This window comes from Algoriphagus aquatilis (assembly GCF_042657405.1).
GTDB classification, from domain to species: Bacteria; Bacteroidota; Bacteroidia; order Cytophagales; family Cyclobacteriaceae; genus Algoriphagus; species Algoriphagus aquatilis.
The window spans coordinates 57,158-172,500 of sequence record NZ_JBHSKS010000001.1; the positions used below are offsets into that span (position 1 = coordinate 57,158).

General features: G+C 41.0%; 90 protein-coding genes (2 of these 90 running past the window's edge). 61 read left to right on the plus strand and 29 right to left on the minus strand.

Annotated elements, in window-relative coordinates:
- From ACFPIK_RS00270 to ACFPIK_RS00280, 3 genes are all read left to right on the plus strand, one after another.
- Positions 1-300: the 3' portion of a hypothetical protein gene (locus ACFPIK_RS00270; RefSeq protein ID WP_377911029.1), read on the plus strand. 183 nt of this gene lie to the left of the window's left edge; the window shows 300 of its 483 coding nt (coding positions 184-483); its start codon lies off the left edge, out of view; it ends in the stop codon at positions 298-300.
- Positions 301-364: 64 nt separating this feature from the next.
- The gene (locus ACFPIK_RS00275; RefSeq protein ID WP_377911030.1) at positions 365-601 is read left to right on the plus strand and encodes a YdcH family protein; all 237 of its coding nucleotides are present in this window, start codon (positions 365-367) and stop codon (positions 599-601) included.
- A 117-nt stretch (positions 602-718) separates the two neighbouring features.
- Positions 719-2,275 carry a M81 family metallopeptidase gene (locus ACFPIK_RS00280; RefSeq protein WP_377911031.1) on the plus strand — a complete coding sequence of 519 codons (1,557 nt, stop codon included), beginning with the start codon at positions 719-721 and terminating at the stop codon, positions 2,273-2,275.
- A 155-nt stretch (positions 2,276-2,430) separates the two neighbouring features.
- Here ACFPIK_RS00280 and ACFPIK_RS00285 read toward each other — a convergent pair whose 3' ends face one another.
- Positions 2,431-2,769, minus strand: a complete 339-nt coding sequence (locus ACFPIK_RS00285; RefSeq protein ID WP_111394431.1) for a nucleotide pyrophosphohydrolase — start codon at positions 2,767-2,769, stop codon at positions 2,431-2,433.
- Between the two features lie 40 nt (positions 2,770-2,809).
- Between ACFPIK_RS00285 and ACFPIK_RS00290 the strand changes: the two genes are divergently transcribed.
- Entirely contained in the window at positions 2,810-3,187 is a 378-nt protein-coding gene (locus tag ACFPIK_RS00290; RefSeq protein WP_377911032.1) for an iron chaperone, read from the plus strand.
- Here the strand turns inward: ACFPIK_RS00290 and ACFPIK_RS00295 are convergent.
- The 4 genes from ACFPIK_RS00295 to rlmD all read right to left on the minus strand — a co-directional run bounded on the left by ACFPIK_RS00295 (position 3,184) and on the right by rlmD (position 7,954).
- Positions 3,184-4,452, minus strand: coding sequence for an aminotransferase class V-fold PLP-dependent enzyme (locus ACFPIK_RS00295; protein ID WP_377911033.1), 1,269 nt, complete (start codon positions 4,450-4,452; stop codon positions 3,184-3,186). The genes ACFPIK_RS00290 and ACFPIK_RS00295 overlap by 4 nt on opposite strands.
- Positions 4,453-4,532: 80 nt before the next feature.
- Positions 4,533-6,008, minus strand: a complete 1,476-nt coding sequence (locus ACFPIK_RS00300) for an ATP-binding cassette domain-containing protein (protein ID WP_377911034.1) — start codon at positions 6,006-6,008, stop codon at positions 4,533-4,535.
- A 165-nt stretch (positions 6,009-6,173) separates the two neighbouring features.
- Positions 6,174-6,551 carry a hypothetical protein gene (locus ACFPIK_RS00305; protein ID WP_377911035.1) on the minus strand — a complete coding sequence of 126 codons (378 nt, stop codon included), beginning with the start codon at positions 6,549-6,551 and terminating at the stop codon, positions 6,174-6,176.
- The gene (gene rlmD / locus ACFPIK_RS00310; protein ID WP_377911036.1) at positions 6,548-7,954 is read right to left on the minus strand and encodes a 23S rRNA (uracil(1939)-C(5))-methyltransferase RlmD; all 1,407 of its coding nucleotides are present in this window, start codon (positions 7,952-7,954) and stop codon (positions 6,548-6,550) included. The genes ACFPIK_RS00305 and rlmD overlap by 4 nt, the downstream gene beginning before the upstream one ends.
- Positions 7,955-8,342: 388 nt before the next feature.
- On the opposite strand from rlmD, the gene ACFPIK_RS00315 reads away from it, so the two are divergent.
- The 4 genes from ACFPIK_RS00315 (at position 8,343) to ACFPIK_RS00330 (ending at position 14,940) form a co-directional block, all read left to right on the plus strand.
- Positions 8,343-9,155 (plus strand): SDR family oxidoreductase, encoded by an 813-nt coding sequence (locus tag ACFPIK_RS00315; RefSeq protein WP_377911037.1) that lies wholly within the window; start codon positions 8,343-8,345, stop codon positions 9,153-9,155.
- Complete coding sequence (locus ACFPIK_RS00320; RefSeq protein WP_377911038.1) at positions 9,156-13,016, plus strand: AAA domain-containing protein; 3,861 nt, start codon at positions 9,156-9,158, stop codon at positions 13,014-13,016.
- Positions 13,017-13,309: 293 nt separating this feature from the next.
- Complete coding sequence (locus ACFPIK_RS00325) at positions 13,310-13,645, plus strand: helix-turn-helix domain-containing protein (protein WP_377911039.1); 336 nt, start codon at positions 13,310-13,312, stop codon at positions 13,643-13,645.
- The gene (locus ACFPIK_RS00330) at positions 13,639-14,940 is read left to right on the plus strand and encodes a type II toxin-antitoxin system HipA family toxin (RefSeq protein ID WP_377911040.1); all 1,302 of its coding nucleotides are present in this window, start codon (positions 13,639-13,641) and stop codon (positions 14,938-14,940) included. Before ACFPIK_RS00325 ends, ACFPIK_RS00330 begins: the two co-directional genes overlap by 7 nt.
- A 39-nt stretch (positions 14,941-14,979) precedes the next feature.
- Here the strand turns inward: ACFPIK_RS00330 and ACFPIK_RS00335 are convergent, their stop codons facing one another.
- Complete coding sequence (locus ACFPIK_RS00335) at positions 14,980-15,750, minus strand: YdcF family protein (RefSeq protein WP_377911041.1); 771 nt, start codon at positions 15,748-15,750, stop codon at positions 14,980-14,982.
- A gap of 189 nt (positions 15,751-15,939) precedes the next feature.
- Here ACFPIK_RS00335 and ACFPIK_RS00340 point away from each other — a divergent pair, with 189 nt between their 5' ends.
- Positions 15,940-18,885: an FAD-binding and (Fe-S)-binding domain-containing protein gene (locus ACFPIK_RS00340; RefSeq protein WP_377911042.1), complete on the plus strand. Its 2,946-nt coding sequence runs from the start codon at positions 15,940-15,942 to the stop codon at positions 18,883-18,885.
- 136 nt (positions 18,886-19,021) lie between these two features.
- Here the strand turns inward: ACFPIK_RS00340 and ACFPIK_RS00345 are convergent, their stop codons facing one another.
- The gene (locus ACFPIK_RS00345; protein WP_377911043.1) at positions 19,022-21,181 is read right to left on the minus strand and encodes an alpha-glucuronidase family glycosyl hydrolase; all 2,160 of its coding nucleotides are present in this window, start codon (positions 21,179-21,181) and stop codon (positions 19,022-19,024) included.
- 156 nt (positions 21,182-21,337) lie between these two features.
- On the opposite strand from ACFPIK_RS00345, the gene ACFPIK_RS00350 reads away from it, so the two are divergent.
- The gene (locus ACFPIK_RS00350; protein ID WP_377911044.1) at positions 21,338-24,577 is read left to right on the plus strand and encodes a UvrD-helicase domain-containing protein; all 3,240 of its coding nucleotides are present in this window, start codon (positions 21,338-21,340) and stop codon (positions 24,575-24,577) included.
- A complete protein-coding gene (locus ACFPIK_RS00355; protein WP_377911045.1) occupies positions 24,574-27,411 on the plus strand; it encodes a PD-(D/E)XK nuclease family protein in 2,838 nt (945 codons plus the stop codon). Before ACFPIK_RS00350 ends, ACFPIK_RS00355 begins: the two co-directional genes overlap by 4 nt.
- Positions 27,412-27,467: 56 nt before the next feature.
- Here ACFPIK_RS00355 and ACFPIK_RS00360 read toward each other — a convergent pair whose 3' ends face one another.
- Together ACFPIK_RS00360 and ACFPIK_RS00365 are read right to left on the minus strand one after the other, a co-directional pair.
- Positions 27,468-27,923, minus strand: coding sequence for a YciI family protein (locus ACFPIK_RS00360; protein WP_377911046.1), 456 nt, complete (start codon positions 27,921-27,923; stop codon positions 27,468-27,470).
- Between the two features lie 12 nt (positions 27,924-27,935).
- A complete protein-coding gene (locus ACFPIK_RS00365; RefSeq protein ID WP_377911047.1) occupies positions 27,936-29,309 on the minus strand; it encodes a TIGR00341 family protein in 1,374 nt (457 codons plus the stop codon).
- 394 nt (positions 29,310-29,703) lie between these two features.
- Between ACFPIK_RS00365 and ACFPIK_RS00370 the strand changes: the two genes are divergently transcribed.
- From ACFPIK_RS00370 to ACFPIK_RS00385, 4 genes are read left to right on the plus strand one after another with little or no spacing between them, the layout of a single operon-like run.
- On the plus strand, positions 29,704-30,075 hold the full coding sequence (locus ACFPIK_RS00370; RefSeq protein ID WP_377911048.1) for a response regulator: 372 nt from the start codon (positions 29,704-29,706) through the stop codon (positions 30,073-30,075).
- Between the two features lie 58 nt (positions 30,076-30,133).
- On the plus strand, positions 30,134-30,931 hold the full coding sequence (locus ACFPIK_RS00375; protein WP_377911049.1) for an MlaE family ABC transporter permease: 798 nt from the start codon (positions 30,134-30,136) through the stop codon (positions 30,929-30,931).
- A gap of 3 nt (positions 30,932-30,934) precedes the next feature.
- Positions 30,935-31,693: an ABC transporter ATP-binding protein gene (locus tag ACFPIK_RS00380; protein ID WP_377911050.1), complete on the plus strand. Its 759-nt coding sequence runs from the start codon at positions 30,935-30,937 to the stop codon at positions 31,691-31,693.
- On the plus strand, positions 31,690-32,670 hold the full coding sequence (locus ACFPIK_RS00385; RefSeq protein WP_377911051.1) for an MlaD family protein: 981 nt from the start codon (positions 31,690-31,692) through the stop codon (positions 32,668-32,670). The genes ACFPIK_RS00380 and ACFPIK_RS00385 overlap by 4 nt, the downstream gene beginning before the upstream one ends.
- A gap of 61 nt (positions 32,671-32,731) precedes the next feature.
- On the opposite strand, the gene ACFPIK_RS00390 is transcribed toward ACFPIK_RS00385, so the two are convergent.
- Positions 32,732-33,466 (minus strand): energy transducer TonB, encoded by a 735-nt coding sequence (locus tag ACFPIK_RS00390; protein WP_377911052.1) that lies wholly within the window; start codon positions 33,464-33,466, stop codon positions 32,732-32,734.
- 307 nt (positions 33,467-33,773) lie between these two features.
- Between ACFPIK_RS00390 and pgi the strand changes: the two genes are divergently transcribed.
- Positions 33,774-35,420 (plus strand): glucose-6-phosphate isomerase, encoded by a 1,647-nt coding sequence (gene pgi, locus ACFPIK_RS00395; RefSeq protein ID WP_377911053.1) that lies wholly within the window; start codon positions 33,774-33,776, stop codon positions 35,418-35,420.
- A gap of 4 nt (positions 35,421-35,424) precedes the next feature.
- Here the strand turns inward: pgi and ACFPIK_RS00400 are convergent, their stop codons facing one another.
- A complete protein-coding gene (locus ACFPIK_RS00400; RefSeq protein ID WP_377911055.1) occupies positions 35,425-36,999 on the minus strand; it encodes a hypothetical protein in 1,575 nt (524 codons plus the stop codon).
- A gap of 101 nt (positions 37,000-37,100) precedes the next feature.
- Between ACFPIK_RS00400 and ACFPIK_RS00405 the strand changes: the two genes are divergently transcribed.
- Positions 37,101-37,526: a LytR/AlgR family response regulator transcription factor gene (locus ACFPIK_RS00405; RefSeq protein ID WP_377911057.1), complete on the plus strand. Its 426-nt coding sequence runs from the start codon at positions 37,101-37,103 to the stop codon at positions 37,524-37,526.
- Here the strand turns inward: ACFPIK_RS00405 and ACFPIK_RS00410 are convergent.
- On the minus strand, positions 37,523-38,731 hold the full coding sequence (locus ACFPIK_RS00410; RefSeq protein ID WP_377911059.1) for an S-adenosylmethionine:tRNA ribosyltransferase-isomerase: 1,209 nt from the start codon (positions 38,729-38,731) through the stop codon (positions 37,523-37,525). The two genes, ACFPIK_RS00405 and ACFPIK_RS00410, sit on opposite strands and share 4 nt — an antisense overlap.
- Before the next feature lie 63 nt (positions 38,732-38,794).
- On the opposite strand from ACFPIK_RS00410, the gene menC reads away from it, so the two are divergent.
- Entirely contained in the window at positions 38,795-39,877 is a 1,083-nt protein-coding gene (gene menC, locus ACFPIK_RS00415) for an o-succinylbenzoate synthase (RefSeq protein WP_377911061.1), read from the plus strand.
- On the opposite strand, the gene ACFPIK_RS00420 is transcribed toward menC, so the two are convergent.
- Positions 39,874-41,016, minus strand: a complete 1,143-nt coding sequence (locus ACFPIK_RS00420; protein WP_377911063.1) for a lactonase family protein — start codon at positions 41,014-41,016, stop codon at positions 39,874-39,876. The genes menC and ACFPIK_RS00420 overlap by 4 nt on opposite strands.
- 173 nt (positions 41,017-41,189) lie before the next feature.
- On the opposite strand from ACFPIK_RS00420, the gene ACFPIK_RS00425 reads away from it, so the two are divergent.
- The gene (locus ACFPIK_RS00425) at positions 41,190-43,724 is read left to right on the plus strand and encodes a phosphoenolpyruvate carboxylase (RefSeq protein WP_377911066.1); all 2,535 of its coding nucleotides are present in this window, start codon (positions 41,190-41,192) and stop codon (positions 43,722-43,724) included.
- A 48-nt stretch (positions 43,725-43,772) separates the two neighbouring features.
- Here the strand turns inward: ACFPIK_RS00425 and ACFPIK_RS00430 are convergent, their stop codons facing one another.
- Entirely contained in the window at positions 43,773-45,002 is a 1,230-nt protein-coding gene (locus ACFPIK_RS00430; RefSeq protein WP_377911068.1) for a BamA/TamA family outer membrane protein, read from the minus strand.
- Between the two features lie 311 nt (positions 45,003-45,313).
- Here ACFPIK_RS00430 and ACFPIK_RS00435 point away from each other — a divergent pair, with 311 nt between their 5' ends.
- Positions 45,314-46,717 carry a sugar porter family MFS transporter gene (locus ACFPIK_RS00435; RefSeq protein ID WP_377911070.1) on the plus strand — a complete coding sequence of 468 codons (1,404 nt, stop codon included), beginning with the start codon at positions 45,314-45,316 and terminating at the stop codon, positions 46,715-46,717.
- Between the two features lie 74 nt (positions 46,718-46,791).
- Here ACFPIK_RS00435 and ACFPIK_RS00440 read toward each other — a convergent pair whose 3' ends face one another.
- Genes ACFPIK_RS00440 through tamL form a run of 3 tightly spaced genes read right to left on the minus strand, consistent with a single transcriptional unit; the run spans position 46,792 to position 50,705 of the window.
- The gene (locus ACFPIK_RS00440) at positions 46,792-47,367 is read right to left on the minus strand and encodes a phosphatase PAP2 family protein (protein ID WP_377911072.1); all 576 of its coding nucleotides are present in this window, start codon (positions 47,365-47,367) and stop codon (positions 46,792-46,794) included.
- Positions 47,364-48,275, minus strand: a complete 912-nt coding sequence (gene hemF / locus ACFPIK_RS00445; RefSeq protein WP_377911074.1) for an oxygen-dependent coproporphyrinogen oxidase — start codon at positions 48,273-48,275, stop codon at positions 47,364-47,366. The genes ACFPIK_RS00440 and hemF overlap by 4 nt, the downstream gene beginning before the upstream one ends.
- A gap of 12 nt (positions 48,276-48,287) precedes the next feature.
- A complete protein-coding gene (tamL, locus tag ACFPIK_RS00450) occupies positions 48,288-50,705 on the minus strand; it encodes a translocation and assembly module lipoprotein TamL (RefSeq protein ID WP_377911076.1) in 2,418 nt (805 codons plus the stop codon).
- A gap of 19 nt (positions 50,706-50,724) precedes the next feature.
- Here tamL and ACFPIK_RS00455 point away from each other — a divergent pair, with 19 nt between their 5' ends.
- Positions 50,725-51,474: a TrmH family RNA methyltransferase gene (locus ACFPIK_RS00455; RefSeq protein ID WP_377911078.1), complete on the plus strand. Its 750-nt coding sequence runs from the start codon at positions 50,725-50,727 to the stop codon at positions 51,472-51,474.
- Entirely contained in the window at positions 51,471-52,463 is a 993-nt protein-coding gene (locus ACFPIK_RS00460; protein ID WP_377911080.1) for a bile acid:sodium symporter family protein, read from the plus strand. Before ACFPIK_RS00455 ends, ACFPIK_RS00460 begins: the two co-directional genes overlap by 4 nt.
- A gap of 23 nt (positions 52,464-52,486) precedes the next feature.
- On the opposite strand, the gene ACFPIK_RS00465 is transcribed toward ACFPIK_RS00460, so the two are convergent.
- The 10 genes from ACFPIK_RS00465 to ACFPIK_RS00510 all read right to left on the minus strand — a co-directional run bounded on the left by ACFPIK_RS00465 (position 52,487) and on the right by ACFPIK_RS00510 (position 61,104).
- Positions 52,487-52,747 carry an acyl-CoA-binding protein gene (locus ACFPIK_RS00465; protein ID WP_377911082.1) on the minus strand — a complete coding sequence of 87 codons (261 nt, stop codon included), beginning with the start codon at positions 52,745-52,747 and terminating at the stop codon, positions 52,487-52,489.
- Between the two features lie 120 nt (positions 52,748-52,867).
- Positions 52,868-54,154, minus strand: coding sequence for a citrate synthase (locus tag ACFPIK_RS00470; RefSeq protein WP_377911084.1), 1,287 nt, complete (start codon positions 54,152-54,154; stop codon positions 52,868-52,870).
- Positions 54,155-54,396: 242 nt separating this feature from the next.
- A complete protein-coding gene (locus tag ACFPIK_RS00475; RefSeq protein WP_377911086.1) occupies positions 54,397-54,819 on the minus strand; it encodes a BrxA/BrxB family bacilliredoxin in 423 nt (140 codons plus the stop codon).
- Between the two features lie 25 nt (positions 54,820-54,844).
- Positions 54,845-55,186, minus strand: a complete 342-nt coding sequence (locus tag ACFPIK_RS00480) for an iron-sulfur cluster assembly protein (protein WP_377911088.1) — start codon at positions 55,184-55,186, stop codon at positions 54,845-54,847.
- Position 55,187: 1 nt separating this feature from the next.
- Positions 55,188-55,619: a SufE family protein gene (locus ACFPIK_RS00485; RefSeq protein WP_377911090.1), complete on the minus strand. Its 432-nt coding sequence runs from the start codon at positions 55,617-55,619 to the stop codon at positions 55,188-55,190.
- Entirely contained in the window at positions 55,616-56,839 is a 1,224-nt protein-coding gene (locus ACFPIK_RS00490; protein WP_377911092.1) for a SufS family cysteine desulfurase, read from the minus strand. The genes ACFPIK_RS00485 and ACFPIK_RS00490 overlap by 4 nt, the downstream gene beginning before the upstream one ends.
- A gap of 4 nt (positions 56,840-56,843) precedes the next feature.
- Entirely contained in the window at positions 56,844-58,112 is a 1,269-nt protein-coding gene (sufD, locus tag ACFPIK_RS00495; protein ID WP_377911094.1) for a Fe-S cluster assembly protein SufD, read from the minus strand.
- 17 nt (positions 58,113-58,129) lie between these two features.
- Positions 58,130-58,894, minus strand: coding sequence for a Fe-S cluster assembly ATPase SufC (sufC, locus tag ACFPIK_RS00500; RefSeq protein WP_377911096.1), 765 nt, complete (start codon positions 58,892-58,894; stop codon positions 58,130-58,132).
- Positions 58,895-58,941: 47 nt separating this feature from the next.
- On the minus strand, positions 58,942-60,387 hold the full coding sequence (gene sufB, locus ACFPIK_RS00505; protein WP_377911098.1) for a Fe-S cluster assembly protein SufB: 1,446 nt from the start codon (positions 60,385-60,387) through the stop codon (positions 58,942-58,944).
- Positions 60,388-60,636: 249 nt separating this feature from the next.
- Positions 60,637-61,104: an Lrp/AsnC ligand binding domain-containing protein gene (locus tag ACFPIK_RS00510; protein WP_377911100.1), complete on the minus strand. Its 468-nt coding sequence runs from the start codon at positions 61,102-61,104 to the stop codon at positions 60,637-60,639.
- 485 nt (positions 61,105-61,589) lie between these two features.
- Here ACFPIK_RS00510 and ACFPIK_RS00515 point away from each other — a divergent pair, with 485 nt between their 5' ends.
- The 3 genes from ACFPIK_RS00515 to ACFPIK_RS00525 all read left to right on the plus strand — a co-directional run bounded on the left by ACFPIK_RS00515 (position 61,590) and on the right by ACFPIK_RS00525 (position 66,854).
- The gene (locus ACFPIK_RS00515; protein ID WP_377911102.1) at positions 61,590-62,003 is read left to right on the plus strand and encodes a hypothetical protein; all 414 of its coding nucleotides are present in this window, start codon (positions 61,590-61,592) and stop codon (positions 62,001-62,003) included.
- 84 nt (positions 62,004-62,087) lie between these two features.
- Positions 62,088-64,007 carry a M14 family metallopeptidase gene (locus ACFPIK_RS00520; RefSeq protein ID WP_377911104.1) on the plus strand — a complete coding sequence of 640 codons (1,920 nt, stop codon included), beginning with the start codon at positions 62,088-62,090 and terminating at the stop codon, positions 64,005-64,007.
- A gap of 12 nt (positions 64,008-64,019) precedes the next feature.
- A complete protein-coding gene (locus tag ACFPIK_RS00525) occupies positions 64,020-66,854 on the plus strand; it encodes a S9 family peptidase (RefSeq protein WP_377911106.1) in 2,835 nt (944 codons plus the stop codon).
- Positions 66,855-66,958: 104 nt separating this feature from the next.
- Here ACFPIK_RS00525 and ACFPIK_RS00530 read toward each other — a convergent pair whose 3' ends face one another.
- Positions 66,959-67,753: a thymidylate synthase gene (locus ACFPIK_RS00530; RefSeq protein WP_377911108.1), complete on the minus strand. Its 795-nt coding sequence runs from the start codon at positions 67,751-67,753 to the stop codon at positions 66,959-66,961.
- A gap of 172 nt (positions 67,754-67,925) precedes the next feature.
- Here ACFPIK_RS00530 and ACFPIK_RS00535 point away from each other — a divergent pair, with 172 nt between their 5' ends.
- Positions 67,926-70,148 (plus strand): efflux RND transporter permease subunit, encoded by a 2,223-nt coding sequence (locus ACFPIK_RS00535; RefSeq protein ID WP_377911110.1) that lies wholly within the window; start codon positions 67,926-67,928, stop codon positions 70,146-70,148.
- Here ACFPIK_RS00535 and ACFPIK_RS00540 read toward each other — a convergent pair.
- The gene (locus ACFPIK_RS00540) at positions 70,123-71,166 is read right to left on the minus strand and encodes an endonuclease/exonuclease/phosphatase family protein (RefSeq protein ID WP_377911112.1); all 1,044 of its coding nucleotides are present in this window, start codon (positions 71,164-71,166) and stop codon (positions 70,123-70,125) included. The two genes, ACFPIK_RS00535 and ACFPIK_RS00540, sit on opposite strands and share 26 nt — an antisense overlap.
- A gap of 414 nt (positions 71,167-71,580) precedes the next feature.
- Between ACFPIK_RS00540 and ACFPIK_RS00545 the strand changes: the two genes are divergently transcribed.
- From ACFPIK_RS00545 to asnB (ACFPIK_RS00715), 35 genes are all read left to right on the plus strand, one after another.
- On the plus strand, positions 71,581-72,147 hold the full coding sequence (locus tag ACFPIK_RS00545; RefSeq protein ID WP_377911114.1) for a DUF2911 domain-containing protein: 567 nt from the start codon (positions 71,581-71,583) through the stop codon (positions 72,145-72,147).
- 104 nt (positions 72,148-72,251) lie between these two features.
- A complete protein-coding gene (locus ACFPIK_RS00550) occupies positions 72,252-74,672 on the plus strand; it encodes a penicillin acylase family protein (RefSeq protein WP_377911115.1) in 2,421 nt (806 codons plus the stop codon).
- Complete coding sequence (locus ACFPIK_RS00555; RefSeq protein WP_377911117.1) at positions 74,673-75,044, plus strand: hypothetical protein; 372 nt, start codon at positions 74,673-74,675, stop codon at positions 75,042-75,044.
- 104 nt (positions 75,045-75,148) lie between these two features.
- On the plus strand, positions 75,149-75,667 hold the full coding sequence (locus ACFPIK_RS00560) for a DeoR family transcriptional regulator (RefSeq protein ID WP_377911119.1): 519 nt from the start codon (positions 75,149-75,151) through the stop codon (positions 75,665-75,667).
- Positions 75,668-75,854: 187 nt separating this feature from the next.
- Positions 75,855-78,464: an SLBB domain-containing protein gene (locus tag ACFPIK_RS00565; protein WP_417281684.1), complete on the plus strand. Its 2,610-nt coding sequence runs from the start codon at positions 75,855-75,857 to the stop codon at positions 78,462-78,464.
- 25 nt (positions 78,465-78,489) lie between these two features.
- The gene (locus ACFPIK_RS00570) at positions 78,490-79,575 is read left to right on the plus strand and encodes a Wzz/FepE/Etk N-terminal domain-containing protein (RefSeq protein WP_377911123.1); all 1,086 of its coding nucleotides are present in this window, start codon (positions 78,490-78,492) and stop codon (positions 79,573-79,575) included.
- 64 nt (positions 79,576-79,639) lie between these two features.
- A complete protein-coding gene (locus ACFPIK_RS00575; RefSeq protein WP_377911125.1) occupies positions 79,640-80,878 on the plus strand; it encodes a flippase in 1,239 nt (412 codons plus the stop codon).
- Complete coding sequence (locus tag ACFPIK_RS00580; protein WP_377911127.1) at positions 80,865-81,479, plus strand: class I SAM-dependent methyltransferase; 615 nt, start codon at positions 80,865-80,867, stop codon at positions 81,477-81,479. The genes ACFPIK_RS00575 and ACFPIK_RS00580 overlap by 14 nt, the downstream gene beginning before the upstream one ends.
- A 49-nt stretch (positions 81,480-81,528) precedes the next feature.
- Complete coding sequence (locus ACFPIK_RS00585) at positions 81,529-82,518, plus strand: glycosyltransferase (RefSeq protein ID WP_377911129.1); 990 nt, start codon at positions 81,529-81,531, stop codon at positions 82,516-82,518.
- 44 nt (positions 82,519-82,562) lie between these two features.
- The gene (asnB, locus tag ACFPIK_RS00590) at positions 82,563-84,461 is read left to right on the plus strand and encodes an asparagine synthase (glutamine-hydrolyzing) (RefSeq protein ID WP_377911131.1); all 1,899 of its coding nucleotides are present in this window, start codon (positions 82,563-82,565) and stop codon (positions 84,459-84,461) included.
- Entirely contained in the window at positions 84,458-85,246 is a 789-nt protein-coding gene (locus ACFPIK_RS00595; protein WP_377911133.1) for a glycosyltransferase domain-containing protein, read from the plus strand. The genes asnB (ACFPIK_RS00590) and ACFPIK_RS00595 overlap by 4 nt, the downstream gene beginning before the upstream one ends.
- A gap of 20 nt (positions 85,247-85,266) precedes the next feature.
- Positions 85,267-86,016 (plus strand): hypothetical protein, encoded by a 750-nt coding sequence (locus ACFPIK_RS00600; protein WP_377911135.1) that lies wholly within the window; start codon positions 85,267-85,269, stop codon positions 86,014-86,016.
- Complete coding sequence (locus tag ACFPIK_RS00605) at positions 86,006-87,073, plus strand: hypothetical protein (protein WP_377911137.1); 1,068 nt, start codon at positions 86,006-86,008, stop codon at positions 87,071-87,073. The genes ACFPIK_RS00600 and ACFPIK_RS00605 overlap by 11 nt, the downstream gene beginning before the upstream one ends.
- Positions 87,048-87,929: a glycosyltransferase gene (locus ACFPIK_RS00610; RefSeq protein ID WP_377911139.1), complete on the plus strand. Its 882-nt coding sequence runs from the start codon at positions 87,048-87,050 to the stop codon at positions 87,927-87,929. Before ACFPIK_RS00605 ends, ACFPIK_RS00610 begins: the two co-directional genes overlap by 26 nt.
- Positions 87,930-87,986: 57 nt before the next feature.
- On the plus strand, positions 87,987-89,384 hold the full coding sequence (locus ACFPIK_RS00615; RefSeq protein WP_377911141.1) for a UDP-glucose 6-dehydrogenase: 1,398 nt from the start codon (positions 87,987-87,989) through the stop codon (positions 89,382-89,384).
- Between the two features lie 130 nt (positions 89,385-89,514).
- The gene (locus ACFPIK_RS00620; RefSeq protein WP_377911143.1) at positions 89,515-90,609 is read left to right on the plus strand and encodes a DUF1972 domain-containing protein; all 1,095 of its coding nucleotides are present in this window, start codon (positions 89,515-89,517) and stop codon (positions 90,607-90,609) included.
- A gap of 171 nt (positions 90,610-90,780) precedes the next feature.
- Positions 90,781-92,301 carry a capsule assembly Wzi family protein gene (locus ACFPIK_RS00625; protein ID WP_377911145.1) on the plus strand — a complete coding sequence of 507 codons (1,521 nt, stop codon included), beginning with the start codon at positions 90,781-90,783 and terminating at the stop codon, positions 92,299-92,301.
- Positions 92,302-92,615: 314 nt separating this feature from the next.
- Positions 92,616-93,920 carry a nucleotide sugar dehydrogenase gene (locus ACFPIK_RS00630; RefSeq protein WP_377911147.1) on the plus strand — a complete coding sequence of 435 codons (1,305 nt, stop codon included), beginning with the start codon at positions 92,616-92,618 and terminating at the stop codon, positions 93,918-93,920.
- Positions 93,921-94,082: 162 nt separating this feature from the next.
- Positions 94,083-94,820, plus strand: coding sequence for a polysaccharide biosynthesis/export family protein (locus tag ACFPIK_RS00635; protein ID WP_377911149.1), 738 nt, complete (start codon positions 94,083-94,085; stop codon positions 94,818-94,820).
- Positions 94,821-94,824: 4 nt separating this feature from the next.
- Positions 94,825-97,221, plus strand: a complete 2,397-nt coding sequence (locus ACFPIK_RS00640) for a GumC family protein (protein WP_377911151.1) — start codon at positions 94,825-94,827, stop codon at positions 97,219-97,221.
- 109 nt (positions 97,222-97,330) lie between these two features.
- Positions 97,331-98,050 carry a hypothetical protein gene (locus tag ACFPIK_RS00645; protein ID WP_377911152.1) on the plus strand — a complete coding sequence of 240 codons (720 nt, stop codon included), beginning with the start codon at positions 97,331-97,333 and terminating at the stop codon, positions 98,048-98,050.
- 111 nt (positions 98,051-98,161) lie between these two features.
- Positions 98,162-99,859, plus strand: a complete 1,698-nt coding sequence (locus ACFPIK_RS00650; protein ID WP_377911154.1) for an ABC transporter ATP-binding protein — start codon at positions 98,162-98,164, stop codon at positions 99,857-99,859.
- 8 nt (positions 99,860-99,867) lie between these two features.
- Positions 99,868-100,947, plus strand: a complete 1,080-nt coding sequence (locus ACFPIK_RS00655) for a glycosyltransferase family 4 protein (protein WP_377911156.1) — start codon at positions 99,868-99,870, stop codon at positions 100,945-100,947.
- A 1-nt stretch (position 100,948) separates the two neighbouring features.
- Complete coding sequence (asnB, locus tag ACFPIK_RS00660) at positions 100,949-102,811, plus strand: asparagine synthase (glutamine-hydrolyzing) (protein WP_377911158.1); 1,863 nt, start codon at positions 100,949-100,951, stop codon at positions 102,809-102,811.
- Positions 102,812-102,822: 11 nt separating this feature from the next.
- A complete protein-coding gene (locus tag ACFPIK_RS00665) occupies positions 102,823-104,217 on the plus strand; it encodes a glycosyltransferase family protein (protein ID WP_377911160.1) in 1,395 nt (464 codons plus the stop codon).
- Between the two features lie 3 nt (positions 104,218-104,220).
- Positions 104,221-105,372, plus strand: coding sequence for a glycosyltransferase family 4 protein (locus ACFPIK_RS00670; RefSeq protein ID WP_377911162.1), 1,152 nt, complete (start codon positions 104,221-104,223; stop codon positions 105,370-105,372).
- On the plus strand, positions 105,369-106,490 hold the full coding sequence (locus tag ACFPIK_RS00675; protein ID WP_377911164.1) for a glycosyltransferase family 4 protein: 1,122 nt from the start codon (positions 105,369-105,371) through the stop codon (positions 106,488-106,490). Before ACFPIK_RS00670 ends, ACFPIK_RS00675 begins: the two co-directional genes overlap by 4 nt.
- Positions 106,487-107,572, plus strand: a complete 1,086-nt coding sequence (locus ACFPIK_RS00680) for a glycosyltransferase (RefSeq protein ID WP_377911166.1) — start codon at positions 106,487-106,489, stop codon at positions 107,570-107,572. Before ACFPIK_RS00675 ends, ACFPIK_RS00680 begins: the two co-directional genes overlap by 4 nt.
- Entirely contained in the window at positions 107,573-108,733 is a 1,161-nt protein-coding gene (locus tag ACFPIK_RS00685) for an acyltransferase family protein (protein WP_377911168.1), read from the plus strand.
- Between the two features lie 156 nt (positions 108,734-108,889).
- Positions 108,890-110,164, plus strand: coding sequence for an O-antigen ligase family protein (locus ACFPIK_RS00690; RefSeq protein WP_377911170.1), 1,275 nt, complete (start codon positions 108,890-108,892; stop codon positions 110,162-110,164).
- Between the two features lie 17 nt (positions 110,165-110,181).
- Entirely contained in the window at positions 110,182-111,378 is a 1,197-nt protein-coding gene (locus ACFPIK_RS00695; protein WP_377911172.1) for a glycosyltransferase family 4 protein, read from the plus strand.
- On the plus strand, positions 111,375-112,262 hold the full coding sequence (locus tag ACFPIK_RS00700; RefSeq protein ID WP_377911174.1) for an NAD-dependent epimerase/dehydratase family protein: 888 nt from the start codon (positions 111,375-111,377) through the stop codon (positions 112,260-112,262). The genes ACFPIK_RS00695 and ACFPIK_RS00700 overlap by 4 nt, the downstream gene beginning before the upstream one ends.
- Positions 112,263-112,264: 2 nt before the next feature.
- Positions 112,265-113,305: a glycosyltransferase family 4 protein gene (locus ACFPIK_RS00705; protein WP_377911176.1), complete on the plus strand. Its 1,041-nt coding sequence runs from the start codon at positions 112,265-112,267 to the stop codon at positions 113,303-113,305.
- A gap of 518 nt (positions 113,306-113,823) precedes the next feature.
- Entirely contained in the window at positions 113,824-114,609 is a 786-nt protein-coding gene (locus ACFPIK_RS00710) for a phenylacetate--CoA ligase family protein (RefSeq protein WP_377911178.1), read from the plus strand.
- Between the two features lie 20 nt (positions 114,610-114,629).
- Positions 114,630-115,343: the start of an asparagine synthase (glutamine-hydrolyzing) gene (gene asnB, locus ACFPIK_RS00715; protein WP_377911180.1), read on the plus strand. 1,134 nt of this gene lie beyond the right edge of the window; only the first 714 of its 1,848 coding nucleotides appear in the window; the start codon lies at positions 114,630-114,632; its stop codon lies beyond the right edge, outside the window.

Below are 115,343 nucleotides of genomic sequence, written 5' to 3' on the forward strand. Positions count from 1 at the left end.
GAGGCCAAAGTCAATCATCGAGCTTCTACAATTCAAATTATTCCTGTTTCAGAGCAGCTGAGTAATAAATTGATTTTGAAGTTGATCAGAGATGCACAGACTGGAGAGGTGGATCAGAAATTTTCTTCTTCGGACCTCCAGGGACTGGTTTTGGGATTGAGATGGAATCACGTACAGGTAGTCGAAAAAACCGAAAATATGGAAGTCGAAGGTTGGTGGGATTGGTATATCATGGGAAACAGGGTATTCAGTAATTACAAGACCTATGAAATCAGAGACAAGGATCTTGTTTTGAATTGACCTTTGTCATGGTTTAAGAGGGTGGGTGAAGGTAGAATTGTTAAGGATTTAGACCCCAATTACCATGTTGAAAAAGCATCCCTTAACAGAGGAGTTTCCCGAATTCGACCAAAAGATTCATGAATTGAAAGTGGGAAACGAGTATTTCAAATCACTGTATGAAAATTATGATCAGGTTGATCATGAGATTTACTTGGTAGAATCAGACATTCATCCCACATCAGATGAGATGATCAATCAACTGCGAATCAAAAGAATGTACCTGAAAGATGAGCTGTATAAGTTTTTGAAAGAGAATTAAGTTGGCAATCACCCTCACCCCTGAAATGCCCGATCAAAGTCGGGCATTTTTATTAAGAAGCTTCAATTTTTGGAGAGCCATTATTTTTAGTTTATTTCAGTTAGAAATCCCTTTACAATGAAAAAACTTCTGATTTTAAGCTCCTTTTTGCTTTGTCTAATATCCTGTTCTGAAAAGGAAAAACCTCTTCCCCGTATCGCGATTGCAGGAATTGCCATAGAGTCGAGTACTTTTTCACCGGCGGTAACCGAAGAAGGGGCATTCAAAGCAAGAGTGGGAGAGGAGGTATTTACATACTATCCCTTCATGAATGCAGATTCTTCTACCCGCGCCCGCGCACAGTGGTTTCCTACCCTTCGAGGCCATGCGATTCCTGGAGGGATAGTGAGCAAGGAGGCGTATGAATCTTTATTGGGCAAAACGCTGGATATGCTAAAGCAAAATCTCCCTTATGACGGGCTGTTTCTGGATATCCACGGCGCGATGAGTGTGGTCGGATTGGACGATCCGGAAGGGGACATGATCTCCCGAATTCGGGAGGTCGTCGGTTCGGAGACGATCATTTCCACGTCCATGGATTTGCATGGGAACGTTTCAGAGCGGTTGGCAGGACACTCTGACCTGATTACTTGCTATCGAATGGCTCCTCATGAAGATGCGATCGAATCCAAAAAGCGGGCTTTGGTCAATCTTTTGGATCGGATCGAAAGCGGAAAAGGCAAGCCGAAATACAAGGCTTGGATTCCTGTGCCGATCTTACTTCCTGGGGAAAAGACAAGCACTCGCATCGAACCTGGAAAAGGGCTTTATGCCAAAGTAGATCCCGAATCCAAAAAAGAAGGTGTGATTGATGCGGCGATCTGGATTGGGTATGCGTGGGCTGACGAACCCCGAAATCATGCTGTGGTGATGGTTACCGGAGATGATGAAAAGCAAGTGAAAGAGAGTGCCGAATACCTGGCAAAAAGCTTCTGGGATGTCCGAAATCAATTTGAATTTGTGGCACCGGTTGCCTATTTGGATGAAAGTGTGGAAATGGCGCTGAAAAGCGAAAAGAAGCCTTTTGTCATTTCAGATATGGGCGACAATCCTACGGCCGGTGGTGCAGGTGACGTGACTTGGACGCTGACCGAACTCTTGAAAAGGCCTGAATTCAAATCCGAAACCGGCCCTGAGTTGATTTATGCCTCGATTCCTGGACCGGATTTGGTAGCGAAAGCAAAAACAGCGGGAATCGGAAATAGGGTGGAAGGTCTTGTCGGTGCGATGGTGGATAATCGCTTTGCTCCTCCAGTGTTACTGAAAGGAAAAGTCTTGGCAATCAATGAAGGAGACCAAGATGCCCAGACGGAGGTAGTCGTTCAGGTGGGTTCGTTAAAGATCATCGTGACCGAAAAGCGTAAGCCTTATCATTATGTGAAGGATTTCACCGAACTGGGACTTGATCCTGCTAAAACAGATGTCTTGGTGGTAAAGATCGGATACTTGGTGCCCGAACTGTATGATCTTCGTGGAGATTGGGTCATGGCTTTGACGCCGGGTGGAGTAGATCAAGATTTGGAAAGGCTGGGCTATGAGCGGATCAAGCGGCCGATGTTTCCTTTGGATAAGGATATGCCCGAACCTGATTTAAGCGTGCGATGGATACCGAGTTCAGCTGATTTTAAAGATTGAAAAAATGAAAGCCTGAGACGATACGTTTCAGGCTTTTTTCTGATCTAAAGCTTGGAAGAAACCTTCGAGGTTTTGAAAACCTCAAAGGTTTCTTCCAAAATCCAACACTTTCGGTAATCATGTTAACTCATCGGACATCCAACATCCGACTTCGGTCATCTTAGCTTCTCATTATTCTTATGCCGATCCAGATCCCGAATATTCTTTTTCTCAAAATTTTTCTCCAAAGCTTTGGTCAGATCAACTCCCGTCTGATTGGCCAGGCAGATCAATACCCACAGTACGTCGGCCATCTCATCTCCTAGGTCTTTGCCTTTGTCGGATTCTTTGAAGGACTGTTCTCCGTAGGTTCTGGACATGATTCGGGCCAGTTCGCCGACCTCTTCCATCAGAATGGTCATATTGGTGAGTTCATTGAAATAGCGCACCCCGACGGTTTTGATCCATTGATCTACGAGTTCTTGTGCTTGGGCGATGGTGAGGTTTTTTTCCATAATTTCAGTCTTGTTTTCAAAGATAAAAATCCCAGCCTCAATGATGAACCCCAAACCTACCTCCGTCGAAGAATACTTTTCCTGGTTTTCTCCCGAAATCCAAGCCAAACTCCAACAAATCCGGGATACATTAAGAGCTGCATTACCAGGGGCAAAAGAGGTGATCAGCTATCACATGCCAGCCTTCAAGACTACGGAAGTATTGGTCTATTATGCCGCCGCAAAAAGTCATTTGGGCTATTATCCGACCAACTCCGGAGTGGAGGAATTCAAAAAGGAATTGGCGGAATATGTGACTTCCAAAGGTGCGATTCAGTTTCCTTATGACAGGGAATTACCCCTCGAATTGATCGCTCAAATAGCTCAGTTTAGAGCCGAAGAGGCAAAGTTTCGGGCAGAACAAAAAAAGAAGCGCTAAGCCAAAATCCGATTCAGCTCCTTCAAAAACGCATCCAATTCGGTCTTGGTGTTATAAATGTGTGTGGATACTCTGACGGCATTTACCTTTCCCTCATGGACCAATCTGACGCGAAAACCTGCTTTTCCCAACTCCGCTCCGCAGGCATTGAAATCCATGCCTTTTGGCCGAAATGAAATGACCGAAATGCGTGATTCCTTCTCTTCGGGGGTCAAGATTTCAAGTTTTGAACTCAATTCAGTGAGGCCGTCAAAAAGGTATTGATTCAATTCTTTGACCCTAGCTTCTACTTTTTGCTTACCAATCTGGCTATGGAAGTCAGCAGCAGCAACCATCCCGACTGCCAAGGTTTTGCTTTGGGTCCCATAGTCAAACCGGCGGGCTGATGGGACATATCCCTTGAATTCGGGAGGATTTACCGTCATATCCCAACCGATGTCTGAGTGTCCACCGATCATGACGGCTTTGAGCTTTTCCAAAGCATCTTCTCTTACAAAAAGAAAAGCCGTGCCGCTCGGGCCAAGCATCCACTTGTGAAAGCACCCTGCATAAAAGTCACAGCCCAAACCATACAAGTCCAAATCAAAGGTTCCTGCTCCATGAGCCCCATCGATTGCAGTCAGAATTCCCTTTTTCCGAGCCATGTCACAGATTTCTTTGATCGGAAAAACCAGACCGGTTGTACAGGTAACATGGGGTATTGCGATAACCTTGGTTCGAGGATTGATTAGCTTTTGAATCTCGGTCAGATTTTCTGCTTGAGTGGGTTTGGGTTCAAAGGTTCGAATAACTATTCCCTCCAATTTAGCCCGATTAAGCCATGGGAGGGCATTTCCTGCATGTTCGTGTGTAGTCAAAATTACTTCATCCCCAGCCTTCATAGGCACACCCCAAGCCATGATGTTGATTCCTTCGGTGGTATTGTGGGTGATGGAAAATTCGGTCGGTTTTATCCGAAAGAACTCGGCCAACTTTACGCGTTCCTGATCGGAGTTGCCATATTCTCCTGAAGTATTGATTTGAAGGTTGCTCACTTCCATAGATCGGAGTACGGAAAAAGGAGCAGGGCCAAAGGTGCCATTATTCAGATAGATCCGATCCGAAGTCAGAGGAAATTGCCTTTTCAGTTCTGTCCAAAAATCTTCTGCCTGAAGATTTGGAGGTGGAAAAGGAGGGATGACTTTAGTGGGTAGATCAAAGCTGGAGAGGGCTGGAATAGCCATTCCCAAGCCTAGTTGCTGAATAAAGTTTCTTCTGGTATTCATGAGATCAGGCGAATAACAGAAAAATAGGAAAGCGCATCCTGATAACTATCCCGCTTATAAAAAAATAGAAACTGGGTAGCCTAGGTTAGGTCAAATGCCTTATCCACATTGTCCGGAATATCCTCCTGATAGTGACTCACATAAAGGAGGGTAATCTTGGTGAGCTTGAGGATTTTCTGGACGGTTTCCCTGAAAATCACCCGCTGTCGTTCATCCATTCCTTGAGAAGCTTCATCCAAAATCAGCAGTTTGGGAGCTTTGATCAGTGCTCTTGCTAAAAGGGTCCAACGTTGTTGCTCTAAGGGAATCCGCTGGATTGGCTGGTTGGCAAAAGGTTCCAATTGAAAAAGCTGAAGCCATTGATCAGCTTTTGACTCTTGTTCAGCAGTGGTTTTTTTGAATAAACCCATGGTATCAAAAAAGCCGGAAAGGATCACTTTTCGCACGGTTTGATTGGCAGGGAAAAAACGAACGAGTTCGGGGGCTACAAATCCGATGGGTCGTTTAAGTTCCCAAATACTTTCTCCGCTTCCTCTTTTTCGGCCAAAAAGCCAGAAATTTTGGGAGTAGGCTTGGGGATTTTCTCCGATCAAAAGGCTGATTAAAGTAGATTTTCCGGACCCGTTTTTACCTTTGAGTTGCCATCGTTCACCAGCATTTACCTGCCAATAGACTTGGTTGAGAATGGTCTTTTCCCCATATCGGATACTCACGTTTTCCAGTCTTATAACCTCATTTTCAATCTTGGGAAACCTTTCCAAAAGTTCATTCAAGTGCTTAAGATTCCAAGGTAAATCCAGGTTTTGACCTTTATTCAAAGAGTAGTTATCTCGTTCCCAAACCTCCATTTTTCCACCGGATTTTAGCTCCCCCACATGCGTGATTCCTTCAGGAATTTCTGCTGAAGATGTGGTGATCAATACATGGATTCCTTCTGAAATGATGGCCTGAAGAAAGTCTCCAAATGCCGCCCTACTTTCCTGATCCAGTCCAGTCATGGGTTGATCCATGAGGTAGATTTTGGGTTGTCGAAGCAGTCCCAAAGCCAAGGCCAAGCGTCGGGTTTCCCCGTTGGAAAGTTTCAAAATCGAGGAGTCTAAAAGGGGAGTGAGACGAAGCAATTTCGCTACTTTTTCGAGGGTCCAAGTACCGGTAATAGGAGTGGAATTTTCTTCTAAATATTCCCTGACAGTAGCCGCTTCATCCGCTTCCGAGCTATTGAATCGCTGTTGAAAGTAGAAGTTTTGGAGGTTGGATTTGTTGCGAAATCGGTACTGTTGAGAGACGTACGAAATCAAGTCCCGAAAACTATGAACGATCCCTTCCTCGGTTTTTTGGGAGATATAATCGGCAGCAAATGGCCTCAGAATTCTCCCTTCCGGTAGGTGGGTAGTGCCTCTCAAGGTTTCTAAAAATGCAGTCAATTCCCTGCCAGAGTCTCCCGTGATCGCCCAGTGTTGGCCTTCGTTCCAAGTGAAATTAAGCTGATCAAAAGTAGCTTTTCCCAAGTAATTCACGTGGGCGTTTTCGATTTGAATCAGAGTTTTGGAAGTCAAGGGTTTAGGTTTTGAGATGCTTGGCTAATGTAATCGCTTTTAGCTTGATTATGAAAAAGTAGGATTATTTGCTTCAAACTGATCTAAAAGTAATGGAATATAAAAAATTGATTAGCAATAATTAAAAAGGCTTTAGCTAACTCGATGCTAAAGCCTTTTTTGCAATCAATCATTCGGATATGGAATGTAAACAAAGCTCGTAAATGCTCCGTCCATGACGAAGAGGCAGCAGAACTCGTCGGGATCTTTGTAGGCCTTTTTAAACTCTTCCAAAGCCTCCTCAGCGATGAGCTTGCGCTGGACAAATTCATCTACGTAGGTGATGAAATAATTCCAGTCCAGATCCTTCTCAGCCTTGCCGATAAAGATCTTTCCGATGGGCTGCATGTCCTTTGAAATCGGGAATATCGGATAGTCCGAAAATCCTCTGGAGCGTACCTGGTAAGAGGCCTCTTTGAGTACATCACAGATCTTGACAAAGTCACTCGTGATGGTGCCGAGATACTTTCCGTTGAGTTCGGGATCGTTGAAATCTGAGATCATGAATTGAGAGTTAATCGTACGACATTTTCTACATGGTAAGTTTGTGGAAACATGTCCACTGGCTTCACTTTTTCCACTCGGTATTTTTCTCCCAAAAGTGCTAAGTCACGCGCTTGGGTGGCGGGGTTGCACGAGACATAGACGATGGTCGGAGCCTCGAGTCGAAGGAGCATCTGCACCACCTTTTCATCCATGCCAGCGCGGGGCGGATCGGTGATGATTACGTCCGGTTTGGCATGCCTGGAGATGAACTCATCGTTCAAAATATCCTTCATGTCGCCGGCATAGAAAAGGGTATTTTCAATGCCGTTGATTTGGGAGTTGAGCTTTGCATCTTCGATGGCGGCCTCGACATATTCTACCCCGATTACTTGACTAGCTTGCTTGGCCACAAAGTTGGCAATCGTGCCAGTGCCGGTGTAAAGGTCATAGACTACTTCATCGCCTTTCAGCTGGGCAAAATCCCGGGCTACTTTGTAGAGTTCATAAGCCTGTTCGGAGTTGGTTTGATAGAAGGATTTTGGACCGATGCGGAACTTCAATCCTTCCATTTCCTCCTCGATGTAAGGAAGACCTGCAAAAGTTACCAACTCCAAGTCATGGAAGGTTTCGTTGCCCTTGGTATTGATGACGTAAAGTAAGGAGGTGATTTCCGGGAAACGACCTTTCAAAAATTCCATCACTGATGAAATTGACTCATGGTCATTTTCTCCAAACTGAACAATCACCATGGTCTGTCCGGTGCTCGTTGTTCGAATGATCAGGTTACGAAGTAAGCCAACCTGATTTCGGATATCATAAAAGCTGAGGTTATTGCTTCGGGCAAATTCGCGAAGTGCATTTCGCACGGCATTGGAGATTCCGCCTTGCAGGTAGCAATGCTCGATGTCGATGATTTTGTCAAACATCTTGGGAATATGGAAGCCCAAGGCATTTCGCTCAAACTCCTGACCGGAGTTGATTTCTTCCCGGGTCAACCAGCGGGAATTGGAAAAGGTAAAGTCGAGCTTGTTGCGGTAGTATTGGGTTTGGACCGAACCCAGAATTGGCAAAACTTCAGGAATCGGTACTTTGGCGATCCGCTGAAATTGATCCAAAACTTGCTGTCGCTTGTAGGTTTTCTGCAGGTCGTAGTTTATGTGCTGCCATTTGCAGCCTCCGCAGGTGCCAAAATGGGAGCAAAAAGGTTCGATTCGGTCCTTGGAATATTCGTGAAACCGGATGGCCTCGCCCTCCATAAAGGAGCTTTTTCCTTTGGTAATCCGCACATCCACCACATCTCCCGGCGCTACGTTGGAGACAAACACCACCTTGCCTTCATGATGTCCGACACATTTTCCTTCGGAGGCGATGCGCTCGATCAGCAGATTGGTGATGACCTTATTTTTCATTTTTCTCGACATGGGCGCAAAATTAGGGAAAATGGGGGAGAAGACCTTTGAGGTTTTTAAACCTCGAAAGTCTTACTCAAAAAGCGTTAAATTTTCCTGCCTTTTTTATTTGCGATTAGAGAATGTATTGAACCCTTGGATTTCATCACAGTTTTGAAAAACCATTGAGGTAATTAAGAGAATTAAGAATTTTAATAGACCACTAAGACCTTCAAAATTCACCTTAAAGGTTTGATTTAAAAGGACCTTAATGACCTTAATTTTCTAAATGGTTCAGACCAAGTTAAGAACTTGTAGCAGAAAAGGGTGAATTGGGCCATTGTCATTTTAGCATGGTTCTATCCTCTAAAATGAATTTACCATTCCTCTCTAATCCCTATCTTTACCCGAAATTTTACCCATGATTTTCAAAGACAAAGTCGTCATCATCACCGGTGCTACCTCGGGAATTGGCGAAGCTTGTGCGGAGGTATTTGGTCGGCAAGGTGCCAAAATCGTTATCACAGGACGCAATCCCCAAAAGCTGGAACAAACTGCACTTAAACTCCGGTCGCAAGATATTGAAGTTCTTCCAATCCTTGCGGATGCAGGATCCGAAGCGGACAACCAACGAATGGCTTCCGAAACGCTTTCTCATTATGGTCGAATCGATATCCTGATCAACAATGCTGGGATTTCCATGAGGGCGCTGTTTCAGGACATGGATTTGGAGGTTTTTCGCAAAGTCATGGATACCAATTTTTGGGGAACGGTCTACGCTACGAAGTTCTGCCTTCCTGCGATTTTGGAATCCAGAGGTTCCATCATTGGTATTTCCTCCATCAACGGTTATCGAGGCACTCCTGCCCGCACGGCTTACACGGCAAGTAAGTATGCGATGAACGGCTTTTTCGAGTCCCTTCGAACCGAAGTCATGAAAAAGGGAGTTCATGTTTTGGTAGTTGCGCCTGGTTTTACCTCCTCAAATATCCGGAATTCTGCACTCACGGCTGACGGTTCATCTCAAGGCGAATCTCCACGTGACGAGTCCAAGATGATGACTTCAGAGGAAGTTGCAGAGCATATTTTGAAAGCTACCCTGAAGCGAAAGCGGGATATTGTATTGACGTCTAAGGGTAGGTTGGCCGTGTTTCTGAACAAATGGATGCCGGGAATTCTCGACGGAATTGTCTATAATCAGATGGCCAAAGAAAAAGACTCGCCTTTTAAATAAATGCCCGAACCCATCTTCCAAACCTATCTGAATCGGCTTACCGATCTGTCTGCCAAAAACAGGTCTTTGTACCTGCCGAAATTGGAGGGAATGGGAATGTTGGATGTTTGGGAGTTTGATTTTTTGACCGGAGATCCCGCCTTTGAGATTCTTCGAAAGTCAATCGAAGACAAAAAGAAAATCCCGCTGTCCCCTGAACTCGATCCAAGGTCAGGGGATGCCAATCAAGTGTCCAAAGCACTTTCCCGAATGGCTTTTCGGGATCAATTGACTCAGGAAGAAACCGGTGAGCAAAGTCTGTATCTAGCTTGGCTATTTGCTGAAGGAAAGCTGATCAATGGTCAGCTGATTCGTAGTCCCATGCTCTTGAAACCGGTTCAACTCCACAAGGAAAATGGAGTTTGGACCTTGGTTTCTGAGGAGAATTGGCAGTGGAATCCGGCTTTTCTCCTGGCTTGGAGGCATGCCACTGGGCAGAATATGCCGGAAACCTTTTCCGATGAACTCCTGGAAAATCTACCAAAAGATTCAATTGAATTTCGGACGGCCTTAGTCAAGCTAATTCAAGAATTCTTCGCCATTCAGGTTCAATCTAATCTGCTGGAGAATCAGATTCTACCCTTTCCCAATTCCCAGATTTCACTCGATCAGGAGCGATTTTCTGAAGGAAAAGTCATTCTAAAGCCATACGCTGTTTTAGGCCAATTTGCCCAAAAGGGGAGTTTTTTGTTTTCTGATTATGAGCAATTGATTCAGGACCATTCCGAAAGTTCCTTGGAGGATCTGTTTCAGCATCTTTTTCTTTTGGAGAGAAATGAAACACAGATTCGAGAGGAGAACCTGTTTCCCGTTTTTCCCCTCGATGCTTCTCAGGAAAGTGCGTTGATCAAAGTTCGTCAAGGGAAAAGCTTGGTGATCCAAGGCCCTCCTGGGACGGGAAAGTCTCAATTGATTGCCAATCTGGTTTCGGATTATATCGCCCGTGGCAAAAAGGTATTGGTGGTTTCCCAAAAGCGAGCCGCCTTGGATGTGGTATTTGAGCGATTGAAGAAAGCGGGTTTTGGTCAATTTTTGGGCTTGGTTCATGATTTTCGAGCAGATCAGAAAAACCTTTTTGGAAAAATCAAAATCCAGATCGAATCGGTGGAGGAGTACCAAAGCCAAAACCGGGGAATCGATGCAATTCAATTGGAGCGGGAGCTTAGTCTGCTTTCTAAAACCATTTCGAGGCTTTCTGGAAAGTTTGAAGAGTTGCGTACAGCTCTCTTCGATGAAAAGCTCGCAGGAATTCCTTTAAAAGCCCTTTATCTTCAAGCGAATTTGAATCAACCTGCTTTCTCCAACCCCAAATTGATCCAGTTGGATGTTGAGCATGCAAAAGGATTTGAACAGGATTTAAGGATTTTTTCAGGGTATCAGAACAGGTTTTTGGGAAGCTTTTGGGAAAAGCGAGTATCATTTTCTGGGATTCAGCCCTCGGATTTCGCACAGATTTCTGCGTCTTTAATTGATTTGGAAAATCATCGAAAGCAGCTTCCCCAATTCCTTTATGGTGAGAATTCAAAGCCGTTTTTGAAAGCTATTTGGTCTGATCGGGTTTATTTGGAAAAAGTTAAAAAGCTTCAATTTTCAATTTCGAAGGTTTCCAATCCTGAGAAAGATATCAACTTCATTTTTCAACCCAAGGAACAAAAAGCGCTGACCAAGATCCGAAAGTTTCTGATTCAGGCTATCGAGACATCTCAAAGCTGGAAGTTTGAATTGGGTTCGGATTTGGAAAGCTTGAGCAAGGAATTGGAAGCTTTGATTCCGCTTTCACAAAGCTTTTTTGGAAAGCTTCAGGCCAAATTTTCAAAGGCCAAATTTCCCTTGGCTTTTCAGACTCTGAGCCAAAATGGCTTAGCTTTTACTACCCAAAATCTGCTTGATCTTCAGCTGGAATGTCAATCAAAACTCCACCTTCAAGCACAATTGGAAGGATTACCAGTTTCTACTTATGTCGAGTTAAGCGGACAATTTGCCGAAGATTTAATTGAGGTGGATCAGCTTTTAACTTGGAAATCGTATTGGGAGGCAGTTCCGGAAATTCAAGAATTATTGGATTGGAAAAAGCTTTCCTATTCAGAGTTTGGGGCTGCATTGGATCAGATTCGAATTTGGTCTGAAGACTTGTTCTCCCACTTGGTTTCGTCTCGACTTTGGTTAAATGAAGCGCAGTTTTTAGAACTGATGGAAAAGGGTTTGGAAGCCGTTTTTCCAGAAAATCCGCTGAACTGGCCCTCCGTTTTTGCCGAATTGAAAGGATTTGATCAGTTTTTAGAGGGATGGAAATTCCGGGATTTAGGTGAGCGGTTAGTAGAGGATTTTTTCGAATTAAATCTGGATCAACTTATTGAAGCTTTTTGGAATGGTTGGAGACTGGCATGGATCGGGGAGATCGAGCGGCAGCATCCGGTCATGTGTGAATTGGGTTCCCTGCGTCTCAGTCATGAAATGGTCGAACTCAAAACTGCAATTCTCGAAAAGCGAAAAAATGCCAGCCATTTAGCTTTGCTTCGGCTTCGTGAGCAAGTGGCCGAGCATTTGGAATACAACCGCTTGGGCAATCGGCTGACCTATCGGGATTTGCTTCATCAAGTGAGCAAAAAGCGCCAAAAATGGCCCATCCGTAAGCTGATTGCCGAATTAGGCGAAGAGGTTTTTCGGGTTCTTCCCTGCTGGTTGGGCAGTCCGGAGACGGTCTCAGCGGTTTTTCCGACGGATCAGGTGTTTGATTTGGTTATTTTCGACGAGGCTTCTCAATGTCCTGTGGAACGTGGTTTCCCTGCGATGCTGAGAGGAAAGCAGGTCGTTGTCGCCGGAGACTCCAAGCAACTTCGACCTTCGGATTTTTATCAGGTGAAATGGGAAAGTGAGGAAGAGGGCATGGAATATGAAGCCGAGTCTTTATTGGAGTTGGCAGCTCATTTCTTTGAAAATCTGCAATTGAGAGGACATTACAGATCTGCTGATCCAGGATTGATTCACTTTTCCAATTTCCATTTTTATGGAAATCGACTGGAAACTTTGCCGGATTACGAGACAGTCAAGGTGAGCAAAACTCCCTTTTCCTGGGAAAAAAACGAAGGAATCTGGGAAAATCAGATCAATCGAATGGAAGCCGATGCCGTCTTGAATCGAGTTGAGCTTATTCGAAAAGAAGCTCCTCAGGACTCCATCGGGATTGTTACAGGTAATTATTTCCAGATGGAGTTGATTCGGGAAGAATTATGGAAAGCTGGCTTTCAAGATGCTTCGATTAAAGTCCGCAATATCGAAAATGGGCAGGGAGATGAATTCGATCAGGTGATTTTGTCTTTGGGCTATGCGCCCAATCGGGAGGGAAAGCTAGTGACTAATTTTGGTCTCTTAAGCAAGTCGGGTGCTGAAAACCGGCTGAATGTGGCGATCACTCGGGCAAGGAAAATGCTTCATGTGATTTCTTCCATCGAACCGGAGGACTTCCGCCCAGGTCAGCTTGCCAATCCGGGTTTGGACTTACTGAGAGAGTTTTTGGCTTGGGTGAAAGTGCAAAGTAAAGTCCGAGAAATCCCTCCCCCCGAAGTGAAAGTGCCTGGTTTTGAGCTGCACTGGAGTTTGAAAAATCAACTTCTGAAGTCAGATAGTGGTTTTTCAAAAGAAATTCCTTCTGCGGTGATGGATTTGATCCGAACCGACCAAGAAGGGAATCAAATGGCGATTTTGACTGATGACCAGCGATTTTTTGATGCGCCTACGGCAAAGGCTGCGATGGCCTATCATCCGATTTTGCTGGAGGAGAAAGGCTGGAACTGGGAGTGGAAGTGGAGCAGAAGATTTTAGTGTCGTGTATCTGGTATCAAGTAGCTAGAGCCAAGACACAAGAATCAAGACATAAGACGTTAGACTTTTGGGTCAATAAATAGCTTAACTCTATTTTTAATGAATGAAATTTCATTCTTTAATTCATTTTGTTAATCATAGTGAATGATAATTCATGTATTGATTAATATTGGATATCGGCAAGTCTTGATTCTAATTTCTAGCGTCTTACGTCTATCATCTTTATTCTTATTTTTGATTTATTTTTCATTCATAAACTTGTAAATTTGGATTTAATGAATGAATTTTAAGTCATGGATATCGCACAGCTTTCAGATATGGCTATTCTCCGGATGATTGGGGACTTCATCAAAAAGAAGCGGATGGCCCTCAATAAGACTCAGGACGAGCTGGCCACGGAGGCGGGGATGAGCCGATCTACACTCAGCTTGCTGGAGCGAGGCGAAAAGGTGCATTTGCTCACCTTGATTCAGGCGCTTCGTGTTTTGGACGAGCTGCAGCTGTTGGAGGCTTTTGAGGTGCGTCAGCAGATCAGCCCTTTAGAGTACATCAAGTTCCAAAAGAAATATCAGCGGCAGCGAGTTCGTAAAATGGATATAGCAGCTGAGCCTCCCCCTTCAGAATGGTAGTCGCAGCAGAAGTTTGGCTTTGGGATCGGCTGGCTGGAGCGATCCTATGGGATGAGGCGCAGCAGTTGGCAAGCTTTGAGTTTGATCAGGCCTTCCTGCGCTCGGGTTGGGATATTGCGCCTGTCACCATGCCTTTGAGACAAGGGAAACGACTGTATACCTTTCCGGAGATTCGCCGTGGTCGCAATGATGCCTTTGATACGTTCAAAGGCCTTCCGGGACTTTTAGCCGATATGCTTCCCGACAAATACGGCAATCAATTGATCAATACCTGGCTGGTGCAAAATGGCCGCCCCACGGACAGTTTGAATCCTGTGGAGTTGCTTTGTTTTATCGGGAAGCGTGGGGTGGGAGCACTTGAGATCAAGCCTTCGCTCCGTTCCGAGATCGGCACTTCAAGCACTTTGGAGCTGGACAGTTTGGTAGCGATTGCCAATAAAATCCTCAACACTCGGGAAAGCTTCCAAACCGATCTATCTAAGGAAGAAGAATCTGCCTTGGCTGATATCCTGAAAATCGGAACTTCCGCAGGGGGTGCTCGGGCTAAGGCAGTGATCGCTTTTAACCCCGAAACCGGAGAAGTAAAAAGCGGTCAGGTCAAAGCTCCTGCGGGTTTTTCTTACTGGCTGATCAAGTTTGACGGGGTCATGGACAGTCAATTTGGGGCATCGTTAGGCTACGGCCGGGTGGAAATGGCCTATTACCTGATGGCACTTGAGGCAGGAATTGAAATGAATGAATCCCGGATTTTGGAGGAGAATGGCCGGGCGCACTTTATGACCAAGCGCTTTGACCGTACGGATGCCGGTGACAAAATCCACATGCAAAGTCTCTGCGGAATGCGTCATTTTGATTTCAATCAAGTGGGAGTGTATAGCTACGAACAAGTGTTTGAGACGATGCGGATGCTGAGATTGTCGTACCCGGAAGCAGAACAGATGTTCATCAGAATGGTCTTCAATGTGCTTGCGCGCAATTGTGACGATCATACCAAAAACTTTGCTTTCCTGATGGATCAGAGCGGAAAGTGGACCCTTTCACCCGCTTATGACATTTGCCATGCCTATCGACCGGGAAGCTTGTGGGTCAGCAGCCAATCCCTTCAAGTCAATGGAAAAAGAGAAGGAATCACTGACGATGATTTTTTGGAAGTTGCCCGGAAGATGAATATCAAAAAGCCGGAGGAGAAGATCGATCGGGTCAGAAAAGCGGTGAAGCGATGGAATGAATTTGCGGAGGAGGTAAAGGTAGAACCCAAGCTTAGGGATTCGATTCAGGCTACGCTTTTGGTGTAGTATGGTGCTACTAGAAAGACCTGCCAGGTCTGAAGAATTTTACATATACCCCACTAGGTTGTAAATCAAAATTCCGATCCACTCTTTGACTAGCTTGTGCCAATAGGAAATGGAATCCGCATCGGGGAAAATCAAGGCAGGAATATCGTATTTGACATCGTGGGAATAATAATCCACGGGAAAAGTTACTGTATTCAGCCCCACTTTATCAAAGCAGCCTTTTGCTCGAGTCATGTGAAAAGCAGAGGTGATCAGCACAAATTCCTGAGAAGTGGAGATTCCGTTTTTCTCCAAAAAATCACGGGTAAACTGTGCATTTTGGGCCGTGTTTTTACTCTGATCCTCTATCAGAATGTCCGATTCGGGTACACCGGTCATCAGTAAAAACCGCTGCAATATTTCCGCTTCGGATTGAGGATTGACGGGATTCAGGCCCGTGCCTCCTGTGATCAGGATCTTTTTGATTTTGCCCATACGGTAAAGTTGTAGGGCATGGGTGATCCTGTCTGCTCCTTTGTTGAAAAAGGTGCGGTCATAGGCAGTTTTGCTCAGGTTGGTAACTCCGGTGAGGACAATGCCGATTTCGTGATTTTCTATTTCTTCGAAAGACTTGAAATCAGGCTCCCAAGCCAATAAAGCTAAATTGGAAAGGAAAGGATTGGTGAAAAAGAGTAGAAGTCCAACACCTGCCCACAGCAACTTTTTACCCCATTTTCTCTTTATAAAAATTGTCCCTGATAGAATCAGGATCAATACAATAGTAAGCGGCATCGCCAAAAAACTCAAAAACTGGGAAAGGTAGAAGAACATTAGGACTTAGGTTTTGGACAAAGAAAAGCGGGAAGGATGGAATTTTCAAACTCAATTTTCAATGATCAATTATCAAGGGTTTGGCATACTTGATCATTGAGTTTGGTCATTGATAATTGACCATTGAGTTTGTTCATGGATAATTGATCATTTCATTTCTTTAATCTATCCAGAAAGCTATTTTTGACCATGCTTTCAAACCAACCTAACCTAGTACCTCATTTAGAAAAACTGGCCACCCAACTGGAGGGTAGTTTGCAGTTTGACCGACTCATCCGGACCCTGTACGCCACCGATGCATCTGTCTATCGAGAGATGCCTTTGGCAGTCGCTTTTCCCAAGTCCGAGTCGGATATCCAAAAACTCATTCACTTTGCTACCGAGCACGGCACGTCGTTGATTCCCCGGACTGCAGGTACTTCCCTCGCCGGACAATGCGTGGGAAACGGCATAGTCGTCGATGTCTCCAAGCATTTCACCCAAATCCTTGAATTCAACAAAGAAGAACGCTGGGTTCGCGTGCAGCCCGGGGTCGTTCGGGATGAATTGAACCGTTACCTCAAGCCACACGGTCTATTTTTCAGCCCCATCACTTCCACTGCCAACCGGGCGATGATCGGAGGGATGGTTGGGAATAATTCTTCCGGCACGACTTCCATCGTCTATGGAGTGACTCGGGATAAAGTAATTTCCCTGAATACCATTCTCAGCGATGGAAAAAAGGTCGTTTTTGGAGAGATCTCCCAAGACGATTTTGACCGGAAGTGTGGACAAAAAGACTTGGAAGGAAAGCTTTACAGACAGGCTTTTGACGAACTCAATAATCCTGAAATACGGGAGGAAATCCATGCCCAATTCCCCAAAAAGTCCATCCATCGCCGGAATACCGGCTATGCAGTGGATGAATTGCTGAAAGCGGAGCTTTTCGAAGGCAAAGAAAAATTCAATTTCTGTAAGCTGTTGGCGGGTTCGGAGGGAACTTTGGCCTTCACCACCGAAATCAAAATCAGCCTCGATCCGCTTCCTGACCCGGTGGAAATCGTCGTGGCAGCACATTTTGAAAGCATCCACGAAAGCATGAAATCCGCTCAGGTCGCCATGAAGCATCCGGCGACTGCGGTGGAACTGATGGATAAAATCATCCTGGACTGCACCAAGGAAAGTATTGAATATTCCAAAAACCGTTACTTCGTCGAGGGCGATCCTAAGGCGATTTTGATGATCGAGTTTCGGGGAAAAACACTGGAAGAGGCCATGGCCAAAGGTGAGGCGCTTGTAGCCGACCTGAAAGCAGGAGGCTATGGCTATGCCTACCCGATCATCGAGCCCGCCCGCGTGGCCTCTGCTTGGTCACTTCGTGCAGCGGGTTTGGGCCTTTTGGGAAATATTCCAGGAGATCGCAAAGCCGTAGCCTGTATTGAAGATACTGCGGTGGATATCGAGGATTTGGCAGATTACATCGACGAGTTGGATGAGATTTTGAAAGGTTTCAACCAAAACCCGGTACACTATGCGCACGCAGGGGCAGGAGAGATCCACATGCGTCCGATTTTGGATTTGAAAAAAGCCGAGGATGTGGAGGAGTTTTATCAGATTTCCTTGGCTTCGGCAAAGTTGGTGAAGAAATACCAGGGTTCACTTTCCGGGGAGCATGGAGACGGACGAGTGCGAGCGGCTTTTATTCCCTTGATGGTTGGGGAAAAGAACTACGAACTTTTCCGAAGGATCAAATACACCTGGGATCCGAAAAATATCTTCAATCCCGGTAAAATCGTGGATGCTGCTCCGATGAACAAGTTTCTTCGCTACGAACCGGGAATGGTCACTCCCGAGCACCAAACGGTCTTTGATTATTCTGCCGATGGAGGCATTCTTCGCTTGGCGGAGAAATGTAACGGTTCGGGTGACTGCCGCAAGCTTCCGGGTTCGGGCGGGACGATGTGTCCGAGCTTTATGGCGACTCGTAACGAGCGGGATACCGTCCGTGGTCGAGCTAATACGCTGAGGGAGTTTCTGACTTTGGATAAAACCGAAAATGCTTTTGACCATCCCGAGATTAAAGAAGCGCTGGATCTATGCTTGAGTTGCAAAGGCTGTACGGCGGAGTGTCCCTCAGGCGTAGACATGGCGAGCATGAAGGCAGAATTTCTTTATCAATATCAGAAGACCAATGGCGTTCCCCTTCGCTCCAAGGCTTTTGCCTACATCAATGAACTGAATGAATTGGGAGCGAAAGTTCCCGGAATCGCTAATTTCTTTCTCAGTAATTCCCTGACTGGTGGGCTGATGAAATCCATCTTGAACGTAGCGCCAAGCCGAAATCTGCCTGAAATCAGCCCGATCAGTCTGAGAAAGTGGTACAAAAAGAACTACGCGTCTTTGCCCGGACCTGCAAAAATGATCAAATCGGTGTACTTCTTCGTCGATGAATTCACTAACCATAACGATACCCAAATCGGTATCAAGGCAATTTCTCTATTGAAGAAACTCGGCTATGAAGTGAAAATCGTAGATCACCAGGAAAGCGGGCGATCGGCACTTTCAAAAGGATTGTTGCAGAAAGCCAAAAATCATGCAGAAGCCAACGTCCGCACGTTCGAAAAATTGATTGATGGAAATACCCCATTGATTGGTTTGGAGCCTTCCGCGATTTTGAGTTTCCGGGATGAATATCCAAGGATTGTAAGCTCTGAATTGGTGCCTGCGGCAAAGAAACTCAAGTTTCATGTCAAGTTGATCGACGAGTTTCTCGGACAGGAAGTAGCTGCCGGAAATATTAAAGCTGAGTCTTTCACCTCCAAATCCCAAAAGATCAAGCTGCATGGGCATTGCCATCAGAAGGCGCTTTCCTCCTTGACTTGGACGCAAAAAATACTTTCACTTCCTGCCAACTACACGGTGGAAACGATCCCAAGTGGTTGCTGCGGAATGGCTGGAAGCTTTGGTTATGAGGCAGAGCACTTTGAATTGTCCCAACAGGTAGGGGAGTTGGTGTTATTTCCAGCAGTGAGAAAGGCCGAGGCAGATACAGTCATCGCTGCACCGGGTACCTCTTGCCGACATCAAATTGCCGATGGTACGGGTCGCAAAGCCAAGCATCCGGTGGAGATACTTTGGGAAGCATTAAACCTTTGAGGTTTTCAATACCTCGAAGGTTTCAATTGATGTTTAGCTTAGAAATACGGTTGAAATACATAGAAATACAGCCTTCGGCTGAAATACATAACATCAGACCTGTTATCCTGCTTCTCCGGAAGCAGGATTTTTTCTTTTACCACCTCGGCCGAATCCCCGGCGCAGTGGGAAATCTCAGGCTTTTGTAATACTCCAGATCTCCCTCGGGCTGTTCGATTTCGCTTGGAAATGGTCTTTTGGATATGGATTGAAAATACAGCAAACAGGCATTTCTCCACCATTCGGCTTCTTGGACTTGGATTCCAAGAAGTTGACTCACATGGGAAAATTGCTCTGGATCGATCGCACCATTGAGGCTTTCCCAAGTGCTTTTCATTTTTCGGGCACTTTTTACGCCTTGATCGTAGTGAAGCCCGATTTCCTCCCAAAGTGTTTTTCCAGATTTCATGGTGTAGTCCCAAGGCAGGTGATGAAACCAAAGCAGGTATTTCTCAGGAATCTGTTCCGAGTCGGACCAAGCCTGGATGATCTCCGGAGCGTATTGTTCCAAAGCTTTGCTTCCCGTAAAAGTGCGGTCAAAACCAATTCCCAAACTATCCGCACGGTGATAATATAGTGCAGTCCAATCCGCTCTTCCCCCGGTCACCCAAGGTCCCGGGCCGTAGTGATGATCCCAACCCATGATGTGATGCAAGCCAAGCGGAGTCATGTAGGTAACAGCTGCTTCGTGGGAATCGAGCATGATTCCCTTGATTTTAGTCAGATTTTCGGGATTTTGACCAAAGGTTAGCTTGGTCCATTCCTCAGCGATCTGCTCCGAATTCAAGTATGGATCCCAAGCCAATCGCCCAAAAGCATACCAGTTGGCTTGGCCAAAGAGATGCCCCGTCCAATTGCGGTCCGTGCCGATATTGGACACGCCGGCCATGAGGGTGAGTTTTTGACCGGAGTCCGAACCGTCCACAATTCCAGCCACGGTAGAGTTTGGTGTAGGACGGAAGGTTTTGCTTCGCAGCACTTCTTCCCACATCGGGGAAAGGTAAACGAGTTGGGTGGCCTGACCGAGGTATTCTTGCGTGATTTGAAACTCAACTCCCAGATTGGTTTGCTTTACTGCCCCAAAAAGTGGGTGGAAAGGTTCTCTTGGCTGGAAGTCAATCGCCCCATTTTTGACTTGAATGATTACATTCTCACGAAATTTTCCATCTAGCGGCACAAATTCTAGGTTGGCTTGCTTGTGGCGGTCTTCGTCGATTTCGTGAGAATAAACAAAAGCCCTCCAGATTACCACTCCGCCATGTGGGGCCAAAGCATCGGCAAGCATATTGGCACCTTCGGCATGCGTCCGCTGATATTCATGTGGCCCGGGCTGTCCTTCGGAATTTGCCTTGACGAGGTATCCCCCAAAGTCGGGAATGTGCTGATACATTTCGTCGGTCTTCTTTTTCCAAAAAGCAATCACCTCTGGATCGAGTGGATCGGCGGTTTTGAGCCCTCCGATTTCGATTGGTGCGGAGAAACGGGCCGTTAGAAAAACTTTGATGCCATAGGGTCGGAAGATATCGGCCAGCACTTTGGCCTTCTTCATAAAGTCCGTGGTCAAAATCCGAGCATTAGCATTCACATTGGTTAAGGAAACCGCATTGATGCCGATACTCGCATTGGCGCGGGCATAGTCAATGTATCTTGGGTCGATGTAGCCCGGAAGGCGGTGCCAGTCCCAAATCGAAAAGCCTGCATAGCCTCGCTCTACCGTCCGGTCCAAGTTGTCCCAATGGTTGAGTATTCGAAGCTGGATTTTCGGGCTTTCCATTTTTACTTTATTCGAGTCAAAACTTCCGCTTTGCAGGCTTTTGAGCCAGTCAAAAAATCCATAAAGTACACCTACAGGCCGATTGCCCACAATCGTAAAGTAGGTTTTTCCCTGAAAAACCACCGGCCCCATCCAGTAGCCATCCTCCCCCAGATTTCGGATCGTGACCTGATCCTGAAGTCCAAAAACCTGTGCCAGTTCCTCCCTTGTTCCCAGCCAAACTTGGGTTTGGTTCAGTCGCTCGGTGGAGAAAATAGGCGCTTTTCCGGTCATTTTGGGAGCAGCGAGCTGAAGCTCTTTTTGGATAGCCTCATAGGTGGGATTTTTCCCAAAAAAGAAGATCCCTGAGAAAAGCCGATCTGCTTCCGAACGCATAATTGAATTTTCGATCGGTCGGTAGTCGAGCCAAAGTTCGTAGCCGTCTTTTGCAAAATTTGGCAACGAAAAAATCAGCAAGAGCACTAGAATCAGGTATTTCTTCATGGGTTTATCAGTTTCGAGGGGTTGAAAATGACCAAAATGCCATGGAATTCCAATTGGTTTTACTTAGTCGATTCCTGACAATAATCGTCAAAGTGATTTTTTGGCTGTAGGAAAAAGGTCCTGCTTTCCTATCTTCGACCTGTTACTTTTTGACACATGAACCAGAAACCCTTCATCATCTACAAATCCTCAGCAGGCTCGGGTAAGACCTACACGCTCACGCTGGAATACCTCAAGTTGGCCCTGCAAAATCCAAGGTCAGGCTTTAAGCAGATTCTGGCTGTGACCTTCACCAATAAGGCTACGGCGGAAATGAAGGAGCGGATTTTGGAAGTCCTTGAGCGACTGAGTCATGGGGTGAAACAGGGGGAATTTTTGGATGAGGAGTTGATGAAATATCTAAAGTTGGATGAAAAGCAACTTCAAAGCAGGGCCCGAGAGACGCTTTTGAGTATTCTTCATGGGTATGGGTATTTTTCGGTCAGTACGATTGACTCTTTTTTCCAGAAAGTGATTCGATCTTTTGCCAGGGAAATGGACCTGCAGGCCAAGTTTGACTTGGAGATGGATACCGATGCGGTATTGGAGAGGTTGGTAGATCGGATCGTGGAGAAGGTGGCTCAGGATAAAAATCTTCGGGCATGGCTGATTGGCTATGCCGAGGAACAGATCGAAGATGGAAAAACCTGGGATATCCGAAACGGCATCAAAGGTTTGGGTCGGGAGATTTTTCAGGAGCGGTTTAAGGCCTTTCGATCACTCTTTCAGGAAAGTGTGGCTCAGGAAGGGTTTTTGGGAGAATTCCGAAAACAATTGCATACTGAGCGTCGAAAACTGATCGCCGAGGCAGAAGAAATGAAAGTAAAATCGGAGTCGATTCGGGCTCAGTTTGGCTTGGAGTGGACGGATTTTAAAGGAGGATCGAGAAGTTTTGCGTTGCGATTTTCCCGATTGGGAGATCCAAAATTTCCTTTTCCCGAACTCACAGAAGTGATGCTTCGGGATTTGCCGGATTCTACTAATTGGTTTTCCAAAGGAGCAAAAAATGCCGCCAACATCATTTCTGCAGCTGAAGGCGGTTTGATTGACATTCTTTTTTCTTGGCCGGAAAAAGTCCTTCACTGGAATACGCTCTCCGCTCTTCAGCGAAATCTGAATGCTTTTGGGGTATTCCGAGACTTGATTTTGGAGCTTCGGGACCTGAAAGACGAGGAGAGTATTCTCTTGATTTCGGATGTCAATGATTTTCTCAAACAAATTACGGAAGGTAACGAGGCGCCTTTTATCTATGAGAAAATCGGCAATCAGTACCGCCACTTCCTCATCGATGAGTTTCAGGATACCTCCGATTTTCAGTGGTCAAGCTTTCGGCCTTTGCTGGAAAACTCTTTGGCTTCAGGAAATACCAACCTGCTCGTGGGCGATGTAAAGCAGTCCATTTACCGCTGGCGAGGAGGCAAACTGGAGCTGCTTTTGAATGAAGTTCAACGGCAGATCCGAGAGGATTTGATCGAGGTGAAAAACTTGGACACCAACTTCCGAAGCCTTCCAGGAATCATCGAGTTCAATAATGCACTTTTTGAGCAATTGCCGGCCTTGATGCAATCCGGTATGCAGGACTATTTCGCAGTGGATTCTCAAAATCTGCTGAATGATGCCTTTCTTGAAGTCGCACAGAAGGTGCCTCAGAAGAAAAAAGACCTGGAGTTTCAGGGAAAAATTCATTTAGAATTTACCGAAAAGAGCAATTCTCGAAGCTCTTCTGAGGAAGAGGAAACTGAGGAAGATGAAGCGGACGAAACCGTTTTGGCCAAACTGCCCGGCTTGGTGATGCAGCTGCAGGATCAGGGCTATGGATTAAGCGACATTGCTTTTTTGGTGCGAAAAAATGCTCAGGGAGCTGAAATTGCCGATTACCTGATGAATTACCATCGGGAAAATCCTGATTCGGGGTATCGCTTTGATGTGCTTTCAGAGGAATCTCTTTTTATCGACAAATCTATTGCGGTCAAATGCCTTTTGGCTTTTTTCACCTACCTCAATAATCCTTCGGATAAAGTCGCCCTGAAGACGCTTTGGCATTATTACGCCCTGCTTTATGAGGTCGAACTCAGCCATTCGCTTTTTTATCAGCATAGCCTGCCAAATGCACTGATGGAAAAGGAGACTCAACTGCTTTCGATGGAAAACAGGCTTCTTCAGCTTCCTTTGGTGGAACTGATGGAGGAAGGCTTGGCCTTTTTGGGTTTGACCGAAAAGCAGCAGGACTTGGCGTATGTCTCCGGATTCAAGGAGGCGGTATTTGATTTCGTGAAAAAGAATCGAGCCGATCTGATGGGTTTCCTGGATTGGTGGGAGCTCAATAAGGGCAAGCGAACAGTGAAAATCCCCGAGGATCACGATGCCATGCGCATCCTGACCATTCACAAGTCTAAGGGCTTGCAGTACAAAGTGGTGATTATGCCGTTTTTGGACTGGAAAATCGTTGCAAGCGGACAGCAAGCTCCGGTGATTTGGGCGCCGTATCAGTTGGGAAATTTGGAAACCGTGATTCCCCTTACGCATCAAAAAGATCTCAAGAACTCCCACTTCTCAGACTATTACCAAGACGAAGTTCGACTCGCTTACCTCGACTCGCTAAATATGCTCTATGTGGCATTTACCCGTGCAGAAGAAGTGATTTGGGGCTTTTCGGACTTTACCAAAAGCAAAGAAGGTGTCAAACTCAACCAAACCGGTAATGTGCTTTACACGCTCTTTTCCACAGGTTTTCATATCCCGGATCCATCTGATCAGGGTTGGAATTCTGAATTGATGACCTTCGATTGGGGAGAATGGGGGAGGAAAATCCCTCCAAAAGATCAAAAGCCGAAAGCACCTTTGGGTTTGCGATGGGAGATTTTGGACTGGAAGGAAAAGCTCAAAACGCGGAATTATGCCTGGGACTTTTCCGAGGACGGTCTGCAGGCCAGAAATCAGCGAAAGCTGGGTGTGATTATCCACGAACTCTTGGCCGATTCCCAAAGCTTTGAGGACGCCTTGCGATTGCTTCGTGAGTTTACTTTCGAAGGGCGATGGGATGAGGCCACGGCTGAGGAAGTGAAGGTTCAATTAGAAATGCTGTTTGCCTTGGATCAGATTCAGGATTGGTTTGGTCCTGCCTACCAGTCGTTTTCTGAACAGGGAATTTTGCTTCCAGGAGGAGCGCAAAAGCGTCCTGACCGAATCCTGATCGGAAAAGATCAAGCCTTGGTCATCGATTTTAAAACAGGAGAAAAACGGGAAAGCCATCTAAACCAAGTCAAGGAATACATGGACTTGGTCGCCAAACTCAGTCAACTCCCAGTCAAAGGTTATTTGTGCTATCTCGAACCCACTGAAATTTTGGAAGTATGAACCCATTTTTGAAAGAAACCGCCCAAAAGATCCTTGAGTCGGGTCGAGACCTGAAGGAAATCACCGTGGTGCTTCCCAACCGACGTGCGGGCTTGTTTTTCACCCGATACATGGGAGAGTTGATCGATGAGCCGGTTTGGATGCCGGAGGTGATCACGATCGAGCAACTGTTTTACCGATTGGCAGGGAACACACCTGCCGATGAGCTGTCATTGATCTTTGAACTGTACGAGCTGTACCGTCAGATTCAAACCGAGCCTGAGGACTTTGATCGCTTTTATTTCTGGGGTGAATTGATCCTGAAAGACTTCAACGACCTAGATCAGTTTCTGGCTCCTGCGAAGACTGTTTACACCAATCTGGCCGAAATCAAAGAATTTGAATCTGATTTAAGTTACCTCTCTGAGGAGCAAAAAGAGTTGATTTCACAGTTTTGGAAGGCTTTTGAACGGCAGAATGCATCCGAGCAAGAGCGATTCCTGAGATTTTGGCAGATTTTGGCCCAGCTCTATGAGGGCTTTCATGCTAGACTTCGCACGGCGAGTTTAGCCTATTCCGGTCAATTGTACAGGCAGGTAGCGGAAAATACAGACCTTATCACAAAGCCTGAGAAGCACCTAGTCTTTGTGGGTTTTAATGCCTTTACCCTGACCGAGGAAAAGCTGATCAAGCATTTTGTGAAGGAATTTGGGGCGGAGATTTACTGGGATGTGGATGCCTATTACTTGCATGATCGACTCCAGGAAGCGGGTTTGTTTTTCAGAGATTACCAAAAAGATCCCGTGTTGGGAAAAACTTTCCCGGAGGAAATCCCTGCTGAAATCAGTCAAAAAGCCGCATTAATCCATACCCATGCTATTCCGCTGAAAACCAATCAGGCCAACTTGGTCGGTAAACTTTTGGAAAAAGTGGGTACCGAGGAAGCCTTGGAAGAAACGGTGATTATCCTGCCTGATGAGCAATTGCTTTTTCCGGTCCTTCACACGCTTCCTGAGACGATTTCCAAACTCAACGTGACCATGGGTTATCCCATCCGAAATGCGCCGATTTATGCCTTTTTGGATGCGGTCTTGGACTTGCAGCGTTATGCGAAGTGGAGAAATGGCCAGGTGTTCTTTTACCACAAGCCGGTGATTGACTTGCTTTCATTTTCTTACCTGAAAGCCTCGGATTCGGAATTTGCCAAGGAAATCTCAGAAAAGATCAAGCTGGATAATCTCTTGGATGTGCCAGTAGAAGTTTTGGCCAAAGAGGGCACCTTGTTTCAACTGGTTTTCCGAAAGGTCGAGCCACAGGATCTTTTTGATTATTTGGGAGAAATCATCCAATACCTCGCGCAGGAACTGAAAGAAGATGTCATTCAGCGCAGCTATTTGTATCAAGCTTTCAAACAGCTGAATCGATTGAAGGAAGTTTTCCAAACTAACCAGGACAAGGGATTGAAGATGGACTTTGTGCTAAAGTTGTTTCGGCAGATTTTTAGGGAGTTGAAATTGCCTTTCGAAGGAGAACCGCTTCAGGGTCTGCAGATCATGGGCGTGTTGGAGTCGAGAAACTTGGACTTTCGCCGTGTGATCATCTGTGATGTGAACGAGGGCAGCTTTCCTCCAGGAGGAGGAATCAATTCGATGATTCCGTTTAACCTTCGCCGAGCTTTTGGTTTGCCGGTTCAGGAGCAGAATGACGCGATTTATGCCTATACTTTTTACCGTCTCTTGCATCGGGCAGAAGAGGTTCACCTGATTTACACCACAGCAGCTGATCAGGGGAAAGCCAATGAAGTCAGCCGATTTGTGCAGCAGATGCAGGCGGAGCTTCATGTCCCCAAACCTGAGACCGTGATGATTCCCGTGCAATTGACTCCAGGTAAGGAGATCACCTTGGAAAAGACACCTGAGATTTTGCAGCGGCTTGCCAGCTATGTGAAAAAGGAGGAGGAAGATTCGTATGCGAAAAGCTTTTCCGCTTCCGCGCTTTCCATGTATTTGGATTGTCGTTTAAGATTCTATTTCCGCTATGTGGCGGGTTTGAAGGAAAAGGAGGAAGTGGTGTCGGAGATCGATCCGATGACGTTTGGAACGCTTTTGCACAGTGCATTGGAGTTCCTATATGAAGTAGAAGAGGGTAAGTCCCATCGGGATATTGATTCTCATACCATTGATCGTTTGCTGCCTCAGGTGCCCGAAGCGGTAGATAAGGCCATTCGCAAGTTTTACAAAAAGGAAGCAGGAGAGGAGTTTGAGCTGAGCGGGCAGTTGGTGATCGCCCGGGAGGTTTTTATCAAGTATGTGAAAGAAATCCTGAGTTACGATCAGAAGAATGGCCCTTTCCGGGTGATTGGTTTGGAGAAAGAGTACCAAGCTGGAATTCCCTTAGAAACTTCTCAGGGTAGGGTAGAAATCGCGCTCAAAGGCGTGATCGACCGAATGGATATCAAAGACGGCGTGGTGCGATTGCTGGATTACAAAACAGGAAAAGACAACAAAACTGTGCGTTCGATCGCTTCGCTTTTTGATCGGGAAGATGACAAGCGAAACAAGGCGGCCATGCAAACCTTGCTCTATGCTTACTTCTATCAATACGAGCACCGAGCTAATCAGCTTCCTTTGAAACCGGGAATTTTCAATATCAAGGAAATCTACAATCCTCAGTTCAGTCCATTTTTGGTCATGGACAAAGAGGAAATTTCTGATTACCGGGATTTTGCCGCCGAGTTTGAAAGCGGATTAAGCGGATTATTGGCTGAGATCTTCAACCCCGAAGTTCCTTTTGACCAGACGGAGGACGAGAAAAAGTGCACTTTTTGTGCTTACAAGGAGATTTGTGGGAGGTGATTCCAGTAGGTAGTGGTCAGCTTCCAGTGTTCAGAAAGACTGCGATTGAAGGCTGATCACTGAACACTTCCTTTAGCGATCTTCCCATGAATCTCATTTACCATCATGAGCGCAGCAGAACCGTACCACTCTTTCAAGTCCATTTTGAGTACACCGGCTTGGATGGCTGGGTCAGTTTCGGTGAGGGCTTTAGCTTCGTCAATGCTTTGCACATCGAAGATGTATATACCACGTAGGTCATCATTTCCGAAGAAAGGTCCGGCCAATACCAGTTTTCCCATCTCTGCCATTTTTCCAATGTTAGCCATGTGACCGGCTTGGATTTCCTGCCGTTGTTCTGGGGTATATTCTGCCACTCGGTCACCTCTAAGGAGGAAAGCCATGACGTATTTTTTCATTCCGATATTATCTGCTCCTAATTTTTTGGCTAGGGCTTCGTCATATTGGCTTTGGGCAGATACACCGAAAGAAAAACTAAATGCAGCGAGTAAGGTAGCAATCCACAGTTTCATAGTCATTGGAGGTTATTTTAAGAGAAAGGCGAGGGTGTCAGATTTGGTTCTGACTTTTATCCAGTCTTTGAATTTTTTGATTTCAGATGCAGAGGGTGCAGGTTGGAAGTCTGCATAGACAGCAAGTAAGGTATCTGTCTTATTTGTTTTTAAATCTTTGAAAATGGTCCTCCCAAGACTGAATTTTTGAAGACCTGGATGATTTATTTGTGCCTCAGCGGAAATTTCCAATCCTAAAATCCTTGTTTCGGAATCCTCCGCCAGTTCTTTTTCCAATAAGGCAATTCGAGCATCCTTGTCCTTGATCAAAGCTTCATTTCGTTCGTAAAGTGTTTTCAAAATATCATTTGTCAGTACTTTGATATCAGTTCCATTTCCACTTTGATTAATAATCAATTTAGTGTCATTCAATCCAAAGTCCTTGATTTTCTTTTCCAAAATAGCTATTTCATCATCAGATAACTGATTACCAATCAGGCTTACTTCGATGATTTTCTCATCTTTTGAATAGATGAAATCGCTGTTCAAAATTTGGGTTTGGGGAAATTGGATTTCAACTCTTACAAAATCTTGTGCCTGCTGATTCCAAATCGATTTTTTTACAATACCATAAGCTAAGTAAACACTTGGGATAACCGTCAGGAGGGAGAAAAGAGTAATGTAGGTTTGTACTCGCTTTTCCTTTTTTGAGTCAAGAAATTGCTTTTTAGGATACTTCATAAACCTCACAATTAAATAAGTAGAGAGGCTGATGAAGACAGAGTTGATGAAGAACAAATAAAAAGCGCCAAAGAAGAAAAGTAGATTACCTGAAGCGAGTCCATAGCCAGCAGTACAAAGTGGTGGCATTAGCGCTGTGGCAATGGCCACGCCTGGAATAGCATTACTCTTTTCTTTTCTTGAGCCTGCTATGATCCCGGCTAGTCCTCCAAACAAGGCGATCAAAACATCCCAAACCGTGGGTTCCGTCCTGGCCAAAAGTTCTGACTGCGCATCATGGATAGGTGTAATGTAAAAGTATAGTGTGGACGTTAGGATGGAAATAAAGACTGCGACCCCCAGATTTCGAAAGGATCGCTTAAGTAAATCAAAGTCGTTGATTCCTGCCGCTAACCCAATCCCCATGATAGGTCCCATGAGAGGGGAGATGAGCATCGCTCCTATGATGACCGCCGTAGAATTGACGTTCAAACCAATGGAAGCGACGAAGATCGCAAAGATTAAAATCCAGAGATTTGCTCCCTTAAACTCGACATTTTTGGAGATGTAATCCATGGTCTCCAACTCGTCTTCTTTGCCTTCTTCCAAATCAAATCGGTCCCTTAGGTAAACTATAGATCGGATAAATCTACTTCGGGTTTTACTTTTTTGATTTTCAATTTCCATATAGGCAATATATCGATATACCTGATTTTTATCGGAAAGTGAATTTCATTTATCTGGAGTTTTTTGAATTAAAACAGGGGAGGCTAGACTTTTTTTATTTGGACTAATGAGTAAATATTCATTTGAAAATAAGCGTTGAATGTAGAAACCTATGCTTCATATGATGACAAATAACTAATTGATTTAAAGATTTTTAAAATACTTTTAAGCGAAACTTAATTTGTTTAAGCTAAAAAAATTAGACTTGGCTAAAAATTCAAAAACCGAGGTGGATCCTAGTTAGAATGTATTAATTTAAACCTATGGATAAATCCGGCTTTCGGTTTTCTTTCGTTTCTTTGATGTCACAAGTTCGATCCCACTAGAGGATCCCAGTAAGAGGAAGAAAAGTCGCATGACTCAGATAAAGAAAAGACAAATTGCAGTACTGGATGATGACCAAATCCAGCACATACTTTTTAGAAAAAGAGCAACTCAGTTGGCATTAGACATACAGTTGGATTTTTTTGAAGAACCTGAGACGTTGTTGGAATTCATGAAGAGTAATGAGGTAGAAACCATCATTTCCGATCTTAATCTTGAATCAATGAGTGGATGGTTATTTATTGAAGTATTGTTTAAAACCGGCTTTGAAGGAAAGCTGTTCATTGTGACGGCTTCTATCATCCCCGCCGATAGAACAAAAGCTAAAAAAGAGAAACGGATTCAGGGCTTCTATGAAAAACCGCTTTCTGATTCCGACCTTATTCAAATCCTGACCGCTTGAGGTAAAATCTCCAAGCCTTTTAATAAAAATCCTTATTTTGGAACATCTGAACTAAACTATGGCAGGACAAGCAGACGATCGAAAGCCCCTGCTTTCGAAGAAAATTGATAAGTTTTTTACCGGACTGGCGGACGCTTGGAATTTTGTAAGAAGGTTCTTTCAGGAGGTTTTTTTGCCTCCTTATGAATTCAGAGAAGTAATTCACCAATGTTATAGAATAGGTGTTGAATCTCTTCCGTTGATTTCCTTGACGGGGTTTATTGTGGGGATTGTGTTTACCAATCAATCACGACCATCTTTATCTGAATTTGGAGCGACTTCTTGGTTACCTGCGTTGATTGCCATTGCAATTGTAAGGGCAATGGGGCCATTGGTGACAGCTCTCATTGCAGCAGGCAAGGTAGGATCTAGCATTGGAGCGGAGATCGGATCTATGAAGGTGACTGAGCAAATTGATGCCATGGAAGTTTCAGCAACCAATCCTTTCAAATTTTTGGTGGTTACAAGAGTATTGGCGACAACGTTCATGATTCCTATTTTAGTGATGTATACCGATTTCGTAGCGCTTATGGGATCGTTTATCAATGTAAATGGAAAAGAATTAGTCAGTCTTTCGACCTTCTTTGTGCAGGTATTTGATGCGATTACATTTCTTGATGTCTTTTCTTCTGTTATCAAATCCATTGTGTTCGGATTTACGATCGGAATAGTGGGATGCTACAAGGGGTATCACTCTTCCAAAGGAACTGAGGGTGTAGGACGTGCTGCCAATTCAGCAGTGGTTATTTCTATGTTTTTGATCTTCATTGAAGAGTTGCTAGCTCTTCAGATCGTCAATGCAATCAGGGCAATGTAAGCTATGGATACTAGGGAAAAAGTTGTCATCGTTCGGGATCTGTATAAATCCTTTGGAGACTTGGATGTCCTAGAGGGGGTGGATTTGGATTTATTCCGTGAGGAAAATTTGGTGGTATTGGGTAGGTCAGGGACTGGAAAATCTGTTTTGATCAAAATTATGGTGGGACTTTTGAAGCAAGACAGTGGAAGCATGCATGTCTTGGGTAAGGAAGTATCCACGCTCAATACCAAAGACCTAAACGCACTCAGGCTGAAAATTGGGTTTTCGTTTCAAAACTCCGCACTTTACGATTCCATGACAGTAAGAGAAAACATGGAGTTTCCTTTAGTTAGGAATGTGAAGAATCTTACCAAAAAAGAGGTTACTATGAGAATTGAGGAGCTCTTGGATGCAGTAGGACTACCACAAACTATCAATCAGATGCCTTCCGAATTATCAGGGGGCCAAAAGAAGCGAATTGGTGTGGCCAGAACGTTGATACTAAATCCGGAGATCATGCTTTACGATGAACCTACTGCTGGCTTGGACCCAATAACCTGCGTGGATATCAATAACCTGATCAATGAAGTACGGGAAAGGTATAAAACCACTTCGATTGTCATTACCCACGATTTGGCTTGTGCCAAACAGACCGGCGACCGAATGGCTGTCCTTCTGGATGGGAAATTTAAAGCGATGGGCACCTTTGAGGAAGTATTTCCTCGTGCCGTCGATGAACGTATCAAATCATTCTACGATTATAATTTTATCAACTCATGAGAGGAGAAAATAAACGATCTGTCCTGGTAGGCATTTTTGTCTTTTTGGGAATCGCCATTTTGGTGGTTGGTATCCTGACCTTGGGAGGTCAGCAGAAAAAATTTGTGAAGGCAATACACCTTAAGGCGGTATTTGATGATATCGAAGGCCTTCAGACGGGAAATAACATTTGGTTTTCGGGCGTGAAAATCGGTACTGTTCGGAAAATAAATTTCTATGGAGATTCCCAAGTGGAAGTAGAAATGAATGTGGAACAGTCAGTATCAGAGTTTATTCGCAAAAATTCAAAGGCAACCATCAGTTCGGATGGACTGATCGGAAATAAAATCATCGTCATCTATGGAGGCAGTACAGATTATCCTGTGGTCGAAGAAGGCGATAGACTGGAGGCAGTAATGCCCTTGGACACGGATAAAATGATGGAAACACTCCAGGAAAACAATAAGAACCTGGTTGACATCACCAATGACTTGAAACTTCTAACTGGAAAGCTGGCCGCAGGAGAAGGTATTGTAGGTGCAGTAATGACGGATTCCACACTGGCAAAAAACTTCAGAACGATTCTGGTCAACCTAGAAAGAGCCTCTACCAACAGTAATAAAATGATTGCTGACCTGAATACCTTCAGTGCCAAATTGAATCAAAAAGGTAATATGCTGAACGACCTGGTCACAGATCAGACGATAGTTCCTGACCTGAAAGCTACCATGGAAAACCTCAAAGCTACCAGCGCAAACACTGAGGTACTCACCAAAGAGTTTAAAGCCATCACTGATAAGTTGAACTCGAAGGAAAATTCCTTTGGTATGTTGCTCAATGATCCTGAGTTTGCCAAATCCCTGAAAAGTACCTTGGAAAATACTGACTCTGCGACCTATAATCTCAATAAAGGAATGGAAGCACTTGAATACACTTGGCCGTTCAACAAAGGATTCAAGCGAAAAGCTAAAGCAGAGGAAAAAGCAGGGGGGAATTGAGAGTTCTGAATCCAAAAAAACAACGGCCAAAGTAGAACAAGTCAACTTTGGCCGTTGTCATTTACCCCAATTTGAAACTGATGGGTAAATAAAGCCAGGCTTTCACGGACTGTCTATCGACATCAAGGGCGGGATTGAAGTTTCCTTTAAATTCTTTTACCATTCTGAGTGCTTCTTTCACCAGATTTTTATCCATGATTGCTTCATTGGCTACCTCGTATTCCAGTAGTTGACCTGATTCGGAGATGAGAAGAGCTAGAAAAACAGTCCCTGATATTCCTGACTGTCTTGCCGCCATGGGGTATGTCAGATTTTTGGCCACAAAAGCTTTCCATTTTTCCACTTCATAGCCAGGTAAAAAGTCAGAATACGGCAGTTCGTAAGGTTCCGGAGTTCCTTCGCGCCAGATTTCATAGCGGTCATAGTTATGTCTGATTACTTGCCCCTTCTTGACCCCCTTGTCAAAATAAAGGGTCAAAGACTTTTGATTGTCTAGGTTAAGGAGTGTTTGACTGACGAGGTTTCCTGCTGTATCGTAGGTGTCAGTTAATTCCTGATTAAACTTCTCTGCTTCATTATAGCTGACTTTGATCTGTTTGATTTTTCTGTTTTGATTGTCAAAAATCAAGTAAAGCATCTCTTTGGAAGACAGCTTTGACTCGTTCATGGTATAGACTTTTTCATCAGCATCCTTTTTCGAGATTTCGTAAAAGTGCCGGTTGAGTGGAGTGGTTTTTTGGGCGTAACTCAGGTAAGAAGCTATCAATAAACTGAAGAGAAAAGTGAGTTTTTTCATGAATTGAACTAGATGAAAGGATGAATTAAACCGGTTTTACAAGCGATCCCAAAAGTTTTAATTTGATGTTTTACTTACCTGTAACATATCTTCTAGGCGAGTCTGTTCAAATTTTTTATGCCCAATTACTCAAACAGAAAGTGATCAATGACAAACTAAGACTTTTTGCAAAATAGGTCCTCTTTCAATTTTGTCCAATGCTTAATCGAGAAATCTTCTTTTTTGGATGATTACTTTTCATTTCGCTTTATGCCGTGATAAAGCATAAGGATAAATCTTATTTTTGCCAAAACCTTACCTAGACCTCATGAATACGATTAATCCTAGTACTACTCCTGCATGGGGTAGGTTAGTATCTCTTCAAGAAAAGTACAAGCACCTTTCCATAAAATCCCTGTTTGAAAAATCTGAACGCTTTGAGCGCTATAGTCTTCAATTGGAGGATCTTTTAGTAGATTATTCCAAAAACAGGGTAAATGGCGAGATTTTTTCAGCTCTGATGGATTTGGCTAGGGAGACAGAGCTTCATCAGGCCATTGAGAGCATGTTTTCAGGAGTAGCTATTAACCAAACTGAGAATAGAGCTGTACTTCATACTGCCCTTCGCAATCGATCCAACCATCCCGTCTATGTGGATGGCAAGGACGTGATGCCAGAGATCAATTCGGTCTTGACTCAGATGAAGGGCTTTGCAGATCAAATACATGGAGGTACTTGGCTGGGATATACCGGCAAGCCAATCAAGTCTTTGGTAAATATTGGAATCGGTGGTTCTGACCTGGGGCCTGTGATGGTCACCGAGGCCTTGAAGCCTTTCCAGAACCCAAACTTGGAGATCTTTTTTGTATCCAATGTTGACGGAACTCATATCGCTGAGACGTTAAAGAAGGTCGATCCTGAAACCACCCTTTTCTTCATTGCCTCCAAAACCTTTACCACTCAGGAGACCATGACCAATGCACATACTGCCAGGTCCTGGTTTTTGGAGCAGGCAAAGGATGAGTCTGCTGTGGCCAAGCATTTTGTGGCCCTATCCACCAATTCCAAAGCAGTCGCTGCTTTTGGGATTGACACCAAAAACATGTTTGCCTTTTGGGATTGGGTAGGAGGAAGGTACTCACTTTGGTCAGCGATCGGATTACCGATCGCCTGCGTGATCGGTTTTGATAAGTTTGAGCAGCTATTGTCTGGCGCCTATTCCATGGATGAGCATTTCCGTCACTCAACCTTTGAGCGCAATATTCCGGTAGTCCTTGCTATGATCGGTATTTGGAATACCAATTTCCTAGGGGCTGCATCTGAAGCAATTCTACCTTATGATCAATACCTGCACCGATTTGCTGCCTATTTCCAGCAAGGAAATATGGAAAGCAATGGGAAATATGTCACTCGTCAAGGTGATAAGGTCAATTATTCTACCGGACCGATCATCTGGGGTGAACCCGGTACCAATGGGCAACATGCCTTTTACCAATTGATCCATCAGGGTACTCATTTGATTCCTTGCGATTTCATAGCACCGGCGATCTCGCACAACCCCATCGGGGATCATCACCAAAAATTGCTTTCCAATTTCTTTGCCCAAACAGAAGCATTGATGAAAGGTAAGCCGCTGGATGAAGTGCATGCCGAAATGAGAAAGGCCGGAAAATCAGAATCAGAAATCGATCAAGTCGCCCCTCATCGGGTATTTGAAGGTAACCGTCCAACAAATTCCATTCTGGTGAAGAAAATCACACCCTACACACTAGGTCAGCTGATTGCCATGTACGAGCACAAGATTTTTGTCCAAGGCGTCGTGTGGAATATCTTTAGCTTTGATCAGTGGGGCGTAGAGTTGGGCAAGGTGCTTGCCAATGGCATTCTCCCGGAACTGGCAGGTGAAGAGGAGGTGACTTCCCACGACAGCTCCACCAATGGCCTGATCAATGCCTACAAAGCGATGAGAAAGTAAAATATTAGGGAGTAAATATCCCGTTCCAGTCCAATTCAAACATTCTCGGGGGAGTGCTGCTGCCTGCTAGGCTCAGCGACTCTCCCGAGATTTTTGTTTCTAGGGTTCCTGTAAAGGTAATCCCTTCTGTCTGGCCTAGACTGATGGGGCTTCCAAGGAAAAACTGGTATCCTTTGCTGGATGCGATTGTATTTCCATTGAAATTTGGAATACCCCAGACAAAGGCCCGTGAGGAAATCCCTTTGTTTTCATAACCGATCAGCACAAGGTGCTTTCCATCAGAAGTCACATCCGCTCCTGTGATCAATCCCTGCGTATCCCACTCCCCAATCAAGGCAGCGCTGTGCTTTCCCGCATCGCTGCTTAGTGTATAGTGTTTGGTTTTGGAATCCGTCCAGTTTTTGGAGAAAAGGTGGATTTTTCCATTGGCAAAAACCATCGCTTCACAGTCAAAATTGTGTGAATTGGCGGTGAAGGAAAACTGGCTTTGGTCGCTAAAGCTAAATTCGATGAGTTGAGGCTGTACCTTGGTTTGGCTGATCAGATCAGCAATCGAAATCTTCAGGATTCGAAGGTCTTTTCTATTCCCAAGGTTATTGCCAAAGTCACCTACAAATACATGCGTCTGACTTACGGCCAAGTCTTCCCAATCGATATTGCTGACACCTTCTACCGTAATGGTACGGAGCAAAGCACCAGTCTGAGGGTTAAGCTCGTAGATCTCCGCGGCATTTCCTCCGTCGTTGATCGAAAATAGTTTTCCTTGGACCCAAGCTAAGCCTGAAGTCTCACGCTGACTTTGGGGAAGATCCACAGGCAGATAAGGAACCAATTCGGTGGGGAATCCCTCAGGAGAAAGTGTAAAACTGCGCTGATTTAGGCTAAAATGTTTAGTGATAAATTGATCCGGATCAGTGTCTCCTGTTGCTCTAAATTGGAACTGGGCATGTGAAAAAGCCGAATTGGTGACCGGTAGCCTGATTTTTTTGCCTCCAGCCAAGGGGACATCCACTTTCAGAGATGTTTCCTTGTGATAGACATAGTAGAAGCCTGATTTTTCAACTAGTGGAGAGGATGTGCCATTTGCTAGCAAAGGTGGGGTTGGGACATTCCGTTTGGAAAATGTAAGTAGCCCATAGGTGGAATACCCTTTCAGTTTGAGGTTTACGGCTGATGCGCCTACCTGAACCTCCCCGGTGACTGTGATTGGGAGCTCTGAAGAAATTGGATTGGTATTGGAAGGGTTTCCCTGGTAAGAGTACGATCCTGCCGGTAGTTCAATGGAATAACTTTTTGAAAAATCGTTTGGATTGATTCTCAGATCATAACTTTTTCCATCCTGAGTGTTTTTAAATGTAACCTGAAAATCTGAGGGGAAAAGGTGATTCCAGCTGACACTTGCATTGGCTCTTCCGTTTGGAACAGTACCGGATATCAACTCTATTCCAGTGATAGTTATTTTGGTTTGAGGTACGCTTGGTTTTTCATTTTCCTTGCAGGAAAAAAGTATAATTCCCAACAGTAAAACAGTCCAGATTGGACTTAAATGCGGTTTATGGAAAAAATTGCTTTTCATCATCTTTGAAATTCGGGAGTCCTGACAAATATAATCTCTTTATCCTCCCTTTATTTCAAACAATATCATTACCCGTCTGTTAAATCAACAAAACTTCCCGAGGTATGAAAGAACTGTTAGAGGGTATAAAGCGGAATGGCAATGGAAATGGCAACGGTAACGGAGAAAAAAAGCCATTTTCCCAAGAATCGAAGCTTCTGGTTAAAGATGCAGTGTTTGTCAGGCATGAAGGCAGTTTGGTAAAAGTCAAGTTTGATGACATTCTCTGGCTAAAAGGAGACGGAAACTACACGACCTTGATTACTAAAAAGGCTGTTTTTTCAGTGAGGAATATTCTTAAAGAATTTGAAGGCGTGTTGCCTCAAGACCAATTTTTGCGCATTCACAAAAGCTATATCGTGCAAGTATCAGAGATCCAGTCCATCAATACCAAAGAAGTGATGGTGGGCAATGATCTAGTTCCGGTGGGCAGAACCTACTACCACGATCTCATCAGCGGTATTCAGAAGCTGGGTAATCTAGGAGATTAAATCCACAGCAAACTGCTGTCACCATAACTCAGGAAGTGGTAATCTCTGTCGAGCGCTTCCTGATATACTTTTTTCCAATCTCCTCCCAAAATCGCTGAAATAAGCAAAATCAAGGTTGAGCCTGGCTGGTGAAAGTTGGTGATCAATCCATCCACCAACTGAAATCGATATCCTGGGAAAAGAAAAATCTCCGTGGTTCCCAAGATCGTGTCAGCGGATTTCTCATTCATCTCTTCCAAAATAGCGGTCAAAGCTTCTTTTCTAGAAGGGATTCCTAATCGGTTTTGGTAAGGAAATAGCTTTTCAATTTGAAAGCCGCTGCCTTTCGATTCTAAAAGTTTGACCCCGTACCAAAATAGACTTTCTAAAGTGCGGACAGAAGTGGTGCCTACCGCCACGATTTTGCCGGAGTGAGAAAGAAGCTTTTCCACGGTTTCCCTTCTGATTTCCATTTGCTCGGAATGCATCGGATGCTCTAGAACATTATCGACTTTGATGGGCTGAAAGGTTCCTGCGCTTACGTGAAGGGTGACTTCAGCCTCCTGCACGCCTTTCGCTCTCAGTTTTTCAAAAACCTCTTCTGTAAAGTGAAGACCCGCAGTCGGTGCGGCCACAGCTCCTTCTTTTTTGCTGTAAACCGTCTGATATCGTGATTTGTCATCCTCCACAGGTTTTCTATTCAGGTAGGGAGGTAACGGAACTTCACCGCTTGCTTCGACGAGGTCCACAAAAGCTACTTGCTCATCACTCCATGAAAAAACCACCTGCTTTTTGTCCCGATCCACGATTTTGGCACTCAAGATGACCTCTTTGTCACCGAGTTGAATGGTTCCGGTCAGAATTTCGCCTTCTTTCCATTTTTTGGCATTTCCGATCATGGTTTCCCAAGTCACGGGTCTCTTCGAAAGCATAATCTCTGAGATGACCGTGGTGGGGGCAACAGGCTGCAAGAGGAAAACTTCGATTCGGGCACCGGTCTCCCGCTGAAAAATCAGTCTGGCAGGAATTACTTTGGTGTTGTTGTAAACCAATAACGTGTCGCTGGCAAGAAGATCAGGCAAATCGTAGAAATGGAAATGCTTCATTTCTCCGTTTTTGTACTGAAGCAATTGAGATGAATCCCGCTTTTGAAGGGGAAACTTGGCAATGCGCTCTTCCGGTAATGTATATTCGAAGTCTCTTAAGTCGATATTTGGGATTTCCATGAGAAATGCTGATTTCGGCGGCAAATATACTTAACCGAATTTATCCCTCAGGGTTATGCTTCTATGACTATCTCTTCCAAACTCAAATTTTCCTATCTCAAAAGAACATTGGATTTTCGATTTGATGCCGGCACCTCGCGCGGGGTGTTGAAAACGAGGGATGTTTATTGGATTAAGTGTTGGAGTGAATTCAATCCTTCTGTGATCGGGTGGGGTGAAGCAGCCCCTTTGGTGGGTTTGAGCCCTGATTTTCTGGAGGATTTTGAACAAAAACTTCAAGAGCAATTGGTGGCAGCGGAAAACCAGTCTTGGCCAACTACAGAAGATGAACTCCTACTCTTGATCAAAGAGCTTGTTCCGATGGACTTGCCGTCCATCAGGTTTGGACTGGAAACAGCTGTCCTGGACCTTTTGAACGGGGGCCAAAAGCGAATTTTGCCCAACAATTTTTTTGATCAGGGGCTCTCCATCCCCATCAATGGCCTGATCTGGATGGGTGACAGGGATTTTATGCTTCGACAAATCGATCAGAAATTGGAGGAGGGCTTTAACTGCATCAAGATGAAAATCGGAGCGATTGACTTTGATCAGGAGCTAGAGTTGATTAGATATATTAGAGAAAGGGTGTCTCCCGAAAAGATGGTGCTTAGGGTGGATGCCAATGGAGCTTTTTCTGTTGAAGAGGCATTGTGCAAGTTAGAACGACTGTCAGCCTACGCACTCCACAGCATCGAGCAGCCGATCAAAGCAGGTCAATGGAAGCAGATGAGAGCCTTGTGTCAATCCACTCCGTTGCCCATCGCACTCGATGAAGAATTGATCGGAGTCAATGATAAAGCGGAACTTCTTGACGAAATACGTCCCCAGCACATCATCTTGAAACCGACCTTGGTCGGGGGGATTTTGGAAACCCGAGAGTGGATCCACTTAGCTGAGGAGCGTGGAATCGGCTGGTGGATGACTTCCGCTTTGGAAAGCAATATCGGGCTCAATGCGATTTGTCAATTGGCATCCTCACTCAAGCCGAGTATTCCACAGGGACTTGGTACCGGAAAGTTGTATCACAATAACATCGACTCGCCGCTGCAAGTACACAGCGGGCAGATTCATTACCACGCTACCATTCCTTGGGAGACACCCGCTTAATTGGGCAATCGGTGCAGGTAAACCGGCTTGTGTACGTTAGCTTTCCAAGGAGTGAGAGATAAAATCCCTGAAATTGAGTCTCGTTCAAAAATCACAATGTCGTGGCTGGCTTGGTGTGCAGCTAGCAGGTATTTCCTGTCTCCCGTCAGATTAAAATTGCGCGGCATTAATCCGCCCGATGGAATATTTTGAACCCGGGTATAGCTTCCGTCGGGCTTTTTCCCAAAGACAGAAATGGTATTAGCCTCACCGCGATTGGATACATAGACGTGTTTGCCGTCAGGTGAAACTCTGATTTCCGCAGCTCCCACTGTGCCTTTAAAACCTTCATCCAATAGGCTTAGGCGTTGTTTCGGGGTCAGTACTCCCTTTTCATATCCGAACACATCCAACACTGCACTCATTTCCTCTACCACAAGGACCTCTGTTCCATCAGCAGAAAAGGCCAAATGCCTGGGTCCGTCTCCGGGAGTCATTGGATATTCTCCGGCCAATCGGAGCGGCTCATTATTCTGAGCATTGAAATCATAAACATAAATCTTATCCGTACCCAGATCAGCTACGAGCACTCGTTTTCCCTCGGGATCAAAGGTGGTAGAATGGACATGGGGACCTTCCTGTCTGTCAGGATTGATGCTCTTTCCACTATGCTGAATCTTTTGTACAAAATCGACTTGACCGAGACTGTCTACTTTGAAGACTGTCAGGCTGCCACCTGAATAATTTCCCAAAATCAGGAAATCTTCCTCGGGAGAAAGTGAAATATGGCAAGGATGATCCCCTTCCGAATCATCTTGGTCAATCAGATTGAGTTCGTTGGTTTCAGGATTTCTGGTGAATGAAAGGACCCTACCTCCTTTGATTCCCGCTTCTTCTTCCAGTGAAAAGACCTTTTTTCCATCTTTTGAAGCAATGACAAAGGACGGATTTGCAATGCCTGCTGCGATGGTCTGGACAGTCATGAGGTTTTCATCAGGAGAAAAATAGAGGTGATTGATCCCGTGGTGTAGCGAATCGGTGTAGGTCCCGACCAAAAATTCATACGAAATAGGAGCTGTGATTTCTGCTTTTAGGGCGGTTTTGGGTTTGCTGCAAGCGGTCATCAAAAGGAGGGTAGAAAGTAAAATAGCCTGTTTCATGAAAGAAAAATAGCAAAAAAATCCACGATGGGTGTCTTTTTGATTTTTTATAAAAAGTGAATTTTTGAATGAAAAAATAAAATATTATGCTCATTTGGTTACTAAAAATTCAAATAATATTCCAAAAAACGGAAATATTCCTAATTTGCCTAGCCTATTAAATTTAGACCCTAATGCACCAGATTTACGATACACAGGTTGCGAAGCGATTTACGATCTACAACAGCCTGTTTTTGGACCTTCCTTTTGATGATATCTATGTGACAGGTACCCTTCTTCCTTTTTTGGGACGGGCCTGCGAGCAAGGTTATGCCTCCGGGAAATCTCCAAGAGAGATCATCGATGGATTTTTTGAAGAAATGATGCATGGCCAATCCGAGGAAGCGAAGATTGATTTCCTTTTTCAAATGATCCAATACGTGGAGCGTCAGGTGGTCCTTTTTGACTCCATTGAAGATGCTGCTTTTGAAAAAATCAATGACATCTCAGGCAAAGGCTCTGTGAAAGCCCTCATCAGCAGGGTGGAGAACGACCGGAAAAAGGAGGCATTGATCGAAAAGTTGAAGAATTTCTCCGTTCGATTGACGTTGACTGCACACCCGACGCAGTTTTATCCGGGCAATGTCTTGGGAATTATCACGGATTTGGAAAATGCCATCCGTTCCAATGATTTGGAAAACATCAATCTCCTCATGCAGCAATTGGGAAAGACCGGATTTATCAACCGTGAAAAGCCAACTCCATTTGATGAGGCGGTCAGCTTGATCTGGTATCTCGAGAATGTCTTTTACCATGCCATTCCAGAGATCATTATCCGATTGCTGAATGGGCTTGGAGAACCTCTTCATACCTGGGAAAATCCGGGGATTCTGAAAGTAGGTTTTTGGCCGGGAGGTGATCGGGACGGCAATCCGTTTGTCACCCATGAGACGACCATCCAAGTTGCCGATCGACTGAAAAAATGGTTGATGCGATGCTATTACCGAGACTTGAGAAAGTTGAAGAAAAGGCTCACCTTCAAAAAAGTGGAGGAGCTCATTACCAAAGCAGAGCGAGGCATTTATTATACCTTATTTGAAAATAAGGAGGTTTATTCTTCCAAGGAAGACCTGTTAGCCATCCTTTTGGAGGCAAGAGAGGCGCTGATTACTTACCACGATGGCTTATTCCTCAACTTGCTGGACCAGTTTATTTTGAAAGTGAAAATCTTCGGGTTTCATTTTGCCCACATGGATCTCCGACAGGACAGTAGAAAGCATGATGCGTTTTGGGAGGAGGTATTCAGCATCCAAGGCAAAGAGTTTACCGGTACCGAGGATGAACTGATCTCTAAAGTAATGAAGACGAAAGGGCTGCCGGCTTTGGAGCATTTTGAGGAGCCTTTTCACCAAGAAATGCTTCAATCCATGGCTGCTGCCAAGGTAATTCAGAAGTCGAATGGAGAAGAAGGCTTACACCGATACATTATTTCCAACTGTCAGTCGGTGCTTCATATTTTAGAAGTGTACCAGATGGCCAAACTTACTTTTGCTGCCGAAGTTGGGAAGCTTCCATTGGATATTGTGCCGCTGTTCGAGACTATCGGTGATTTGTCAAGCGCCCCTGCCATCATGACCAAGCTGTATGAGTTGCCAGAGTATCGACTTCATCTGAAGAGCCGTGGAAACAAGCAAAACATCATGTTGGGATTCTCAGACGGTACCAAAGACGGGGGGTATTTAAAGGCCAATTGGTCGATCTTCAAAGCTAAAGAGGAACTGACCCGAGTATCGAGAGAGCATGGAGTTCAAGTAGTTTTCTTTGATGGTCGGGGCGGTCCTGTAGCCAGAGGAGGGGGAAATCTTCATAATTTCTATGCTTCTCTTGGAGAAAAAGTAGAAAACTCAGAGATCCAGGTTACGATTCAAGGACAAACGATCTCTTCCAATTATGGAAAAATCGTTTCGTCAACATTCAATTTTGAACAACTTCTCAGTGCTGGTTTGGAAAACCACCTGTATCCCGATGCTGAAAAAAATCTCAATGAATCGCAGCGCGAGTTGATTGAGGCATTGGCTGATGCTGGGTATCAGGCATACAAATACCTCAAAAGCCATCCCAAGTTTGTCCCATACCTGGAGCATGTGGCGCCACTCAAATTCTTTGGAATGACCAATATCGGTTCCCGTCCTACCAAAAGAGGTAAAGAACCGGGATTGAAGTTTGAAGACCTTCGAGCAATTCCGTTTGTAGGATCTTGGGCTCAAATGAAGCAAAACATTCCTGGATTTTATGGGGTAGGTTCGGCATTGGAAAAGCTCGATAAAGAGGGTAAAATGGATGAGCTCAAAAAGCTCTATCAGGAAAGCCTCTTCTTCCGAACACTACTGAGTAATTCCATGCAATCCTTGAAAAAGTGCTTTTATCCGGCTTCGGCTTACCTCAAGGAAAATCCGGAGTTTGGCGAGTTTTGGGGGTTGCTCAATGCCGAATTTTTGAGATCGGTGGAGGAATTGAAAAAAGTCGCAGGAATGGAAGAACTGATGCAGGATAATCCGGTATCCAAAGCTTCGATCGAGATCCGTGAGCGAATCGTCCTGCCGCTGATTACCATTCAGCAGTATGCGATTCAGATAGGATTGGAAAAAGGTGCTTCTTCAGCGATTTTGGACAAACTGATCCTACGAACCATGTTTGGTATCATCAATGCCACCCGAAATGCCGCTTAATACCATAGAAAAGGTTGCCCTCTCGGCAACCTTTTTCATTTCTATTGGTCAAAAAGTCTCATTGATATTCAGGTAAAATCCTGAATTGCCCTTTTGGCCAATGGCATAGTCAGCAGCAATCGTGGTTCGTTTTTCTTTGTTGATCATCACACGAAGTCCAAGGCCATAGCCGGGATTGATTTTTTCAAAGAGTTTTTCAGAGTAGGATTTTGATCCAAGCATGGGAACCGGCTTTCCTCCACTGAATGTAGCCCCATTTACAAATACCGTCGCACCAAAAGTTTCCTTGTTTTTCTGCAAAGGAAACCTCCATTCCGCTTCCCCATAAACCATATTGGCTCCTCTAAATCTGCCTTGCGCATAGGCCCGGCCACTCCGCCCAAACATATCCCAACCTATAGAAGGCAAGTTCATATAGGGTAAATCTCCTGAAATCAGAAAATTTCCCATTCCCCAAACTCCAATCAAGTGTCGCTTTCGTTGGGGATTCAGGTTAAAATAGTGGCGGTAGTCGAGTAGGAGCGTGCTTGAGGATTGATCCGAACCAAGAAAAGCAGGATTGATTTTGTACTGCATCCATGCAAAATTTCGCTCGTAAGGTGACACCGCCATGTCTCTATTTTCCATCACGGCATTTAGCGTGACACCTGAGAGGGTATAACGATCCGGATCAAAACCCTTGGAAAGGTTGTAATCCTCATGCGCAAAAACGACCAAAGGATCACTTGTCTCAGAGATAAAGTTGCTGATCCGGGTATGAATATCGAGGTGATAGCCTACTCCTAGGTAGAATTTTGAGTCTCCGACTCTTTTGAGGTAGGCCTCATAAAAGCGGATTAAGGTAAAATCCATCTGCTGCTCACCCCAATAGACTCCGTATCGGTTGGGGTTTTCTGCAAGCGCATTGGGGGTGGAGCTACCCAGTCCAAAGGTAGGCTGGGAAGTGAGGAAATATCTCCAGTCTCCGATGAGCATCGCCGAATTGTCAGCCAAATAAACGGTATGTCTTGAACTGAAAATCCATTGCTTTTTAGTGGTGTATAGCAGGTTTCCGACCAAGTTAGAAAGTTTGGTGGATTTAGGATTTCCCATATACCAAGAGGCTGAAGGCGCAAAGCCAAACATCCATCCGTTGGCTGGATTGGATGCTACAGCGGGAAGAGGGATGAAGCTGAATTGGTGAAATTTATTGGGAGTGTAGTTACCAGTTGTGTTTTCTTGGGAAAGCAGCAAGGAAGGAATCAGGAAAAGATAACCGAAAAACAGAGCCGTTTTCATAGTAAATTAAATTTTGGTGAACGGATATATTTTTAAAAATCTACTCGGAAAAGCCTTATCGTAGTTAAGAAAAAATCGGCAGATAGTGGGTGATTTGGCAAAGATTCTTTGAATGGAGCTGGTATTCTTATAAAATGAAACCTCTATCGAACTTAGGATTGAATGGTTCAAATCTTGGATGATTTGGATTCTTCTTTTGATTCGGATCGGTCTTTTTTGATTGATTACTTAGTGAAAACAGGACAGCAGGATTGATTTAAATCAAAATTCGGGTATTTTTTGTTCGAATTCCTCCTTAACCCCAATCTAGAATGAATCCCACCTACACCTACAACCAGACCTATATTTGGCTGATTTCCCTGACAGCCGCACTTGGAGGCTTTTTATTTGGTTATGACTGGGTGGTTATTGGCGGGGCCAAACCTTTTTATGAGCCCTATTTCAACATCACCTCCGTGGAAGATCAGGGCTGGGGTACGAGTTCGGCATTGGTAGGATGTATGGCCGGTGCTGCACTTTGTATTTTGATCAGTGATCGATTGGGGAGAAAGCGATTGTTGATATTTTCCGGGTTTTTGTTTTCCCTTTCTGCGATCGGGACTGCCTTGGCAGATACCTTTTGGGCCTTTAATTTCTATCGGATCGTAGGAGGCGTGGCCATGGGAATCGCTCTTAATCTTTCTCCGTTGTACATCTCTGAGCTTGCTCCTGCTGATAAAAGAGGTCGACTGGTCACGATCAATCAGCTTCTGATTATGTTTGGTGTACTTTTGGCCCAGGTGGCCAACTGGCAGATTTCACTATTGGATACCCAACTTTCGGATCAGGCAGGTTTTGAAGAAATTGCTCAAAGTTGGAACGGTCAGGTAGGTTGGAGATGGATGTTTGGAGCGGAATTGATCCCAGCGGCTTTGTTTTTTGTCTTGATGTTTTTTGTCCCTGAGAGTACCCGATGGCTGGTTAAAAACAATCAAATCGAGAAAGCAAGGAAAATTTTGACGAAAATCGGAGGGGCTGATTATGCTGAAGATTCTATCCGCGAGACCCAATCAACGTTATCAGAAGGAGATTTGGGGCAGGTGAATCTCAAAGAGCTCTTTGGGAAAAATGTCCTCTATCTGCTGGGAATTGGAATTTTCCTCGCATTCCTCCAGCAGTGGAGTGGGATCAATGTGGTGATTTACTACGCGGCTGATATATTTCAGGCCGCAGGATTTAACCTGAAGCAGATGATGCTCAACATCGTTGTGGTGGGGGGAGTGATGGTGCTTTCTGTTTTTGTCACCTTGGCTACAGTAGATCGTTTTGGTCGGAAAACGCTCCTGCTGGTTTGCCTATCTGCCATGACGCTCTTGTATGCAGGAATTGGATATTCATTCTATGCAGATTTGGGTGGTTCTATGGTAGTCGTTTTGGTATTGGCCAATGTGATGTTTTATTCCATTTCATTGGCACCCTTACTTTGGGTTATTTTGTCAGAAATCTTCCCTACACGCGTACGAGGAGCTGCCATTTCAGTGGGCGCATTGGCACACTGGGTGGGAAATTTTACGTTGACCTATTACTTCCCTGCGATTAAAGAAAATCTGGGATGGGCCAATAACTTTTGGCTGTATGGAGCGATATGTTTGGTGGGATTGATCGTGATCTGGAAAATTCTTCCAGAAACGAAAGGTAAGTCCTTGGAGCAGTTGGAAAAGGAATTGGGTGCTTAAAAGTCCCTTTCACTTTTTCTTATCATCATCCGATCTAATGGATTTTTAAGCTTTGTAGGAAATTGAAGAAAAGTCTATTCCAATACTTTCTTGATCAACTGTCTTTTGACAAACACGATAAAAAACCAGGAAAACCAAGCAGCAAGTGTACCCATGGCCGCACCTAGCAATAGGTCCCAAGGGTAATGAACACCCAAATAAATGCGGGTATAACTCACCACAAAAGCATAAAGATAAAGCCAGCGTAGGCCTTTAATTTTGCCCTTCAATTTTCGATTAACGAATACAGCCAGTCCAAATGTGTTGGCGGCATGGGATGAAACAAAACCATATAGCCCTCCGCAACGCCCGTAATTATGCATGACCCCTTCCCATCGGGGATCGTGGCAAGGGCGAAGCCGCTCAAAAAAAGGTTTCATGATTCCAGAGGTAACTTGGTCAGCAATAAGGATGGTCAGTAGAATTCCACCAAATACCCACCAGCTGTTTTTGGGGTCAACTTTATAAATTTTATAAATCAGGAATGCAAACAGGGGAAGCCAAGTGACAGTCTCCGTCATCTGAAAGATGATGGGGTCCAAGGCATCTGAGTGAAAGGAATTGAGCCAAAGGAAGAGGGCTTCATCCCATTGTTTTACAAGTTCGATCATAAGTTGCCTGCCAGCCAGTCAATGCCTTTTTTCAGATGATTCAATGTGAACTCCTCCCGACTTCCGGCTTTTGGTTGGTGCATATAGGTCCACTCTGCCTGAGGAGGCATGCTCATGAGGATACTTTCTGTCCGGCCATTGGTATCCAAGCCAAACTTGGTTCCTGCATCCCATACCAGATTAAACTCCACGTATCTTCCTCTTCTGAGATTTTGCCACGCTTTTTCTTCAGGTCCAAACGGCAATTTGGAATTCTTTTGCATGAAGTACGTGTACACTTCCGGAAAAAGTCTTCCTAAAGCAAGGCTAAAATCCAAAATTGACTGAAATTGTTCGTCAGAATCAGCGCTCAGTCGATCGTAAAAAATCCCACCGATTCCTCTAGTTTCATCTCGGTGCTTCAAATAAAAGTAGTCATCTGCCCAATTTTTGAATTTGGGATAGTAGGAAAGATCAAAGGTGTCACAGGTTTCTTTGAGTTTTTGATGAAAGTAGGCTGCATCCTCGGGTACGATGTAGTGAGGCGTAAGATCGATTCCCCCACCAAACCAATGTACCCCATTCTCCATCTCAAAATATCGGATGTTCATGTGGATGATGGGTACCATCGGGCTATGGGGATGCAAAACAATGGAGACTCCTGTAGCAAAAAAATCAGCCTGCTGCAGCCCGAGCTTGTTCAGGATTTTCTCTGGAGTTGGTCCATGAACCGCTGAAAAAGCCACGCCCCCTTTTTCAATGATTGCTCCATTTTCAAAGATGCGTGTTCTTCCTCCTCCGCCTGCGGATCTTTCCCACTTATCCTCTATAAACTTGCCCTTTCCGTCGCCTTCTTCCAATCCTTTGCAGATATAATCCTGCATTTGCTGATAGATGATCGCGATTTCTTCTTTTGATTTTCTACTCATAAGTTGTTTTTCTCAGAATGGATAGCCAATTCCGAAATTAAATACAGTTTGTCCTCTTACCCCAAAAGGTCTTCGAAAGTCGATATTGTCCAAAACCCAGCGACTGCCTTCAGGCTTGGCAGGGTCTACAGCTTTGGTAGCCAGATCCAGACGGATCACCAGGAAGTCAAAGTCCATACGAAGACCAATGCCCGTTCCCACAGCTATTTCCTTATAAAATCGGTCGTATCTAAAATCCGCTCCCGGTCTTGCAGCATCTCTACCTATCATCCACGAGTTACCCGCATCGATAAAAAGGGCCATGTCAAAATATCCAATGAGTTTTCTCCGATATTCTAACATGGATTCTAAAATCATTTCGGCAGGCTGTTCGTTGGTGTAAGCGTATTCTCCGCCTTCGCCTGTTTGTGGGACCGAACTACCCGGTCCAAGTCGTCTAGCCTGCCATGCCCGAATACTGGTACCGCCTCCAGCAAAGAAATATTTTTCATACGGAAGAATCCCCGCACTGACTCCGTATGGGCTTGCCATTCCAAAGTTGAGCCGATAGGCAAAGGTTTGTTTTTCATTTACCGGATAATACCTTCTAAAATCGATTTGCCCTTTCAACCATTGAAAGTTGGCGTACTCGATCCCCGGTTCGTTATTGCTCTTTGCATTGACCAGGTTTAAGGTTGTCCCTCCGCTTTCCCCAAATAGTCGAAGCAAAGAGGCTCTTTTTGCATTGAAGTCTCCGTATCGGTTGAAGTTGATGATGGTCTGACCTGAAAAGCTACTGATCAAGGAAGGTAAAAATGACCAGATCAGGTTGTTTCCGTTGTTTTGAAGGTCATTTAGAATGGTCAGAAATTCATTTTGAATAAATGGAGTCCGGATATAGCTGATGTCAGCCGCGTTGACCGTGAATGATTGGCGGTTATTTTGGGTAGACCAAGTGTATGAAAGCAATCCATTAATGGCATTTCGTTTATACTCTGGCCTACTGGTGTTGAGGTATCCAAATGTGACGCGGGTATTTGGATTATATCTTCCAAATCGCTGAAGGGTTCCCGGTGAAAAAGGAATTAAAAACCTCGGGAAAATAACCGAAACAGAGGTGTTCAATTCACTGCTTTGGTATACACCCTGTCCAGTAGCTGAGGCCACACCTTCGAGGCCTGCCCTGAAGTTGAATTCAAGAATCTCTCCTGCCCTGAAGAAGTTTCGGTTTCGTAGCGCTGTACTGAAGAATGGACCGGGTAGCTGTTCCGTAATGGTCATACCTAGCTGGTTGGTCAACTGAAATTTTTGATTGGGTTGCGTCAGTATATTGGCAGTCAGTGAAGTTCCCAAGGTGTCAAAAGTGATATTGACAAAGCGGAATAAATCCAGGTTGTTGAGTAAACGTTGTGTCTCAATAGCTTGGGTTCTGCTGTAGGGAGCACCTTTTTGAATACGGACACGCGAGGCAAGAATTTTGGCGGAATATCGGTCACGATAAAATGAAAAGTCAATGCCATTGAAGTCGGTCTTCACTCTGCGATCTGCAAATTCATCGCTGGGAGGATTGATCTGAAAATTGATCGAATCTATGGTGTACACTTCATGCTTATCGGTGAAGGTGGGTTTTTGAATGACCTGCTCCAGGCGAATGGTTTTTGCAGAGGTGTCCTGATAGGCGAGGTAGTTGACATAAGACTTGGAAAACATGTAAAACCCATTGTTTTTCAACAATTCCTCAAGTCTGTTGCGCTCAGCAGCGATATGATCCTGATTGTAGATCTCTCCCTGCTTGATTAGGGTGTTTCGGGAATATTGGTTTAGTAGTTTAAGTATTTCAGGATTATCAGAGCGGGTATAAATAGAGTCAATCAGGTAGGGTTTGTTCTCAGTGATTTGATAGGTGACAGTTGCTTTTTGTTTTTTAGTCTCTACTGAGTACTTCACTTTTGAGTCAAAAAAACCATGGTTGACCAAGTATCCCTGCATGTTTCGGTACGTTTTTTCTATCAACCCACTGTCCAAAATAACCAAAGGGTTACCTGTTTTCATCAGGGCATTTCCGTACTCGAGTTTATCTTGCAGTGCCTCTGCTTTTGTTTTGAGTTTGTCTTCCTTTTTGCGGAGCCTTAGATTAGTTGAGACGGTATCGATTTGAAGCCTTACTTCAGCTAGTTCTTGATTTACTGTCTGGAGTTCCTGGACTACTTTAGCACTGTCGTAAAAGGATTCACCAAACCTGTAGATCAATACACCGATAGAAGTTCCTAAAAATCGAGTATTGGGTTCTTGCTCGATAAGATTGGTCAGCTCCTCCTGATTCGATTTTTCGATTCCGGATAGGTTGTTTTCGTAGACCATGTACTGGCCTTCATCAAGAGTCCTGGTGAGTGAACAGCCAAAGCAAAACCCAAGCAGAGTGAGAAAAAGTATATATTTGGAACGTTTCAATTCGGAATAAGCTGAGGGAATGCTAAGCAAAAATACAGTTAAGTTTATAAAATCCTTACATCAAAAGAAATACAGAGTAGCAGAGGGTTTATTCTTTGTCGAGGGGGAGAAAAGTGTGGTGGAAGTACTCAAATCAGATTTTGTAGTGGATTTACTTTTGGTAACGGAGAGTTTCGAAAGTAGAAATTCCCCGTTTTTGAAAGGGTATAAGAGTGAGCTGATTCGGGTGACTCAAGGCCAGCTCGAGCAGCTAGGGCAATACCAATCCAATGATTCGGCATTGGCTATTGTCCGAATGAAATCCAATACATCGTTTGTTCCTTCTGATCGTGAATTGATTATTGCCTTGGATGATGTAAGAGATCCAGGCAATCTGGGTACCATCATCCGGATTGCCGATTGGTACGGAATCAAAAAAATGGTGCTTTCTCCCCAAACGGCCGAGTTTTACAATCCCAAAGTGATCCAAGCAACTATGGGATCATTTACCAGGGTGCAGTTTTTCTATGAAAATCTGGATGTGGTTTTTGCAAAGTGGAAATTGCCTGTTTATGGGGCGTTTTTGGAAGGAGATAATGTACATGAGCTGACCCAAATAGAGCCAGGGGTAATCTTGATGGGAAATGAGTCCAAGGGAATTTCCCCGGAAATCGGAAAGTGGGTGACCAAAAAAGTAACCATTCCGGGTTTTGGACAAGCAGAATCCTTGAACGTCGCTATCGCAACGGCAATCCTCTGTGATAACTTCAAAAGGCTGATTGGTAAGTGAAAAACAAATTGATCCAGACGCTCAATAAGGTAGGAATCAATTGGTTTTTGATTGGTCTTTTTGTGGCAATTGCCCTGGCCGCCCTACTTCCTGAGTATGGATCATCCCAATCAGGCCTACCTTGGAAACCGGTGATCAACGTGGGAATTGGTCTGGTTTTCTTTTTTTATGGCGTAAAACTTGACCCTGTACAGTTGAAGTCTGGACTTTCCAATTGGAAGTTGCACTTACTCATTCAAAGCTGTACGTTTTTGTTGTTTCCTCTTTTGGTGTGGTTTCTCCTCAGGTTTTTCCCATGGATCGATGAGGATTTCAAGCTTGGAGTCAGCTATTTGTCAGCTTTGCCGTCTACCGTTAGTGCTTCTGTCGTGATGGTCTCGATAGCAGGAGGCAATTTGCCAGCAGCTATTTTCAATGCAAGTATTTCCAGCTTGTTTGGAGTTATTCTTACCCCTGCTTGGATGGGGGTTCTAGCCGGGGGAGTGGATGGCGAATTGGATTTTTGGTCCACTTTGGGAGAACTATCATTGAAAGTTTTGCTTCCGGTGACTTTGGGTATTTTGAGTCACGGTTGGCTGTTTCCGAAGTTGAAAAGGGTGTTGCCTAAACTCAGGTATGTAGATCAAAGTGTCATTATGATGATTGTCTTTACCTCTTTTTCAGATTCATTTTCCCAGCATATATTTTCTGCCTATTCCCTTCCGGTTTTGTTAGGAATAGGAGGGATCATGCTTGGAATCTTTATTTCAGTGATGATTCTTGTTTACAGCATGAGCACTTTTTTGGGCTTTTCGGAGGAAGATCGGATTACGGCACTTTTCTGTGGCTCCAAGAAGTCCTTGGTTCATGGAGTGGTGATTGGAAAAGTGATTTTCCCCGATCCTGCCATATTGGGCTTGGTACTTTTGCCGGTGATGTTTTATCACATTCAGCAATTGGTGCTTGGAAGTATGCTGGCAGGTTTTTTTGGGAGAAAAAATAAAGCCTGAATAGGCACTTCAGGCTATTGAAATTACATGTATTTGTTAGATAGCTCTTCGACTAAGTCCAGGTAATCAAGAGTTGCCTGTTCTTTAGATTTACCTTTCAGGATAAGCCAAGCATTGTATTTTGCTGCTGCCTTGAAGTCAAAGCCACCTGGCCTTTCCCCTTCATTATCTCCTTCAGTTGCTTGTTTGTAAAGGCCATAAAGTCGAAGAAGCTCCTCATTGCTGGGCCTGGATGTGAATTTTTGTGTCAAAGCAACTGCTTCTTCTAGTGTAGTTGGTTTCATGTAAACTGGAATGAAGTTTTCGAGTTTCCAAATATCCGTAAAAATCCAAGTATGGAAATGTGGAAAAAGAAAAAACCAGCTTGGCAAAGCTGGTTTTTTCAATTGTTTGATTTTTATCAATTATCGTTTGTTCATGGTCACGTAATCTCTTTCGGTAGCACCGGTATATACTTGACGAGGTCTTCCGATAGGTTCGCCGTTTTCTCTCATTTCTTTCCACTGAGCAATCCAACCTGGTAGACGTCCAAGCGCAAACATAACCGTAAACATATCTGTAGGAATTCCTAATGCACGGTAAATGATGCCCGAATAGAAATCTACGTTTGGATAAAGTTTTCTGTCCACGAAGTATTGGTCATTCAATGCAGCATATTCCAACTCTTTGGCGATATCCAATACTGGGTCTTTCACTCCAAGCTTGCTTAGGACATCATCTGCGGCTTTCTTGATGATTTTAGCTCTTGGATCAAAGTTTTTGTAAACTCTGTGTCCAAAGCCCATCAATCTGAAAGGATCGTTTTTATCTTTTGCTTTGTCTAGGTATTTTTTAGCATCACCACCGTCTGCTTTAATTGCTTCCAGCATTTCGATTACAGATTGGTTTGCTCCGCCATGAAGTGGTCCCCAAAGTGCGTTAATGCCTGCTGAAATGGAAGCATAAATAGAAGCTTGAGAAGAGCCAACAATTCTAACTGTAGAAGTAGAGCAGTTTTGCTCATGGTCAGCATGGAGGATCAGTAATGCATCCAACGCCTTAGCCACCATTGGATCGACCTCATATCGCTCTGCAGGGAGCGCAAACATCATTTTGAGGAAGTTGGAGCAATAATCTAGGGAGTTGTCAGGATAATTTACTGGGTGCCCCATCTTGTTTTTGTATGCCCATGCAGCAAATGTTGGCATTTTGGCAATCAAGCGGATGATACTGAGATTAACATCATCTGCGCTTGCATTAGGATTGAGTGAATCTGGATAAAATGCTGATAGAGAGCAAATCAATGAAGACAAAACTCCCATTGGGTGGGCATTGGAAGGAAAACCGTCAAGGATTTTCTTGATATCTTCATGCACAAGGGTGTGAGTCGTGATTTGTCTGGTGAAATCCTCATATTGTGCTTGTGTAGGTAGCTCTCCGTAGATCAGGAGGTATGCAACTTCGATGAAGCTGGACTTCTCTGCCAAGTCCTCAATTCGGTAACCTCTGTATCTTAATACTCCCTCTTCACCGTCTAGAAAAGTAATTGAACTAGTTGTAGAACCCGTGTTTTTGAAGCCTGAATCAAGGGTGATTAATCCTGTTGCACTTCTGAGTTTTGCGATGTCAATTGCTGGTTCGTTTTCTGTACCGATGATTACCGGGAATTCGTATTCTTGTCCTTTGTAGGACAGCTTGGCGGAGTCAGACATATATTGTTAGATTGTATTTCATTTTAAACTCTAAAATCGGCCTTAAGTTAATAAAACTGACCATTTTTTAAGGATTTTATTCCATGATCAAAGTCATTATTATGTGAGTTTTTCTTAACAAATATTCCTTAAGAGTAAATGACTGATTGTAAATCAATTACTGCCTAAATAGAGGATAAATTGGTTTTATAGAATGGATAATGTGGTTTTTTATTAAGAAAAAAAGCCCCGAAGGGCTTTAATTAATCGCAGAAATGTTCGAAGACCTCTACCAAGTGGTCACCGATCATTTTGGCATTTCTGCCTTCGATGTGATGTCTTTCAATGAAGTGTACCAATTCTCCGTCTTTGAATAATGCCATGGCAGGAGAAGAAGGAGGATATGGTAATACCAACTCTCGTACTTTGGCAACTGCATCGCGGTCGTTACCTGCAAATACAGTAGCGAGTGTAGTTGGTTTTTTGGAAGCGTGCTCCAAGGCAAATTTTACTCCTGGGCGAGCCGCTCCTGCAGCACAACCACATACAGAGTTGACCACCACAAAGGTGGTTCCTTTATGATTTGGTCCAAGATGTTCAGCCACTTGTTCTGCTGTCCGAAACTCCTGGAATCCTACGTTGGAGAGTTCTGCTCTCATGGGAGCAATTAGTTCTTCAGGATACATATTGTTGAGTTTATATTTTACGGTTTTAAAGAAATCCTAATTCAAGTTTGGCCACTTCAGACATCATGTCTTGGGAGTAGGGTGGATCAAAAGTTACTTCTACTTCCACGTTGTTCACTCCCATGATCTGTTGTATTTTATCCTTGACTTCAGAAGGTATGAACTCAGCCGAAGGACAGTTAGGCGAGGTCAATGTCATCTGCACATAGACATTATTGACCGGATAGACGGTAATCTCATAGATCAGGCCCAATTCATATACATCCACAGGAATCTCGGGGTCATAGACCTGCTTGATGGCCGCCACGACTTTGTCCCGAAGGTTTTCGACTTGATTAGTGCTTTCTATAGGTTTTTCAGCTTCCATATCAGGCGTTTTGCTTGGTTTGAAAAGCCAGTGCGTAGAGTTTCATTTGCTTGATCATTGCAGCCAATCCATTGGATCGCTGGCTTCCAATGATACTTCCCATTCCGATTTTTTGGATAAAATCCAGATCGGCATGAATAATTTCATCCGGTCTTCGATTGTCCAGTACGCGAATCAAAAGAGAAATCAGTCCTTTGGTGATATCTGTATTTGAATCTGCCTGGTACTGAACTTTTCCTTCGTTTTCCTCAGCGACCAGCCAAACTTTTGATTGACAGCCTTTGATGATGTTTTCTTCCTTTCGCTCAGTCTCTGGAAAGGGTTTAAGATTTCCTCCCAATTCCATGATGTAGAATATCGTGGATTCTTTGTCATCCCCGAGGATTTCAAATTCTGAAACAATTTCGTCCTGTACCTCCTTGATTGTGCTCATTTGTTTTTCAATCGTGCGATTTGGGCGACACCTTCCGCCAGCTTTTCAATTTCTGATTTGGTATTGTAAACCGCAAAGGAGGCTCTTACAGTTCCCTCGATTCCAAATCGTTTCATCAAAGGTTGGGTACAGTGATGGCCAGTACGGACTGCAATACCTTTGGCGTCGAGCATTTGCCCTACGTCGAACGGATGCATTCCATTGATGTTAAACGACAAAACAGAGACTTTTTCGGAAGCAGTTCCTACGGGAATAAATCCTTTGATTCCACTCATCAGTTCATTCGCATGGTCCAAAAGTGCATCCTCATGAGCTCTTATTTTGGGTTTTGTCAGGCTCTGAACGAAATCTAAGGCGGCTTTGAAAGCAATCACATCAGCAATATTGGGCGTGCCGGCTTCAAATTTAAAGGGGATTTCATTGTAGGTGGTTTTTTCAAAGGTCACCTCTTTGATCATTTCCCCTCCTCCTAGGAAAGGGGGCATTTCTTCCAAGACTTCTCTTTTGCCATACAGTACTCCAAGACCCGTCGGTCCATACAGCTTATGAGTTGAAAAGGCCAGAAAGTCGCAGTTTAAGTCCAGTACGTCAATATCCAGATGCGAGGTAGATTGGGCACCATCCAAAAGTACTTTTGCACCCACGGCATGGGCCGCGTCGATTATTTTTTTAACGGGATTGATCGTGCCAAGTGCATTGGACGCATGGACTATGCTGACCAATCTGGTTTTGGAAGAAAGTAGTATTTCAAATTCTTCCCAAATAATTTCACCGGATTCGGTAATGGGGATGACTTTAAGTATTGCTCCTTTTTCTTCACAGACCATCTGCCAAGGCACAATGTTGCTGTGATGCTCCATGGTGGAAATAAGGATCTCGTCACCCTTGCCGATAAAATTTCTCCCAAAAGTCTTAGCTACCAGGTTGATACTTTCGGTAGTTCCTTTGGTGAATATGATCTCGGCCGCTTCTCTTGCGCCAATAAAATCTCTGACAGCTTCTCGAGTCTCTTCATAATGGCGAGTTGCCCTGTCGGCCAAGGCATGAGCACCTCGATGGATGTTTGAATTGTCCTTTTCGTAGTATTCCTGCAAGGCCTTTAAAACAGCCTTTGGCTTTTGAGTGGTCGCGGCATTGTCAAAATAAATCAAGGGCTTGCCGTGCACTTCTTGATGAAGTACGGGAAACAAGCCCCTGATTTGATCTATATTAAAACTCATGGGATTAGAATTTGCTTCCCAATCGCTCCTGAATCAGGTTTACGACATGGTTACGGAAGCTTTCTTCTTCGATTTTTTCAAGTACTTCGCCAGCGAATGCATAAAGTAAGAGGCCCTTTGCGGAAGTCTTGTCAATTCCTCTTGCCTGAAGATAGAAGAGAGCTTCCTCATCCAGCTGACCTACGGTACATCCGTGAGAGCATTTTACATCATCCGCCCAAATCTCTAGCTGTGGTTTGGTATTGACGATGGCGTCGTCAGAAAGGAGGATATTGTTGTTTTGCTGGAAAGCATTGGTCTTCTGCGCATCCTGACGGACGAAAATCTTCCCGTTAAATACTCCGCGGCTTTGGTCAGCCAAGATGCCTTTGTAAAGTTCGTTGGACTCCGCGTGCGGAATGGTATGGTCTACGTTGGTGTGATTGTCCACATGTGTTTTCCCATTGAGCAAGTACACTCCAAACATATTTCCTTCGGAATTACTGCCAAGAAGATTCAGGCTAAGATTATTTCTTACCATATCGCCAGAAAGCGAAATGTTTACCGAAGTGAACTTGGCGTCTTTCTGAATATCGGTTTCGAAATTGCTGACTTCGATCGTGCCTTTTCCTTCATTCTGAAGCCTATAGTAGCTGATTTGCGAGTTTATTCCACCTTTCACTTCCACTACCTTATTGACAAAATATGCTGAATCACTCAGGTTAATACTTTGGTCAATAAACGTCACTTCTGCAAAGTCACCCACTTCAATCCAAACCCTTGGTTGGATTACTTGTCCAGCGTTTTCTTTGTTAAAAGAAAGCAGCAAAATAGGTTTTTCGATTTGAACCTTTTTTGGTACCGAAATGAAGATTCCATCAGCAAAAGAAGCTTGATTAAGCGCAACAAAAGGATCTTTGGAAGCTTTGGCAATACTTCCCAAAGCAGTTTCAGGCTTTTCCGAAAGTGTAGCTACTTCTACTCCTTCAATGGAAGAGGAGAGTTCTGGAAGAAATTTCCCATTAGAAAAAACCAACACATCACCTTGGAAATCTTCAAATAAAGCCGATTTTACTTGACTTTCGGAAATTTCAAAAGGAAGGGAAGGGGAGAAGCTTTTGATAGCGTTCTCCAGCTTTTTACTGATGTTGGTAAATTTATATTCTTCGGCTTTTACTGTCGGCAGGCCCTGAGAAAGAAAGCTTTCTTTTCCTAAAGTGCGAATGGAAAGGAAGTTTTCTGGAGCTGCTGCAAAAAGCCCTTGAAATGTATCTTGTTGGGTCAAGGTACTCATGAGTTATAGTTTTGAGTTCAGACAGTAGCTGTAGAATCAACTTCTTCTTTGATCCAGTCGTAGCCTTTTTCTTCGAGTTCAAGTGCGAGCTCTTTGGTGCCCGACTTTACAATTCTTCCTTTGTACAACACATGCACAAAATCAGGAACAATGTAATCCAACAAGCGCTGATAGTGAGTCACTACAATAGTAGCCGTTTTGTCTGATTTCAATTTATTCACACCATTGGAAACAATCCTCAACGCGTCAATATCCAATCCTGAGTCAGTTTCGTCCAAGATAGAGAGCGTTGGCTCCAGCATTGCCATTTGGAAGATTTCATTTCTCTTTTTTTCTCCACCTGAAAAGCCTTCGTTGAGCGAACGGCTAAGAAGTTTTTGATCGATTTCAACCAATGCCATTTTCTCTTTCATGAGTGAAAGGAATTTCACCGCATCCAAAGGCTCTTGACCTCGGTATTCACGTACTTGGTTGAGGGCTGTTCTGAGGAAGTTAGTAGAAGAAACCCCCGGGATTTCTACAGGATATTGGAAAGCTAAAAATACACCTTCTCTTGCACGATCTTCAGGAGCCATTTCCAAGAGTTCTTTTCCTTGGAAAATTACTTCACCTTCTGTGACTTCGTATTCTTCACGGCCGGCAAGTACAGAAGCTAAAGTTGATTTTCCAGAACCATTTGGTCCCATGATCGCATGCACTTCGCCTGCTTTTACTTCAAGATTGATACCTCTCAGGATTTCAGTTCCTTCAATTGAGGCATGAAGGTTTTTTATTGATAGCATGATTCTAGTTTTTCAATTTTAAATATTCCAATTTTTCAATCAGAGGTTTATCCTACAGAACCCTCTAGGGTAAGTGCCAATAGTTTCTGTGCTTCTACAGCAAATTCCATTGGGAGCTGATTTAATACTTCTTTTGCGTAGCCATTGACAATCAAGGCTACTGCATCTTCAGTGGCGATTCCACGCTGATTGCAATAGAAAATCTGGTCTTCACCAATTTTTGAAGTAGTTGCTTCATGCTCAACTTTCGCTGACGGGTTATTGATGTCGATGTAAGGAAAAGTATGAGCACCGCATCGGTCACCCATTAATAAGGAATCGCATTGCGAAAAGTTTCTTGCATTATCTGCACGCTTCATTACCTGTACTTGTCCTCGGTAAGAGTTTTGGGATTTGCCAGCAGAAATGCCTTTAGAAACAATCCTTGATTTGGTGTTTTTACCAATGTGTATCATTTTGGTTCCGGTATCTGCCTGCTGATAGTTATTGGTCACAGCAACAGAATAGAACTCTCCGATCGAATAATCTCCTTTAAGAATACATGAAGGATATTTCCAAGTCACGGCAGAACCAGTTTCTACCTGAGTCCAGGAGATTTTTGAATGATCACCTGCGCAGATTCCCCGCTTAGTTACAAAGTTGTAAATTCCTCCTTTGCCTTCTTTATCACCTGGGAACCAGTTTTGTACTGTGGAATATTTCACCTCTGCATGTGCACCAGCATAAATTTCGACTACTGCAGCATGGAGCTGATTTTCATCTCGTTGTGGAGCTGTACAGCCTTCTAGGTAAGATACATAAGAAGAGTCGTCTGCAACGATTAATGTCCTTTCAAACTGCCCCGTATTTGCTGCATTGATTCTGAAGTAGGTGGATAGTTCCATTGGGCATCTTACCCCTTTTGGAATGTAGCAGAACGATCCATCGGAAAAAACGGCTGAATTTAAAGCCGCATAGTAGTTATCAGTCATCGGAACCACTGATCCCAAATACTTCTTAATGAGTTCTGGATGTTCTTTTACAGCTTCACTAAACGAACAAAAAACAATACCAAGTTTACCAAGGGTATCTTTAAAAGTAGTCGCAACAGACACTGAATCCAAAACTGCATCGACTGCTATGCCCTGAAGCCTCTTCTGCTCATTGAGTGATATTCCTAACCTTTCATAAATGGCAATCAATTCTGGATCTACTTCATTCAGGTTTTTTGGTTTTTTGGCTTGTTTCGGAGCGGAATAATATTTCAAAGCCTGTAGATCAATCTTCGGATAATGAACATTAGCCCACTCTGGCTCAGTCATATTTTGCCAAGTTCTAAAAGCCTTTAATCTCCATTCCAAAAGCCATTCGGGTTCTTCTTTTTTGGAAGAGATCCATCTAATAATATCTTCATTAAGTCCTGCTGGGGCTTCATCTGTCTCGTAATTTACAGACCAGCCATGCTCATATTCCTTGGAGGTTAGTTCTTCTAGAATTTGGTTGTCTTTGCTCATGTGCTGAGTTATTTAGACTAATTATATTTTGGATGCGAATGTACAACAACTAATCAAAAAAATATGTTCGAAGTCATTTTAAAAATCTATGAAACATAGATGATTTGGGATGGAAAAAATTTATAATGATTTGATAGTGTGTGTGTTGATTTAAAAAATAAAAACCGAAAAAGAGTGAATCTTTTTCGGTTGAACTAGAGTAAATCTTTAAAATTTTTTAAATTAGATTTAATCTAAATAGAGGTATTATTACTTATCAAAAAACTGGATCGGTCTGTTGATACTTTCTTCTAGTACAATCAGGGTCTCAGTTCTGTCAATTCCGTCAACTTTTTGAATCTTGTCTAATACTAATCTGAGGTGATTTGTATCTCGACAAATAATTTTTGCGAATATGGAATAGTTGCCGGTAGTATAGTAAGCGCTTACCACCTCAGTAATTTCTTTAAGTTTCTCAATAACATTGTCATAGAGCGAGCTTTTTTCAAGATAAATTCCTAGAAATGCAGATATGTCGTAGCCGAGTTTTGAAAAATCGATATTTAGTGTTGCACTTTTGACAATACCCATATCTTCTAATTTCTTCATCCTCACATGGACAGTCCCGGAAGAAACAAATACCTTTTTAGCGATTTCTGTGTAAGGTGTTTTAGCATCCTCATTTAAAAGAGAGATGATTTTTAGGTCTATGTTATCGATATCTAAAATTTTGTCCATTTTCCTTTAGTGGATTTAGATGATTGTTAATAAAGGATGCCGTAAATTAGAGATTGTTCAAAATATTGCAAAATTATTTTTTCAATTTGTAATTGATCTTCGAATCTATTTATTTTGGACCAGTAGATTAAAAACAATTGAAAATTTGGTGCTAATGATTTTTACCTAGGTTATATGCTGTTGGTAGAATTTTATCCGAATTTTTAAGAATCAATCGAAAACTTTTAATCTCTAAAGTTATATTTGGGTTTATATTCTGAAAAGGGTCTTGCCAGTGGCAAGACTTTTTTGTTTCCTTTCCCACTAGTTTCCTAATTCTGAATTTGTTACTCGAAAGGTTTGGAAAATATTTTCCATTAGGTTTTGGCACCAAATGCTTTTTTTAAGGGTTGATTGACTCATTTTATTCAATTTTCTGCAAAAAAGTTTATTCAAAATTTTGCTGGAATGAATCTTAGCCGTATACTTGTATCAAATAAATGGTCATGAAAACCTCTTTTGTACATAGAATCGTTATCGCATTTGCTTTGGTAGGTCTTTCAACCACCTTTTCATTTGCTTTAAATGGTGAAGAAAAGACTGGTTTGACTATTAAATCAAGCAATTCCTCTTCTGTTGAGTCTCCAAGCTGGGAATTTGAAAGTGATGTAAATCAAATAATCGATTCCTACTCAAGCTTTATTTTTAGAACCAAGAAAAGCCAAGAATTGGATCAAGTTAAGTTTTTGGTTAACGTTGATTCTTTTGGAAGGATAGTTGGATTTGAGCTTTTAGAAGCAGAAGACAAGGGTTTGAAAGAAAGACTTGATTTTGTTGTTAGGCAGCTTCCTAATTGTAAGCCAGCTAAAGGGCATACATCTTTAAAAGCTGAGACTTTCGAAATAATGATAAAAAAGTAAGGCCTCTTGAAGGTCTTTTTTTTTGAGTGGTTGGGAAGGCTTTAGGCCTTCTTTTTACTTTTAAGAATTCCAACCCTATAGAATATGAGAAAAACCTACTTGTTATTGATATGCTTGCTAGGTGCAAGTTTTTCTACTGCACAGGTGAAATCTTTTCATCCAACTCAACAATTCCCGGAAAAAAACCAAAAATCTAAGTTTTATACAGTTTCTGGTGAAAGACACGGACCTTCATTTTTTAAGAAGTTTGTCTTTGCAGAAGTTGAATACACCCCCGGTGAAAAGCTTACCTTTAATAAATATCATACGGTGGATGTGATGTACCATTGGTATGAAAAATGGGCTCAGCAGTTTCCAGATATTGTGGATCTGTATGTGATTGAGTACTCTTTTGAAGGGAGGCCTATCTACCAAATGACCATTACCAATAAAAAGACTGGAAAAGATACTGATAAGCCTGCTGCTTACTTTGAAGGTGGTCGCCATTCAGGAGAAATCACATCCAGTGAATCCATACTTTGGTTGACTCAGCATTTGTTGGAGAACTACGGAAAAGATCCGGAAATCACTGCATTGATTGACTCAAAAGTTATTTACCTCCGCCCCCAAAATAACCCTGATGGATCGAATATGTATTTGTATACCGAACAGAGAAATAGAAGTACTGTTCGACCAAACGATACAGACAGAGATGGGCTTCTTGATGAGGACCCTGAAGAAGATTTGGACGGGGATGGTATTATCTATCAGATGAGGAAAAAAGCCTCTACTCAGGAAGAAAAGGAAAAGGCTAATTTCGTCATCGATCCTAAGGATCCCAAAGGGCGATTAATGAAGCGCACCTTTCCTGGAAAAGGAGATTACTTAGTGTATACTGAAGGAATTGATAACGACGGCGATGGTTCCTATAATGAAGATGGGATAGGAGGACTAGACCTTCATCGCAATTATCCCGAAAACTGGAGACCAAATACAGGTGGAGATCTTACCGGCAGAGGTTATACCCAATTTGGTGCAGGTGATTATCCTCTCAGTGAAATAGAAACACGCTCCACAGCCCTATGGGTACTCAGCCATCCTAATATTTCTGTGGTCAATTCCATGGATACCCGTGTGCCGATGCATTTGCGCCCACCTTCCACTTCCAAATCAGAGGAGCGCATGTATCCTCAGGATTTAGCAATTTATAAAGAGATGGATCAATTGGGATTATCCTTTACAGCCTATCCTTGGGCCGGAGATGTGTATGAAACCTACGCTACTCGCTATAAAGTCAATTCTATGACTGGTGATCCTTTGAAACCTGAACCACTTTTTGGTCATGGACCTGATTTCGGGTATTTCTATTATGGCAGTATCTGGTATGGAGATGAGTTGTGGAACAATGGTGCCATGAAGGATTATGACGGAGATGGAGTTTATGACGATTATGATGGATTAATGTGGGACGATGAGGCAAATGGAAGTAAGGGGTTCAAACCTTGGACTCCAATGACCCATCCTGTTTTGGGAGATATTGAAATAGGTGGTTTTCATCCTAAATTTTTTGGACAAAATGGTCCTCCTTGGCAGCTAGAGGATTGGGCTAAAAAACAAGCACTCTTCAACCTTGCAATGGCCAAGAGACTGCCGCAGCTGACTATCAATGATCTCAAGGTGAAAAAGCTCTCAAGCGGTGAATTTGAAATCACGCTGGAATGGACTAATTCCGGAAAACTGCCAGTGGCATTGGAACAAGCTAAGCTGGTTAAAATTGTGCAAGAAGACCGTGTATCCCTGGATTTTGATAAGGAATTGACCAAAGGCTATGAAAACGCCAAGGTGAAAATTACTTCTCCCTCATTATTTGATAAGACCATCTATTCTGGATATACCGGAGTAGGTGAGAAGAAGACCGCTACTTTCCAAGTGAAAGTAGATGGTAAAGAAGCCATAAAAGGGAAAATAAAGCTTTCTTCAACCCGAGGAGGTTATTTTGAAAGAGAATTTACACTAAACCAATAAGCAAATAGTACCATGTTGAAAGTAAAGCAGTGGGCTTGGGTGTTTGGATTGGCCTTGTTGACTCAGATTTCCTTTGCTCAGCAAAAGCGATCTTTAACTCACGCGGATTACGATGGCTGGGAGAACCTTTCCTCAGAAAAAATTACCAAAAACGGTCAATTCGTCGGATTTCAGATTTCTCCCCAAGATGGTGATGGAAGAATTGAGGTTTTTCCATTTAAAAATCCGACTCAAAAAGTCATTATTCCTAGAGGAACATCTTTCAATTTTTCATCAGATGATCAATATGCGATAGGGAAAATTACGCCTCAAAAGGATTCCATTCGGGTTTTAAAACTTCGGAAAAAGAAAGCTGATGACATACCCAAGGATAGCTTGTTTATTTTGAACCTAACTACCCGAAAAGTAGAAAAACTACCAAGAGTTAAATCTTTTGCGATTCCAACTGAAAAAGGAAGCTGGATTGCCATTCACTTTGAGAAAGAACTTCCCAAAAAAGATGCGCCAAAAGATTCTATAGCTACCAATAAAACGGATTCTACTGCAAAAATTGAAAAACCTAAGAAAACTGATGGGACCAAACTTTTGGTTCGATCACTTGATGGAGCAAAAACTTGGGAGTTTGAGCGAGTAAAATCCTACAGCTTCACACCAAATGGAGACTTTCTTCAGTACACCTTAGCTGAGGAAGAAAAAGCAGACAATGCAGCAGTTTATCTTCTGAATTTGTCTACGGGAGAAAGTAAACTTGTCCATGAGAAGATGACCACCTATTCCAATTTGGTGTTTTCACCTCAATCTGCAAAGCTTGCATTTATCGCAACAGATGATTCTTTGAAGGCCAAAAAGCCAACTCACACCTTATATATATATGATATAAAAGAAGGTGATTTGGCTACCCAAGTGGAAAAGAGTGCTTTGAAATTAGAAAACAGCCGAATAAGTCCTGATGGAAGCTTAAGATTCTCAGAAGATGAGAGTCGATTGTTTTTCGGAGTAGCAAAAGACTATATGGATTATGCCTATGAATCTGACACTACCATATTGGATGAAGAACGGGTAAGCTTGGATATTTGGGGGTGGCAGGAGGCTGAAATCCAGCCGATGCAGCTCAAAAACAAGTCTCAGGAAGAAAGAAAAACCTATTTGGCGACCTTGAATCTACTCGATTTTTCCATTACCCAACTTGGAACCCCTGAGGTAGAACATGTGATGATGGAAAACAAAATCACCAAAGACTTTGCACTCGCCTGGACTGACGCACCCTATCGAAGAAGTTACAGTTGGGATATTCAGATTGGCAGAGATTTATATTCGGTAGATTTTAAAACTGGAACCAGAACCCTGATCGAGAAAAATGCTTCTGGCTCGCCAAGACTTTCTCCGGAAGGGAAATATGCCTATTGGTATGACGCTCGAGACAGTTCTTGGGTAGCCTATGATCTTGAATCCAAAGCTAAGATCAATCTGACCAAAAGGATATCAGTTCCTTTCTATGATGAAATCCATGATTCACCATCCTTGCCGGGTAGTTACGGTTCAGAAGGATGGTTGGTAGGAGATGCAGCAATTCTGATCAATGATCGTTTTGACATTTGGAAAATTGATCCTAAAAATCCTACCAGTGCAGTCAGTCTTACTTTGGGTGAGGGACGTAAAAAGCAAATCACGTTCAGAAGGGAACAGCTGAAAGCAGATGAAACCTCAATCGATCCCAAAGAACTCTTGATCCTTTCTGCATTCAATGAATTAACCAAGGATAATGGTTTTTTCACTTCAACTTATGAAGGAAAGTCGGCGCCTAAGCAGGTACTGATGTCTGCTCACCGCTATTTGGGAATTAGAAAGGCTCAAGAGTCAAATCAGGTGATTGTCCGTCGATCAACTTACCGCGAAAATCCGGATATCTATTTGACGGATTTGACTTTCAAAACCCTTACCAAAGCTTCGAATCTTAACCCTCAACAGGCTGGAATCAAGTGGGGAAGTGTGGAATTAGTTTCTTACTTGTCCAATGACGGGACACCACTTCAAGGATTGCTCTTTAAGCCGGAAGGGTTTGATGCCACTAAAAAATATCCGATGATGGTCTATTTCTACGAGCGAAACAGCGAGACTTTGCACAATTACCGCGCTCCAGCTCCAAGTAGATCTACGATTAATATTCCCTATTTCGTAAGCAATGATTACCTGGTTTTCGTGCCGGACATCAAGTATGATCTTGGCCTTCCGGGACCAAGTGCCTATGACTGCATAATCCCGGGTGTGCAGGCCGTAATTGCGAAAGGCGGAGTGGATACCGAAAATATGGCTATCCAAGGCCAAAGCTGGGGAGGCTATCAGGTCGCGTACTTGATCACACGAACCAATATGTTTAAAGCAGCAGGAGCTGGTGCTCCGGTAGTCAATATGACTTCAGCCTACGGCGGAATCCGCTGGGGTACAGGCATGAGCCGCATGTTCCAGTACGAACAGACCCAATCCCGAATAGGAGGTACGCTCTGGGAAAAACCGATGTATTACCTCGAAAACTCCCCGCTATTTACCATGGACCGAGTGCAAACTCCCGTCCTGATCATGCACAACGATGCCGATGGGGCAGTGCCTTGGTATCAGGGCATCGAAATGTTTATGGCTTTGAAACGTTTGAATAAACCAGCTTGGTTGCTTCAGTACAATGGAGAGGATCACAATCTGGTGCAACGAAAAAATGCCAAAGATCTTTCCGTTCGATTGAGTCAGTTTTTTGACCATTACCTCAAAGGTGCTCCGGCTCCGCTTTGGATGACAGAAGGTTTGCCTGCGGTGGAAAAAGGAAAAACCCTCAAGTACGAGTTAGGAAATTAAAAGCAAAAGCCCCGAATTTTTAAAAATTCGGGGCTTTTTAAATTTTCTGGAAGTATTTCTGATAGTTAAAGGTATGTTCTCCAAATCTTTCAATCTCTTACCCTCTACACCGCTACAGGAGCTTTGATATGTGGATGTGGGTCGTAATTGAGGAGCTCAAAGTCTTCGTATTTGAATCCGAAAATATCCTTTACCTCGGGGTTGATTTTCATAGTAGGAAGAGGGCGGATATCGCGGCTGAGTTGGAGTTCCGCTTGCTCTAGGTGGTTTAGATACAAATGTGCATCGCCAAATGTGTGGATAAATTCCCCAGGCTTAAGATCACATACCTGTGCCACCATCATGGTGAATAGGGCATAGGAAGCAATGTTAAAAGGAACACCTAAAAAGACATCGGCACTTCGCTGATAGAGCTGGCAGGAAAGCTTGCCGTCTGCCACATAAAATTGAAATATGGTATGACATGGAGGTAAGGCCATGTGGTCCACATCGGCCACATTCCAAGCGCTCACGATATGACGTCGGCTATCTGGTTTGGTTTTGATCTGATGAATCAGGTTTTTGATTTGGTCGATTTCGCCGCCTTTTCCGTCCGGCCAATGTCTCCACTGATAGCCATAGACTGGACCTAAATCGCCATTCTCGTCAGCCCATTCATCCCAAATGGATACTCCGTTTTCTTTAAGCCATGTGATGTTACTGTCACCACGGAGGAACCAAAGCAATTCGACAATAATGGAGCGAAGGTGAAGTTTTTTGGTAGTAACTACAGGAAAACCATCTGCAAGGTTAAAACGCATCTGATGTCCAAAGATGGAAATCGTTCCGGTGCCTGTTCTGTCCGTTTTCTTTACTCCTTCTGCGAGAATTCGCTTCATCAAATCGTGATATTGCTGCATTTTTTTGGCTTATTTACTTACTTGGCAAGTTAAGGAATCGAAGAATTTAAAAAACATTCTTTTCCGATTTGCTCTTTTAAAAATTGAGTCAAGGCTGTTTTTACAACCCACAGACATTTATCTAATGTTCGGAAAATCATTCTCTTATTTTCTTCTTATTATCAGTGCTTTATTGACTGGATTACTGTTGATTTTCAGACCCATCCCTAAGTTTGACTATGACTTTGAGCAGTTTTTTCCTCATGATGATCCAGATTTGTCTTTTTATCGGGGAGTCTATGAAAAGAATTTTGGAAGCGATAATGATTACCTTCTTCTCGCATTTAGCAACCGGGAAGGAGAGTTGTTGGATTCTGCTTTCCTTTCACACCTAGCAACGGTCAAAACCGAAATACAATCTCTTAGTGGAATAGATACCCTAATTTCCATTTTTGACCTTGAGATACCAGTTGTCAATGCCTTTGGACTTCAGACTTTTCCGGTATTGGACTGGTCAAGCAAACAAAATCTTCAAAATTCGGAGTCAAAACTTAGGCAGTTCAAAGGTTCATTAATTGCCCAAGATGGAAGTAGTTTCCTTTTTTTGATCCAAAATGACTCTCAGCTCAGTAAAAAGGAGGGGGATCAGCTTTATGAAGAAATACTCGGAATTTTTGATAAGCAGGAAATAGAGCCATATGCTGTAGCAGGAAAAATCCAGACTCAGCGCGATTTTGTAAGCCTGATGCAGGAGGAATTTGTAATGTTTATCGGGGCCTCTTTGGGGCTTATGTTACTTGTTCTTTTTTGGGTTTTTCGCAAACCTTGGGGTATACTGATACCCATTTTGGTTTTGGTGATCGGGATTTTGTGGGCTTTTGGTCTGATACTTTTGGTAGGAAAGCCACTCGATATCATGTCGGTGATGCAACCGACTATATTTTTGATAGTGGGATTGAGTGCCTTAATTCATTATTTCACTCATTTGATCAAAAAGCTAGATACCGGACTTTGCAAAGATCAAGCGATTCAAGATACTTTTCGAGAGTTGACTTTTGCGGTTGCCTTGACGGTTTTTACTACCTCAATAGGATTTATTTCTCTGTATTTCACATCCATTCCAGCCTTGAAAGGTTTTGGTCTTTGGACTGGAATCGGGATTTTGATCTTGTTTTTAGCTATTTTGGGTATTACTCCCGGTTTACTTCATGCATTTCCAATTGGTCAATCCAATCACAAGCTAACTTCAAAAAGTGACCGTCTTTTTGTCTTTCTCCTGCAGAAAATCATTCAAAGGCGGAAAATGATTGCATTGTCTTTTCTGGCGATCTCCACGCTTGGACTGTGTTTAACTTCTCAAATCAAAATCAATGGATACTTATTGGATAACCTACCTTTGGACCATCCCATTCAGCAAGATTTCGCCTACTTCGATCAACAATATGGTGGGTCCAACCCCATTGAATTGTATCTGGAGAAAGGAAAAGATGGTAAAAGTTTACTTGACCTATCAGTCCTAAAAGAGATCGAAAAAGTAGAAGGCAAGCTCATTGAGCTTTTTGGTGAGGGAGAGTATATCTCTCCGCTCAGCTTAGTCAAGACGCTTAACCAAGCACAAAATCAAGGAAATCCAAAAGCTTTTTCACTGCCCTCTCAAGGTCAATACTTACGGATGAATCGCTATTTTGATCAAGCGTTGAGTCTGGATGGGCCGAAAGTGCTTTCGGCTGACCGAATGACAGGTCGGATCACTGGAAGGTCTCCTGATCTTGGAAGTCTGCAAATGGGAAAATTGCGGGCCGAGCTTATAAATTTTTGCAATCAGGAGATAAATCCAAACCTCCTTAAAGTAAAGTGGACAGGTACAGCACACTTGATAGATCGAGGACATGAGTCTGTGACCAGACAAATGGCAAAAGGGCTTGGTGTGGCTTTTTTGATTGTTGGCCTGATTGGTGGAGCTTTGTTTAAATCTTGGAGATTGTCATTAGTATTGCTGATCCCCAATCTGATCCCATTAATCTGGATGTCTGGATTGATGTGGCTACTTGGAATTGAATTTAAACTGACAACGGCAATATTATTTACGGTCGCTTTCGGTATTGCAGTCGATGATACGATCCATTTTATATCAAAACTTAAATTGGAACTAGCTAAAGGGAAAAATCTCCATTATGCAATCAAGCGCACATTTATCGATACAGGAAAAGCGATAGTTTTGACTTCTGTAATCTTGGTTAGCGGTTTTGGATTGTTGATTTTCAGCCAGTTTGGGGTGACTCACTTCACGGGATTACTCATTAGTTTTTCACTCATTTTCGCTCTTTTAGCGGACCTTTTTTTACTTCCTGTTTTACTTTTTCCATTGAAAAAGGTATGGGATCAAAAAATCAAAGATCCAGTCCATCCCAGGTAAATGTGGCAGACACTGGATAATGATCAGAATAATCCACTTCCCGATGGGTATCAAACTGCACTGGAATAATGCTTGGCGTGGAGAAAATATGGTCTATTCTTAGGAAAAAAAGCACTCGGTTATAGGTAAAGCCAAAGCCTCTTCCTGCTACTTCAAAGGCGTTTTTTAGCTTTTGGCTCAGCTTAAAATAGGCATAAGAATAAGGGATTTCGTTTAGGTCTCCCATCAGGATTACCGGATACGGACTGTTACTGAGATGCTCATAAATTAAACTCAGTTGTTCGTTTCGTTTTAAACTTCCGCGATGAAGTTTGCCAAGAGTCTGTCGATAGACCTGTTTTGCCTGGTCATAAGTCTCCAGTGCTTCAGCTTGAATAGCCATTGATTCAAGATGAACGTTGTAAATACGAAGGGTATCTTTGCCCACTTCAATATCAGCAAACATCGCCCCATTTGATTTTTGATTATCAAAAATCAGCCCCTCATTCACTATTGGGTATTTGGAAAATATGGCCATGCCCATGAATCTTTTTTTGTCGTTTCCATCGAGAACTTGGTAGGCATATTCATACTCACCGTTTTTGCTGAATATTTTGACTGCATTCCTGCTGCTTGAAGTATAATCTTGGTAAAATTCTTGAAAAACTTTAATGTCAGCAGGATGATCAGCAAGCCAAGTAAAGACATTAGAATCCAACTCATCACTTTTCTCTTTTCTATAAAAAAATCCGTGCGTATTGTATGTCAATACCCTTAGTCCAATAGCATCATCTTTTTTGGGATTAATCTGAAAGGTGATGAATAAAAATTTATACCCCAGCAAAAGGCAGGCGAGCGGTAGAAGCGCAAGTTTTCTCCAAGCAAGGGCTAAAAGGAGAAATAGTAAAATATTGAAAATGATCACTACAGGAATCAAAAATGGAAGAAGTCCCGCATATGGAAAGATTTCAGGTGAAATATACACGCTGGAAAAAATAAATAGACTCAAAATAAAAATGATCCCGGTGAGGTATTTCATCTGATTTTCATTCTTTTCATAAGCTCGCCTCTTGATTGAGAAGGTAATCCATTTTGATTATCACCTCAATAAAAAGGCATTTCCTTGACTTTATTGGACAGCTCCTTTCAACTGTGGATTTCAAAAATGGCAATTTTTACTCAAATAGAACGAGCCATTATCACAATCCAAGGTAAAAACGTTCGATTGGTGACTTTTGCATTTGGAATGTGGTTTTTGTTTTTTAAGTTACTTTAGAATCAGTTCTATCCCATTCTTGACAGATGCCTGCAGGTTTGATTTAGCTGATGAAGTAGCTAAAATTTGAATTTTTAGGATCCAGCATTTAGCTAATCAGGATCAATGGATAAAATTTTTTCAGATCATTTAGTTTAATTTTGCGTACTTACTATCGGTCAATCATTCAACCTAAATATGAAAAAGCAACACAGCCTTTGGATTGCAGCTTTGGTTTTTACCTTAATTTATTCCTGCCAACCAAAAACTTCTGAAACATCTGAAGTGGCATCCGAAGCATCAGTGGAAGAGACGGCTACCGAACAAAGACCAAGTCCGTTGGAGGTAAAAGAAGGTCAAATTGGCGGAAAGCAAATTAAAATTCAGTATGGATCCCCATCTGTCAAGGGAAGGACAATCTGGGGAGATTTGGTGCCATATAATGTAGTTTGGAGGACAGGCGCAAACGAGGCAACCTACATCGATTTCTCTTCTGATATGGTCATTGAAGGTCAGCCAATCAAAGCTGGGAAATATTCCATTTTTACAATTCCTAAAGAAAGTGGGAATTGGACGGTCATATTTAATTCAGATTGGGATTTGGAACACGGTCATTTTCAGTATAATGAAAAAAATGATGTCCTAAAGGTTGAAGTTACCCCTGTTTGGGAATCAACTTCTTCTGAAAAACTATCAATAGATCTTGAATCTCCCGGCTTTGTCATAAGATGGGAAAAGTTAAAACTTCCAGTTTCTGTCCGATAATTCGACATGAATCCCCAGGTCAAAATTCTGGGGATTTTTTTGGCTCTAATTTTTTTTAGTAGTTTATAGTCCAGTTACCCCTTATCGACCTACTTCTCAATGAAATGAAATATTTATCATTCATTTTTGTCTTTAGCCTCACCTTGGCTCTAGGCATCTTTGTCTCTAGGCCTTTCGGACAAATCCCTCCTTTGGCACCACTTCTTGATCCCTATCATGGATTTTGGCAAAATTCCTTCAGTGAGGATCAGTTAGCTGATCAGGAATTAGTCTTAGAAAATCTCTCTAATGAAGTGCAAGTTATTTATGATGAGCATCTTATACCTCATATTTTTGCTCAAAATGATTTGGATTTATACCGAGCTCAGGGATATATCACTGCAAAGCATCGACTCTGGCAAATGGAGTTTCAGACCCGGGCAGCTGCGGGAAGAATTTCTGAAATAGTTGGTCCGGTGGCCTTGGAATTGGACCGGATGACAAGAAGAAAAGGTCTAGCTTATGGAGCTGAGTTGGGGATCAAATATTTGGAAGAAAATGATCCAGAAACACTGGCCCTAGTGGAGGCCTATGCCGATGGAGTAAATCAGTATATTAATCAACTCACAGCTGCTAAGCTCCCAGTAGAGTACAAAATACTGAATTATCAACCTGAGCCCTGGTCTGCCTATAAGTCTTTATTGCTTTTAAAGTACATGTCCGATATGTTAGTCGGGGATAGAGACCTTGAGTTTTCAAACCTTAGGAAAATTCTTGGGGAAGCCAAGCTAAATAGGTTATATCCTGATTTTCCAAAACAAAATGATCCCGTAATTGAAAAAGAACGTGTTTGGGATTTTCAACCTCTGTCAATAACTAAGCCTGACAGTATCAATTTTCCTAATGATGAATTGGTCATTGAACCCATAGATCAACCTGTGGAAGGTACGGGATCCAACAACTGGGCTGTTCACGGTAGCAAAACCAAAAATGGAAATCCAATTTTGGCAAATGATCCCCATTTAAGTCTGAATTTACCTTCGCTTTGGTATGCAATGCAGCTAAGCACACCTGAGCACTCTGTAAAAGGTGCCACTCTTCCAGGTGCATTGGGAGTTATATCAGGATTTAACGAGCATGTCGCATGGGGAGTAACCAATGCGACCAAGGATACCAGAGACTGGTACAAAATTGAATTTAAAGATACTGAGAGAAGTGCCTATAAATACGGGAATGAATGGAAAGAGACTAGGGTAAGAATCGAGGAAATCAAGATAAAAGGAAAAGAAACCTATGTGGATACTGTTGTCTACACCCATTATGGCCCTGTGGTGTATGACCGCACATTTAAAAGCAACCGTCAGGATGTAAATTTTGCCCTGAGGTGGATTGTGCATGAAGGTTCCAATGAGCAAAAAACATTTTTAAAGCTCAACAAAGCTAAAAGTCATGCAGATTATAATGAAGCGTTGGACCATTATTCAGCGCCGGCTCAGAACTTTGTTTTTGCCTCAAAAAGCGGAGATATTGCCATGAGGATTCAGGGAAAATTCCCGCTCAAATGGCCTGGCCAGGGTAAATTTTTCTTGGATGGTTCTGATCCTAGAATGGAGTGGCAGGGATTTATCCCGAATGATCATAATGCCAGTACTCTAAATCCTCAGAGAGGTTTTGTTTCCTCCGCCAATCAGCATCCAGTGGACTCATCTTACCCCTACTATGTGTTTGATAACTCCTATGAGCACTATCGAAACAGAAGATTAAATTCTAAACTCATGGAGCTGAGTCAGATCACAGTAGAGGATATGAAATCGCTTCAGTTTGATAATTTCAATTTACAAGCTGCTGAAGCTTTGCCGGTCATGCTTAATTTGCTAGGTACCTATGAGGTAGAATCGGCTGAGGCAGATAAGTATGTCAAAGAGCTTAGAGCATGGGACTTCTTTGCTGATCCTAACAAAAAGGGACAGACCCTTTACAGTATTTGGTTTGGCAAGATAATGGAAAGTGTTTGGGGTGAATTGATGGAAAATAAAGCTCCGGTAGTTCGTCCAAATGCATATCAGACCATTGATTTGCTTGCCAATTATAGAACTGATTCCATTTTTGACATCAAATCTACAGAAGCATTAGAATCTGCCGAGTACCATGTCAAAGTTGGGTTTGATTCTCTGATGGTAGCCATGAAAAAATGGGAGCAGGAGGAAGGGGATTTTACATGGGCAAATTACAAGAGGACTACCATACAGCATCTGGTGCCCAATTTCAAATCTTTTTCAGTTTCAAATGTTTACACGGGTGGTGGATCTGGGATTTTGAATGCTACTGGCAGTAGGCATGGAGCGAGCTGGCGCATGGTGGTAGAACTAGGAGAACAGATTCAGGCATTTGGGATTTATCCAGGAGGTCAGTCAGGGAATCCTGGTAGCCGATTTTATGAGAATTTTATTCCTATTTGGGCAAATGGTGAGTATGTGGATTTCAGTCTTAAAAAATCCTCCGAAGAAGACGGAATTCTTTTCAAAACAACTTTAAAGAGACAATAGATGCGGTTTATTTTATTGACAGTCCTGGTAGCATTACTGGTGGTTTTCCTGAATCCTGTGGCCCCTTATTGGGTGGTTATGATTGGCATATTGATTTTAAGTACGCTGCTTAATCCAAACGGCTTAGGTGGATTTTTTGGAGGAGGCTTAGGAATGGGGCTAACTTGGCTTGGGCAGTGTATTTACTTGGGTATTGTTAACTCAAGCTCACTACCGGATAGAATGGGGGAATTGATGGGTTTGGGATCTGGGACTTCGGTAATAGCATTAACTGGCATTATAGGATTTCTTTTAGGTGCATTTAGCGGATTGTCAGGTGTGCTCTTTAGAGGGGTCCTCCAAAAAAAGCCTTTGGATGTTTATAAAGGATAACTTATAAATCTTTGAAAAGTGCTCTTTTTTATCAAAAAAGAGCACTTTTATTTTTTCAGTTTCTGTAAATGAGTACCTTTGTTACTCATTCTTACAAATTTTTTATGTTAGAGTCATTAATCACATCTAAGACGAGGCTGAAGCTTCTGATCAAGTTTTTTGTGAACTCACAAAACCATAGCCACTTACGAGGATTAGCCGAAGAGTTTGGTGAGTCTACCAATGCAATCCGTAAGGAATTGAATAATCTAACCCAAGCAGGTATACTGATATCTCATCTTGATAAGAATAAAATAGAGTACCAAGCCAATCAAAATCACCCCTTCTACACCAATATCCGGGATATTATTAGAAAATACCTTGGACTTGACATGCTTTTAGAGCAAATATTGGATCGAATGGGCGAAGTAGAGCAAGTCGTTTTGACCGGAGATATTGCTCGAGGTAGCGATACTAAGGTGATCGACGTATTGGTTACTGGCGAAAATCTAAACGATGAATACATTAGCCATTTGACGAAAAAAATAGAAGAATTGATTGATCGAAAAGTGGTATTCTCACTGTCCTCGGGAAGAGTCTCTCCTGTAGGATTGGTTCTTTTTGATCGGCAGGCAGGAGTCTGAGCTTTATTTTAGTATAAAAATTCCCTTGTAAGTTCCAAAAAATGGGACTGAAAGGGCGAAGCTTTAGTCAACTCAGACTATTCACTGATCAAAAAATGAGTAGTCACAGGATTGAACAAGATCAGAATAAATTCTGATTACATTTATTGAACTAAACACCAAATCGGTCAGGGTCATTGAAATTGAAATGAAAAGAATAATCCTAGTATTTCTGGTTCTAGTAATTATCCCACTCGCCTATTCTCAATCCCTCATGGATATACAGAATCTGAAGGTGGACAACCTTTCGGATGCACAGTTGGAGCAACTAATCAAAAGAGCGGAAGCATCGGGATTAAATGAGGAACAACTTCAATCTGTTGCAATAGAAAGAGGGATGCCTTTAAGCGAAGCGGCTAAACTTCGTCAGCGAATAGATGCATTAAAATCAAGAAGGTCTGGTCCAAAATCAAGGTTGGAATCAAATGCCGGTGGAATACTCAGATCGGTGGAAGGTAGGGAAAGTGAAGATGATATATTTGATTCGTTGAGAAAATCTGATCCATACTATGAACTTTCGCCAATTCAAAAAAAGATATTTGGGTTCACACTTTTTTATAACAAAAAGATAAATTTCACACCTAGTCTAAATATTCCTACTCCGCCAAATTATGTCTTGGGTCCTGGTGATCAATTACTTATTGATGTATATGGTGCTTCCCAGCAGTCATTTGACTTGAAGATTAATCCAGATGGCAGGATTTTAATACCTAATGTGGGATCCGTTCAGGTGGGTGGATCCTCAGTGGCTGCAGCTACATCAAGGATTAAAAGTTCACTTAATCAAATTTATTCAGGATTATCTGCAGGCAATACCTTTTTAGAGGTTAGGCTGGGGAATATCAAAACTGTGAATGTGTCATTAGTTGGCGAGTTAAACAATCCAGGAACTTATACCTTGCCTTCATTTGCTTCACCTATCAATGCACTTTTTGCTGCTGGTGGTCTTAATGAGAATGGATCATTTAGGCATATTCAGATTTACAGGGACAACAGGCTACTTCAGGAGGTAGATATTTACAATTTCATCTCTAAGGGTGAGTTTAATAGCAGCCTTGTTTTAAAAGATAACGATGTAATTATTGTACCCCCATTCAAAAATCGAATTGAAATCATTGGTCCAGTTCGTAGAGATGGCTTATTTGAATTGAAATCGGGCGAGTCGATTGAAGATCTTTTGAGGTTTGCCGGCGGCTTTGGAAGTGATGCGTACAAAGATCGCATTACGGTGTCGAGAAAAACAGGAAAAGACTTAAAAATAGAGGACGTCGATAGGACCAGTTACGGTTCGTTTTTTCCAGTAGATGGAGATATCATCAGAATCGGCAAAATCCAGATGAAATTTGAAAATCGCATCCAAATCTCTGGTGCTGTGCAAAGACCAGGTTCGTTTTCGCTTTCAGAAGGTATGGGTATTAAGGATTTAATCGCGAAAGCGGATGGAATCAGAGAGGATGCATTCCTTAATAGGGCAACTCTTTACCGAACCAAAACCGATTTTTCATTGGAGATTTTGGAAATTGATATTCCTTCCATAACCAATGGAACTACCCCTGATATCTTATTGAAAAGGGAAGACTGGTTACATATTCCAAGTATTTATGACCTCAAAGAGGAGTATTATGTTAAGATATCTGGAGAAATAAACAATCCTGGTACTTTTCCTTTCGGCGAAAATATGAAGGTCGGCGATTTGATTTTGCGAGCCGGAGGCTTCAAAGAATCTGCAACTTCCTCCAGAATAGAAATTGCTAGGAGAATAAAGAATGATGTTTCTGGAAAATTGGCGGAAATCATCATCATAGACATCACGAGCGATCTGAAAATAAGTGGTCAAAATTCTCAAACAATTCTGCAGCCATTTGATCATATCATGGTTAGAAGAAGTCCTGGATTTCAACGTACTCAACTTGTCAGCGTAGAAGGTGAAGCTATGTATCCAGGTGAATTTGCTATTGCACATGCTAACGAAAGGATTTCAGATCTGTTAAAAAGAGCAGGTGGATTGACCAATTATGCTTATCCAAAAGGTGCCACGTTGATCAGAAGGAATGAATTTTTTAAATCTCCCACGGAAGAAGATATAAAGCTGAGTAACTTGGAAGAGTTACAGAAGATCATGGATAGGGATAGTTCAGAATGGACTCAAGCTGAGCGTATCCTTATGAAAAGTATAGAAACTAAATTGCTGAATAAGCAAAAGGAAATGACTGAAAAGTCAGGTTTTAAAGGAAACTCTGAAGACACACAGTCAGAAGACTTGAAAAAGGAAAATTTGATGCTTTTGGCTGATACGGACGAAAACATCAAACCTCTTAAAATCAAGGATGTCGAGTTGATTGGTATTGACCTCAATGAAATCTTGGCAAATCCCTACGGCCCATTTGATTTGATTTTGAAAGAAGGAGATGTTTTAAGTATTCCGAAAGAACTGCAAACTGTCAGAATGAGAGGAGAGGTTTTATTTCCTACGACAGCAAGATTTGAGAATTTTAGAGGGTTTAGGTCTTATATTTCTAAATCAGGAGGCTTTACCGACAAAGCAAGAAAGGGAAGGTCTTACGTAGTGTATGCAAATGGAGATGTTAAAAGGACAGAGAAGTTTTTGTTTTTTAATTCTTATCCCAAAATAGAACCAGGCGCAGAAATCATCGTGCCTTCAAAGCCTGAGCGTGAGCGGCTATCGCCTCAAGCTTGGATAGGTATAGCCTCAAGTCTAGCTACTTTGGCTTTGATAGTCAATCAGTTGGTGCAATAACTTTTCCCAAGCTTTATCAATAAAAATGTCCGAAAGTAAATTGAATAATACCATTGACGAGATAGATTTGGTTTATCTAGTCAAGCTTGTTTGGGTTAAAAAGTGGTTTATTACCAAATTTACATTGGTATTTATGGTGTTGGGAGTACTAGTTGCAATACTCACCCCCAAGGAATTTGAAGCTTCGTCCACCTTTATTCCACAAACAGGAGAATCTTCCAAAGGAGAAAATGCTCTCGGTGGATTGGCATCACTAGCAGGTATCAATTTGGGAGGGGGGGCTCCGGGTTCTGAAATTCCTCCCACGCTCTATCCTAAAATTGTTTCCTCGGTAACTTTTCAAAAAGCGTTATTGGAGGCTAAACTCACCGTGGATGGACTGGAATCACCAATCTCCTATAAAGACTATTATCAAAAGTATTATTCTCCGGGAGTTTTTGAAGGTATTAAGAAGTATACGATAGGATTGCCTGGACTTTTACTTAATTCAATCAAAAGTGAAGTCCAGGAAGAGTTTATTAAGAAAGAGGATGGTATCATCCGTGTAAGCAGGGAAGAGCATGCACATTTTAAAAGATTAGCAACTCAGCTAAAGGTTACACCCAATGAGAAAGAAGGTGTGGTATCCATCAACTTTGTAATGCCCGATCCTTTGATGGCCGCAGAAATGGCAAAGTTTGCGGAGATCTTATTGCAAAAAGAAATTATTCAGTTCAAAATCCAGAATGCTAATGAACAATTGAAATTTACCGAAGAGCGGTTTCTTGAGAAAAAAACAGAGTTTGAAGAGGCCCAGCGAAAATTGGCCTATTTCAGAGATAGAAACCAGGATTTGGCTTCAGCTTCAGTCTTAAATCAGCTTCAGAAGCTCGAAGCAGAATATAATTTCACTTTTGGAGTATATACAGAGCTAGCTAAGCAAGTCGAGCAGGCCAAAATGCAAGTCGCTAAAGATACTCCTGTGTTGTCTGTCATACAACCGGTCACTGTACCCATAGAAAAAGCCAATTTAAGTGGATCAATTTTGCTGCTACTTTTTACCTTTATCGGGTTGTTTTTCTCGATATCTTATATAATTACTTTAGAATTTTTATCAAGACTAGGCGTATAAAGTCACCAATAATGCCCAAAATCATCTTTCTAAAAATCTTCTTTAAATCATGTTTTTTTGAATTTTGGGTAGAGAAAGCTTAATTTCAAATATTTTTAATTTATTGGTGCTTCAGGGCATGAATTATATCATGCCATTGGTTACGTTTCCGTACTTAGTCAGAGTGCTGGGAGTTGATCAATATGGAGTTCTTTCTTTCTCTTTAGCGGTATCATCTTATTTTATATTAGTTACAGATTATGGTTTTAATCTATCTGCAACACGTCAAGTATCTATTCATAGAGATTCACCTAAAAAATTAGAAGAGATTTTTTCCTCTGTGATGTTAATAAAATTTCTGTTGATGGCGATTTGTTTTCTTTTGATGCTTTTTTTGATTTTTTTGATTGAGTATTTTATGCAGTTAAAGAACCTACTGTTACTATCTTTCGGTATGGTAGTAGGGCAGATACTTTTTCCAGTTTGGTTTTTTCAGGGTATTGAAAGGATGAAATACATTACCTATTTGAGTATTGTAGCTAAATTGATTTTTACTTTAGGTATTTTTCTATTCGTTAGAGAAAAATTAGACGTATGGTTGGTTCCATTGCTTAATTCTATCGGTATATTAATTGTAGGATTGATCTCTACTTTTCTGATTGTAAGAAAATTTAAAGTGAAATTCTCTGTTCCCAAAAGAGAAGTCATTTCTTTTTATTTAAAGGATGGTTGGAATATATTCACTTCTAATCTAGCTATTCTGGGCTATAAAAATAATTCTATAGTTTTATTGGGATTTTACCTTGATCCTGTAAATCTTGGATTTTACTCAATTGGAAAAAAGATTTTTGAAGCGATTAATGGATTAAATGTGGTCATCTCGCAGGCATTTTTTCCTAGCGTTTCTCAAGCCCAGGTAAGTGTTGGATATTCAATTTCAAGTAGGCTTAGGGATTTATTTTCAATCTCTTTAATTCTGTCAATAGTTATTTTTTTTAGCACATTCTTCTTTGCGGATTTTATTTCTTATCTGGTTTCCGGAGAACAGCAGCCTATAGTGATAGAGATTTTGCAACTTCTTGCTGTAGCTTTATTTATAATTGGTATTAATGTTCCCGCTGTTCAATATTTATTGGCAACAGGAAATTCAAAAAGATTTAGTTTTATAGTTTGGGTGGGTGTATTAGTAGACCTTATTTTGCTTTTTGTTTTAGTGCCAACTTATGATTATAGAGGGGCTTTGTATTCTACTTTAATTTCTGAAATTTTAATTACAATATCTTTATATTATTCAAGTTATTTGATCTACAATGCACACCGATAAGTTTGACGATATACTATTTGATTATAAATCTAAATATGGCAAATGCGTCCTTGAATTAGGCCCTGGAGAAACTAAACAATTTGAGCATTGTATTGGGTTAGATATTATGGCCAAGGAAAGTGTAGATTATGTGTGTGATTTATCTAATGGGTTCAGTTTTATCCCAGATTCATCTATAGATGAGATTAGGTCCAGTCATTTTTTGGAGCATATCGATAATCTACCAAATTTTTTAAGAGAGGTTTCTAGGGTGTTGAAGCCAAATGGAAAGATGATAAATATCGTGCCTCACTTTTCAAATCCCTATTATTACAGCGATTATACACACAAAAGTTTTTGGGGGCTTTATTCTATCTCCTACTTTAGTAAAAATTCATTTTTTAAGCGCAGGGTGCCTACCTATTATAATGACTTGGATTTTGATATTGTGGATGTGAAACTGATTTTTAGATCTGATTTTAGGCTAAGAAATTTGTTTAAGAAGTTTCTTACTAGAGTATTTAATTCTTCTAATTATATGAAAGAATTATATGAAGAGACATTTACCTATATTTTTCCTTGTTATGAAATTTATTTTGAGATTCAGAAGACTTCAAAATAGTTTATGAATTTGGATATTTTGTATAGGTTCTACTTTTCTTGACTATGAAATGCAAGTAGTTGCAGTAATTGTAACATACAGTAATAGATTTCATCTTTTGGAACAAGTCGTTAAAGCGGTGTTTCGTGAAGGAGTTAGTGAAGTTTGGGTAGTGGACAACGGATGTCCCAAGGAGATAAAATTGCAAATTGATGAGCTGAAGAATAAAACTTCAGACCTTAGAGTCTTTACCAATCAAGAAAACTTAGGCACCGCAGGAGCCTATTCTTTGGTATTGGACTATGGATTTAAGCGACAAGAGGATTTTTTTTTCTGGTTTTTGGATGATGATAATTTGCCTTGCGCCGGTTCCCTTTTTGCTCTTCAAGAAGCCTACAAGTATCTTTCAGTAAGAATTGCTAATCCTGTATTGTACAGTTATAGAGGCAATCAATGGAAAGATGATTTGGCAGCGGTTACTAAAGGAGAAATTAAAGGCCCTTTAATTAATGGCTATTGCGGTTTTGATATTTTTAGGTACTTGAAAAGTAAGTTTTCTAAAAATAGTCTAGAGCTAATTCCCAAGGATATAAATTATCCAATTGTTGGGGTAAAATATGGTCCATATGGAGGCTTATTTTCCCGTGTAGATAATTTACGTAGAATTGGTTTGCCCAATAATGAGTTTTTTGTTTATGTGGATGATCATGAGTATACACTAAGGTTATATAGATCTGGTATTCCGCAATTTTTAGTGTATTCTAGTCAGATTGAGGACTTGGATATGTCCTTTAAAGATGGAGAAGATATATTTAGTCCAAGTATTTCTTTATTTAAATTGTATTATTCTTTTAGAAATACTGCTTTTTTTTATCAACAAATCAAAAAGAGTAATTTAATATATTTTATTAATAAAATTTCCTTTCACTTAATTATTTGTTATTGGTCAATGTTCAAGTTTTTACAAAAACCAGCATTTATTTATAAAAGGATTAAGTTTTTATTTAATGCAGTTCGATTAGGTGAGAATGGTATTTTCAAAGAGTTTTCTAAACATTGAGTCATTCGCTTTGACTAGGTTTTAATAATCAAATGTAGATTTTCATGTGTGGAGTTTCGGGTTTTGTTGACTTTAAATTTTCTTCTGATGAGGTAATTTTAAGAAAGATGACTGATTCATTGATTCATAGGGGGCCCGATGATGCCGGATATTTTTTAACAAATACTGCGAAATCACAAATAGGGTTAGGACACCGTCGTCTTTCTATCTTAGACTTGACTGAACAGGGTCATCAACCTATGGTTTTTGGTAAATTGAAAATAATTTTCAACGGTGAAGTTTATAATTTCAAAGAAATTCGTGCCGACTTGGAAGCTGAAGGATTTTCATTTGATTCCAATTCCGATACAGAGGTCATTCTTAAAGCCTTTAGCCGTTGGGGCAAAGAGATGGTTCATCGATTAAACGGCATGTTTGCTATAGTAATCTTTGATTCCGAGCAAGGGATTTTGACGTTGATTCGTGATCGTGCGGGGGTTAAGCCTTTGTATTGGTATTATCATGATGGGCTATTTTTATTTGCTAGTGAGCTAAAAAGCTTCCATGAGCATCCCTCGTTTATTAAGGAGATAGATACCCAAGGGTTGAGTTTGTTTTTTCAATATGGATATATTCCAGAGCCTTATACTATTTTCAAAAATTCCTTCAAATTAAAGGCTGGCCATATTTTGGAATTTTCTGTCTTTGAGGATTCTATAAAGACCTCCTCCTATTGGAATGTAATTGATTGCTATAATAAAGAAAAACTTGTCTTAGAACCCGACGAAATATTGGATCAGACAGAGACTCTATTGAAATCTGCCTGTGAGTATAGAATGGTGTCGGATGTTCCGGTCGGCGTGTTTTTGAGTGGAGGCTACGATTCATCTGCAGTTACTGCACTTTTACAGTCTTCACGAACTGAAAAGATTAAAACTTTTTCGATTGGTTTTGCTGAAGAACAGTATAATGAAGCCCATCATGCCAAAAAGATAGCCGACTTTTTGGGTACAGATCACAACGAATACTATTGCGGTGAAAAAGACGCATTGGAAATTCTACCTGAACTCCCTCTTTTTTTCGATGAGCCATTCGCTGATAGTTCGATGATACCAACTATTCTGGTAAGTAGATTAGCAAAGCAGCAGGTGACTGTTTCTCTTAGTGCTGATGGTGGGGATGAATTGTTTGGGGGCTATGAAAAATACCTAACTGCGGGAAAATATTTTGATCGTTTTAGTAGATTACCAAATAGGAAGGAGGTTTCCAATGTTTTGGAAATGGTTACACCGAGGAAAATTAGAATCAATTCTATGTTTCCAAAGTTTACAGAAAAATATTACCGGGCGATATCTTTTATGAAATCTGAGTCCCAAACAGATTTCATGGAGAGTCTCCAGAAGTTTTTTACCACCTCGGAGTTGAATGATCTTGCTCAGTTTGAAGCTCACAAGACCCTTACAGGCTTTGATGAATTGGCTCTGTTATCTCAAGATCTGTCAGAATTGGACAAAATGTTGGCCCTTGATTTCAAGACCTATCAGCTTGATAATATTTTGACTAAAGTAGATAGGTCCACTATGTCTATCAGTCTCGAAGGAAGAGAGCCCCTACTTGATTATCGACTTATTGAATTTGTATCTCGAATTGATTCTAATTATAAAATTAAGAATGGAAATAAGAAATATCTCCTGAAAGAGATTACCCATAAGTATATTCCAAAAGAACTTCTTGACCGCCCAAAAATGGGGTTTAGTATTCCTCTAGAAAGATGGTTGAAAGTAGGGTTTTATGATTATATGGACTATTATTTCAGTCCGGAAAAATTAAAAACCCATGGCTTATTTAATGTGTCTCAAATCATCCGGATTAAAGACCAATTTTTAAAAGGTCATGATTACCTTCTGGGGAAAGTTTGGACTATTCTAGTTTTCCAGATGTGGTATGAAAAATGGATGAAGTGAACCTGGAACGATTAGTCGTCTATACAGCACTTTTTGGAGATTACGATGTGCTAAGAGATCCTGTGGGAAAATTTAGTGATGTGGATTTTGTCTGCTTCACTGATCAGGCAGGATTAGTATCCCAAGTGTGGGATATCAGGCTTGTGCCTACAGAGGGTCGCAGCCAAGTGGAATTGAATAGGATATATAAGTTTTTCCCTCACATTTATCTTAAGGAATATTCAATGAGCTTTTATGTGGATTCTAATATCCAGATCAAAGAGAAAGCTAGTGAATTATTCCGCTTTTTGAAGAATTGCCCACATACGTTCGTTTTGCCGGATCATTTTGCAAGAAATTGTATTTATCAGGAAGCCGAGATAATTATTAAATCTAAAAAAGGAAATTCAGCCTTGGTGGTGTCTCAAATGAATTCCTACAAGGAAGATGGATTCCCGGAAAACTATGGGTTGACTGAAAATAACCTGATATTTAGAAGGCAACATGATCCTAAAATAATCGCAGCTATGGAAATGTGGTGGGAAGAGTTTTTTCAAAAAACCAAACGGGACCAACTTTCTTTGATGTATGTATTGTGGAAGTTGAATATCGACTACGTTACAGGAGTTTATTCAGCTCGCAGAAGCCCTTATTTTTCAGTAGACCTTCACAAAAGGTATCAAACAAGATTCAATACTTGGATAGGTTATGTGGCTTTTAAGCGTTTCTATGATTCCAATCAGCCTTTGAATAGATTTTTTGATTGGATTGATATATTGTATGGATTGGTTATACAAACTCGTTGATCTTATTTAATAACTTGGGTTTGATAACACTTATTTTTGCTGTTTATGAAAAGAAATCCAAACTAAGAGAGGATGTATTACAGTTCCTTAATTTTGTTTCCACAGATCCTTCTTTTCAGGTTTTGTTAGTCTACAATGGAGAACTGACTAATTTAAATGATTTGCCTTCCAGTATCAAATTTATATCAAATCCCACACAAGGGTATGATCTAAATTGCTATCTACGAGGATTTTTGGAATGTAAACAGGAAGGGGTTTCTAGACTTATTTTCTTAAATAATTCTATTGAAATAACTGATCCTCTCGTTTTTATTAAAACTTTAAAAAAGATAAGTGGCCTATTGGACAACTCTACTTTTGTGTCATTTAGCTTGAGTGAAGAAATAAGGCCTCATTTTCAATCCTTTTTGTTTGGGATTAATCTTATTGATGATACCAATTCTCAGGTTTTATTGAAGCAAATTTGTCTTGCAAACGACCGACCTTTTTCGAGATACGAAGTGATTCAGGAGTTTGAGCTTAAGACTTTTGAATTTGTGGTGGATTATTTAAAGTGGACATATTCAGTTTTATTTATTCCGAGTTTTTTTATGAGACTTAAGGCGTACGTTAATTTTTTGCTTCACTTTGGTTTTTTTGATAATATCCGAGCAGTTTTTCATCCTAATGAGCTCAATTTTAGCATCTTTCTTAAGAAAGATATACATAGTAAATTCGGTTTTAAAAAAATAAAATCCTCATCCATACTTAATAAGTGGAATGAAAATTAAGGATATCCAATTGACCAATTGGATGTTTTCAGTTTGGCCAATTTTTTTATTAGTGAGCCAAAAAGCGCTGTTACCTGTACAGGTAGTAGCATTCCTCTTATCCAGAAAAGATAAGATATTATTTTATTTTATGCTTTTCTTCATTACATCAGGTGGTTTTTTAGCCCTGCTGTGGATTAATGATTCCTTACGAAATGAATTTGGGTTTATTCACTTTTTAGGCTTTGCTTTATTTGTTATATCGGCAATATTAATAGGTCACTCCTATCGAACCAATTTTTCCTTTGATCTGAAGTGGATTACTATTTTTAATTTCGTATCCATAAGTTTAGCGATTGTTTTTTATGTTTTTAATCTTGATTTCAGCTTCTTTAGAGGCTTAAATTTTATCCGTGGCACTGATGGTGCTATTCATAGAGTCTTTATAGAAACTACTCCTTTGATTGTCCTTAATGATTATAGACTTTTCAAAAAAAACTACCTGAATGTAGTCCTTTTTGCCCTTACTTTTTTTTATGTATTTGTATTGTGTAAAAGTTTTTTTATCATTATTTTCTTCGTTTGGAGACTTTGGATGGATCATAGATTACTTATAATGAAACGAATTTGGTATTTCTTGCCATTGATTCTTTTGGGAGTTTTTTTCATAGGACTAGAGTTAATTTCATTTGTAATCAGAGCTGATTTGGCTTTGAGTATAATTTTTAAATTCAATCAGTTAATGAGTATTTTTGGATTGATCAGTAGTGATTACTTTTTTTTTGGTAGGGGATTTGGTTTTGTGATGGATGAGTTTGTGACAGATTTTAGCCAACCCTATCAGATAGAAATGCAACTACCAATGTTGTTTCTCCAATTTGGTTTAATTGGATTTTTAATGTTTGGGATTTTTATTCTTTTAATTTTTTATTTCAGCGGAGTGAAAAGACCCCTTGCTAGTACTATGATGTATTTTTCCGTGGGATTTGTCAACCCATGGCTGTTTTTGCCGATTTGGTTTTTGACTTGTTGTTATTTCTTTAAAAAAGTGGATGATCAAGATCGCGCTAATCTGTAGTCATAACGGGGAAGAATACTTGTCGGATCAGGTAAGGAGCATGCTTAGTCAGAGCGTTCCTTTGGATCAAATCATTATACATGACTACTTTTCCTCTGATGCTACACGAGCGGTCATCGAATCCTTAAAGGAAGAATCGGGAAAGATATCCTCTCACTATTTCGATGAAGCCAAATCAGCTTGTCATTCTTTTCTTAACTCTATTTCCTGGATAAGAGATCATTATGATGGTTTGGATTATATTTTGTTTTTAAGTGATCAGGATGATGTCTGGGTGGATAAGAAAAATGAATCTGTTTTGAAATACCTTCAGGAAGGTGCTGATTTTGTTTTTCATGATGTGATGATTGCAGATTCTGATTTGAGGGTTCTCAAACCTTCGTTCTATCAGAAATTTTGGGACATAAAAAGAGATTTTTCCTTACCTAGCCTTTATTTGTCGAATTGCGTGATCGGACACACGATCACCGTCACAGGGAAATTTTTAAAACAAATCAATCTCCAATTTGACGATCGTATACCTATGCATGATTGGTATTTGGCCTTGTGGGTGTTGCGGGGTGCATTGCCTTACCAATTTATTCCTGAGGCCTTGAGTTATTATAGGCAGCATGACAAAAATGTATTAGGAGCCTCTCAATCCAATCCTTTGGCCAAAATCAGAAAATCCTATCGTCATGGCAGAGTTTTGTTGAGATATCAAGAATTTCTCCTCGAAAGAGGTTTTGATACGAGTAGCGATTTATGGTATCTATTTAAAAATTCATTAAAAATTAGGCCTTTGAACAAAATGTTTTTTTTGCTTCTGACCTTGTTTTTTTCCACGTTATATCGCCTTGGTTTCTCTAAAGGATGATCAAGTTAAAAGTTAAAGAAAAGCTAGATTTCAAAATTTCCATATAATATTCATTTTATGAAAGTCAAAACTATTTGTTGTATCGGTGCAGGTTATGTGGGTGGACCTACCATGTCTGTCATTGCTCAGAAATGCCCTGACATCAAGGTAATTGTGGTTGATATCAATCAAGATAGAATCGATGCATGGAACCATGAGGATCTTTCTCAGATTCCTGTTTATGAACCTGGTCTGGACCGTGTAGTGGCTGAAGCTCGTGGACGAAATCTTTTCTTTTCCACCGATGTGAATTCCTCTATTCAAGAGGCAGACATGGTCTTTATCTCAGTGAATACTCCAACCAAAACCTATGGAGAAGGAAAAGGAATGGCAGCTGACCTTAAGTGGGTGGAACTTTGTGCTAGACAAATTGCTGAAGCATCCAAATCGGATAAAATTGTGGTTGAAAAATCTACACTTCCTGTTCGTACAGCCCAGGCCGTAAAAGATATTCTTCACAACACAGGCAACGGATTAAAGTTTCAGATTTTATCCAATCCAGAGTTTTTGGCAGAAGGTACAGCCATACCTGATTTGGATAATCCAGATCGAGTCTTGATAGGAGGAGATGATACTCCTGAAGGTAAAGAGGCTATCCAGGCTTTGGTGGATGTATATGCAAATTGGGTTCCAAGGGAAAAAATTCTTACGACCAATGTTTGGTCATCTGAGCTTTCCAAACTTACAGCTAATGCCTTTCTGGCTCAACGAGTATCCTCGATCAATGCGATTTCTGAGCTTTGTGAGGCTACAGGTGCTAACGTGGAAGAAGTGGCAAAGGCAATTGGCACAGACTCCAGAATTGGTCCAAAGTTTTTGAAAGCCTCAGTTGGATTTGGAGGGTCGTGTTTTCAAAAAGATATTCTAAATATGGTCTACATTAGTAGGAGTTATCAACTTAACGAAGTAGCAGATTATTGGGAGCAGGTGATCAAAATGAATGACCATCAGAAAGTCAGATTTGCTAAGAAAATTATAAAAAATTTATACAATACGGTCAGCGGTAAAAAAATCGCCTTCTTGGGATGGGCGTTTAAAAAAGATACTAACGATACGCGTGAGTCAGCCGCTATCTACGTAGCAGACTTCCTTCTGAGTGAGCGTGCCAATATTTGTGTTTACGACCCTAAAGTCCCTAAAGAAAAAGTTTATGCCGATCTCGATTATTTGAATACCCGATTTCCGGAGGAAAACAGACAACTAGTTCAGGTTGCAACCGACCCATATGAAGCATGTAAGGATGCACATGCAGTAGCTATTCTGACGGAATGGGACGAATTTAAAATTCTTGATTGGGGTCAGATTTATGAATTAATGCTTAAGCCAGCTAATGTGTTTGATGGGCGGAATATACTTGATGGAGCAGAAATGAACCAGCTGGGATTTAGATTTCAAGCTATCGGTAAATCCTACTAATGATTTTAGAAAATGAATTTTCCTTTCACTTTTTAAGTCACTTTATTTTTTTGATTTTTTCGTGACAACAGGAAATTACCACTTCGGATTGTTTTGCATCCAATCACATTTTTAATCATAAAGTATTTCAATGAATAAAAAAAAGTTAGCAATCCTTGGAATTGTTGGAGTACCTGCTAACTACGGAGGGTTTGAAACTCTCGTAGATAATTTACTGGATCATTTGCCCAAGTATTTTGAGGTTACGGTCTTTTGTGAAAGCAGGTCCTATCCAGAAAAATTCGAATTATACAAAGGAGCAAAGCTTGCCTATTTAGATTATAAGGCAAATGGCGCTCAAAGTATTATTTATGATTCCATTTCCTTGATTAAATCCTGTAGAAATCATCATTTTATTCTTCTATTGGGTGTTTCTGGGGCAGTCATGATCCCCTTTCTTCGTCCTTTCACCAAGGCAAAAATTGTCACTCATATTGATGGCTTAGAGTGGAGGAGAGATAAGTGGGGGTGGTTTGCAAAAAGGTTTCTAAAATTCTCTGAAAGATTAGCAGTGATGTTTTCTCATGGAGTTATCGCTGATAATAAGCATATTCAAGATTATATCCTCGCCGAATACCAAAAAGATTCCTGTTTAATTGCCTATGGTGCTGACCACGTGTCCCCTGTGGATACAAATGACTACAAGAAGAAATTTTCCTTTTTGGATAGCCCCTATGTGTTCACAGTATGTAGAATTGAGCCTGAAAATAATATTGAAATGCAGCTTAGAGCATTTAAGGAATGTGATATAGGTATGCCTTACGTAGTTGTTGGAAATTGGAGCGCCAACGAGTACGGAATGAAGCTATACCATGACTATTCAAAAGTAAAAAATATTATCCTCTATAATCCGATTTATGAAATGGAGGAATTAAATGTGCTTAGGTCAAATTGTTTCTTTTATCTGCATGGTCATAGTGCCGGTGGAACAAATCCTTCATTAGTTGAGGCGATGTATTTGGGACTTCCAGTAATTGCTTTTGGAGTGAAGTATAATAGAGAAACAACTTTTGGAAAAGCATTGTATTTTAATAATTTCGATGAATTAAAATCATTGTTATTACAAATCAGGGAACTAGATCGACTTGCGATGATGGTAGAATTAGCTAAGCTTGCGAAGAAAAATTATTCTTGGAAAGCAATTTCTAAGAAATATATTAAAATGTTTAAATCATTGGACAGTTAAATTTTTGATGCGATTTTTCTTTTCGCTTTTTTTTATTTTATAGTTTTCGTTTTTGGATTAAACGGGCAAACTCTTCCCGCAGGTATTCCAGTTTTTGAAGAGTTTGCAAGAAGACAACAAATTTTAGGAAATGGATATAAAGATTTTTCTTTTGGATTAAGGCCAATTCCTTTGAAAGAAGATTTGAACCTAAGATTGACAAAAAATTTGAATAACAACATTGAAGTCGTTGATTCAATTACTTTGGAAAAAAAATCAATAAAAATTCTCCCGCTTTTTAGTACGACAATCTTAAATACAAATCGACCCTTTGGTTGGGGTAATTATGGACTTAAAAATGGTAATGGTATACAAACATTACTTTCTCCTGGTATTTTTTTCAAACTTAATTTTTTGGAAATCCAATTTAGGCCAGAATTTATGCTCAGTCAAAATAAAGCTTTTAATGGTTACTCAGATTCCCTTTCAGGGACTTCAGCATTATCTAGGTTTAGATATTGGAATTTTGGGGATAATCCTGAATGGTTCCCAAGTGAATTTAATAGGTTGGCTCACTTAGGGCAGTCTTACATTTCGTTTTCTATTGGCAAAGCTCATCTTGGATTTAGCACTCAAAATATTTGGTGGGGACCAGGTCAATTTTCTGGTCTTATTTTTAGTAACAATGCTAGGGGGATTCCTCATTTATTTTTGGGAACAAAGTCTCCAGCAAATATTGGAATTGGCTTTCTGGAAGCTTCTTTACTTTTTGGCAAAGCAAAGGACTCGGGCATTGCCCCAACTCAAAATCAACGATTAAATTCACTCTATTTTCAGCCTTTCTCTGGGGATTGGAGGTATATTAATGGACTATCATTGACATATTCACCCAAATTTTTAAAGAATTTCTCAGTGGGTTTTAACAGGGTTTTTCAACGATACAGTAAAGATACCCCTCGAACATTCTCTGGCATATTGCCTGTTTTCGAGGTTTTTCAGAAAGAAAAATTATTTCAAAACGGAAACTCAGTGATTTATGATCAACAAGCCCAGGATCAGATCGTTTCGGTATTTTTTAGGTTTAAAAGTGCTAAAGGTAAATTCGAAATATATTCTGAATTTGGAAAGCATGATCATAATTTTAATTGGAGAGAATTCATTTTAAATCCCGAACATACTAGGGCTTATATTTTAGGGTTTCAAAAATTATTTCAACTTCCAAATCCTGGTAAGTTTATTCAAGTTAGGGCGGAGATTGTCCAACAGCAAGAATCAGTAAATAGGTATATTCGATATCCTCTGTTAGGAGTTACCAATACAAGCTGGTTAACTCATTATCAAGTGAGGGGATTTTCTAATTTTGGCGAATCTATGGGGCCTGGAGTGGGTATTGGAGCTAACACTCAAATACTAGAGGCTTCAATTGTACATGGATATTCTAAGTTAGGTGTGATTTTGAAAAGAATAGAAAATCATCAAGATTTCTATTATCAAATCAAACAAGAGGTTCCAAATCAGTTTCCATGGCTTGATTTTTCAACGGGCGTTTTAGCTGATTTTAAATGGAATAAATTTAACATTAGTTCATCTACAGAATTTGTTAAGGCGACGAATTACCAATGGTATGGATCAAAAAAAGCAACACTGGATTTTCAGGGAGGGAATAGGCTTTTCACTGTTTCTGCTAATCTAAATTTGGTTTACTCCTTCTAAATGAGGACAAACATTTATCAATCGAAAAGGCAAGCCAAGAAGTAAAATGAGTAACTTTGGTACTCATTAATTTTTCGAATCATTTCTCCCCGGAGTCCTTTTGGCTATCTACGTAGGAGATTTTTGTTGATCGTATGGTTCGTTTTATAAAAAGGCTAACTCTTTCTTTTGGGACTGAGATGGCGGAGCTTTGAATTTTTGGAAGAAAAATGAAATAAATAGCTTAATGGGTTTATAAGTCTAAGCAGTTTATTTTGAAAGTTAATCTAATCATTGCCTAAAGTTAAATCCTATTTAAAACATTAATATCTAAAATGTTAACATCTATACAAGACTCAAAAATTGCTGTAATTGGATTAGGATATGTAGGTCTTCCATTGGCAGTTGAGTTCGCAAAAAAGTTTCCTGTCATTGGGTTTGATATAGATAAAAAAAGGGTGGGTGAACTTCTCAAGGGTAATGATCATACTCTTGAGGTGGAAGACGATCTGTTGAAATCCGTTTTAACTTCCAACTCCCCTAAAATCGGGCAAATAGGTTTGTTGCCAACATGTGATCCTGAGCAACTTAAATCCTGTAATGTTTACATTGTTACCGTTCCTACACCTACCGATAAGCACAATAGGCCAGTTTTGACACCAATGCTAAAGGCTTCAGAGAACATTGGAAAATACCTGAAAAAGGGTGACGTGGTCATTTATGAATCTACCGTTTATCCGGGTGTTACTGAGGATGAATGTGTTCCTGTACTTGAACAAGTGTCTGGTTTAAAGTATAATGTCGATTTTTTTGCGGGGTATTCTCCTGAGCGAATCAATCCGGGAGATAAAGAACACACAGTTTCCAAAATTCTAAAGGTCACTTCTGGAAGTACACCTGAAGTTGCTGAATATGTGGATCAACTTTACAAAACGGTGATTACAGCGGGCACTCATAAGGCGTCTTCTATCAAAGTAGCTGAGGCTGCGAAAGTGATTGAGAATTCTCAACGTGACATCAATATTGCATTCGTTAACGAGCTGTCAAAAATCTTCAACTTGCTTGGAATTGATACTCATGAAGTTTTGGAGGCAGCGGGTACAAAATGGAATTTTCTCAAATTCAAACCTGGACTTGTTGGAGGACATTGTATTGGAGTTGATCCTTTTTATTTGGCTCAAAAAGCGCAAGAAGTTGGATATCATCCAGAAATTATTCTGGCAGGTCGGCGCTTAAACGACAGTATGGGAAAATATGTGGCTACAGAGGTCATAAAGCTCATGATGAGAAAAGATCTGAAAGTTATTGATTCGAAAGTTTTAATATTAGGTTTTACATTCAAAGAAGATTGTCCTGATGTCAGAAACACACGAGTAATTGACATTTACAATGAATTGAAGTCATTTGATATGGATGTTGATGTGTACGACCCGTGGGCTAATCCAGAGGAAGTACAAAAAGAGTATGGAATTTTTATTACATCAGCAGATCAAGTTCCTAAATTATCTGACTATTCAGCTATTGTATTGGCGGTTTCCCATAATCAATTCCGTACATTACCATTGAGAAAAAATCGCAATCAAGTAATTTTTGACGTGAAAGGATTTTTACCAAAATCTGAAGTTGATGCAAGACTTTGATTTTTAGAAGTAAATAGAACTTTATAATCTTGATAAATTCATATTTTTGAAAACCACTTTACCCAAATTCAAATGATTCTAAAGCAACTTCGATTAATTCTATTGTTCTGCATTTCCCTAATAATATTGAATTCGTGCGTCTCAAATAAAAAGCTTGTTTACATGCAAGAGTTAGAAGGGAGCACTACTCCCCTTGTAGAATCAAGCGTAAAGTATCCTTATCAGACAGAACAATACTTACTGCAGGTCAATGATATCGTAGAAGTAAATGTCAAAACAACTGATCAAGATCTCAATAGATTACTCATGGCGACAAGTAATGATCAGGTAATGAATCAAATGGCTGGAGGTCAAAGTGTTGGGGATGTCTTTTTTATGAATGGCTTTACAATTGATGATGACGGTAAAATTGAATTACCTTTAATTGGAGAAGTGAGGTTAGAAGGTCTGACTATAGAGCAGGCAAAGATTTTGGTTGAAGAGGAAGTGAAAAAATATGTTAAGGAAGGAGAGTATTTTGTAAGGGTGCGATTAGGTGGAGTTAGATTCAGCGCGCTTGGTGAGTTCAATAATTCTGGTAAGTTCACTATTCTTCAAAATAGAGTTACCATCTTCGAAGCCATAGCTTTTGCAGGTGATTTGAGCAGGTTGGCTAAAAGGAACGAAGTACTTTTGATAAGACAATATCCAGATGGCTCCCAAATCCATAAGATAAATTTATTGGATAGAAGTTTACTTACATCTGAATACTACTGGCTAAAGCCTAATGATCTAATCTATGCTGAACCCATGAAGGTGAGGGAAATAGGTGCAGGAAGTACCTTAGTTGAAACCCTTACCTTGCTTTCAACCTCAATTACCGCAATTGCCTTAATACTTACTTTAGTCCAGAATAATTAAAACTATGAGCCTTGATTCCGAAGAGAAAGAATTTTTTAATGAAGAAAGTTCTTTTGATATTCGATCTGTAATTCCCAAGATAATTCGGATTTGGCCGATTATTCTTGTATCAATATTAATATTTTTTGTAGGTTCCTATATCTATACAAGAATGACTACTCCGGTTTTCAGAGTGTCAGGATTATTTTTTGTGAAAGATACAGAAGGGCAATTCAACCTATTCAGTAGCCCCGGCATAGATGGTACTGTAAAGAATGGACTGGTAAATGAGATTACAATCCTAAAGTCAAGACCTATCGCTGAAGCCACTTTAAGACAGCTGGACTTCAATGTTGAATATTATACGAAAAGCACTTTTATTAATAATGAGCTTTACCAAAATACACCAATTTTGGTAGAAGTAAATTGGAAACAGCCTCAGATTACTCAGGGCCTTCTTACAATAAGATGGACAAATGAGCAAAAATTTTCGCTCTCTTTTGAGGATAAAGATTATATAAAATACCTGCCTGATGGCTCAAAAGCTAGGCTGGAAATAATTCCAGAACCTACTGAGTATGCATTTGGTGAATGGATCAAAACTAACAATTTTGAAATTAAAGTCACCAAGACAAGCGCTGATTCAGAAGGTGAAATTTTGGTAAAATTCAGAGATCTAGAATCTTTAATTGGGGAGTATGCGGGCAAACTAATTGTTGAAAATTCTCAAAAAGAGGGTACAATTTTGGAAATGGGTCTGCAGACTCCGAATGTAAGAAAAGGTGAAGTTTATATCAATAAATTGATGGAAACTTACTTATTCCTTGAATTAGAAGAAAAGAATGAAGTAGCATCTAATACAGTCCGATTTATTGATAGTCAAGTTGCTGGAGTTTCTGATAGTTTAAGACAATTTGAAAATCAACTTCAAACATTCAGATCCTCTAATAAAATTTACAATCTTGAAACTGAGAGTTCTTCCGTATTTACACAATTGACTGACCTAGAGGCCCAGCTTTCTCAGGAACAATTTAAAAGGACTTATTACCGAAATTTATCAGGTTATTTAGAAAGAGAGCAATACAGTGATTTGGTTGTACCATCTGGAATTGGGATAGATGATCCGATTTTGAATTCCTTGATTTCTAATTTAATGGAGCTTCAAGTCGATAAATCTAGACAATTGGCAACACTAACCGAGCAGGCTCCTGTTGTTCAGGCTACGTCAAACAAGATTAAAGAGCTTAACAGATCTATACAGGTATTATTAAAAAATGTAGATAGTAATTCCGCACTTTTAATTCAGGATTTGAAATCAAGGATTTCTCAAATAGAAGGCTCATTTAGGAATCTTCCAGAAACGGAACAGAATTTAATCAGGATTCAAAGGCAGTTTGCTCTAAATGAAAATATCTATAATTTTTTAATGGAGAAAAGGGCCGAGGCAGCCATTACTAAAGCATCAAACAAGGCAGAAAATAAAATTATTGAACCTGCTACTGGCGGATACCTGGTTAGTCCAATTCCGATTCGAAATTATTCGCTTGGTATTTTTGTCGGTTTTATTATTCCAATTTTAGTTCTTTTAATTAGGGAATTAACTAGAACCAGAATTGAGGATGTGTCATACTTGGAAAAGAAACTTAGAATTCCCTTGCTTTCTACAATTCTTTACAATAAGAAGAAGTCAAATCTTGTAGTATTGGAACAAGGAAAGTCAGGATTGGCAGAAGGTTTCAGATCACTCAGAGCCAACATTCGATTTGCTGCGCCAAATGAAAATCAACTTACTGTAATGGTTACTTCTACTATCTCAGGCGAAGGAAAAACTTTTTGTGCAATGAACTTGGCTTCTGTCTACTCCTTGACAGGTAAAAAGACCGTGTTGGTTGGTTGTGATATGCGAAAGCCAAGAATCTTTAATGACTTTGGAATTTCTAATGAAGTTGGACTTTCTACTGTTTTGAGTGGACAAATAGATTGGGATAAAGCGGTTAGTAAATCAAAATATGATAATTTAGATATTCTAGTATCAGGTCCTACTCCTCCAAATCCGGCTGAATTACTCTTCACAAAGAATTTTGGAGATCTCATAACAGAGCTTAAAAATAATTATGAAGTTGTAATCCTTGATACGCCACCAATTGGATTAGTAAGTGAAACTATTGATCTGTTGCCTTATGTAGACCTTACTTTGTTTGTATTTAGACAAAACTACAGTCAAAGGACATTCGTAGAGGCTTTAAATGGTCTAAAAACTAGTAAGGGGCTAAAGAATTTATATGCAGTATTTAACGGTGTGGATGGAAGTAATGTTACCTATGGCTATGGTTATACCTATGGTTATGGATATGGATACTATGATGATGATAAAAATGAGAAATATAACTTTTTAAATAGATATTTCAGAAAGAAAGCGTAGCTAGTTTGTGTTTCGATTTAAGAAACAACTAAAAATAAGTGACTGATTTAATTACCTTTTAATTGTAAGTTTACTTTCTTGTCCTAATTATTGTTTATTCCCCAATAAAATGAGTTATGTCATTCTTTTAACTGCTACAATTAAACCTTTGGGTGTTCTTGAGCCAAATGGTAGAAATGATGTGAAGGAAAGAGAAATTGATTATTTTAAGGCTGTAAAATTTTACTTAGAGCAAGGTTATCGTGTTGTTTTTATTGAAAATTCTAACACATATTCCAGATTAATAATTGACCTTAAAAAGCAATTTGATACCTTGGAATACATGAGTTTCCTTTCAAAGGTAAGTCATTTGGGTAAATCACATGGAGAAGTCGAAATATTTCATTATGCGATGTCTAATTCTCAGTTCCTCAAGGAAGTTGATTACTTGATTAAAATAACGGGGAGATATGTTATTAAGAACATAAATGATGTTATAATACCTACTAATTTTGTTTCAAAAGAAGTTTATGTTAATCCTACTAGAAACCTTAAATGGGCAGACTCTAGATTGATGATAATGAAAAAGACTTTTTATTTTAATTATTTTATTCCATCTGTTGAAAAGTATCTTGATGAAAGCAAGAAAGTATTCATGGAATATGTATTGATGAAAGCAGTCTTTCTATACCTTTTAGATGCTGGTGAATTAAATCTTTGGCCAGCTTACCCAGCTTATGATGCCTATGATGGCACACATAATGAAAAGATTAGCTTCGGTTTCTTTAAAAGATTAAAATATAATCTATATTACAAATTAAAGACAATAATCTTCAAGCATCGAGCTTGATCTAAAATGAATAAGTTATCTTTATTACTTGAAAAGTACTTCAGACACTTTTTTTTCTTTTATTCCTATTTGGGATATAGGTCAATCGTGTTGATATCATTCAGCATTTTTGTGGGGCTTCTAGATGGGTTTGGATTGGCAATGTTCATTCCTGTATTCCAACTGGCAGCTGATGGTGGGAATCTAGAGTCATCTCAATCTATGGGAGAACTTCAATTTTTAATTGATTGGTTAAGAATAATTGGACTTAATCTCAACCTGACCACTGTTATAATTGTATTGGTTGTTCTTTTTATATTGAAAGCGATTTTGAAATTTATTGATGGATGGTATAAAATCAAACTCCAAAATCAATTTGTAAAAAACCTTAGAAACCAATTAGTGGATGGTCTTAGTAATCTAGATTATAAAAACTTTTTAAAACTAGATTCTGGTAAAGTTCAAAATGTACTTGGTTCTGAGGGTATTAAATTAACTTATGGTTTTTTGGCCTACTTCAATTCTGTTCAACACGCTGTTTTACTTTTGGTTTACATAGGTTTAGCTATGTTGTCTAACTTTCAATTTGCCATTCTTGTTAGTATTGGTGGTTATTTATCTAATTTTGTTTTTCGGGTTCTTTTTAGGAATACTGAAATAGCCTCAGTGGGCCTTTCTAATTTGGGTCATACTTATCAATCTTTCTTGGTTCAATCAGTTTATAATTTCAAATATTTGAAGGCGACTGATTATTTTTCTTCCTATAAAGAAAAGTTAAAGGATATAATTGATAGAATTGAGCATAATCAACGGAAAATAGGAATATACAATGCAATTATGTCAAGCGCTCGTGAGCCAATGATTTTATCCGTTGTAGTTTTGATTATTGCCATTCAAGTTAATTACTTCGGTGGTACGATTGCCACTATAATGCTGAGTTTAATGTTTCTTTATCGAGCATTAAATTTTATAGTAACTCTGCAGGGAAGTTGGCAAGGATTCATTTCCAATATTGGAGGACTCAGAGCTTCTGTTGATTTAATTGATGAATTCAAAGATGGTGCAGAATCATTTCCATTGGATAATGAATTAAAGAGAATAGATTCCCTAAAACTCGATAGTATTAGTTTTTCCTATCCAAATGGATTTCAAGTATTAAAAAATATACAACTTGAATTACGACCTCTTAAAACTTATGCATTCGTAGGAGAAAGTGGTAGTGGTAAAACTTCTTTGGTTAATCTCATTATAGGATTGTTGACTCCAACAGAGGGTAATGTAATAGTTAACCATGAAAATAGGAGCTTGGTAAATCTTTCTACTTACAGAAAAAGGTTTGGATATATTACCCAAGAACCAGTGATCTTCAATGATACGATTTTTAATAATGTAACACTTTGGGCGCCTGATAATCTAGAGACTAGATCTAGATTTAATCAAGCCATAAAGCTTTCTAACTTGGATGCTTTTGTGTTAGGGTTACCTGATCAAGAACAAACGAAGCTTGGTGATAATGGTATTTTGATTAGTGGTGGGCAAAAGCAACGAATTTCTATAGCTAGAGAATTATTTAAGGAGGTAGATATTTTAATTTTTGATGAAGCAACTTCTGCTTTAGATTCTGAGACTGAAAGACAAATTCAGGATAATATCGATATGCTCATGGGGAAATTTACCATGATCATAATTGCTCACCGATTAAGTACGGTTAGGAAGGCAGATGTCATTTCGTTAATGTCTAAAGGGCAAATAATTGATTCAAATAATTTCGAGAGTCTTTTGGAATCCAATCCTCAGTTCAAGAGGATGGTTGAACTCCAAGAATTTTAATTTTTATTTTGAAGAGAGTTTTAATTTCTAACACACCTCTTCCTTCTACTAGAATTGGTAGTTGGACTAATAGAATTACGAGGTTAATAGAAAATAATCCGAATTTTTTTGATTTTATTCTTTCTCCAACAGAAATACCTAATGACTCCTTTATTTTCTGCGAGAAGAAAAAGTGGATTCCATTTTTCCCTGCAAGATTTAGAAGTTGGCATATCCTTTCCCATGTTTCTAGACAATTTGTAAATAGATTTTTAACGCTGGATATTCATCGCGAAAAGGTCCAAGTGCTGATCATGGATGATCTTATCCTATTGGAAGCTTTCGCTAGACTTAAGTCCAAAGGATTTGATTTTGAACTTGTATTTTCTTTTCATGGGCACTCATTTCTTTTTGGTGGGGGATGGTCGCAACAAGTTGATAAAGTTCTTTTTTTAACAAATTTAGGCTATGAGGAATCGGTAGAAAGAAATGAAGTCTTTACACCTATTGTATCTGTAGTAGGCAATGGAGTAGATTCTTCCCGATTTTTTCCGCTATCTCAAAATGAAAAATTGGCAAGAAAAGTTGAATTGGGATATAATCCCGAATCAAGGATTTTGATTTGGTTATCCAATCCGCGGCCTAAAAAGGGGTTTCATTTATTTAAAGAGCTTTTAAAACGGATAATCCCTAAGTTTCAAGGGCTAGAAATAATAGTTATTGGTTCGGAGTCACCAATTTCAGAAGACATTCCAAACATCAGGTATTTGGGTAAGATCCCTAATAATGAACTCCCTTATTTTTTGCAAATAGGAGATTTTTATGCGTTTACTTCTTTGTGGAAGGAGGGGTTCGGGCTTTCGCTCGCTGAAGCTGCAAAGTGCGGAAACCGTATTATTGCAGCAAATTCGGGAGGTATCCCTGAGGTAATCAGTAATTTGCCCGGAGCATTATTGGTTCATCATCCAAACATATTGGAGGAGTGGGAAGCAGCGTTTGATATTGCTTGGAAAGAAAGAGATGACTTTTTCCCAAACAAGAATCTGCTTGATGGATTTCAGAGTCTTGAAAATTGGGAAAAAAGATATTTAAAAGCGTTGGTTTCCTGATATGTGTGGTATTGCGGGTATACTAAGTTTAAAGAATGACCTCACTCCAAGCCACCTGAATAGGCTAGAGAAGTCGCTGCAATTGCAAGCTCATCGAGGGCCAGATGCTAAGTCAATTTGGGCAAATTCTAAAGTGGCTTTAGGTCACAATAGGCTTTCCATTATTGACCTCTCCTCATCCGCCAATCAGCCATTCTATAATGAAGATCTGGGATTGACCATTGTCTTTAATGGGGAGATATATAATTACCTAAGTTTAAAAAAGGAATTAAAGTCATTAGGTTACCACTTTATTACTACCTCGGATACAGAAGTTCTTTTGGCAGCTTTTAGGCATTATGGTAAGACTATCTGTGAGCATCTGATTGGCATGTTTGCTTTTGTGATATATGATCATCAAAATCAATCTGTATTTGCAGCTCGAGATCGTTTCGGAGAAAAGCCTTTCTTTTACATCCATACTGACGAAGAATTTTTGTTTGCATCTGAATTAGGTGCATTAGCTGAGCTATATACTCGGGCACTTACCATCAATCAATCTGCAGTGGTGGATTTGATGGAGAATATGTTTATAAATCCTCATCATTCGATCTATTCTGAAGTAAGCATCTTTCCTCCTGGTTCTCAAATGGTTCTTGATGGTAGTGATCTTAATTTTTCAACTTATTATTCATTTCCTAAACAAGTAACTTCTTCAATTGGATTTACTTCGCTTAAAAAGCAAGTTAAATCTCTGTTATATGATATTGTTGATCAAGAACTACATGCCGATGTGCCTGTAGCCACTTTCTTGAGTTCAGGTATCGATTCTTCTGTTATTTCGGCTATTGCCAAGGAAATCAAACCAGATATCTTGGCTGTAACCATGTCCACAGGAGATCCATCAAGCGATGAAACTGCTGATGCTAAAGAATTTGCGAAAAAGCTAAATATAAGACAAGAGGTGGTTCATGTGGATCCGGGAGCACTTTCAATATTGGCTAAGCTTTTTAAATCGATTCAGCCTCTTGCAGATGCTTCAGTTATTCCCACTCACTTGGTCACTGAGGCAGTCTCTAAACATACCAAAGTTATGTTGTCTGGGGATGCCGGTGATGAGGTTTTTGGATCGTACAATAAACCTAATCTTTACAAATCTTATGGAACTAATCCGATTCTTGGTGGAGAACTTGGTTTAAATGCTTTGTTAAATCTGCCCCAAAAAAAAATAGGCAAATACCTTTCCGATAAAAATAGATTTAAGCTGGGTGGCTGGAAAGGTTATTACATGAAAAATAACCTTTCAGGTTGTTTTAAAGAGGTTTTTAAATCTGGTGTTCCTATCAACTATGTTTCTCATGTGGCCGAGGAACTGATTTCTGAATATCAGGGAAATCCTGAAAAACTATCTTTTGGTGTTGACTTACTTACAAGACTACCCGGGGACTTTTTGTTTAAAGTTGACGCCGCAGCCATGAGAAGTTCGCTGGAAGTAAGAGCACCTTTTTTAGATCACAGGCTGGTGAATTTATCTCTTGAAAGTGATTTAAACTCCTTAATGCCAAATCAAATCGATAAGGAAATTACAAAATCTATCTATCAGGATTTTGCAGGATATCCACATAGGGGAAGCAAAAAAGGTTTTTCAATACCATATATGACCTATTTGCAACACTCATGGGGTGATATTTTGGAAGGCTTTTTAAAAGAGCCTCTCTCAGAGACCTATTTCAACTTCAATCCTGTAGGCCTATTGAAAATCTTAAACCAACATCGTCAAATACCTCAGCAATCGCTGGCAAGAGTCTTGTTTTCTGCATTGGTTTTGGAAATTTGGCTGCGAGTATTTCACCTCAAAAGAGAAGTCCACTTTTCTTTTAAATAACCTATTCATTAATGCGTATTTGTTTGTTGATTCCTGACGGAGTCGGAATTAGAAACTATCTATATTCTGATCTTCTTGAAATTTTAAAGAAAGAAGGTCACCAAGTCGTACTTTGGCATAGTCTGGATTCTCAATTGAGCCAATTGGTGGAAAATAGACTTGGAATTAAGTTGGAGCAATACCAATTCGAGCACAAGCCAAATGGAATTTTAATTCAATGGTTAAGAGAGGCAGGACGATACGCAAGGATTCGCCTGAATGCCACTAAAATGAATAATTCTACCATTTTAACCAATTGGTCAGGTGCAGCTTCCTCTACAAAAGGTAAACTACTTAATAAAGCTGCAGAATGGTTAGGTAAGCGAATTTCGACCTATAAGGCAATTGAAGTTGTAGAATCACAAGGATTTAGATTGCTTAAAAGATCGGATGAAATGATTGATGCTCGCAATATCTTAGAGAAGATCAAACCTGACCTATTATTTTGTACTCATCAACGTGTATTTTCAGTGACTGCAGCCATTCAAGCTGCAAAATCGTTGGGCATCCCAACTGCAACAGCCATTTTTTCTTGGGATAATTTACCAAAAGGAAGACTCCCATTTCGGGTAGATCGATACTTGGTGTGGAGTCAGTACATGAAAGAGGAGTTGCTAAATTACTATCCTGAAATAACGGAGAATAAAATTTCAATTACTGGATCTCCCCAGTTTGACTTTTATTTTAAAAAGGAACTTTTACTTTCTAAGCAGGAGTTTGCTGAAAAATATGGCTTAGATCTTTCAAAAGAGTGGATTTGTTTTTCAGGATGTGATACGTTTACCTCTCCGAATGATCCTAAGTTTTTGAGAGATGTAGCTGAAGAATTAGTGAACGAAGCAGGTATTCAGCTTCTTTTTCGACCTGTCCCAGTAGAGTCAATAGATCGATTTTCATCCGTTCTCAACGCTTGTCCGAATATTAAATTAATCCCCCCTAAATGGGTTCAGGGAGATCATTGGGGAAGCTTTTTTCCTTTATTTGAGGATCTTCAGCTTTTGGTAAATCTAGCGTATCACTGTAAGGTGGTAGTCAATATGGGATCAACAATGGCTTTGGATTTTTCTGTTTTCGGTAATGTAGGTCTCTATTTGAGATATGACCATGAAGGCATCAGACAAGATGCTTCAGTAGATACTATCTATCAATTTCAGCATTTCAGATCGATGGGTGATTGGAAGGCAGTCGGTTATATCTACTCCAAAAGTGAAATTCTCAAACAAGTAAAAACCGCTTTGGAAAATCCGGATCAAATAGCTCCTGACCGTAAGCTGTGGTTTGATAAAATAGTAGAGCCCAATCCAGAAAAGTCTTCTGCAATCCGAATTGCTGAGGTATTTTCAAGTATGGCAAACACCAAAAATTGATTTATGCACCTGTGTTACCTGACAAATGAATATCCGAAACCTGGTCAAGCTCATGGTGGTATTGGAAGTTTTCTTAAAGTGATTTGCCCAGCATTGGCCAAAGAGGGCCATAAGGTTACCGTAATTAATGGTACTGATGGAGAGAGGGAGGTAGTCGAAAGAGAAGGGGTCACCATTATCTATACCCCTTTTTCCTATAGAAGAGGATTAGCTTGGTACCATAATTACAGTGCTGTTGACAGAGAAATCGAAACCCTCCATCAGAACAATCCAATCGACATTGTGGAAGGTTCTGAGTTAAGTTTCGCATTTATTACCAAAAGGAAAGACATCGCTTATATCATCCGTCTTCATGGCGGGCATCATTTTTTCGCAGAAGGTGAAAACAGAAAGATTAACCTATGGAAAGGATACCAAGAAAAACGATCCTTTAAGAAGGCGGATGGATTCATTGGTGTTTCCAATTATGTAGTTCAACATACTTCTAAGTTGCTTTCATTGAATAATAAGCCTGTTCAAGTGATCATGTACCCGATTAATCTTGGAATGTTTGAAGGACAGGATTTTTCTAAAATTGAACCCTACAGTCTTGTTTTTGCTGGAACTTTAATTGAAAAAAAAGGAATTCGCCAACTGTGCTTAGCAATGGAGTCGGTCGTCAAGGCCTTCCCTCAAGCCGTTCTTCATGTCTATGGAAGGGATTGGAATGATCCTAAAGGCAAATCTTACCTTTCTTACCTCAAATCTCAATTATCTCCAGCGATCTTAAACCATGTTCTCTTTCATGGACCTGTGGACCAAAAGGACCTCCCTGAGATTTATGCTAAGGCAAATTGCTGTATTTTCCCCTCTCATATTGAGACTTTAGGATTAGTAGCTCCAGAAGCTATGGCTATGAAACGTCCAGTGATATATACATCACTAGGTCCGGGGCCTGAAGTAGTGGAGCATGGAATATCGGGTTGGTTATGTGACCCACACAGTCCTTTGAGTATTGCACAGCAGATCATCGAAGTATTTTCTGACCCAATTGAAATGCAAAAAAGGGCGATTGCTGGCCAAATTAAGGTTAATCAGCAGTTTAATATTAAATACATCCTGCCTCAAAATTTAGAGTTTTATCAAAAGGTTAGAGCGGGTTTGAATTTCAGATGAGATTTTTGATCGTTTCCCATGTAGTTCATAAGCGAGTAGGAAGTAGTTTTTTTGCTTATGGCCCATATGTCAAGGAAATGAATCTTTGGCTGAAGTATGTAGACGAGGTGGTAATCCTTGCTCCCAAAATCGAGCATGTTTCTCCGGATCCGATTGATTTGTCATATCAGCATCAGAAGATCACCTTCGTAGAAGTGCCAGAATTCAATCTTTTGTCTTGGAGATCTAGATTCCAAACGATTTTTTCACTGCCCTCGATTTTTCAAAAGGTCTTTTCAGAAATGGCGAAAGCGGACCATATCCACCTTCGATGTCCTGGTAATATGGGATTGATCGGCGCTTTGGCTCAAATCTTATTTCCGAAAAAAAAGAAAACTGCGAAATATGCAGGTAATTGGGATCCGGAAAGTCCTCAGCCGCTAACCTATAAGTGGCAAAGAAAGATTCTTGCCAGTCAATTTTTGACTAAGAATATTCAAGTCTTGGTCTATGGAAAGTGGGGTAAGCCAAATAAAAATCTCCTTGATTTTTTTACAGCAAGCTACTCTGAGCAGGAAAAAACTCCTGTAACTACTCGAATCCTTCAGGAAACTCTTCAATTGATCTTTGTAGGCAGCCTACATCCAGGTAAAAATCCTATGATCAGTTGTCATACCGTAAAATCCTTAGCTGAAAAGGGGATTGTAAGCGAACTGCATCTTTATGGAGAAGGTTCAGAAAGAAGGGCGATTGAAGAGTTCATCAAATCAGAAAAGCTTCAACACCAAATTATCCTTCATGGAAATGTATCTTCTCAGGAGCTAAAAGACGCCTACCAAAGAAGTCATTTCTTGGTATTTGCCTCTGAGACTGAAGGTTGGCCGAAAGCTGTAGCAGAGGCAATGTTTTGGGGTTGCTTACCGCTTACTACGAAGGTTTCTTGCGTACCCTACATGATTGGAAATGGGGAAAGGGGAGATTTGGTTAAAAAAGATGCTCAGGAGATCGCCGATAAACTTCATCATTACCTCCAAGACAGAATATCATATACTCAAAAATCACAACTAGCCATGGACTGGTCTAGGCAATTTACCTTGGAAAGATTTGAGTCAGAAATCAAAAAATTGGTGGTTGGGTGAGAAAAAAGGTATTTTTTCAAATTGTCGACACGCTCTCCATGGGAGGGACAGAGCGGATGAGTATCAATATTTCCGCAGTTTTTTCAGAAAAGGGTTGGGAAAGCCATTTAATTGTTTCTCGTAGAGGCGGAGGGCTTGAAGCTCAAATTCCGGAGGGTGTAATTGTTCATTTTTTAAATAAAAAAGCATTCTATGACCTATTCGCCTTTTTTAGGTTATGGCGTCTTGTTCAAACCTGCGGTCCGACTTTGGTACACGCTCATAGTACTTCCATTTACTGGGCTGTAGCGATCAAGTGGCTGACCTCTAAATTTTTCCTTGTTTGGCATGATCATTTTGGATTAAGTGATCAGTTAGATGTTTATCCAAGAAGAGAAATGAAGTTTTTTGCCCGATGGATCAATAAACTCATGGTTGTCAATGAAAAGCTGGAAAATCATTGGAGAAAAGAACTTTCTGGAAGGGAACTGGATATCCTATTTGTAGGAAATTTTCCTTGGCTCAACTTAAAGACTCAAGATAAATTTGAAATTTTTACATTTCTGAATTTGGCGAATTTTAGGCCTCAAAAAGATCAACTCAATCTTATAAAGGCAGTTAAGATTCTTACTTCTCAGATCCAAAAATTTCAAGTCTTGATGGTAGGGGAGTGGATTGATAATGAGTGGATTGCCAAAGTCAAGGATGAGATTTCTAGCCACGGATTGGAGGAATACATCCAATTGATAGGCCCATCCACATCTGTAGAATCTTACTTGGCAAAGTCTCATGTGGGTATCCTTAGCTCAGAATCTGAAGGCCTTCCGGTTGCTCTTTTGGAATATGGACTCGCCAGTTTGCCAGTGATTTGTACCAATGTGGGTGATTGCCAAAAAGTTATTCCCAGTGAAGAGTTTGGCTGGGCAGTGAGTCCAAAGAACTCTAGCCAACTTGCAGGATCAATGCTTGAGGTACTTACTAATTATCCAGATGCAATTCAAAGAGGTAAGCGGCTGCAAAAGAAGGTCGAGCATGAATTTGGAAAAGAATGCTTTTGGAATGCTTATCAAACTTTGATTTCTCCAAAAATTCAACTCGTTTAAATGGGGAATTGGATTTCAGTTTTCAGGCGAACTACCACTGGAAAAGGCTTTATTCCTGAGATAGATGGTCTCAGATTTTTAGCAATCATGACTGTAGTCGTATTTCATTTCCATTATCTTTTTTCAAAAGAAATAGAAGGAAAAGTAACCATGGATTGGGTAGACGGTGGTATGACTACTGCTGGCTGGTGGTTTTCCAGATTGGATTTGGGTGTCAAGGTGTTTTTCGCAATTAGCGGTTTTATCTTGAGTGTTCCATTTATTCAGCAATACTGGTTCAATGGTAAATCTATCTCTATCAAACAGTATTTTATTCGTCGGTTGACTAGGCTTGAGCCACCATTTTTAGTGGCCATTACAGGGTTTCTACTAGTCCACGTGGTGGTTTTAGGAGCAGATTTTGGACAATTGCTTCCTCATTATTTTGCCACGTTGGTGTATTTGCATACGGTGATTTTCAATGAATATTCCATTATTAATCCTGTAACCTGGAGTCTAGAGACGGAGGTGCAATTTTATATTCTCATTCCCATATTAGCGTTGGCCATTTTAAAACCCAACCGTCGACAGCTGGCATTCTGGGTACTTATTTCCTTATTTTTTGGTTCCATCTACATGAGAGGATGGATTCTAAATGAGGGGCCATATGGAATGATGGCCAATATTGCAGGCTACTTCAGTCATTTTTCAATAGGCATTGGTTTTGGTTACTTATTCTTAATCCGGGGAGAATGGTTAAAAAAGAAAAGCCTGATTTGGGATGTAATTGGACTAGTTTCATGCATCTCTTTTTTCATGTTTTATAAACCTCAGGCTGGCTTTTATAATCAATTGATTTTCAATATTTCCATCTTTATTTTGTTTTTGTCAGTTTTTAAAGGCTCAATTCATAACTGGCTTTACACTCGACCACTAGTTTATCTTATAGGAGGGATGTGTTATACAATTTACCTGTTGCATTTAGCCTTCTTTGGATTGATAGTAAAGATTTCCCCTTCTATTTTCCTTTTTGAGAATTACAGTTCAAACTTTTATTTTCATTTCACTATAGCGTTGGTCTTATTGATGGTGATTTCTGCTCTATTTTTCATCTGGATAGAGAAGCCATGTATGGATAAAGAATGGCCTAAAAAGTTAAAGGAAAGATTATTCGCCAAGTAAGGTTTCTATCGTACTGAATTCAAGTTTGTGATTAAATACCTTTTAAATTATCGATCAGTTCTTTTTTGGATGGGCATTCATGCCTTGTTGGGTTTTGCATCCTTGCTAAGTCCTTTCCCGCTGATCATTTGGTTTTACCTAAGTTTTTTTACATCCATGGTTCAAGTTCTTCGGCCATCGACTCCACCATCCATATATGCTGCGATGATGGTGTATTTGCTTTCTTTTGAGCTGATTGCCCGTATGGCCCAAACCTCTCCATATATCCCATATGAGATGGGGAAATATCTATTTTTCATTCTTCTTGTAATCGGGATTTTGAAATATAGGACTAGCCAATGGCCTGCTTTATGGATGGCCTTGGCCCTCATCCCAGGAGCTATATTGGATCTTTCAGGTCAAGTTTCTTTTCTTGACATGATTTTTAATTTTCTAGGTCCACTCAATGTTGCTTTGGCGATTCTCTTTTTTAAAGGCAAGCGCTTCTCCAGAACCATGTTTATGAATCTGATAATTTTGATGATTTATCCAATGGTGGCTGTATTGGCTCACGCTATTTTTAAAGCTCCTGATCTTGGTGACGTAGAATTTGAGTTAGGTGCAAACATGGTAACTAGTGGTGGCTTTGGTTCGAATCAAGTTTCGACTGGACTGGGTCTGGCTTCATTTCTGGTATTTATTTTCTGGATTAACAATTGGAAACTGACAGGATATCGATGGTTAGATACCACTTTACTGGCAGTCTTTATCCTTCAAGGTTTATTGACCTTCTCCAGAGGAGGAATGGTGACTGGATTTTTAGGGATTTTTGTCCTACTAGTTGTTTTGAGAAATGCCAAAACTTGGCAAATAAGGAAATACAACCTACCTAGGATAGGGAAATACCTCATCCCATCGTTTATTCTCATCATGGGGGTCTTTTTTGCTGTAAATCGACTTACCGATGGAATGCTTTTGCTCAGGTATCAAGGTGAGACCGCTGGCACAGTATCTGGATCCAAACAGAAATCACTAAATACCATTACCTCTGGAAGATTTGACATATTTACAGGGGATATTGATTTGTTTTTGGAAAACCCGATTTTGGGTGTTGGCGCGGGTGCTTCTAAATATTTGAGAGAAAAAATGACGGGTGTGGTGGCTCACGTAGAATTAAGCCGCCTTTTGGGTGAACATGGGCTTCTTGGGGTAATTTACTTTCTTATTTTGGTTAATTATGGGCTTAAGCTACCAAGATCCAATCCCAACCCAGCCTTAGTTGGGGTAGTAACTGCACTTTTTGTGGTTGGCGTATTTACCAGTTTTCATGCTGCTATGAGAACTTTTGTTTCTCCTATGACGATTGGGTTAAGTATGGTTTTTATCCGAGGTATAGCTAATCAGAAGGTAAAGCCAAAGAATGAGGTGAATCAAACCGTGGTCAAGCTCTAATAGGGAGCATTTTCAAAATGAGGATATTGATTTTTTATCAGTATTTCGGAACTCCAAAAGGTGGCTGGAGTACCAGATATTATGAGTTTACCAGGAGATGGGTAATGGAAGGAAATGAGGTTACTGTTGTGACTTCTCCCTACTATAAATCTGATATTAGGGCTGAAAAATTCATCGAAAGGAGTTCGATTGAGGGAGTCAATTTGATTATCATCAATTCGCCAGATTCGAATAAAGATTCATTTGTCAAAAGAGCATGGAATGCGCTAAGGTTTAGCTTGGTCTCAATTTTTTATGCATTGACTGAGCCTCATGATGTAGTCATTTCTAGTTCGGGACCAATAACTACCGCTATTCCCGGGCTGATGTCAAAATGGTTTAGAGGAAAAAAACTGGTATTTGAAGTTAGGGATCTTTGGCCAAAAGGAGGTATAGAGCTTGGAAAGCTTTCTAATCCCTTGGCAAAAAGTGTTGCATTGGGATTTGAAAAGTTGATCTACAACAATTCAGATGTAGTAGTTACTTGCTCTTCAGGAATGCAATCCGGTGTAAAGGAGGTTTCAGGAAATGTCAAGACCTTAGTCATTCCAAACTCATCAGATGTAAGTTTATTTTCTTCAGATGCTCGTTTACCCCATTACCCAAAGGGGTTAGATCCAACACTTCCAATTTTTATTTATGCAGGTTCCTTGGGACTGATGGATGATTGCAGACAGATTCTAAAGGGAATAAAGGCCGCAAAAGATCTTGAAATAGCATTTGTATTTATTGGAGATGGGGCTGAAAAAGAACTTCTGCAACAGCTAACACAAGAATATGGCTTGGAAAAGAAAGTTTGGTTTCTTGGTTTAATTCCAAAAGTAGAGGTGGTCAAGTGGCTTCAGCAAGCGAGGGCCAGTTTTGTCACTTTTAAAGATTTGCCCGTATTACACACTAGCTCACCCAATAAAATGTTTGATTCGTTTGCTGCCGGAGTTCCTATCATCCAATCTACGAGAGGCTGGATTGCAGAATTAGTCAGAGAAACCGAATGTGGCATTAACGTAGATCCAAATCATCCAGAAGACATTGCCCATGCCTTAAAACTATTTGTCCAAAGGCCTGATCTGGCAAAGAAAATGGGTGATAACGCACTTCAATTGGCAAAGACTGAATTTAGCCGAGATTACTTGTCTCAGAAGTTTTTAAAAGGAATTCAACAAACCCTAAATTGAAAACCCTACTCACAGGAGCCAGCGGGTTCTTAGGTTACTACTTAAAGGAGCAATTCCAAAACGAACTCATCACCTTGGGGAGAGGATCTTCAAATTCCATTCGTTGTGGTCTAGATATAGAGATTCCTAATTTGCCTCCTGTAGACTTAGTCATCCATAATGCGGGATGGGCACACAGAATTCCCAAAACCCCTGCGGAAGAGAGTAAATTTTATCAGGTAAATCTTTTTGGGACAAAGAACCTCCTCACAGGATTGGAAAATTCTGGTGTTCTTCCTAAAACAATTGTATTTATTAGTACCGTAGCGGTCTATGGTCTTGAAAAAGGAATGGGAATTTCAGAAAAAACAGAACCTAGACCTGAAACTCCCTATGCCAAAAGCAAACTTGAAGCAGAGTTACTTTTACAGGGTTGGGCTACTTCTAAAGGTGTGAATCTTATAATACTCAGGCTTCCATTAGTCGCAGGAGCAAAAAATACTCCCGGTAATCTGGGGGCAATGATTCGAGGAATTAAAAAAGGGTATTATTTCAGGATTGGTGCTGGGAATGCTAAAAAATCCATGGTTTTAGCATCTGATGTGGCATCCTTGGTGCCGACACTTGTCTCCAAAAATGGGACCTTCAATCTTACTGATGGTGAAAATCCAACTATTGCTGAGTTGGAAGATTATTTGGGGAGTTTCTACGGAAAAAAAATAAAAACAATTCCAAGTTGGCTTTTGAGAATTGCGGTCTATTTGGGTGATCGATTTTCAATCCTTCCTATCAACTCTTATAGATTGGCAAAACTTAGTGATTTTCTGACTTTTGATGATGCCAAAGCAAGAAATGAACTAGGTTGGAATCCTAGGCCTGTCATCGGAAACCTTGATTTGACCTAATAATGGATAAGCCTAAATCAATCCTCTTTTTGGGAGAAACCTATCGGGCAGATGCTCAAACCTGGATCAAGGGTATTGAATCTGTTTCAGGCATTAAGGTAGACACCTTGGAAGTAAAAACCACCAGGACCCGATTTAACAGGATTTTGGCATTTTTTGGATTTGCTTGGAAAATAATCGTGCTCAATTTCACCAAAACTTATGATTTGGTTTTGGCTGAGAGAGCTACCAGTTATGGTTTGTTCTCATTGTTGGTTAGAGCTAAAAAACGAATTGTTGCGCAGCAAGGAATAACGGATGCTTGGCCAGAGTCGGGTTTTTCAGGTTATTATAAGCGGATTTTGCAGCGAACAGTCTATTCAAAAGTAGATCTAATTCATGCTTGGGGAGAAGTGATGGTTCCTGCGATGATCGAATCCAAAGCAGATCCGAGAAAAATAATGATCCTTCCCAAAGGGATAGATTTGACCAAATATATGATGGTTGAAAAAAAAGATCCCGCTCTAGCTATTGTTACTCGCAGTTTTACAGAGGTCTACCATCATGAGGACATTTTAGATGCTTTGGCTCTGTTAAATAGGCATGGATGGTCACTTAACCTGATCATGGTTGGAGATGGGTTTCTAGCAGATCATCTTAAAAGAAAAACAAAAGAATTGAATCTTTCGAAACAGGTTACTTTTACTGGAAGAATTCCAAATCAGGAACTACCAGCCTTGTTATCCAAAGCCTCGATTTATCTTTCTGTACCAGAAACTGAAGGGGTTTCAGCTTCTTTGTTTGAAGCAATGGCTACTGGATGTTTTCCGATTGTCACAGATTTGCCAGGCACTCGGGCGTTTATTAAAAATGGCGAAAATGGTTTTTTGGTACCGGTCAACTCACCAATCGAGATTGCCAATGCACTGACGAGTTATCTCGAAAATCAGGAGGTCTTCAAAGATGCTGTTAAGGCCAATAGATTATTTATTGAGGAAAATGTAAATCTCCAAAAGAACATGAATACCATTTGGAATAGGTATTTGGAGATCTTTCAAAATTAAACTTTAGGATGTCAGGTTTTCATAAATGGCTGTATTTTCAAGGAGCAAAGCGCCGAAATCCTTCGATATTTCAGCATTTTTCCGAGTTAAAGAAAACAGAAAAAATCTCCCATGAGCAGCTTAAAGAACTGAATGAATCGAGGTTAAGACAGCTCTGTATCTTTGCGTACCAACACAGTACATTTTATAAAAAACGTTTTTTGGAAATTGGATTCGATCCTGAAAACAAGTGGTCTTTGGATGAATTTAGAAAAATCCCTCCTGTCCAAAAACGGGAATTAATCGATTTCAATAAGGAAATTCACACACCTTCAAGTTTTTTCAAAAAAAGGTTCTTCGTGGAGACTTCAGGTACTTCAGGGGAAATCTTAACTTTTTTCAGAGACGAATCCTGGGATTCCTTCAATAGGGCATCTATATGGCGAGGATACAGTTGGTTTGGGGCTAATCCTTGGGATCGAAAGCTATACTTTTGGGGGTATAATACCGCGCCCCTCAAAAGGTTAAAATTGAGGTTTATGGATTTTTTGGTTAATCGATTTAGACTTTTCGATTATGACCCGGAAAAGCTAAGGAAGTTATTACCCAAGCTCAAAAAGGTAAGTATTATCGAAGGGTATAGCTCGATGATTTATGAATTGGCAAACCTTATTGCGGATAAAAAGCCACAATTTGACCAGCTGAAGTTGGTAAAAGGGACTTCTGAAAAAGTATTTCCTCATTATCAACCCATAGCAAGCAAAGTCTATGGAATGTCGATAGCCAATGAATATGGTTCCACAGAGTCGGGGATTATTGCTTTTGAATGCCCAAAGGGTAGCATGCACATCAACATGGAGGGTGTTTTTGTAGAAAAAGACCCAGAAGATGGAGGGATTATGGTGACCAACTTGCAGAGTTATTCATTCCCTTCGATCCGGTATAAGTTGGGAGATCAGATAGAATTGGCCGAAGATTCATTTCGCTGTTCATGCGGGATGGAGACACCTGTCATACGAGAAGTGACAGGCAGAATTGGCAAAAAAATATTTGGAAAAGATCAGATTTACCCGAGCCTCACCCTTTACTATATTTTTAAGAATCTTTATTTCAATCAACATCGAACAATAGACTTTCAAGCGCATCAGTACGAAAAGGGGAAGTTGGAAATATGGATCAAAGAGCCTGTCACAGCCGAAATTCAGGAGTTAGTTTTGACAGAGGCGGCCAAGTATTTTTCAGATATTGACGTGATTCTGATCGAAAATCACGATTTCAGACAGCAATCAGGTAAACTTCGGGATTTCGTTTCCCATTTGGATTAATTTATCATCTCCAGAAATACATGTGCGGAATAGCAGGCATTATTTATAAGAATTCGACAAACGTAACCTCTCAAGATCTTGATTCTCTAGGGAATAGTATTCTTCATCGGGGTCCAGATGCTTCAGGTAAGTACTTAACTGAAAATCTGGGTTTCATTCATCGCAGGCTTTCCATTCTAGACTTGACGGAAGCGGGAAATCAGCCCTATTGCTCAGAGGATGGACGTTATATCCTCGTTTTTAATGGGGAAATCTTCAATTTTAATGAATTCAAACCTGAACTTTCTCAACGAGGATATTCATTTCGATCCCATTCTGATACGGAAGTCCTTCTATACCTCTTGATCGAATACGGGGTTTCAGTGTTGCCTAGATTAAATGGTTTTTTTGCCTTTTCTTTTCTGGATAGGGCAAAAAAAGAGCTAGTCTTAGTTCGGGATAGATTTGGGGTAAAACCTCTTTTCTATGGACAAGATCAACAAAGGTTCGTCTTTGGAAGTGAGCCTAAAGTTCTGTTTGCAGGAGGATTAGAAAAAACGATTAATTCATCTGCACTTAATGAGCTCTTTTTTTACAGATATGTGTCCGGAGAAAATACCGTTTTTAAGGGAGTGAGGCGACTTCTTCCAGGCCATTTGATGAGGATTTCTACTGGAGGCAAATTACTTGAAACCAAGCGCTGGTTTTCGCTCAAAGATTCTGCATTAAATCACGCCTCAATTTCAAAGCCTTTG

Bases quoted from the DNA above. Each gene is read 5' to 3' on its own strand.
- ACFPIK_RS00355 (WP_377911045.1), top strand. From the start codon at position 24,574: ATGAACCCATTTTTGAAAGAAACCGCCCAAAAGATCCTTGAGTCGGGT.
- ACFPIK_RS00570 (WP_377911123.1), top strand. From the start codon at position 78,490: ATGTCCGAAAGTAAATTGAATAATACCATTGACGAGATAGATTTGGTT.
- ACFPIK_RS00475 (WP_377911086.1), bottom strand. From the start codon at position 54,819: ATGTATCCTGAAGAACTAATTGCTCCCATGAGAGCAGAACTCTCCAAC.
- ACFPIK_RS00420 (WP_377911063.1), bottom strand. From the start codon at position 41,016: ATGAAACAGGCTATTTTACTTTCTACCCTCCTTTTGATGACCGCTTGC.
- ACFPIK_RS00305 (WP_377911035.1), bottom strand. From the start codon at position 6,551: ATGATCTCAGATTTCAACGATCCCGAACTCAACGGAAAGTATCTCGGC.
- ACFPIK_RS00620 (WP_377911143.1), top strand. From the start codon at position 89,515: ATGAATAAAAAAAAGTTAGCAATCCTTGGAATTGTTGGAGTACCTGCT.
- ACFPIK_RS00405 (WP_377911057.1), top strand. From the start codon at position 37,101: ATGAAAGAACTGTTAGAGGGTATAAAGCGGAATGGCAATGGAAATGGC.
- ACFPIK_RS00580 (WP_377911127.1), top strand. From the start codon at position 80,865: ATGCACACCGATAAGTTTGACGATATACTATTTGATTATAAATCTAAA.
- ACFPIK_RS00530 (WP_377911108.1), bottom strand. From the start codon at position 67,753: ATGCAGCAATATCACGATTTGATGAAGCGAATTCTCGCAGAAGGAGTA.
- ACFPIK_RS00555 (WP_377911117.1), top strand. From the start codon at position 74,673: ATGCGGTTTATTTTATTGACAGTCCTGGTAGCATTACTGGTGGTTTTC.
- ACFPIK_RS00710 (WP_377911178.1), top strand. From the start codon at position 113,824: ATGGATTTTTTGGTTAATCGATTTAGACTTTTCGATTATGACCCGGAA.
- ACFPIK_RS00560 (WP_377911119.1), top strand. From the start codon at position 75,149: ATGTTAGAGTCATTAATCACATCTAAGACGAGGCTGAAGCTTCTGATC.
- asnB (WP_377911158.1), top strand. From the start codon at position 100,949: ATGTGTGGTATTGCGGGTATACTAAGTTTAAAGAATGACCTCACTCCA.
- ACFPIK_RS00455 (WP_377911078.1), top strand. From the start codon at position 50,725: ATGCTAAGCAAAAATACAGTTAAGTTTATAAAATCCTTACATCAAAAG.
- ACFPIK_RS00520 (WP_377911104.1), top strand. From the start codon at position 62,088: ATGAGAAAAACCTACTTGTTATTGATATGCTTGCTAGGTGCAAGTTTT.
- ACFPIK_RS00320 (WP_377911038.1), top strand. From the start codon at position 9,156: ATGCCCGAACCCATCTTCCAAACCTATCTGAATCGGCTTACCGATCTG.
- ACFPIK_RS00350 (WP_377911044.1), top strand. From the start codon at position 21,338: ATGAACCAGAAACCCTTCATCATCTACAAATCCTCAGCAGGCTCGGGT.
- ACFPIK_RS00290 (WP_377911032.1), top strand. From the start codon at position 2,810: ATGATGAACCCCAAACCTACCTCCGTCGAAGAATACTTTTCCTGGTTT.
- ACFPIK_RS00630 (WP_377911147.1), top strand. From the start codon at position 92,616: ATGTTAACATCTATACAAGACTCAAAAATTGCTGTAATTGGATTAGGA.
- ACFPIK_RS00340 (WP_377911042.1), top strand. From the start codon at position 15,940: ATGCTTTCAAACCAACCTAACCTAGTACCTCATTTAGAAAAACTGGCC.
- ACFPIK_RS00705 (WP_377911176.1), top strand. From the start codon at position 112,265: ATGGATAAGCCTAAATCAATCCTCTTTTTGGGAGAAACCTATCGGGCA.
- ACFPIK_RS00675 (WP_377911164.1), top strand. From the start codon at position 105,369: ATGAGATTTTTGATCGTTTCCCATGTAGTTCATAAGCGAGTAGGAAGT.
- pgi (WP_377911053.1), top strand. From the start codon at position 33,774: ATGAATACGATTAATCCTAGTACTACTCCTGCATGGGGTAGGTTAGTA.
- ACFPIK_RS00670 (WP_377911162.1), top strand. From the start codon at position 104,221: ATGCACCTGTGTTACCTGACAAATGAATATCCGAAACCTGGTCAAGCT.
- ACFPIK_RS00435 (WP_377911070.1), top strand. From the start codon at position 45,314: ATGAATCCCACCTACACCTACAACCAGACCTATATTTGGCTGATTTCC.
- ACFPIK_RS00585 (WP_377911129.1), top strand. From the start codon at position 81,529: ATGCAAGTAGTTGCAGTAATTGTAACATACAGTAATAGATTTCATCTT.
- ACFPIK_RS00295 (WP_377911033.1), bottom strand. From the start codon at position 4,452: ATGAATACCAGAAGAAACTTTATTCAGCAACTAGGCTTGGGAATGGCT.
- ACFPIK_RS00315 (WP_377911037.1), top strand. From the start codon at position 8,343: ATGATTTTCAAAGACAAAGTCGTCATCATCACCGGTGCTACCTCGGGA.
- ACFPIK_RS00470 (WP_377911084.1), bottom strand. From the start codon at position 54,154: ATGTCTGACTCCGCCAAGCTGTCCTACAAAGGACAAGAATACGAATTC.
- ACFPIK_RS00410 (WP_377911059.1), bottom strand. From the start codon at position 38,731: ATGGAAATCCCAAATATCGACTTAAGAGACTTCGAATATACATTACCG.
- ACFPIK_RS00485 (WP_377911090.1), bottom strand. From the start codon at position 55,619: ATGAGCACAATCAAGGAGGTACAGGACGAAATTGTTTCAGAATTTGAA.
- ACFPIK_RS00510 (WP_377911100.1), bottom strand. From the start codon at position 61,104: ATGGACAAAATTTTAGATATCGATAACATAGACCTAAAAATCATCTCT.
- ACFPIK_RS00325 (WP_377911039.1), top strand. From the start codon at position 13,310: ATGGATATCGCACAGCTTTCAGATATGGCTATTCTCCGGATGATTGGG.
- ACFPIK_RS00490 (WP_377911092.1), bottom strand. From the start codon at position 56,839: ATGAGTTTTAATATAGATCAAATCAGGGGCTTGTTTCCCGTACTTCAT.
- ACFPIK_RS00375 (WP_377911049.1), top strand. From the start codon at position 30,134: ATGGCAGGACAAGCAGACGATCGAAAGCCCCTGCTTTCGAAGAAAATT.
- hemF (WP_377911074.1), bottom strand. From the start codon at position 48,275: ATGAGTAGAAAATCAAAAGAAGAAATCGCGATCATCTATCAGCAAATG.
- ACFPIK_RS00465 (WP_377911082.1), bottom strand. From the start codon at position 52,747: ATGAAACCAACTACACTAGAAGAAGCAGTTGCTTTGACACAAAAATTC.
- ACFPIK_RS00425 (WP_377911066.1), top strand. From the start codon at position 41,190: ATGCACCAGATTTACGATACACAGGTTGCGAAGCGATTTACGATCTAC.
- menC (WP_377911061.1), top strand. From the start codon at position 38,795: ATGACTATCTCTTCCAAACTCAAATTTTCCTATCTCAAAAGAACATTG.
- rlmD (WP_377911036.1), bottom strand. From the start codon at position 7,954: ATGTCGAGAAAAATGAAAAATAAGGTCATCACCAATCTGCTGATCGAG.
- ACFPIK_RS00430 (WP_377911068.1), bottom strand. From the start codon at position 45,002: ATGAAAACGGCTCTGTTTTTCGGTTATCTTTTCCTGATTCCTTCCTTG.
- ACFPIK_RS00545 (WP_377911114.1), top strand. From the start codon at position 71,581: ATGAAAAAGCAACACAGCCTTTGGATTGCAGCTTTGGTTTTTACCTTA.
- ACFPIK_RS00370 (WP_377911048.1), top strand. From the start codon at position 29,704: ATGACTCAGATAAAGAAAAGACAAATTGCAGTACTGGATGATGACCAA.
- sufC (WP_377911096.1), bottom strand. From the start codon at position 58,894: ATGCTATCAATAAAAAACCTTCATGCCTCAATTGAAGGAACTGAAATC.
- ACFPIK_RS00400 (WP_377911055.1), bottom strand. From the start codon at position 36,999: ATGATGAAAAGCAATTTTTTCCATAAACCGCATTTAAGTCCAATCTGG.
- ACFPIK_RS00645 (WP_377911152.1), top strand. From the start codon at position 97,331: ATGAGTTATGTCATTCTTTTAACTGCTACAATTAAACCTTTGGGTGTT.
- ACFPIK_RS00280 (WP_377911031.1), top strand. From the start codon at position 719: ATGAAAAAACTTCTGATTTTAAGCTCCTTTTTGCTTTGTCTAATATCC.
- ACFPIK_RS00440 (WP_377911072.1), bottom strand. From the start codon at position 47,367: ATGATCGAACTTGTAAAACAATGGGATGAAGCCCTCTTCCTTTGGCTC.
- ACFPIK_RS00610 (WP_377911139.1), top strand. From the start codon at position 87,048: ATGATCAAGATCGCGCTAATCTGTAGTCATAACGGGGAAGAATACTTG.
- sufD (WP_377911094.1), bottom strand. From the start codon at position 58,112: ATGAGTACCTTGACCCAACAAGATACATTTCAAGGGCTTTTTGCAGCA.
- ACFPIK_RS00360 (WP_377911046.1), bottom strand. From the start codon at position 27,923: ATGAAACTGTGGATTGCTACCTTACTCGCTGCATTTAGTTTTTCTTTC.
- ACFPIK_RS00540 (WP_377911112.1), bottom strand. From the start codon at position 71,166: ATGAAATACCTCACCGGGATCATTTTTATTTTGAGTCTATTTATTTTT.
- ACFPIK_RS00605 (WP_377911137.1), top strand. From the start codon at position 86,006: ATGAAAATTAAGGATATCCAATTGACCAATTGGATGTTTTCAGTTTGG.
- ACFPIK_RS00615 (WP_377911141.1), top strand. From the start codon at position 87,987: ATGAAAGTCAAAACTATTTGTTGTATCGGTGCAGGTTATGTGGGTGGA.
- ACFPIK_RS00380 (WP_377911050.1), top strand. From the start codon at position 30,935: ATGGATACTAGGGAAAAAGTTGTCATCGTTCGGGATCTGTATAAATCC.
- ACFPIK_RS00685 (WP_377911168.1), top strand. From the start codon at position 107,573: ATGGGGAATTGGATTTCAGTTTTCAGGCGAACTACCACTGGAAAAGGC.
- ACFPIK_RS00345 (WP_377911043.1), bottom strand. From the start codon at position 21,181: ATGAAGAAATACCTGATTCTAGTGCTCTTGCTGATTTTTTCGTTGCCA.
- ACFPIK_RS00665 (WP_377911160.1), top strand. From the start codon at position 102,823: ATGCGTATTTGTTTGTTGATTCCTGACGGAGTCGGAATTAGAAACTAT.
- ACFPIK_RS00695 (WP_377911172.1), top strand. From the start codon at position 110,182: ATGAGGATATTGATTTTTTATCAGTATTTCGGAACTCCAAAAGGTGGC.
- ACFPIK_RS00330 (WP_377911040.1), top strand. From the start codon at position 13,639: ATGGTAGTCGCAGCAGAAGTTTGGCTTTGGGATCGGCTGGCTGGAGCG.
- ACFPIK_RS00565 (WP_417281684.1), top strand. From the start codon at position 75,855: ATGAAAAGAATAATCCTAGTATTTCTGGTTCTAGTAATTATCCCACTC.
- ACFPIK_RS00335 (WP_377911041.1), bottom strand. From the start codon at position 15,750: ATGTTCTTCTACCTTTCCCAGTTTTTGAGTTTTTTGGCGATGCCGCTT.
- sufB (WP_377911098.1), bottom strand. From the start codon at position 60,387: ATGAGCAAAGACAACCAAATTCTAGAAGAACTAACCTCCAAGGAATAT.
- ACFPIK_RS00285 (WP_111394431.1), bottom strand. From the start codon at position 2,769: ATGGAAAAAAACCTCACCATCGCCCAAGCACAAGAACTCGTAGATCAA.
- ACFPIK_RS00525 (WP_377911106.1), top strand. From the start codon at position 64,020: ATGTTGAAAGTAAAGCAGTGGGCTTGGGTGTTTGGATTGGCCTTGTTG.
- ACFPIK_RS00365 (WP_377911047.1), bottom strand. From the start codon at position 29,309: ATGGAAATTGAAAATCAAAAAAGTAAAACCCGAAGTAGATTTATCCGA.
- asnB (WP_377911131.1), top strand. From the start codon at position 82,563: ATGTGTGGAGTTTCGGGTTTTGTTGACTTTAAATTTTCTTCTGATGAG.
- ACFPIK_RS00480 (WP_377911088.1), bottom strand. From the start codon at position 55,186: ATGGAAGCTGAAAAACCTATAGAAAGCACTAATCAAGTCGAAAACCTT.
- ACFPIK_RS00640 (WP_377911151.1), top strand. From the start codon at position 94,825: ATGAGCCTTGATTCCGAAGAGAAAGAATTTTTTAATGAAGAAAGTTCT.
- ACFPIK_RS00550 (WP_377911115.1), top strand. From the start codon at position 72,252: ATGAAATATTTATCATTCATTTTTGTCTTTAGCCTCACCTTGGCTCTA.
- ACFPIK_RS00515 (WP_377911102.1), top strand. From the start codon at position 61,590: ATGAAAACCTCTTTTGTACATAGAATCGTTATCGCATTTGCTTTGGTA.
- ACFPIK_RS00385 (WP_377911051.1), top strand. From the start codon at position 31,690: ATGAGAGGAGAAAATAAACGATCTGTCCTGGTAGGCATTTTTGTCTTT.
- ACFPIK_RS00635 (WP_377911149.1), top strand. From the start codon at position 94,083: ATGCAAGAGTTAGAAGGGAGCACTACTCCCCTTGTAGAATCAAGCGTA.
- ACFPIK_RS00275 (WP_377911030.1), top strand. From the start codon at position 365: ATGTTGAAAAAGCATCCCTTAACAGAGGAGTTTCCCGAATTCGACCAA.
- ACFPIK_RS00390 (WP_377911052.1), bottom strand. From the start codon at position 33,466: ATGAAAAAACTCACTTTTCTCTTCAGTTTATTGATAGCTTCTTACCTG.
- ACFPIK_RS00690 (WP_377911170.1), top strand. From the start codon at position 108,890: ATGGTTCAAGTTCTTCGGCCATCGACTCCACCATCCATATATGCTGCG.